The organism is Vibrio sp. 10N.286.48.B8, assembly GCF_003050085.1.
GTDB lineage: Bacteria > Pseudomonadota > Gammaproteobacteria > Enterobacterales > Vibrionaceae > Vibrio > Vibrio crassostreae.
This window is the reverse complement of the sequence record NZ_PIGD01000002.1, coordinates 288,358-403,700: the sequence shown is the minus strand read 5'-3', so window position 1 is coordinate 403,700 and position 115,343 is coordinate 288,358. Positions and strand designations below refer to the sequence as shown.

Genomic DNA, 115,343 nt, shown 5'->3' with positions numbered 1-115,343 from the left:
CGCATCAAACATCGTAGGTCGCCCAATGACGCTAGAGCTTCTTCTAGCAGGTTGTACAACGACAACATGTCACCGCTTCACCAAAGACCTTGAAGGCCACGTGCGTCAAGCAGACGTTGTTGTAGTTGCCGTAGGTAAACCAAACTTCATTCCAGGTGCTTGGATCAAGAAAGGCGCTGTTGTGGTCGATGTGGGTATCAACCGTTTGGAATCTGGCAAACTAGTGGGTGACGTTGAATACGACGTAGCGAAAGAAAGCGCAAGCTTCATCACGCCTGTACCGGGTGGTGTTGGTCCAATGACAGTTGCGAGCCTAATCGAGAACACCATGATCGCTTGTGAGCAATTTCACTCGAAATAATCCGCAGCGCATATAAATAAAATTAGAAAGCCGCAACGTGATGAACGCTGCGGCTTTTTTGATACTTAGACATTCGTTTTGAAACAGGGCGACTCGCTTTTGATACACTGCTATTCGCTACTTATCTGGATTCTCGACTTTTTCCGTCTGTTCAGAAGGCGGTAATAAACTAATAAGCTCACACTCCGTTGATATGAGTTTTTCCAACTCAGATCCTTGTGTAATTAAACGGAAATCACCGCCAGTAATCACCCCAAGAGGAATGGCTTTAGGGTACAGCGCGTTAAACTCGTTTAAATCAAATGCCTCGGTCAAACCTGTACTTTTAATTTGGCTACCCTGAGCCATCAACGAGTTAAGCTTGGAATAGGTAACTCCTTCCGAAAACAAGCTTCTGTTGCCATCGCGGCTCACCTGATGCCTTTCATGTTTATTCTCTGATGACTCAAGCTCAAACACCTTATTCTCACCAAACTCGTCTTGATAGTGCATGCTAACTAATGGGTTGGTTTGACGATAAGGCGAGACGATCATCGCACGCCCTATTCCATCCAATTCCAGATTATTTTCAGCGTGACTCGAAGCCGGGTTACCAAAGTAGACATTCAAGTTATCCATGCGTGCTAAGCGAATGCTTTCCCAGTTGGTATCGGCAAGCACACTATTGATGTTGTGTGTCGCCAATACTTTGGCAAACTGGCGTGAAAACTGAGTCGCACCAAAGAAGATAACGCCTTGTGCCTTCTCTTGAGTCACACCTAGCCTTCTTGCCCACCAACTCGCGGTGAGGCTTTGAATCACAACTGTACCGATGATGATCAAGAACACCATTGGTACCAGCAGGTCTGCGCCTTCTATTAATTGTTTTTCTTGAAGCTTGATTGCAAACAGAGAAGAAACCGCGGCTGCAACGATCCCGCGCGGCGCCATCCAGCTCAAAAACCATTTATCCGCAGAGGTAAGATCCGTGCCGATCCCGCTGATCCACACACTTAACGGGCGAGCCACCAGCATAACCACCGCTAATAAACCAATACCGCCCCAACCTATCGAGAGGAAGGTTCCTGAATCGAGTCTACTCGCTAACAGAATAAACAACGCTGAAATGAGTAATACGGTCAGGGTTTCTTTGAATTCGATGATGTCTTCGATATCCAAGCCTTTCACGTTGGCAAGCCAGATCCCCATGATGGTCACGGTTAATAAACCCGATTCTTCACTCAAGTCATTCGAGAAAGAGAACGCAGCGAGCATTAGCGTCAATACAGCCACATTACGTAAATAGTGCGGTACCCAATGCCCTTGCAGCATCTTGGCAATCAAATAGCCACCGATGATCCCTAAACCTAAACCAATGGCTAAGGTTAGTCCCAGAGCTGAAAGTACATGTCCTGTAGGGTCGGCCGAAGAGACGATGTATTCATAAACCAGAACAGCAAACAGAGCGCCAATGGGATCAATCACTATCCCCTCCCATCGCAAGATACTGCCTAGAGAAGATTTAGGCTGAATACTGCGAAGCATGGGTACGATCACCGTTGGGCCAGTTACCACGACTAATGCACCAAACAATGCGGCTAACGGCCAACTAAAGTCCACAAAGTAGTAAGCACCCACCACGATACAGGCCCAGGTAATCAACATACCGAAACTCACGAGGTGAGTCACCATCCGGCCATGGCCTCTGATTTCTTTAAAATTTAGGGTTAATGCCCCTTCAAACAGGATGATGGCAACCCCTAATGAAATCATAGGAAACAACACATCACCAAAAATGGCATCGGGATTTAAGATATTCAAGCCAGGACCTAACAATAGGCCGACGATAAGGAGAGGAAGAATAGCGGGAAGACGTAAACGCCAACCGAGCAGCTGACAAGCTAGAGACAAAAGTCCAATTAACGCCAAAGAAGAAGTAATCGACAAATCCATTTGTGCCCCTAAAAGGTTTGCACCACACCCTGTGGTACAAACTATTCAATGAAATAAGAAAGCCTACGTTCTTACACTATAGGCTCTCTTTTTCACGCTAACCGAATATTATTGTGATTAATCAGTCACTTTACTTTAGGGGGAGTAAAGTCATGATCAGTTAGCTATAGAGAAAGTACAACACCAGCAATCGCTGCACTCATCAAGTTAGCAAACACACCCGCACAAATTGCTTTGAAGCCATATTGTGAGATGAAAGAGCGACGCTCTGGAACTAAGCTACCCAAACCACCGATCAAAATTGCCATGGTAGAGATGTTAGCAAAGCCACATAGAGCAAAAGTTACGATCGCTTGAGAGTGCTCACTCAGTGCCTCTTTAGCATCCATTAGTTGGATGAAAGCCACGAACTCGTTCACGACAATCTTGTTACCGATCAATGAACCTGCAACCACAGCCTCAGACCACGGTACACCGATTAGCCATGCAACGGGTGCAAACACATAACCTAGGATAAGTTCGAAGCTTAGGTTTACGCCAAACCAGCCACCAACAATACCTAGCAAGCCATTCAGCATTGCAATCACACTGATAAAGGCAAGAAGTGTTGCACCCACTGCAACGGCAATACGAAGTCCAGACATAGCCCCATCTGCCATTGCCTCAACTACGTTTGTTGCTCGTGGAATTTCTACATCAGACTCAATATTTTCTTGAGCGTCATCTGGGCTGCCAGGTACTAAGATTTTAGCCATCAGTAGACCGGCTGGTGCAGACATGAATGCCGCAGCGATCAGGAAGTTTAAGTCAACGCCAAGCGATGCATAACCCACTAACGTACCACCAGCTACAGAAGCCAAACCACACACCATCACAGCAAACAGTTGTGAATCCGTCATGTGCTTTAGGTAAGGTTTAACCACCAATGGCGCTTCAATCATGCCGACAAAGATGTTGGCAGTCGCAGACAGTGATTCTGCACGACCTGTACCCAAGAACTTCTGTAGCGCACCACCAATAAGGTTGATCACCTTTGGCATAAAGCCAATGTGGTACAAACCTGAAATCAATGCAGAGAAAAAGATAATGATGCCTAGAACGTTAATCGCGAAAACGAAACCGTTATTCGTTAGGCCACCAAATAGGAAGTTAATCCCCTCTTGACCGTAGTTGATCAAGCTAGATACCGCACCCGTGGCTGCATTCAACGCTTCTTTACCCATTGGTACATACAGAACCAACAGCGCGAATGAGATTTGTAATAAGAAAGCCAAAGAGACTGTTCTTAGTGGAATATTTTTTCTGTCCGTAGATAGTAACCAAGCGGCAACTAAAATAGTGATAATTCCAAGTAGGGAAGCCATGTGCGTCAACCTAAAAGTTGTAGATAGGAAAGGCGACGCATTCTATAGAGGAAATCGTTTGCGGCAAGCTGAGGTTGTTAACGTGATGTTGGGGTAATCAAGATTTAACTATGAGTATAATTAAGTTATTGAATTTTAATAACTAACTTTGATTAAAAAGCATACTTTTTCCATATGGAAATTATATTTATAGATTAGGAAACAGTTAGCGATGCAGTTCAACACAAGTTTTGAGGTTTTTGTCCCAATACGTCGGCGACCCTATATGATCTTTAATGAACTCAATCACCGCTGAAAGCTTCTTCGGCATGTTCTTTCTGCTTGGGTAAACAGCATAGAATGGCATCAGCTGACTGGCTCTCCACTCTGGTAATACTTGAATCAACTTGCCCGTTCTAAACTCTTCTTTGACTAAGTAGGTGGCTAAGTAAGCCACGCCCCACCCTGATACGGCTGCGTCTCGAACTGCCTCAGCCAAATCAACTGAGTAATCACCCGCGACTTTGACACTGAGGTTTTCTTGTCCGTTATCAAACGCCCACGATGTGTAATCTCGCTCTCGGCTGCGATAGATAAGGCAATTGTGGTCAATCAGATCAGAAGGCACATGTGGCGTCCCGGCCTTAATCAGGTAATCGGGCGATGCGGCCACCACAAACTGGCTGTCGGCTAATCGCTGCGCAATGTAACCTTCAGGCAAGTCTTCATTGTTGGTGATCCAGAGATCCAAACGCTCTTCAATCATATCCACCTTATAATCGAACAAGTGGACCTCGATTCTCAGCTGTGGGTAAAGCTGTCTGAGTTGGTCGATCGCGGGAATGATATGCAGCGTGCCAAATGACTGCGACAAACCGACGCGCAGTATTCCAGAGATATCATCGCGCTGGCTGTCCATATCCATCTGAGCTGATTTCACCGTGTTAAACAGCTGCTCACAGTGTTGATAGAACACGTCTCCCGCTTCGGTAAGCGTGAGGCTTCGTGTCGTCCTTTGCACCAGCTTGATTCCTATCGAGTCTTCAAGCAAAGCGACTTGCTTGCTGATATGAGACACTGAAACATTTAAGCTCTTTGCAGCACTGGTAAAGCCTTCATGCTTAATTAACGCATGGAATATCACCATCTGTGCAGCTCTATCTGTTAGCACAAGGCCACCTTCTCAAATCTCTAAAATATAAAATCAAAAAGGACTCCGAAGAGTCCTTTAGTTCGTTCTGCCTATGGTAGGCCAAATGCTATCAAAGCAAGCTATGCCAATTAATCAAACTTAATTCTGTCGGCTAGGTGGCTTACTGCCAAAGCAAAGTAGTAAGAACGATTCCACTTCATTAACACATTGTAGTTGTTATAAATGAGGTACGAACGTCCGGTTTCATCATCCGGCATGATTAACCAAGCTTTAATGTCTTCATCAAGTGTTGGCAGTGGGCGATCGTCATAACGCTTAATACCGAGTTCAGACCACTCTTTTAAGTATTTCGCTTTGTCTTCAGTTCGACCTTGTAAATCGATCGACACAGATGACGGAACATGAACCTGACGACCCCAAGTATATTTGTCATCCCATCCTGATTGGCTGAGATAATTTGCCGCTGAAGCAAATACGTCTTCTTCAGTGCCCCAAATGTCTTTCTTACCGTCGCCATTACCATCAGCCGCATATGCTAAGAATGAGCTTGGCATAAATTGAGGCTGACCCATTGCGCCCGCCCAAGAGCCTTTCATCTCTTTTGGTGCAATATGGCCTTGATCAAGAATCTTCAACGCCGCCATCGCTTCGCTGCGGAAAAACGCTTCTCTGCGTCCTTCGTAAGCCATGGTCGTTAGCGCATCGATAACACTGTAGTTACCAGTGAACTTACCAAAGTTACTCTCAACACCCCATAGCGCGACAATGAATCTTGGTTGAACACCATATTCATCACCAATACGCTTTAGCGCTGTGTAATGCTTCTTATAAAGTGATCTGGCTTGCTTCACTTTCCAATCAGGCACTGCTCGTGGAATGTATTCATCCAGAGTCAGTTTTTTCTCAGGTTGATTCTTGTCGGCTTTCACCGCTCTTGGCTTAAACGTTACACCATCAAAGGCTTCATCAATGATCGTTTCAGAGATGCCTTCTTCACGGCCTTGTTGCTTTAGTTTTTCTACATATTGTTCGAAGCTCAGTTCTTCAGCGTGTACTGAGCTAATGGTCAAGCTATTACCCAATAGTAATGCCGACACAGCCAATATGGTTTTCGAAAATTTACTCAACGATCACTCCTCCTTGAATTGAGGTGGCTATCACTCTTCGTCTTGAGATTTCTGTTGAGCTTTACGCTCTTTATGAAGTTCAAGTTCGTTAACTGGTGGTGGCGGAACTTGCAAAAAGAAACCATCGGTATTCAGTGATTCTTTCACTTTTTCGATGTTCACTTGAGCCAGTTTACGGCCATCCATTTTAATTACCATTACAAAACTAGGTTTACCAAACATTTGCATCAATGCGTCAGGAACTTGTGAAAAATCATCCTTCTTAGGGATATAAAGGTATGTTCCTTCTTTCTTTGAGCTTTTATATATAGAACACAGCATGACAAACCTTTTTAATTGATTATGGCTACAAAACTCTCACTTGCGAGATCAATAGTTTATGTTAGGGAAATATTGGGAACAAAACGTCCATTTGACAACAAGATTACTTGCTGTGCTTGGTTTGGGAATATAACATGATAAACCTAGTTTCAGGCAATGCCCTTTATTTTATTGATAAAGAAATTGTACCAATTCGCTATTGAGGTCCTGTAGTTTTTCGATGTCTAGTAACCCAGATCTAAAAGGTAGCAGCTTTACGCTATCTGTTTTGCACTTATCCGATGATCAAGTCGAAAATGCAGTCTCTTTTCTTCAAGAGAAGGTAGACCAAGCACCCACGTTTTTCGCTGCCGCGCCTGTTGTTATCAACATCAGCAAAGTCGTTGGTGATATCGATTTTGTGCAACTGAAAAATGGTATATCTCAAGCGGGCATGATCCCGGTTGGCGTGGCTGGCTGTTCTGATAAGCGTATGCAAAATCTAGCGAAAGAAGCGGGCTTTGCAGTCATGACGGCAAGTAAATCTCCATCGCAAGCACCGGCTAAGATGGCGCCGATTAAGGTGGTTCGAACCCCAATTCGTTCTGGTCAGCAGGTTTACGCGAAAGATGGCGATCTATTGATTCTCAGCCATGTGAGTGCGGGTGCAGAAGTGATTGCCGATGGCAGCATCCATATACATGGCACATTACGCGGCCGCGCGATTGCAGGTGCTAGTGGTCAAACTGAAGCAAAAATAATTTGTAATGATTTACAAGCCGAGCTGGTTTCCATTGCGGGAAATTACTGGCTCAGCGATCAAATTGAAAGCGAGTACTGGCAGAAGAAAACTATGTTCAGTATGGCAAACGATGTATTACACGTTGACGTCCTCGCAATATAAGAGAAATAAAAGGAAAACAGAATGGCACGCATTATCGTTGTAACGTCAGGTAAAGGCGGGGTAGGCAAAACGACCTCTAGTGCAGCTATTGCCTCAGGTCTGGCTTTAAAAGGGAAGAAAACCGCAGTTATCGACTTTGATATCGGTCTGCGTAACCTAGATTTAATCATGGGTTGTGAGCGTCGTGTCGTTTACGATTTCGTTAACGTTATCAATGGTGAAGCTACGCTGAACCAAGCGATGATCAAAGACAAGCGCACAGAGAACCTGTTCATTCTTCCTGCTTCTCAAACTCGTGATAAAGATGCACTAACCAAAGACGGTGTTCGTCGCGTATTTGATGAGCTAGATGAAATGGGCTTTGATTTCATCATCTGTGATTCTCCTGCGGGTATCGAACAAGGCGCTCTAATGGCGTTGTACTTTGCTGATGAAGCGATTGTAACGACTAACCCTGAAGTCTCTTCTGTACGCGACTCAGACCGTATTCTAGGTATTCTTGACTCTAAATCTCGTCGTTCAGAAGACGGCTTAGAGCCAGTGAAAACACACCTTCTACTGACTCGCTACAACCCAGCACGCGTAACTCAAGGTGAGATGCTAAGTGTTGAAGACGTTGAAGAGATCCTACACATCTCTCTACTGGGCGTGATTCCAGAGAGCCAAGCGGTACTGAATGCATCGAACAAGGGTGTTCCAGTTATCTTTGACGAAGCAACCGACGCAGGTATGGCTTACAATGATACTGTAGAGCGACTACTAGGTAGCCAAGTGGACTTCCGTTTCTTAACGGAACAGAAGAAAGGCATCTTCAAAAGACTGTTCGGGGGCTAATACGCAATGTCATTACTAGAGTTTTTCAGACCACAGAAAAAGACGACCGCAAACCTAGCCAAAGAGCGTTTGCAGATCATTGTTGCTGAGCGCCGCAGTCATGACGACCCTGCTCCATCGTACTTACCGCAACTGAAAGAAGACATCTTGAAGTGTATTGCAAAGTACGTTGAGGTAGATCCATCAATGGTTGATCTGACGTTCGAACACAAAGATGACGACATCTCAGTATTAGAGCTGAATGTTAAGCTACCAGAAGACGATAAGTGATCTTCGTTATCTTGTAAGTAGTCAGCAGATTAAATAAAAAAGAGAGCCTAGGCTCTCTTTTTTGTGTCTGCATTTTATATCTGTAACTGGCTAACTCTTAGAACAAGAACAGGTTACTTAATCGCTTTATTCAGCTTTTCGCCAACCAGATCTAAACGCCAGCCTTGCATAACATCAGGCAGTTTTTCTGGGTTACGATCGTGCTTCCACACCCAGCTTAACACTTGGTTAAGTTGCTTCTTAGATGCTAAGAATTCCGTAGCCAAACCGCTGTGCTGTGATGCTGTTTTCACTTCATCTTTCAGCACTTTGAAAAGTTGCTTGTAGCCAGGGAAGTCCATTAAACGTTCTACTGGTGCTGGGTACTCTTCTTCAGGCGTGTGTTCCGCCAACTTAACGATTGAGCTGATCTTCGCACCATGGCGGCGTACAGAGCGGTAATCAAAACCTTCTTGCTCCATGTGCTTAGGATCTTTCATCGCGAAACGAGCCACAGCCCATAGGTCTTGTTCTTTGAAGACAAAGTTCAGCGCTAAATCGCGCTTGATTGCTTCTTTTAGACGCCAAGTTGCTAAAGGTCGTAAGATCGCTAGCTGCTTAGGTTTAAGCTGCCATGCCCCTTTAATATCAAGGTAGGCAGTGTCTGGGTTTACTTTACGGATGCGCTTGGCAACTTGTAAATCAGACTCTTGCTGAGCCGCTTCCCACCAGCCAGCTTCCATCACTTTTTCTAGAAGCTTGTTGTACATTGGCATTAGGTAATGCACGTCTGCCGCTGCGTAGTCCAATTGCTTTTGAGAAAGCGGACGCGCTAGCCAGTCAGTGCGAGATTCACTCTTATCGAGATCGACACCGACAAACTCTGAAACCAGAGCAGCAAAGCCCGTTGATAAACCATGACCTAAGAAAGCTGCCATGATCTGGGTATCAACCATTGGTGTTGGTGTGCAGCCAAATGCGTTTTGGAACACTTCCAAATCTTCACCACAAGCATGCAGCACTTTCAGAACAGAGGCGTCTTTCAACAATCCAACAAATGGTGTCATTTCACCAAGAGCAATAGGGTCAATCAGTGACAGCGTTTCACCATCAAATAACTGAATCAAGCCTAATTGAGGGTAATAGGTTCTTGTACGAACAAACTCCGTATCAAGCATAACGACATCGGCTTCACGTGCTTGTTGGCAAACTCGCTCAAGGTCTTTCAATTGGGTAATGATTTGATAATCCACAAAAACTCTCACTGGTTTCTATTTGATCGCCGGATACAAAAATGCCGACATTAACTGTCGGCATTCTAACACCATTTTTCAGCGCTCGCTTAGATTAAGCGCCTCAATGGTTATGGTGCAGTACTTTCGCGTAAACGGGCTAATTATTCGCTAGCGCGTTTAGCCAATTCTGCATCGTTTTCTTCACGCAGTACGCGGCGTAAGATCTTACCTACGTTAGTCTTTGGAAGATCATCTCTGAACTCGACTAATTTAGGGATCTTGTAACCCGTTAGGTGCTCACGACAGTGCGCGATAATGTCTTCTTTAGTCAGGCTAGGATCGCGCTTAACAACGTAGATCTTAACCAGCTCACCAGACACTTCATGAGGTTGACCGATAGCTGCAACTTCTAACACTTTACCGTGCAGAGCCACTACGTCTTCAATCTCATTCGGGTAAACGTTGAATCCAGACACAAGAATCATGTCTTTCTTACGGTCTACGATGTACAACAAGCCTTCGTCATCAAACTTAACGATGTCACCTGTAGATAGCCAACCGTCTTGATCGATCACTTCTTTAGTCGCTTCAGGGCGCTGCCAGTAACCTTGCATCACTTGAGGGCCACGAACCTGCAACTCACCCACTTGGTCATTGCCTACTACTTTCCCTTCATCATCAACAATACGAACTTCTGTCGATGGTACAGGTAGGCCGATTGCACCTGTGTAGTCTTTTAGATCGTATGGGTTACCCGTTACCAGTGGTGAACACTCGGTTAACCCATAGCCTTCCAATAGGTGAACGCCTGTTGCTTTCTTCCATTGCTCAGCAACAGCGCGTTGAACCGCCATGCCGCCGCCAACAGATAAACGCATGTTACTGAAATCCAATTCATGGAAATCTTCGTTATTTACCAACGCATTGAACAGGGTATTTACGCCAGTAATCGCGGTAAACGGAACCTTTTGTAGCTCTTTAATGAAACCTGGAATATCACGAGGGTTAGTAATTAGAAGGTTACGACCACCCATCTCAACAAACAGTAAGCAGTTCACGGTCAGTGCAAATACGTGGTAAAGCGGCAGTGCTGTTACAACCAACTCGCGGCCTTCTTGCAGAACAGGACCGTAAGCCCCTTTCGCTTGAAGTACGTTCGCAATCATATTGCGGTGCGTTAGGATTGCGCCCTTAGCTACACCCGTTGTACCACCCGTGTACTGTAGGAATGCAATGTCATCACCCGCCATAAACGGCTTCACATACTGAAGACGGCGACCTTTGTGCAGTGCTTTTCTGAATGAGATAGCACCCGGCAGGTCATACTTAGGCACCATGCCTTTTACGTACTTCACTACGAAATCGACAATTGTACCTTTCGCGCGTGGCAGCATTTGCCCTAGGCTGGTGAGTACAACGTGTTTAACCGGCGTGTTATCAACCACTTTCTCTAGCGTGCTCGCAAAGTTAGATACGATAACAATCGCCTTTGCACCAGAATCGTTCAGTTGATGCTCAAGCTCACGAGGTGTGTACAGTGGGTTGACGTTCACTGCAATCATACCTGCACGCAATACACCAAATAGTGCAATTGGGTATTGCAGTAGGTTTGGCATCATTAGCGCGACGCGATCGCCCTTCTTCAGTTTCAAGTCATTCTGCAGGTAAGCGGCAAAAGCACGGCTGCGCTCTTCTAGCTTACGGAATGTCATAATCGAGCCCATGTTCTCGAATGCAGGTTGGTCTGCGTACTTCTGTACCGACTGTTCAAACATTTCTACAAGAGATGGGTACTGATCTGGATTGATCGTTTCTGGTACGTCACTTGGATAACGTGAAAGCCAAGGTTTATCCACGATGTTACTCCTCGTTTATCAGCTGACGACTGCTTCGCCGCTTTTTATCATTGCGGTATTACAGCACAGCTTTAGTGCATGAGCACTAAAAGGCTCAAACACTTGTTTAAATTTTGTTAACTACACCAAGAATTAGCTCTGAAACTAACTCTGGGCTCTCTAAATGACAATGATGTCCGCCAGGAACAGTCTCTATATGCAGAGGACTATGCACTGATTTGTAGCGATTATGCTGCAAATGTCGGAATCCACCATTCCCTAGGATTATTAATTGAGGGCATTCAATAGCCGCCATAATCGCTTCAGCGTGCGCCTGTGACATTCGATATAACGAGTCACATTTTAGATTAGGGTCGCATCGCCATTGCCAAGAGTTCTCGAACTCGACAATACCTCGCTCAACAATAGGAGCGATTAATTCAGCATTAATTTGGTTGGCGTGAGCTCTCAGCTTAATAGCATCCTCAAGGCTTGCCAGAGGACGTGAAGGCTTTCTTCGCTGTCGAAGACGACTGAGTACCCCATCCCTCAAGCGAGAGACTGTTTCGTGGGGAGCTTCAGAAAGAGGTCCGTGACCTTCAATTTGAATTAATCCTGACACCTTTTCAGGAAAGGCGGCACTATAGCAACTTGCTATCAATGCACCAAGTGAATGTCCTACCAGTACCAGTCTGTTTGGCGATAATTTAGTCACCAACTGATGCAAGTCATCAATATAATCATGAAATGGGTAATAACTTCCCGATTTATGCGACGAGAAGCCGTGTCCGAAGAGATCGATAGCAACAAGGTGAGCATTGGGCGCAAACTTAGCGACTTGCTGTATAACCTGATTAAAGCTGGACGAATTATCCAACCACCCATGAATAAAAACGACCGTCGTTGCGGTCGTTTGTGGGTTGCCTATCTGTTGTGTGGCAAGCGTCCCGCTCGCAAGGGAGTATGACTTTTCAATCATTGATTTTAAGTTGTCCCTGTCGTTAAGTGTGTCGGGGTAAGGTTCGACTATTCCACATCTTGAATCACACGCCCTGACTTAGGCATGGTTTGAAAACTGCGACAATGCAAACTGCGGCAAGAGTAATAGTTCGGCGAAAAATCGTTGATAACCACTCGCTCAGTGATCTGCCATAAACGTTGATTGTAGACATTCATGACTGGGAAGGTGTAAGGGTAATCACCAATGGTGCCATCTTCAGTGCCATTTGATGTGCCAACTAAAGTGACTAAGCGGCCTTCAGCAAAGCTCAATGGTTCAACGTAGCCATCAATGTAACCAACAAAACGTCCTTTTGGCTCGGCGTCAATATCTGGCTTACCATTGCTTGAAATAGGTAAATTAACCACTTCAACTCGAGTCTTATCTTTCAAGTTGGTTACTTTAGCAATCACGCCACCCAAGCGAACGTCACCCGCATCAAGCACTGTGTTAACCCACTCTTGGTAATCGGTGACCACTTGTTCAGAGTTTGCATTAAGTTCTTGAGGTAGCGAGGAGCACCCCATCACCATCGAAGAGAAAGCGATAAGGAAGAATAAGCGAGATTTAGAAATGAGAGAAAACATAATGCTGGTCCTTAGAACAGGATAAATAAAAGCACAAAGCTAGATGTAAATATCGACTCCAATAAGCTTCGCAAGTTCCTCTTTTTTAGCTTGATTCATCACATCCATATACTCTTCCATCGCACGTCGACCACGCCCTTCTGGAAGATCATACTGAACCTGAGCTTTGTGAATCTCAGATTCTTTGACTTGGCGAATGGAATGCGAGACAGCATTCGCGACCTTAGTTGGCTGACCAACTGAGGTTTTTGCATCGCCTTTTTTTACCTCATTCTTTTTATTGGTTCGATTGGTTTTGGATGTATTGCCTATCGAAGAAGGAGGTAAGCCGTTTATTGAAACCATGCTTAAGAAATTTTGTACCTAATTTAATGACTTTGTGTCTGGCTTTAATAGCGGCTCCGCAAAGTAAATGCAGAGCCAAAATAATATGTATTTACTCGCGGCCAGGCAGTTTTTTCCAAGTCACTTTATCACGAAGATAAACAGGCTCAGACTCTTCTGCTGCAACCGCCTTGCCTTCTGCATAAGCGAATTGAGCAAGGAAAGCCATATCTTGAGCTTCTGGGAATAGCACTTCACATGCTTTGGTGTTGATCGCTAGAGTATCCATATGTTCTGCGTACGCTTCCCAACCTGTACCGACTTTTGCCCATGTTTCAGAGTCCGCTTCAAGCTGCGCTGCCAACTCACTCGGTGGTGTAACACACTCTGCATCAACCGCAGTCCAACGACCATCTTCTTCACGGCTGTAGCGAGCCCAGTACACTTCACTCATACGCGCATCAATCGCTGTCGCAACATGAGTTTCACCAAATTTACGGTAGCTGCCTTGCGCCATCGCAGCCAGTGTAGAGACACCGATCATCGGTAAATCCGCACCAAAAGCCAAGCCTTGAGCAATACCAATACCAATACGTACACCCGTGAAACTGCCTGGACCTTGGCCAAACGCGATAGCATCAATATCGGTTAAAGCGACATTCGCTTCTTTCAGTACTTCATCAACCATAGGTAGAATTTTTTTTGTATGGTCTCGAGGAGCCTCTTCGCTACGTGCGAACACCTGGTCACCCATTACTAATGCAACTGAACAGTTTTCAGTTGCGGTATCTACTGCAAGAATTTTCGCGCTCATTTGTGTCTCAAATATCTGTTATCTAATCTAAAAATAATGGCTAAGCTCAACAATGCCAATTACTCAGCAGCGATTGAATGGTCTTTAGCTAAGAATTCTTTAATGACCCCTAAATCACGGGTACGTGGGATAGGCGGTAAACTCGCCAAAAATATGCCACCGTAATCGCGAGTCACCAATCGGTTATCGCAAATAATCAAAGCGCCATTATCGCGCTTGTCACGTATCAATCGGCCTACACCTTGTTTCAAGGTAATCACGGCGTCTGGCAACTGTACCTGTGCAAAAGGATCACCCCCTTTTAACTTACAGTCCTCGATTCGAGCCTTAAGTAAAGGGTCATCAGGGGCGGTAAAGGGCAATTTATCGATGATAACACAGCTTAATGCGTCGCCCCTAACATCTATCCCTTCCCAGAAAGCACCTGTAGCTACGAGCAATGCGTTACCTAATTCCATGAACTCGGCTAAGGTTTTTTGCTTGCTTGTCTCACCTTGTAATAGGACTGGTACAGTGAGGGTTTCTCGGAATCGCTCACCCAACTCTTTCATCATGCTGTGTGAAGTACACAAGAAAAAACAGCGGCCTTGGTTTTGCTCAATCACCGGAGTCAGCATTCGAACTAACTTATCCGCCAAACCCGGACTATTGGGTTCTGGAAGATAACGAGGCACACATAAACGTGCCTGATTCGGATAATCAAATGGACTCGGCAGTGAAAACTGAGCCGACGGCTTTAAGCCAAGTCGAGAGGTAAAGTGATCGAAATCATCTGACACCGCCAAGGTTGCTGAGGTAAATACCCAAGCGCCCGGTTTAAGTTCGATTTGCTCATGGAATTTATCCGCAACCGACAGTGGTGTGATGTGCAAAGCGAATTGCCTTGGTGTTGTGTCATACCAATAGGAGTAACCCGTAATCGACACATCGCACACACGTTCAATGCGTGACTTAATCATGTTCGCACGTTCAAAAGCGGTGTCTAACAGTTGGCTTCGACCCAATGCTAGCTTCAATACATCGACGGCCAGTTGCAACGCATCTTGTAGACGAACAAGTTCTCGTGCAATTGACTCAGACTTTAGTGCTTCACGCCAGTTACCACGAAAGCCGGTATCGCCCAACACAATGCGTAGGTCGGCAGCTGACTGAACAAGCCTGTCCCCCACCTTTTGTAACTGACGCATGTCTTTCGCTTCGGTTCGGTAGGCGATCTCGATGTCTTTAGCGAGCTCATTAATCTGTCGGCTCGACACGGACTGACCAAAGTATTGGCTGGCAATATCGGGAAGCTGATGGGCTTCATCGAAGATAAACACGTCTGCTTCTGGGATTAGCTCACCGAACCCGGTTTCTTTAATCGCTAAGTCCGCTAAGAATAGGTGATGGTTTACAACAACCACATCCGAATCCATCGCTTTTTTACGCGCCTTAAGCACAAAGCAATCGGTGTAGCTTGGGCACTCTTTACCTAAGCAGTTGTCGTTAGTGGAAGTAATCGTAGGAATGATTGGGCTGTCTTCAGCGATATCATCACAATCGCCTAAATCCCCCGTTTGAGTGGATGACGACCAACTACGAACTTTGACTAACTGAGCCAGCAGTGTTGGATCGGTATGAGCACCATGACTCTCGATCATTTGACGGCTGAGTCTGTCCAAACACAAATAGTTTGAACGCCCTTTAAGTAACGCAACCTGACCATAAAAGCCAAGCGCATCGACCATCAATGGTAAATCTCGGTGAAACAGCTGTTCTTGAAGGTTTTTAGACCCCGTACTAATGATGGTTTTCTTGCCACTAAGCAACGCTGGCACTAAGTAAGCAAAGGTCTTACCGGTACCCGTTCCCGCTTCAACAACTAATTGGCTCTGTTGCTCAATAGCTTGTGAAACCGCTTCAGCCATGTCTAGCTGAGCTTGTCGTGGCTGAAACCCGGGGATCGCTTTACCCAGAGCACCATCAGCAGAAAACGTTTTAGATATCATAGAGTACGAAGTTTAGAAAAATAGAAGACGAATTATGGCAGGTTTAGTGAGCCGGCGCGAATCAAGAATGACTTCGCACCGGAGGTGTTTGGTTTAGTTTGACGTGACTTGAGTTACCTTAAAGGTAAGAACTGAAGAAGTAAGAATTAGAGAGTCATTTTTATTTTCGACTTAGATAACGTGACAACCAAGAGGCGCCTTCAAAATGGTTATCACAAGGTTGTATGGCCTTCACTGCATCGGTTGGTGGGGTCTTACTTTCCCACATTTCATCTAGAATATTACCATCTAACTCGGTACCTCTCGCCAATGAATTCACTCGTTGGCAGTACAGTTTTTTGGCTAGTAACTCTTTATCCATAAGTATCACCTCTATTTTTGGCCAAGGCGTAAATGCCTCGGTTGAAGTTCAAATGCGTACTACGGTCAAAACTTTAAAAATGAAGCTTCTGCCTGTTTTCCTATCTAAAAACTGATATTTCCACATCAAACAATTTATCAAAGCGATAAATGAGCAGCAGAATTTGTTGAAACCAACTTGATAATAGATTAATTATAACGGTGATATTGCGGCTCAGTTCACCGTTCGACGGCCTGCATTTAATTTGAAGAATAAAAATATTTCATGGAAGTAAGATGCAAATGGAAAGAAAAACTTTACTAACACATTGTACTGATGCCCCGGGCCTCATCTCTAAGATCACCAACATTTGTTATAAGCACCAACTCAATATTATTCACAACAATGAGTTCGTAGATAACACAAGTGGCCACTTCTTTATGCGCACCGAGCTTGAAGGGTATTTCAATGACGAAACCTTGCTTGCCGATTTAGACCAGGCGCTGCCACAAAATACGAAGCGTAAACTTGTTGATTCATCTCGCAAGCGTGTTGTGATACTCGTGACCAAAGAGGCGCACTGCCTTGGCGACATTCTAATGAAGAACTTCGATGGCAGTTTAGACGTGGAAATCGCAGCAGTGGTTGGCAACTATGACATTCTACAAAGCCTAACCGAGCGTTTTGACATCCCTTACCACCATGTTTCTCACGAAGGGCTAAACCGTGAAGAGCATGAGAAGAAGATGCTAGAAGTGATTGACCAATACGAGGCTGATTACCTTGTTTTGGCTAAGTACATGCGAGTACTGACTCCGGGATTTGTTGAAAGGTACAACCACAAGATCATCAATATCCACCACAGCTTCTTGCCAGCGTTTATCGGTGCGAAGCCATACCAACAAGCGTATGAGCGTGGCGTAAAGATCATTGGTGCAACGGCACACTTCGTGACTAATGATCTCGATGAAGGACCGATCATTAAGCAAGACGTTATTCCAGTGGATCACAACTTCAGCGCGAAAGACATGGCGCAAGCGGGTCGTGACGTAGAGAAGAACGTATTGAGTAAGGCGCTAAACAAGGTGATCAATGATCACGTCTTTGTTTACGGCAACAAGACTGTGATTCTGTAAGTTGCTAATTTAAGTTCGACTTCCAGCTAGAATCCAATAAAAAACGCGCAATAGGGTTAACCCACTGCGCGTTTTTTTATATTTAATGTTCAGGGTAACTTTAAGAGATTCCCGACTACGCTCCTTCGTCGCTATCGGGAATGACGTCGTTATCTAGCTAGCAAAAACTATTGCTCGGAAACATCCACTCAAACCGAATGATTGTAAGGCTCAAGCCCAGCCCACGTCCGTCATTCCGACGAGCCTAGGCGAGTTCAGGAACCTTTTCCTAGCGACTCTCTACTCAAATTAAGCCTGTTCAGATTCAACAATACGCTTAAGTGAGTGTGGGTGCAGCTTGATGCAAATCCCTTGATGTTTAAAAGCCACTGTTGGGTTATTCAAGCGTTCCCCCTCGCCTTTCGGACTAGAGAGTTTGATCTTAATACCTTGCTCAGCCAGCGTTTCAAAGTTAGCAGCGAACTGCGGGTAAGTTTCTTTAAGATCCGCTAGATACTCATCAGCCGTTTGGGCATGAGACGGAATCACAAACTCTACATGTTCCCAATCTTGGCTTGGGTAAATCTTACCTTCTGCTGGATATGGCAACTCCAAGCATTCAATTTTCCAACCAAGGCTTTGCAATGGTTCATCGAAAGCCAACACCACAATTGGACGACCATTGATCATCGCCTCTGAAATGGTAGAGCCGTACTCAGACCATGCTTGATGAGCAGATTTGGCTAACTCAGTGTCATTGATTCGCAGCGCAATATGATCCGCTTGAGCAAAGCTTAAATCCAAACCTAATGTATTTCCTAGGTTCTCGATTTTTGCCATAAAGGTATCAAGGCGGGCGATCATTTGTTGTGGTTCTAGTTCAGCTTGCTTCAGGCTCATCATCATTGTCTGCGTTCTCCAAATAATGGCTGCATGTTATCAGTTTTGCCTTTTGCAACAAGCGTTGCTTTTACAAAAGATACTCAATAACTATGTTCTTTCCGATCCTTAAACATGCAAACGCGTCTTGGTAAAAGTCGATTGTCAAAAACCACTCAGGAAATGTTAATTTTCTATCAATTCGACCTATAAGAAACCCCACAAAATTGGTATGATTACCGCCATTTCTGTGAACTTAAACAGAGTCTGCTGCTGATTTTGGCATTAAATCGTTAACTAGAAGCATAATTAACCAGTTTAATGACCAAGAATTAACGGCCACTCTTATCATCCTTGAATTGAAGGAAACGCGTGTGAATATCCAAGCACTTATTAATGACAAAGTATCTCAGGCTCTAGAAGCCGCTGGCGCACCTGCAGGCTCTCCTGCTGCTGTTCGTCAATCTGCAAAACCACAGTTTGGTGACTACCAAGCAAACGGCGTTATGGGCGTTGCTAAACGACTAGGCACTAACCCACGAGAATTTGCTCAAAAAGTATTGGACGTTCTAAACCTAGACGGTATCGCGTCTAAAGTTGAAATCGCAGGTCCGGGTTTCCTAAACATCTTCCTAGATGAAGCTTTCCTAGCAAAACAAGCAGACGCAGCATTGGCTGACTCTCGCCTTGGTGTTGCAGTTGCTGAAACGCAAACTATTGTTGCGGATTACTCTGCACCAAACGTTGCTAAAGAAATGCACGTTGGTCACCTACGTTCAACTATCATCGGTGATGCAGTTGTTCGTACTCTAGAATTCCTAGGCCACAACGTTATCCGTGCTAACCACATCGGTGACTGGGGTACTCAATTTGGTATGCTTATCGCAAACCTTGAGCGCGTTCAGGCCGAGTCTGGCGAAGTTTCAATGGAACTTGCTGACCTTGAAGGTTTCTACCGTGAGTCTAAAAAGCTTTACGATGAAGACGAAGAGTTCGCAGTTAAAGCACGTGGCTACGTTGTGAAACTGCAAAGCGGCGACGAGTTCTGCGCAGAGATGTGGAAGAAGCTTGTTGACGTTACAATGATTCAAAACCAACGCAACTACGATCGTCTAAACGTGTCTCTAACGCGTGATGACGTAATGGGCGAAAGCATGTACAACCACATGCTACCAACTATTGTTGCTGACCTAAAAGAGCAAGGTCTTGCTAAAGAAGATGACGGCGCACAGGTTGTATTCCTAGACGAATACAAAAACAAAGATGGCGACCCAATGGGCGTTATCATTCAGAAACGTGACGGCGGCTTCCTATACACAACAACCGACATTGCTTGTGCAAAATACCGTTTTGAAGAACTAGGCGCAGACCGCGTTCTTTACTTCATCGACTCACGTCAACACCAGCACCTAATGCAAGCTTGGACTATCGTTCGCAAAGCAGGTTACATCCCAGAATCTGTTTCTCTTGAACACCACGCATTCGGCATGATGCTAGGTAAAGACGGTAAGCCATTCAAGACTCGTGCAGGCGGTACTGTTCGTCTTGCTGATCTTCTTGATGAAGCAGAAGTTCGTGCAGCACAACTGATCGAATCTAAGAACCCAGAACTAGCAGAAGACGAGAAGAAAGTGATCGCTAACACGGTTGCTATGGCAGCGGTTAAGTACGCAGACCTTTCTAAGCACCGTACTACTGACTACGTGTTCGATTGGGACAACATGCTTGCGTTCGAAGGTAACACAGCACCGTACATGCAATACGCATACACTCGTGTTGCTTCAATCTTTGCTAAAGCTGGCATTTCTATGGACTCTCTTGAAGGTGAAATTAAAATCACTGAAGAGAAAGAGAAAGCACTTATCGCGAAACTTCTACAATTCGAAGAAGCGGTACAGTCTGTTGCTCGTGAAGGTCAACCACACATCATGTGTAGCTACCTGTTCGAACTAGCGGGTCAATTCTCTAGCTTCTACGAAGCATGCCCTATCCTAGTTGCTGAAGACGAAACTGTTAAGCAGAGCCGTCTGAAGCTTGCTGCACTAACAGCGAAGACTATCAAGCAAGGTCTGTCGCTTCTAGGTATCGATACTCTAGAGCGTATGTAATTCCCTTAGAGTTACAAAGAATAAATACAAAGGTTGATGTGAGAGCATCAACCTTTTGTTTTATCTAACGTATACTGAATTCAAGAAATCGAAATGGATAATAATAATGAGCTTTGAACTTCACCCACAGTTAGCGAAAGACACCACGCTTATCGGCGAGTTTCCTCTGAGCCTAGCACTACTAAGCAAAGATAACGCAGTGCCTTGGGTTATCTTGGTACCAAAACGTGCCAACCTGAAAGAGCTGCACCACCTACCAATGAAAGAGCAACAGCAATTCTTACATGAATCTCAAGCGGTAAGCCAAGCACTAGAAGCAACGTTCCAACCGGATAAGCTCAACCTAGGCGCGCTGGGTAACATGGTGCCACAACTGCACATTCACCATATTGCGCGTTTCAAAGATGACATTGCTTGGCCTGGTCCAGTATGGGGCAACACCAAAGGTGAACAACGCAGTGAAGAAGAGCAAGCTGCTATCCTGACTCGTATTCAGAACGTTCTGTCACTAAGCTCTATCTTTAAGAAAGCTTAATTCGAGTATCTTGTTAAGCTTTAAAACCAGACCGTTTAGAAAAGACACATAACAAAAGGCCGCTTATCTAAAATAGATAAGCGGCCTTTTAATTTTCTAACATCGCCATTCTCAACGAGTGTATACAGCTCTGAACTACATCATCACATTCAGTGATAGACCATCTTGTTTACTGATGGTGTAGCGAACACGTGTTGTATGACCATGCTTGTTGGTGTCGACCAAGCGAGATACTTTCCCTTTCTTAACCCACACACTCAGCATCGCATCGACGCCATCTTCACTCATGCCAAACTTTGCAGCGAGTTCTTTACGAGCCGCAACACCTTGGCTATCAATGTATTGATGAAGTTCAGTTAAAATCATACTACTTGCACCTCTAGCGCTTTCTGCTTGCTACCGACTTTCTTGAAAACGCGGTAGGTAATTACAAAGCCACCAGCAATTGCCACCATCCACACTGCACTTGTCACCGGATGTGCAGCAAAGTTTGCTGCTTGGTAGTAGAAGGTCGCACCAAAGTAACCAAGCGCCATTGTCCAAACCGCAATAAAGCGTGCAAACATTTGACCAAATTCACGAACGTAAGCACCCATCGCTGCCACACAAGGCGTGTAAAGCAAGATAAGGATTAAGTAAGCAAATGCAGCATGACCAGAAACAAATTTGTCTTTTAGGTTACCGAAGATTGATGAGTCTACCTCTTGCTCTTCAGCAACTGCGCCTGAATCGCTTAAATCGCCAACCTCAATACCTAGCGGATCTGAGTAACTCAAGCCTGATAGGTTTTCAGGGATCGTCATTACCGCTTCTTGCAAGCTTGCTGCCAAATCGAATTCAGCTGCTTCTTCGTCTGATGGTGTTGTGTAAAGGCTATTCAACGTGCCGACTACCGCTTCTTTCGCGAAGATACCAGTGATGATACCGACTGTTGCTGGCCAGTTTTCTTCTGTGATACCAATTGGTTGGAATACAGGGGTCACTACTTGAGCTGCCTTAGAAAGTACTGAATTTTCGCTGTCTTCGTTACCAAAGCTACCGTCCATACCTAGCGAATTTAGGAAGCTAAGAATAGCCACAACCATCACGATGGTTTTACCTGCGCCCAGTACGAAACGCTTTAGCTTCTGCCAAGTTTTCAGCATTACGTTTTGCACTGTCGGCAGTTCGTAATCTGGCATTTCCATCACTAAGCTATCACTGCTACCCGGGTAGATCGTATTTTTCAGGAACAGCCCCGTAAATACAGAAGCAACGATACCCATGATGTACAGAGCGAATACTACGTTTTGGCCAGCACCAGGGAAGAATGCCGCTGCGAACAATGCGTATACCGGTAAACGAGCACCACATGACATAAACGGCGCCATTGATGCTGCCAATTTACGTTCGCGCTCTTGGTCAAGAGTACGAGTTGCCATGATTGAAGGCACGTTACAACCAAACCCTAGTACAAGTGGGACAAATGCTTTGCCCGGCAGACCAATCTTTTGCATCACTTTATCAAGTACAAACGCAGCACGCGCCATGTAACCTGAACTTTCAAGCACAGCTAAGAACAAGTAAAGCGCCGCGATAACCGGAATAAAGGTCGCAACGGTTTGAATACCGCCGCCAATACCATCAGCAAGTATAGTAACTAACCAAACAGGCAAATGACCATCCAATAAGTGGTGTCCACCATCAACTAATATTGCCCCAACACCAATATCGAAGAAGTCGATAAACGCGCTACCGATATTGATAGAGAACATGAACATTAAGTACATGATGACGAAGAAGAAAGGAATACCGACCCATTTGTTCAAAATGAATTGGTCTGCTTTCTCTGTAAAATTACGGCTTAGTTTGCCTTCGCTGCGACGAACACGTTTACAAAGGTCATGTAAGAAAGTGTACTTAGCGTCAGCAACAGCAAGGTCAATATCGAAATCGGCACCTAGACGCACATTGTCAATTTGAGTGCGAGTTTGTGGAGCCAGTCCATTCAATACCAAGTAGTCATTTTCTAAAGCACGAATCGCGAGCGCTCGGTGAGATACGTCAGCATCATCAAATTGTGACTCAACAGAAGGGATGAGAGCTTCTAACGCGACATCGTAATCAATAGAGATAGGGTCAAGACTCACACCCTGAACAAGCAGTTTATGAAGGCGTTCTTTAAAGCGAACTACTTGACCTTTGTCGTTTGCGGACAAGCTCAGAACTGGGCAACCTAGCTCTTTCTCTAGCGCTTTAAGGTTAATCACCTGACGCTCGCGCTTTAATACATCCATTTTGTTCAATACAACGATCATTGGGCGACCCAACTCACGTAGTTGTAATGTCATGTATAAGCTTCGTTCTAGACAGCTAGCATCAACAACATTGATGATCACATCTGCAGGGTGAGTCAGAACAGCGCGAGACGCGATAGATTCATCGATGCTGTTCGCGTCATTACCACTGTCTAGCGCGTAAATACCGGGTAAGTCGGTAAGCTGGAACTGATCACCTGCGTGTAAGTATAAACCCGTCTTCTTTTCTACGGTGACACCAACCCAGTTACCAACGTGCTGCTTGGCACCAGTTAGTGCATTGAACAGTGTTGTTTTTCCACTATTCGGGTTACCAACGGTAAGAACTTGATAATCCATTTAGATAACCTCGATTTGTTCTGCAATGCTTTCACGAATGGCGATCGAAACACCTCTCACTTCAACTTGAAGCGGATCCCCCATAGGTGCACGGCGGATAAGCGTCACCTCGGTTTTTGGCAACATACCCATGACCATAAGTTTTTTTCTTACGTCTGGAGTTAAACCTGTTAGTGCAACAATAGAAGCCGCCTTTCCTTGCTCTAGTTGTGAGAGTTTCATAAATACCCAATTCGTGACTGATAATGAGAAAGATTGTTATTACCGCTATGATACACATACATGTCCACAATTCCATTGTGTGAAATCAATGTTTTCGAAAATACATACTCGTAAATTTCGTTAAAAACGTTTACGTCAAAAACGTTACTTTCAACAAATAGCGAGAACTACCTCACTAGTACAAACCGCCCCCGCTAAAAACAAACTGAAAATTATCAAGCACTTAAAATAATGTCGGTTTTCTCATAGCCTTCTGTCGTTAATTTTATAAGTAAAATAAGTACCTGAACGTATAGTTATTCCATCGAAGAGAAACTCCTTCTCTTTAATTTTATTCCAGAGGTGATATGGCTTTGCTATATCACTCCGGCAGCAAGCGAAGGTGTCATTGGCACCCGTGGTATAGTCCCCCCGGCTATACCACGATATTTTTTTTCTTCTCTTTTGTTTTATCCCAACAACCTTTTTGCACTCCATATTAATCTCGTATCTCGTATCTCGTATCTCGTATCTCGTATCTCGTATCTCGTATCTCGTAGGAACATAAAAAAGCCCCAACACGAATGTCGAGGCTAAAGTATCTTTATCTATGTTCTATTATCTGCAGCTCACTACTCTTCGTTGTTTTCCGCAAATTTAGATGGTGACATACCAAAGTGGTGCTTAAACCTTTGACTGAAATAGGAAGGGTCATTGAAACCCGAATCAAAAGCGACGTCAGATATCTTTTCTCCAGCGAGTAAGCGCTCGCACGCATGCTCTAGACGTACTTCATTCAAGTGCTCTTTGAAGGTCTTGTTGTAAGCCAATTTAAAGCGCCTCTGCAAGCTTCTCTCAGACATGAACAAATACTTGGCAGCAGTTGCAGTGCTGAACTCAGCATCAGCGTAGTTTTCACTCACAAGCTGAGACACTCTGTTCTTCCACTCTTGTTCCGCTGTCAGTTTTTGCTGCTCTGGCGTTGAAGCGGTAAGTTTAATGGTTTCAATCTGTTCAATTGTGCTGGCTTCAAGATTATCGAGTACTTGATATTCAATTGGCCACGAAAGCTGAACCTTATTTTGAGATTCCGAAACAAAGGCGTTAAGCTCGCCACCGCTTTGATTCATCAATAGAGGCAGCTTTTCGATGTTAAGATCGGTCGACTTTCCGGTATTGTCACTCATACTTGATGCCAGTTTAGGGAAAGGCATCCCATGATCTCGAATGGTAACAACAAGATGCTCCTTAACCTCTTCAACCAGAACCACCATACTCTGAGACTTAAAGTTTCTCTTGATGATGCTCGCAACCAAGCTATTGAAGATAATATCGAGATTAAAATACAGCAAAGAAACATATCGTTGCTTTGTTTCGACTTTAATATCCAGTTCAATACCGGCTTTGGCTAAGTCATCTTGCCAAGCTTTGAGTACCGCCTCTAAGATTAAAATTATATCGTAACAAACTTGCCCTTCCCCTTGAGGGGTATTACTCAATTGAGCTAAGCCATTTTTCAAGGTTAGAATTGGCGACTTCCCGTGCTCGTCATTCCAATTAGGGATCATCGCAGCAATATGATTCACTTCAGAAGAGAGTTCATTGGCAGTGTGAGATACAAGCGCATTCTTAACCGATAGCTGCTTTTTAAGCTGTTGATTGGTCGTAAGTAGTATACGGCTTTGGTGTCTCAATTGATCCGTCTTCAATGCAACTTGCGCTTTTAAGTGCCTGTTGGCAAAAGTGACATAACGCGAACGCCAAAACACCAAGATAGTTACAACGCCAATCAGTAACATCAGAGAGCTTGCTGCAGCCCAATTCGTCAGATACCAAGGCTCCGCAATCGAAAAACTTTGGTTCGTTGACACAAAGCGGTAATGGGAGTCCTTAACCGGCTTCACTTCAAGTGTGTAATCTCCAGGAAGAAGATGGTCGAGCGTTAACAATCCCCCTTCAAACTCACTCCAAGGTTCATCATCGCTCAGTCGATACTCCATCGCAGGCGCGAACGTTGCTGGTAAGATGCCTAGCTTAAAACCCATCGAGGAACCATAAGGGATCTCATCCAGTTCAGCCGTTCTTCCGCCAAGAGATACCGTTTGTTGATCGACACTTATCTTACTCAATAAGGCACGGCTATGAGGTGTTGTTGATACCAGTAATTCGTTGGATAATGCGCTGACTACGCCATACTTTGAGCCGAAAACCAACCTCGAAGATTGGCTCTCTTCGCTGTAAAACAGAGCACATGCTCCCGCCGCCAATTCATTGGTGATCAAACCAAATGGTGAACCGATGTGTTTATGCAACTGTCCATCCAACCCGTAATAACTGATGCCTTTCGAAGAGCCTAACCACACACCATTATCATCGCTTATCAAGCAGTTAGGGCTAATATTATCTTCAACAAGCGTGATTTCTTGAATAATAGAGCTGTCATCAGGGATTCGATACACGCCATAACTGCTTGCAAACCACTGAGCCCCGTCCTTCGCTTTTTCAATATCGACGACTTTTCCAAAACGCTCGCTGGAACGACTAAAACTAATTCGTTTATCAATGAACGAGTAGAAGCCATGGTCAGTGCCTATATAGATACGACCGAGCAAGCCTATATTGAGATCAGTGATCTTCGCAGGCAAAAACTTGTCGACTAACCAGTCAGTGCCATAGCTCGTTAGTTTCATGGTTTCGATAGATAACGAATAAAGGTTTTGCCCAGAAGTCATCCAAAGTACGTTGTCTGCCTGAAGCGCAAAGTTTTCAACGTGTACTCCCTTAATCGGCCTTGGTAAATCAAGGGCTTCAGGTTGTAGCGTTTCCGTATTTAGACTAATGATGCCTTCTTCGGTCGCCAACCAAATTGACGAGCCAAAAATCTCAAAATCATTAACGGAATTAGAGTAAACACGAATTGGATTCTCTTCACTTTCAGAATCAACCAAGTAGAGCCCCATTGAAGACGCGACCCAAGATAACTGGTCACTGACAGGCAGTACTTTGTTGATCACCACACTACTCGAATGCATGCCCATACCAGTTAGGGGCGTTCTCGAAAAAGTTTTGCTGAACAGTGAGAAATATCGGATACCGTTGTTTGTCGCAATCCACATGCCACCAGCATGGTCATTGATCAATGAATATATTTTCTCACCCGGTAACGAGAAGTCTTGATTGGCGGCTTGTTTGAATCGAGTAATTTGTCCCGTAATAAAATTGTAGCTAATAAGGCCGTGCTCTGTACCAATCCAATACTGGTCCGAAGTTTCGGCCAACGAGAGAACATGCGACCCTTTAACGATGGTCTCTTTATCTGGGTTCGCGAGATCAACAATCACAGCACCATTTAAGGTACCAATCACTAACTCACGTCGAGCATTCGAAAAATAAACCGTCTCAATATGGCTCTTGTTTGATGCGGTGACATGGGTAAACTCTTGATTCTCTGAAAGGTAAACGCCTGAACTGGTCGCCAGTACCCACTTTGACAGCACCCACTCCGCATCGTTAATCGCAATGTCACTACTGTTATTGTATCGGTACAATTTAAGTAAAGAGTACGTGTTGAATTCTAAAGATTGAGTGTTGTAGGTATAAAAATTACTGCCGTCAGTGACCCAAATATAATCGCCTGATGCACCGATATTCGTTATTTCAGCGCCGGGACTTAGGCTAAACGCCAATTCATTGCCAATTCCTGGGCTATGTCGATACACCTCGTTGTCGAAAAATGTCCAAAACTCATCATTAAGAAACGCGACTCTTTCTGAAGAAAATTGCAGCAAGCTACCTTTGCGAGGAAATAAGGTTCGGCCATCGTAAAAAAGTATTTTTCCATGCACATCATGAACCCAAAGCCCACCTCCAGCACCTAGGTACAAGTTTTTAGCCGCAAGAAAATTCCCTTGCGCTTGAACGGGCAAAGGATAGAAAACGGAGGGTGATGTATTTACCGCTAGAACGCTAAATGAAATGCTCATAAACATGAACATTTTAAAGATAATTCGATACAACTCTTAATCCTGAACAGCAACAACGCATGAAATCTTGGGCACCACAACGTCTTATCGTTGCTGAACCAAAAACTGAGTTTTTTTGTGATTATTATTATCTTTCTATTTTAGCGGAAATTAGAAAAGGAGAAAGGAGGTTTGCTATTTGTTAGGAGGTTTTATCTTAACGGTCACGAAAATGCCGCAAAAAGCGGCATCATTCATAAATTAACGAGAGCAAAGTAGAGTAAAGAATACTCGTTATGAATTACTTCCCACTTAAGCAGCTTGTGTAGCTATCTGTAAGTTGCTGAAGAAAATCGAAATAACTTCCACTCTTCACTTCAACCGTTGAACCGATCGGATCAAGCTGGCCTTGTTTAGCGTTACTTCCACGAGTCACCGATTCGATCACAGCCGGAGTAAATTGAGGCTCTGCGAATACACATTGAACATTGTCACGCACCAAGGTTTTCTTGATAGCAATCAGGCTTTTTGCGCCCGGTTTACGCTCTGGGCTCACCGTAAAGTGGCCTAAGTTATTTAGTTCAAACTCTTGCTCAAAGTAGCCATACGCATCGTGAAATACGTAGTAACCTTTGTCTTTCACTGGCGCAAGTTGTTCATGAATAGACTGCTGCTTTTCTTTTAAAGCAATCAGGAATGAATCTAGGTTCTCTTGATACGCCATTGCGTTATCAGGGTCAGATTCAATCAACTTTGCTGAGATGTATTTTGCGGCCACTTCAACTTGATCGATACCTAACCAAAAATGCGGGTCATGGCTACCATGATTATGTCCTTCATGAGCATCGTGGTCATCGTGTCCGAACTCTCGCAAGTTAATTCCTGGAATCTCGCTGATCTTGATAACGTTTTCTTTTGAACCAATCACCTTAGTCAAAAAGGCTTCTAGGTCAGGGCCAAACCAGATAACCATATCGGCACTGTGAACTTTTTTGACATCAGATGGCTTAAGCGCATAATCGTGCGGCGAAGCATTGCTGTTCATCAACACATCCGGTTCACTAACGCCCTGCGTTAATTCCGTCACAATCATTTGAATTGGTTTAAAGCTTGTTAGAATAGTATTGGCACTTGCGACACTTGGCGCTAAAAGCAAAGTAGCAAGTATAAAAGATGAACGTGACATAATCCCTCGATAATAGAAAAGTAGCTTAGGCTTGAGGTAAATGTTACATTATAACATCAGCGAATTGCAAATGAGTTCTATTCATGGATAACTTAATCCAACTAGATTCTGTGAGCGTCGAATTTGACGGTCGAAAAGTTCTAGACAACATCTCTCTAAATTTAGAGCGCGGCAGAATCACCACCCTGATTGGGCCAAACGGTGCAGGAAAGTCGACATTAGTAAAAGTGGTACTGGGTTTACAGACCAAATTTTCAGGCACAATAACAAAAGCCAAAAAACTGAAAATTGGCTATGTACCACAAAAATTAAAGCTCAATGACTCACTACCGCTCAACGTAGAGCGTTTTCTAAAGCTCACTGGCAAGTTCAGTCAGCAAGAAATCCTTGAAGCATTGAAGCTCGTTGGTGCTGAACATCTGCAAAAGAGCAACATGCACCAGTTATCAGGCGGTGAAAACCAACGTGTGCTCATTGCTCGTTCATTACTAAGAAGACCAGACCTACTGGTTCTTGATGAACCGGCTCAAGGAGTCGACGTTCAAGGGCAAATTGACCTGTATGACTTGATTGACACCATTCGTCACCGCTTTGGTTGTGCCGTATTTATGGTTTCGCACGACCTGCATTTAGTGATGGCAAAAACAGACGATGTTATCTGTTTGCACCACCACATTTGCTGTTCAGGTGCACCTGCAGACATCAAACACCATCCTTCGTATATTGCGCTCTTTGGCACCGCGACCCAAGAGACGCTAGCGTTTTATCACCACCAACACGAACATCACCATCATGATCTTGCAGGCCAACCAGTAACGGGCGGTGCACATGAATGTTCAAACCATAAACACGGACACCACTAATGCTTGAGTTTCTTCTTCCCTCTATTTTAGCGGGTTTGGGTATTGCACTGATTGCAGGCCCACTAGGTTCATTCGTGGTTTGGCGCAAGATGGCTTACTTTGGTGACACGCTTGCTCACGCTTCTTTGATGGGATTAGCACTTGGCTTCCTGTTCAACATTAACTTGTACTTCGCGCTGCTGATCTGTTGTTTGATGCTGGCTGTGTTGCTCGTAACATTGCAAAAACAAAAACTGGTCGCGACCGATACCCTACTCGGTATTTTGGCGCACAGTGCGCTCTCTTTAGGCCTTGTAGCGGTAAGCTTCTTAGACAACGTTCGAGTTGACCTAATGAGTTACTTATTTGGCGACTTGCTTGCGGTATCGCCGACTGATTTAGTGTTTATCTATGCGGGTGCAGCCGTGATTGGATTGGTACTTGCTATCTTTTGGCGCCCACTACTATCCACAACGGTTAACGAAGACCTAGCGGCGGTTGATGGCATCAACATTGATTTAATGCGTCTGATTTTGATGTTGCTTGTTGGTATCGTGATTGCTGTCGGTATGAAGTTTGTTGGTGCGTTAATCATGACATCGCTGCTGATCATCCCTGCGGCTACAGCAAGGAAATTCGCGAATACACCCGAGCAAATGGCCTTCATCGCATCGATTATTGGCTCTATCGCAGTGTTCGGAGGACTAAGCTTGTCTTGGTTCTATGATACGCCTGCAGGCCCGTCTGTTGTTATTAGTGCTGCAGCAATGTTTATGTTATCTCAAATGATTAGAAGTCGCGCTTAAGCGTACGATTTTCGTATCTCGTAAGATTGAAAACAGACAAAAAAGGCTTGGTCAGTGACCAAGCCTTTTTAATATCGTTCAGTTAACTTCTATCTCAATCGATAAAAGCCAGCTGATTACCAACCCGTGATTTCACGTAGGCCTTTACCGATGTCAGCAAGAGACTTAACAGTCTTAACGCCTGCTGCTTCTAGTGCTGCGAATTTATCTTCAGCAGTACCTTTACCTCCAGAGATGATTGCGCCAGCGTGGCCCATACGTTTACCCGGAGGAGCAGTAACACCAGCGATGTAAGATACAACTGGCTTAGTTACGTTTGCTTTGATGAACTCAGCCGCTTCTTCTTCCGCAGTACCACCGATCTCACCAATCATTACGATTGCTTCAGTCTCTGGGTCTTCTTGGAAAAGTTTTAGGATATCAATGAAGTTTGAACCTGGGATAGGGTCACCACCGATACCAACACATGTAGACTGACCAAAGCCTTCATCTGTTGTTTGCTTAACTGCTTCGTACGTAAGAGTACCTGAACGAGATACGATACCTACTTTACCCTTCTTGTGGATGTGACCAGGCATGATACCAATCTTACACTCGTCTGGAGTGATAAGACCTGGGCAGTTAGGACCGATCATGCGAACGCCAGTTTCTTCTAGCTTCACTTTAACGTCGATCATATCTGTTGTAGGGATACCTTCAGTGATCGTTACGATCAGTTCGATACCTGCATCAATTGCTTCTAGGATTGCATCTTTACAGAAAGGAGCTGGTACATAGATAACTGTTGCTGTTGCGCCAGTTACTTCTACTGCTTCGCGTACTGTGTTGAATACTGGAAGGCCTAGGTGAGTTTGACCACCTTTACCAGGTGAAACACCACCAACCATTTGCGTGCCGTATGCGATAGCTTGGTCTGAGTGGAATGTACCTTGACCGCCAGTGAAACCCTGACAGATTACTTTAGTGTCTTTGTTAATTAATACAGACATTATTTAGCCTCCGCAGCAGCAACAACTTTCTGAGCAGCATCTGTTAGAGATTCAGCTGCAATGATATCAACATCAGAATTAGCAAGTACTTCGCGACCTAGGTCTGCGTTTGTACCTTCTAGACGAACAACTACAGGAACTGTTACGCCGACTTCTTTAACCGCACCGATAATACCTTCAGCGATCATGTCACAACGAACGATGCCACCGAAGATGTTAACTAGTACTGCTTTAACATTGTCATCAGAAAGGATGATCTTGAATGCTTCAGCTACACGCTCTTTCGTCGCGCCGCCGCCTACATCAAGGAAGTTTGCTGGCTTGCCGCCGTGTAGGTTTACGATATCCATCGTACCCATTGCAAGGCCTGCACCGTTAACCATACAGCCAACGTTGCCATCTAGTGCTACGTAGTTCAGTTCCCACTGTGCTGCGTGTGCTTCGCGCTCATCTTCTTGAGATGGATCGTGCATTTCACGAAGTTTTGGCTGACGGTACATTGCGTTTGAGTCAATGTTGATCTTGCCGTCAAGACAAAGCAGGTTGCCTTCGCCAGTAATTACAAGCGGGTTGATTTCTAGTAGAGCTAGGTCGTACTGAGAGAACATTTGGCCAAGACCCATGAAGATCTTAACGAACTGTTTGATTTGATCGCCAACTAGACCAAGTTTGAACGCAAGTTCACGGCCTTGGTAAGCTTGAGGGCCCACTAGAGGATCGATCGCTGATTGGTGAATCAACTCTGGAGTTTCTTCAGCGATTTTCTCAATGTCCACACCGCCTTCAGTTGACGCCATGAATACAATTTTGCGCGTTGCACGGTCAACAACAGCACCTAGGTAAAGCTCGTTAGCAATGTTCGATGCTTCTTCAACTAGGATCTTTGTTACAGGCTGACCATTAGCGTCTGTTTGGTACGTTACTAGGTTTTTGCCTAGCCACTTTTGTGCAAACTCTTTAACGCCTTCTTTTGTGTCATGCAGCTCTACGCCGCCCGCTTTACCGCGACCACCAGCGTGTACTTGACACTTAACGACTTTCTTGGCTGTACTGATACGACCTGCAGCTTCGAAAGCTTCTTGTGCAGTATCACATGCGAAACCTTCTGGTACAGGCAAACCGAATTCTGCAAACAGCTGTTTGGCTTGGTATTCATGCAAATTCATTTTGATATTCCGTTTATTTTCCCTTAAGGGATTATTATTTCCATAACGACACAGTTTCCTGTGTTACGTCTGTAGGGTCTTCTCAAATCAACTGCTGTCCATTTTCTAATGGCTTTACAGTTCAATTGAAGGCCAGACGTTGAGCAGCCTAGCCTTTGAAACTTTTTACGTCTAGCTAACGGGGTTAACTAGACGTTTTAGCGATACTAAACGTCTAGCAGCAGACGTGCAGGATCTTCTAGAAGCTCTTTGATGGTCACTAGGAAACCAACTGATTCACGGCCATCGATTAGACGGTGGTCGTAAGAAAGCGCTAGGTACATCATTGGTAGAATCTCTACCTTGCCATCAACAGCCATTGGACGGTCTTGGATTTTGTGCATACCCAAAATTGCCGCTTGAGGCGGGTTGATGATTGGCGTAGACATTAGAGAACCAAATACACCACCGTTTGTGATAGTGAAGTTACCGCCCATCAGCTCATCAACAGTTAGCTTGCCGTCACGGCCTTTGATTGCTAGCTCTTTGATGCCTTTTTCGATGTCAGCGAAACCTAGTGTGTCACAGTCTTTCAGTACTGGAGTTACTAGACCACGTGGCGTTGATACTGCCATGCTGATGTCGAAGTAGTTGTGGTAAACGATATCTGTACCGTCGATAGAAGCGTTCACTTCTGGGAAACGTTTTAGCGCTTCTGTTACTGCTTTCACATAGAAAGACATGAAGCCCAGACGCGTGTCGTGACGCTTCTCGAATTGGTCTTTGTACTGCTTACGAAGGTCCATGATTGGCTTCATGTTCACTTCGTTGAAAGTAGTCAGCATTGCTGTACTGTTCTTCGCTTCTAGAAGACGGTTTGCAACTGTCTTACGTAGGCGAGTCATAGGTACGCGTTTTTGGCTACGAGCTGCTGCTGGCGCTTCAACTGCTGGTGCAGATGCTGCTGCCGGAGCCGCTTTCGCTGCTGCTAGATGTGCGTCGATGTCTTCACGAGTAATACGACCACCAACACCAGTGCCTTTAACGTCAGCTGGTTGTAGGTTGTGCTCTGCAAGCAAGCGACGAACAGCTGGGCTTAGTGCGTCGTTGCTCTCTTCTGTAAGAGCCGCTTTGTGGCGCTTATCAGGAGAAGCTTCTGTATCTTCCGTTGTATCTTTCGTTGGTTCACCAGCGACAGCACCCGGCTTGATTTTAGCCAGAAGCTGTTTAGAAAGTACCGTAGCACCTTCTTCTTCGATGATAGCTTCCAGAACACCCGCTTCAGGAGCTGGTACTTCTAGAACTACTTTATCTGTTTCGATATCTACAATGACTTCATCACGTGCAACCGCTTCGCCCGGTTTTTTGTGCCAAGTAGCAACTGTTGCATCAGCCACAGATTCAGGTAAATCTGGAACCAGAATTTCAATTGTCATGTGCGTATTTTCCTTTTACTTCTAGTTCTTAAGTAGGGTCAAAGCGTCGTCAACTAACGCTTTTTGTTGTTTCAAGTGTACCGACATATAGCCAACAGCTGGTGATGCTGATGCAGGGCGACCTGCGTATTGAATATCAGCACCCACTGGGATAGCAGCTCGGAAATTATGTTGGCTACTGTACCAAGCACCTTGGTTTTGTGGCTCTTCTTGACACCAAACGTAATCGACTACATTTGTGTACTGTGCGATGGCAGCTCTCACGTCCTCGTAAGGGAACGGGTAAAGTTGCTCGATACGCACAATAGCGACATCGTCTTGCTCGTTCTTACGTCGTTGGTCAAGCAGGTCAAAGTAAACCTTACCTGAACAGAACACGACGCGTTTTACGTTCTCAGGCACCAGATCATCAATTTCTGCGATAGCTGGTTGGAACGTGCCTTCTGCCAAATCTTCAAGAGAAGAAGTACACAGAGGGTGACGAAGCAATGACTTAGGTGACATTACAATCAGTGGACGACGCATTGGTCGAACAACCTGACGGCGAATCATGTGGTAAACCTGCGCCGGTGTTGAAGGAACAACAACCTGCATGTTTTGTTCAGCACATAACTGAAGGTAACGCTCAAGACGTGCAGAAGAGTGCTCTGGGCCTTGACCTTCATAACCGTGAGGAAGCAGCATAGTTAGACCACATAAACGTGCCCACTTTTGCTCACCTGATGAAATGAATTGGTCGATAACAACTTGTGCACCGTTTGCGAAGTCACCAAATTGTGCTTCCCAAAGGGTTAGACCGCTTGGTTCTGCTGTTGCATAACCATACTCAAATGCGAGTACCGCTTCTTCAGATAACACAGAGTCAAACACTTGGAATGGCCCTTGTTTATCATGAATGTTCGCAAGAGGAACATACGTGCTTGCATCTGATTGATTGTGCAGTACTGAGTGACGGTGGAAGAACGTACCACGACCTGAATCTTGGCCAGAGATACGAATACGCTTACCGTCGTCAACAAGTGTTGCGTAAGCCAGAGTTTCAGCCATACCCCAATCGACTTGTTTCTCACCATTCACCATGGCAGTACGATCGTTGTACAGTTTATTGACTCGGCTTTGCAGCTTGTGGCTGTCTGGGTATTGGCAAAGTTTAGTACCAAGCTCTTTTAGGCGCTCGATATCAATCTTGTTATCCCATTCGATGTTCCAGTCGTGACCTAAGTAAGGAGACCAGTCTACTGAGTGAAGTGCCATAGGGCGCCACTCTTTAACCACAACTTCACCGTGATCAAGTGCATCACGATATTCGTTAACGAGTTGAGTTGCCGTATCAATACCAAACTCACCGCGCTCCATTAGCACATCAGCATAAAGCTTACGTGGTGTTGGATGCTTCTTAATTTTTTGGTACATCAAAGGCTGTGTTGCATTCGGCTCATCGGCTTCGTTGTGACCGTGGCGACGGTAACAAACCAAATCAATAACAACATCACGCTTAAACGTATTACGGTAATCCAATGCCAAACGAGCGACGAAAGCGACCGCTTCTGGGTCATCAGAGTTAACGTGGAAAATCGGAGCCTGAACCATCTTCGCGATATCAGTACAGTACATCGTAGAACGAGTATCGCGTGGGTTAGACGTTGTAAAACCAACTTGGTTATTTACAACGATACGAACCGTACCACCCACACAGAAACCACGCGCTTGAGACATGTTAAACGTCTCTTGTACTACACCCTGACCAGCGATAGCTGAGTCACCGTGGATAGTAATTGGAAGTACACGGCTACCGTCATTATCACCAAGGCGATCTTGACGCGCGCGTACTGAACCGATAACTACCGGGTTTACGATTTCTAAGTGAGATGGGTTAAATGCAAGTGCTAAGTGAACGTTGCCGCCTGGCGTTGCGAAGTCCGCAGAGAAACCTTGGTGGTATTTCACGTCACCAGTACCCCACGTGTCATCGTGCTTGCCCGCAAACTCGTCAAACAGGTCTTGTGGCTTTTTACCAAGCACGTTGACCAACATGTTTAGACGACCACGGTGAGCCATACCAACAACAACTTCGCGCATGCCTTGTCCGCCAGCATGACGAATAATTTCTTTCGTCATTGGGATAAGCGCATCACCACCTTCCAACGAGAAGCGTTTTGCGCCTGGGAATTTCGCACCAAGATAGCGCTCAAGACCTTCAGCAGCAGTTAGCTCTTCTAGGAAAGCTTGTTTTTCTTCTTTGTTGAAAGAGGGTTGACCAGATACAGACTCTAAACGTTGTTGGATCCAACGCTTTTGCTCTGTATTTGTCATGTGCATGTATTCTGCACCAATAGAGCCACAATAAGTTTGCTTTAGAGATTTGTAGAGATCTTTAAGCACCATCGTCTCTTGGCCAATGGCGTAAGAGCCGACGTTAAACGTCTCATTGAGGTCATCTTCGGTAAGAGTGTGGAAAGAAGGGTCCAGTTCATCAACTGTCGCTCTTTTCCATAAACCTAGGGGGTCTAGATTTGCTGCTTGATGCCCTCGGAATCGATAGGCATTAATAAGTTGCAGAACCTTTACTTGTTTCGCATCGACATCTGGATCACTAACTTGGACACTGTAATGCTTTGTTTCTTGAGCGAGTCGACGGAAGTATTCACGAACACGAGAGTGTGGTTGTTCCACTGTCTCTGAAGCTTGCACAGGCAGTTCTTCAAAAACACTTCTCCATTCGTCACTTACCGAATCTGGGTCACTTAGATACAGTTCATAGAGTTCTTCTACGTACGTTGCATTGGCGCCAGCCAAGTGTGAAGACTCGAGCCATGCCTTCATCACGCCGTTGTGCATATTTTCCCTTAACCAGTAGTTTTCACGTTTGCTGCGGTCTATGCCGAGCTATTAAAAGGCCGCCCCAAAACTTCTAGGGCGGCAATTTTTATATAACTTAAACCGAACGATTCACTAGCATGGTCTTGATGTGACCAATCGCTTTCGTCGGATTTAATCCCTTAGGACAAACACTTACACAATTCATGATGCCATGGCAACGAAAAACGCTAAATGCATCATCAAGATCGGACAAACGTTCGTCTGTCGCTGTATCTCGGCTATCAATTAGCCAACGGTACGCTGCAAGCAGGCCTGCTGGTCCGATGAATTTGTCAGGGTTCCACCAGAACGATGGGCATGACGTTGTACAACATGCACACATGATACATTCGTACAATCCATCTAAATGAGCACGCTCATCAGGGCTTTGTAAGTTTTCGCGAGCCGGTGGCACATTGCCATCAGACACTAAGAATGGCTTCACTTTTTCGTAGTTATCGTAGAACTGAGTCATGTCTACAATTAGGTCACGAACAACGGGTAAGCCAGGCAGTGGGCGAATCACAATCTTGTCTTGGCCAGAAAGCGCAGACAATGGCGTGATACACGCTAGGCCATTTTTACCGTTCATGTTCAAACCATCAGAGCCACATACGCCTTCACGGCATGAGCGACGGAATGAGATTGTTGGATCTTGCTCTTTCAACAGAATAAGCGCATCCAAAAGCATCATGTCTGAACCTTCATCCACTTCTAGAGTGTATTCCTTCATATAAGGCTTCTGGTCGACATCTGGATTGTAACGATATAAAGAGAAATTCAGTTTCATGGTCATATCTCCTTAGTACGTACGTGCTTTTGGTGGGAACGCTTCACGATGGATAGGTTCCATGTTTACACCACGCTTAGTCATGCTCTCTGACTCTGGGTTGTAAAGTGAGTGGCATAGCCATTGCTCATCATCACGGTCAGGGAAATCGAATCGAGCGTGTGCGCCACGGCTCTCTGTACGGAAGTTTGCAGCAACAGCCGTTGCGAATGCCGTTTCCATCAAGTTTTCAAGCTCTAGACACTCGATACGTTGAGTGTTGAACTCTGTCGACTTGTCAGATAGGTGTGCATTCTTCAGACGTTCGCGAATCGCTTTAAGCTCTTCTAGGCCTTCAGCCATTGCTTTACCTTCACGGAATACCGAGAAGTTGTTCTGCATACATTGCTGAAGATCTTTACGAATTTGCGCTGGATCTTCACCGTCTGTGCTGTTTTCCCAACGGTTGTAACGCTCTAGTGAACGTTCAATGTCAGCTTCAGTTGCAGGCTTAGCTTCGTCTTGCTTCTTCAGTGTCTCACCTAGGTGTAGACCTGTCGCACGACCAAATACCACTAAATCAAGCAGTGAGTTACCACCTAGACGGTTAGCACCGTGTACAGAAACTGATGCAATTTCACCACAAGCAAATAGGCCTTGTATTTCAACATCGCTTCCGTCTTCAGTTTGCTTAATAGCTTGACCAGAAACTTGTGTTGGAACACCACCCATCATGTAGTGACATGTTGGGATTACTGGGATTGGCTCTTTCACTGGATCAACGTGAGCAAAGGTACGAGAAAGTTCACATACACCAGGAAGACGAGATTCAAGCGTCTCTTTACCTAGGTGATCAAGTTTCAGCTTGATGTGTGGACCCCAAGGGCCATCGCAGCCGCGACCTTCACGGATTTCAACCATCATTGAACGAGCAACAACATCACGACCCGCTAAGTCTTTAGCGTTTGGTGCGTAACGTTCCATGAAACGTTCGCCGTCTTTATTGAGAAGGTAACCACCTTCACCACGACAACCTTCCGTTACCAATACACCAGCGCCAGCAATACCCGTTGGGTGGAACTGCCACATTTCGATGTCTTGCATTGGAACGCCAGCACGAATCGCCATACCAACACCGTCACCAGTGTTGATGTGTGCGTTAGTTGTCGAAGCGTAGATACGACCAGCACCACCAGTAGCAAGGATTGTTGCCTTCGCTTTGAAGTAGCAAACTTCGCCAGTTTCCATACAAAGCGCGGTTGTACCTAAGATTGCACCATCTTCGTTCTTCACAAGATCCAGTGCATACCACTCAGAGAAAACCGTCGTTTTGTGTTTAATGTTTTGTTGGTAAAGCGTATGAAGCAGTGCGTGACCAGTACGGTCGGCTGCAGCTGCGGTACGAGCCGCTTGCTCACCACCAAAGTTTTTAGATTGACCACCGAAAGGACGTTGGTAAATAGTACCGTTCTCAAAACGTGAGAAAGGTAGGCCCATTTTTTCAAGTTCGATTACCGACTCAGGACCGTTTTTACACATGTACTCGATAGCGTCTTGGTCACCGATGTAATCAGAACCTTTTACTGTGTCATACATGTGTTGTTCCCAATGGTCTTCGTGCGCGTTACCAAGAGCAACAGTGATGCCGCCTTGCGCAGAAACCGTATGAGAACGAGTAGGGAAAACTTTAGAAAGCAATGCACAAGATAGGCCTTGCTCAGAAATTTGCAGTGCGGCACGCATACCTGCACCACCAGCGCCGATAACTACGGCATCAAACTCACGAACAGGAATAGTCACTTACGCACCCCACAAAATAAACAGACCAGAGAAGAAATATCCAAGAAGAACTGCAACAACACCAACTTGAAGACCAACACGCAGTTTTGCGCATTTGATGTAGTCAGTTAGTACTTGCCATAGGCCGATCCACGCGTGAACCAAAACAGAAGTAAGCGCTAACATGGTGAAGACTTTAGTGAATGTTCCACCAAAGAATTGCGTCCAAGATGCGTAAGAGATATCACCAGAGAAAGCACAGAAGCTTACTAGGTAGATAGTGTAAAGAGTCATAATGATGGCAGTTGCACGAATCAGTAGATAATCATGAACACCATTACGACCAAAAGTAGAAACGTTGTTTACCATACTAAGATCCCCGCTAGTAGAGACAATACCGCTGTTGCTGCGAATGCAACCTTAGCGCTCTTAGCGCCAGATTCCAGCTCTTCAAAGTGACCTAGGTCCATAAGAAGGTGACGAATACCACCAGCAATGTGGTAAGCCAAAGCGGTTAAAATGCCCCACAGAATAAACTTCACGAAGAAACCATCGACAATGTCGCTAGCTTCCATAAAGCCTACTGGGGATGAGAGGGAAATGGATAGTAACCAAAGCAAAATTCCAATCGCGACAAAAGTTATCACCCCAGACACACGGTGTAGGATGGAAGCTATTGCTGTGATTGGAAAGTGGATGGTCTGTAAATCTAAATTAACAGGTCTTGTCTTTCTTTCTTTCACGGGCTTGCTCACTCAGCTCCATTGAGCATTATGGTCATTAAATAACCTTATGATATTGTTATGGACAAAATTTGATTGCTAACCTTCAAAATTTAACATTAACTTAACAAATAACTGAAGTTGAGCCTTAGATAATTGTAAAATAATTGTTAACTGCTCGATTAAGAAAGACACCTCACATTTCTTCTTAGCCTTGCATTTATAAGGTTTTAACCAAACTTTTCAGCGCCACTATACGGCTGGCAACATTCTAATACAATTGATGTAACAAATAATGCTACACAGACCAGATTTTTAACGAATTTAATGTAAAAAACACTAACAAGTGCACACAAAGCTGCAGAAAAATTGACTTTCCCACGTAAGACCAGTAAAAAAATGGCACATAAACATCCTGGACGGATTAAATAATAAACAAAGGAGATTGTTATGGCGGATAAGAAAGCTACCCTTCACATTGAAGGTCAAGCGCCAATCGAGCTGCCGATTACAGAAGGTGTACTTGGTACTCCAGTGATCGATGTTCGTACACTAGGTTCTAATGGTTTTTTCACTTTTGACCCTGGTTTTCTTGCCACTGCATCCTGTGAGTCTCAAATCACTTTTATTGACGGTGGAAAAGGTATTCTTTTACATCGTGGTTACCCAATTGACCAACTTGCCAATAACGCTGATTACTTAGAAGTATGTTACATACTTCTTTACGGTGAAGCCCCATCTCGAGCTGAGTACGAAAAGTTCAAGACTACCGTGACACGTCACACTATGGTGCATGAGCAAATTGCTAGTTTCTTCCACGGCTTCCGCCGTGACGCTCACCCTATGGCTGTAATGTGTGGTGTTGTAGGTGCTCTAGCGGCGTTCTACCACGACTCACTTGATGTAAACAACGATACACACCGTGAAATTGCGGCATACCGCCTGATTTCAAAAATGCCGACACTGGCAGCAATGTGTTACAAATATTCAATCGGTCAGCCGTTTATCTACCCACGTAACGACCTTGGCTACGCAGAAAACTTCTTACACATGATGTTTGCAAACCCATGTGAAGAGTATGAAGTGAACCCTATCGTCGCTCGTGCAATGGATAAAATCTTTACTCTACACGCTGATCACGAACAGAATGCTTCTACGTCTACAGTACGTCTTGCTGGTTCATCTGGGGCTAACCCGTTTGCATGTATCGCTGCAGGTATCGCATCACTTTGGGGCCCTGCTCACGGCGGTGCAAACGAAGCTTGTCTGCGTATGCTTGAAGAGATCGGTAGCGTAGATAACATTGAAGAATACGTTGCGAAAGCAAAAGACAAAGATGACCCATTCCGTTTGATGGGCTTCGGTCACCGTGTTTACAAGAACTACGATCCACGTGCAACAGTAATGCGCGAAGCGTGTCACGAAGTACTTAAAGAGCTAAACATCCAAGATCCACTACTAGACGTAGCAATGGAACTTGAGCGTATCGCTCTATCTGATGAGTACTTTGTTTCTAAGAAGCTATACCCGAACGTAGATTTCTATTCAGGTATCATTCTGAAAGCAATCGGCATTCCAGTGTCTATGTTCACAGTAATCTTCGCGATGTCTCGTACTATCGGTTGGATTGCACACTGGAACGAGATGCACAGCGATCCGACGAACCGTATCGGTCGCCCTCGTCAGCTATATACTGGTGAAGAACAACGTGACTTTAAAGCACTTTACGAACGTGAATAGTCGCTATAAAGCATAATGTTAAAAGGGGTTGATGTAAGAACATCAACCCCTTTTCTTTTCTACGGGATACAATCGACTCGTATCCCTCATCTCGCATCTGTTCTTAAACCGGATTATCGATATCGATAAACTCAACATCCAATCCATGCTCTTTTGCTAACCACTCGCCCAATGCTTTAACACCGTAGCGTTCTGTTGCATGGTGACCTGCGGCAAAGTAATGGATGTCTTGCTCACGAGCCGAGTAAGTTGTGCGCTCTGAAATTTCACCAGAGATAAATGCATCAATACCTTGAGAAGCCGCCAGCTCAATGTAATCTTGACCACCACCAGTACACCAACCTACCGTTTCAATCATTTTATCGGCGTTTTCAGGAGCAATATGCAGTGGTTTACGATTTAGAACATGATCAATTTTTTCTGAAAACTCAGCACCTGTCATTGGTTTTTTTAATTTACCAAACATTGCAACCGATTGTGGGTGCCCTTCCAAGCCACCTTCTACCTCAATATCAAGCAGCTCAGCGAGCTTGGCGTTGTTACCAAGTTCAGGGTGGATATCGAGAGGTAAGTGATAACCTAGAAGATTAATGTCATTCTTAATCAGAGTACGAATGCGCTTGCCCTTCATGCCACGAATCGCTTCTGACTCACCTTTCCAAAAGAAACCGTGATGAACCAACAAAGCATCGGCATTCAATTCTACCGCTTTATCAATCAGAGCTTGAGAGGCTGTTACACCAGTAACGATGCGCTTCACTTCAGATGCACCCTCGACTTGAAGACCATTCGGGCAGTAATCTTTAATCTGTTGTGGCTGCAGTTTTTCGTTAAGTAGCTTTTCTAATTGTAAGTTATTCATTTTTATTTCCAGCTTACCTTTATAATAACGTCGTTATATCAATTTACGGGTAGAATGTCGAAAGCCCCACGATGAGTTTATGAGGAAGAGATGACAGCACTGCAACGTTTTTACCAATGGGTCATCGACTCACCACCATTACTAGAAATCAAGCCACCGATTTCTGATCTCACAGCATTCTCAAACCACCAAGAGCTCGACGACGCACATACTTATGATGGTAATCCTAGATTAGGCTTTCTCTACCAACACTTATGTGAACAAGTCATCACTGCTTCGGATAATTATTCAATCAAGCACGATGAGATCCAGATTAATGTTGAGGGTAGAACACTCGGCGCAATCGACTTTATTCTCGAAAAAGCGAACGACCAAAAGTTAGAACACTGGGAAGTGGCGATTAAGTTTTATCTGCTCCACGAACAAACTTGGTTTGGCCCCAACTCTCACGATCAATTGGATAAGAAGCTCGAAAGGATGCTCAGCCACCAGCTTGGTATGTCATCTTCATCCGCTTTTATTGAGCAGTATCCAGAGATCGATGTCGACTCAAAACATCTCCTCATGCAAGGTCGTCTATACACCAACCCATTCTTAGAGCAAAACGTACCTACTGAATGTTTGGGCTACGACATTAACCCGAGCCAAGTAAACGGCTTTTGGTGCTATCAAAACCAAGCTCATCTAATCACTGAAGCGCTCTACCCTCTCACCAAAGAACAATGGGCGGCAGGGACGGATGATTTCAGCAGTAAGCCTATCACCGAGTTTGGTGATCGCTTCGTCCATGGGCAAACCAAGTCCGGGCAATTCTGGTTTGTGATGCCACAAAGTTGGCCACACGGTTAGTCGTCTAAGCTAACTCACTTACCTTTTCCCGCTTATTACACGCAACCAGCACAAATAAAAAGGGCTGATGTTTTCACATCAACCCTTCTATCTATTTAGCTTTTATATCCAGTAATCAAATTTCGATTACAGACCAGCCGCTGCAAATACTTGGTTCACAATCTCTTGAGCTTCTGCTTCGATTGCTTTCAGGTGCTCTTCACCCTTAAAGCTTTCACAGTAAATCTTGTAGATGTCTTCAGTGCCTGATGGACGAGCAGCAAACCAACCGTTCTCAGTGGTCACTTTCAGGCCACCAATCGCAGCGCCATTACCTGGAGCATGCGTTAAGCGAGCAGTAATCGCATCGCCAGCAAGTGTTTCAGCAGAAACCATCTCTGGAGATAGCTTTTTAAGCACGTCTTTTTGTGCGCCATTTGCTACCGCTTGAATACGGTTATACTTAGATTCACCGTGTTTAGCAGCAAGCTCTTCGTAGTATTCTTGTGGGTTCTTACCCGTTACCGCTGTGATCTCAGCCGCAAGTAGGCAAAGAATCAGGCCATCTTTATCTGTTGACCAAGGCGTACCGTCTTTACGTAGGAAAGAAGCACCTGCACTCTCTTCACCACCAAAACCAAACTGGCCTTTGTAAAGACCATCAACGAACCATTTGAAACCAACTGGCACTTCACAAAGTTCGCGACCTAAGTCAGCAACAACACGGTCAATCAATGCGCTTGATACTAGTGTCTTACCAACAGCAACGTCTTTACCCCAACCTTCACGGTTACGGTATAGGTAATCAATACAAACCGCTAAGAAGTGGTTTGGATTCATCAAGCCTTTAGGTGTCACGATGCCGTGGCGATCGTAATCTGGGTCGTTACCAAACGCTAGAGCGTACTCGTCTTTAAGAGCCAGTAAGCCTGCCATCGCGTATGGGGAAGAACAGTCCATACGAACCACGCCATCTTTATCTAGAGACATAAATTGGAATGAAGGGTCAACCGCTTCACTTACCAGAGTAAGATCTAGATTGTACGCTTTACCAATTTGACGCCAGTAATCAATACCGCTGCCACCCAGTGGATCAACACCAATCTTGATGTTTGCTTTCTGGATCGCTTCCATATCAACGACGTTAACCAAATCAGCGACGTATGGCGCCACTAGGTCGACTTCTTTTACTAGCTCAGACTGTTTAGCCTGTGCGATAGGCGTACGCTTAACACCTTGCATTTGCTCAGCAATGATCACGTTCGCACGGTCTTCAATCGCTTGAGTCAATTCAGCTTCAGCTGGGCCACCGTGTGTCGGGTTGTATTTAATACCGCCGTCTTGAGGTGGGTTATGTGAAGGCGTGATAACAATGCCGTCGGCTTTTTTGTCATTCACTAGGTTGTGCGTAAGAATCGCGTGCGAGATACCCGGTGTTGGAGTAAAGCCGTTGTTTTCTTGAATAATAACTTCAACACCGTTCGCTACAAGCACTTCGATAACCGTAGAGAACGCAGGCTCAGATAGAGCGTGAGTATCTTTACCTAAGAAAAGAGGGCCAGTTGTACCTTGCTCGGCACGAACTTCAGCAACCGCTTGTGCAATTGCTAGAATGTGATTTTCGTTAAATGTTGATTTGTCTGCTGTACCGCGGTGACCTGAAGTACCGAAAAGTACTTTATGATCTGGGTTCGTAGCATCCGGTTGCTGTAAGAAATAGTTAGCAACTAAAGCCGGGATATTATGAAGATCTTCCTGCTGAGCTTTCTGCCCAGCACGAGGGTGCATAGCCATTTTTCGACATCCTTATATATAAAATTTAAAAACAAAAAAACCTCATAATATCTTCTTATCCATGGATATTATGAGGTTTAAATCAGATTTCGTTAAATTGAACCTGTTACTTTTTCTATCAATTCTGCTTGGAAACTCATGCGGCTCATAAGCTGCTCAACCATCTGTCTTTTTCGGCTTGTATTGTTATTAGTAATAACCCAAAAAGGACTTTGTGGAATAGCTTTAGGCTTAGTCGTGTTGCCGTTTGCTAGCAACGTCGCTTCGTTATCTGCAAAGTAAACGCGCTTACGGCCTTTTACTTGAGTTGCTTCTGAAAAGCTTAAAGGGTCGATTTTATGCAGTGTTGATAACACAAGCATGAAACGATCAATGGCTTTCTTTAGTGATGCAAACTCATCTGATATTAGTAGTGAGCGCATTTCTTTAACGCCATCGAACTTCTCTGGAGTAAAGCCTACCTCTTTGCTAACAACGATACCTTTTGGCTCAACGATCTCTTCGATCGGAGCCATGCCTTGGCTATCAACCTGTAACAAGCGGCGCAGAATATCTGAAGCGCTTTCGCCAATACGTTCTGTCTGACCCGCAATAAAACGGTATAGGTCCTCATCAACCTCAATTGTTTTCATTCGCTTTTCACAATCTCAATGTTTAAACTCTGGGGGATTATAGCGAGATCCGCGCGGATACTCTACGTCAAACCCACCATGAATAAGATAAAAATGTCAGTACAGCTCAACTATAAAATTGAAGGTGAGGGTCACACCATTGTTTTGATCCATGGATTATTCGGTAATCTGGACAACCTTGGCTTGCTCGCTAGGGATCTAAAAGCCGATCATCAAGTGCTTAGTATCGATCTACGTAACCACGGCCAATCTTTCCATAGTGACACTCATGACTACCAAGCGATGGCGCAAGATGTCTCTCAACTGTTGAAAGATCTCGAGTTAGACGACGTCACTGTGATTGGTCACTCGATGGGTGGCAAGGTTGCCATGGCACTCACCCAACACCTAGAGCTACGTAAACTGATCGTACTGGACATGGCACCGGTCGCTTACACCCAAAGTCGCCATGATAACGTATTCGCAGGCCTTCAAGCCGTGATAGAAGAAAAACCAGAATCTCGCTCTGAAGCACTTAAAGTACTCGCAAAACATATTGAAATCGACGGGGTTCGCCAGTTCTTAACGAAATCACTATTCAAGTCAGAACAAGGCATTATGGAGTGGCGCTTTAACGTCGCGTCACTACTTGCAAACTACGCTCACATCATTGGCTGGGAACCGATCGACAAAACCTCGGTCAAAACCTTGCTAATAAAAGGTGGGGATTCTGACTACCTCACGGCTGAGCACCAAACTGCAGTTCAGCAGCAATTTTCTAACGCAAAGGCGCACGTCATTGCCAATACGGGTCATTGGCTACACGCAGAAAAGCCAGCTGAAGTACTCAGAGCAATACGAAAATTCATCGCTTAAGCGCGCTTTTTCATGCAGATAAATGAGAGCTGAGTAATCACTGCAGATTAACTTTATCTCGCAACAGTGATATAGTGCGCCCAAGCAAAATTGGTATATAAGGTTCCCATGCTTTACGACTACATGAACATCATTGAATCTGTTGGTTTAGATCTCCTGTTTGCCGCGATTTTCTTTTTAATCGGTATGGCAATTAAGGACGTTCTCAAGCAGGGAAATGTTCCTCCATTTGGTCGTCGCATCGTATGGTTAGTACTTTTCCTTGGCTGTGCGGGTTTTATCGCCAAAGGGATAATCCAACTAAGCTGGGAAGGAACTGGGATCTAACGATTCTCTTCCGAACTTTATCACACCGACAACAGACAAAATGAAAGGTAATGATTCTATGGCAAGTGTAGGTCTCTTCTTTGGTAGCGATACAGGTAACACTGAAGCTGTTGCTAAGATGATTCAAAAGCAATTGAGCAAACAGCTCGTTCACGTTCAAGACATTGCAAAAAGCAGCAAAGAAGATATCGATAACTTCGATCTACTGCTGCTTGGTATCCCTACGTGGTACTACGGCGAAGCACAATGTGATTGGGATGACTTTTTCCCAGAGCTAGAAGCTATTGATTTCTCAACTAAGCTTGTTGCTATCTTTGGTTGTGGCGACCAAGAAGATTACGCAGAATACTTCTGTGATGCTATGGGTACTATCCGTGACATCGTTGAAGCGAAAGGCGGTACTATCCTAGGTCACACATCAACTGAAGGCTACGAATTCGAAGCATCGAAAGGTTTAGTTGAAGGCGATGACAGCCAATTCGTTGGTCTATGTATCGATGAAGACCGTCAACCTGAGCTAACTGATGAGCGCGTATCTAACTGGGTTAAACAAATCCACGCAGAAATGTGCCTAGCAGAGCTAGAAGACTAATTCTCTAGTGGTTGTTAATTGTTACAATTAATAACCATTATGTAGATATGAAAAAACCTCCTTATGGGAGGTTTTTTGCTATTTAAAATCTATTAATTAGCACTCAGCTTCTAATGCTTCATCATCATCTCTAAATTGCGGCTTCTTTCTTACATAGAGGGTGCGTTGAATTTCTGAGACCACATTACCCTGCTTATCTTTCACGTGAATAATAAATTCAGGAAAACACTTTTCACCGAGCTGTGTCTGACGATAGATATCGTCAAGCTGCCCTTGGCTTATCTCAAAATCTGCATACAAGTCCGATTGCCCCGGCTTGATGAAGTTAATGCTCGCTTCTTTATCCCAAACATAATATCGCTCACCTAAAATTCCCATTAACATCAATGAGTAAACGGGATCGGTAAGAGAAAAGATACTGCCGCCATATTGAGTACGATTGGCGTTCTTATTCCACCAGCGTAGCTTAAGTACCGTCTTAACAACCCTAAAGTCAGCGCTAATGTGGGCTATTCGAATACCCGCTCCCCAAAAGGGAGGCCAAATATTAAGAGCAAATTTTACAATGTTGGGTTTATATATTTTTGCGAGTTGCTTATTCATAACAACATTCCATGTTCATATCAGAAACACCGTCACCTTGACTGGTCGTACCTCCACTATAAGTGAGATACTTCCAATTTACAAAACAGATTGTGATGTCAGTAAGTAACCCTTTGAAGTTCGTGGTTTATTGTTATGCCTGACTAAACTATAATGGTATTAATATTGAATTCTGTTAATTGCTGCAGATCATCAACAGGAAAGTATATGTCAGACAATAATCAAGCGCTAAAAGATGCAGGTCTTAAAGTGACCCTTCCACGGCTCAAAATTTTAGAAGTATTACAACAGCCAGACTGCCAACATATTAGTGCTGAAGATTTATATAAGAAGCTGATCGACCTAGGTGAAGAAATCGGTCTTGCAACCGTTTATCGAGTACTTAACCAATTCGATGACGCTGGCATTGTAACTCGTCACCACTTCGAAGGCGGCAAGTCTGTATTTGAACTTTCTACACAGCACCACCACGACCACCTTGTATGTTTAGATTGTGGCGAAGTGATCGAATTCTCTGATGACATCATCGAAGAAAGACAAAAAGAGATTGCTCAGCGTTACAACGTACAACTGACAAACCACAGTTTGTACTTGTACGGCAAAAGCATTAGCGGAGATTGCAAAGGCAATCCAGACGCGCATAAAGCGAAGAAGTAATACAGAACGCTGGCTTAGGCCGGCGTTTTTTATATAGGGCTCCATAAAGTATCCATGAAAAGAATCCCGCTAGTTAAGGCTTTTACTTTAATTGAGATGTTGGTTGTTATGGTGATTATCGCCGTACTTGCTGTTGTTGCCCTTCCCCGTTTTCTTAACATTCAAACCGATGGCCGTATCGCTCTGTTTGACGCTGCTCAATCTCAATTTCAAACTGCGATAACGTTCGCGCATAGTAAATGGCTAGTGAATGGAGGCGGTAATTCAGAAATGAACGACCTTCCAGGCTTCGGCGAGGATGCTAACGGTAACCCACAGCTAGATATCAACGATGAGGGTTACCCTTTAGGTGTTGATAAAAATTCGCCAATGGGCGCGCCCTACAATATAGGTCAAGGCCATCAAGGTTGTGTCGCTATCTGGGACGCAATTATGAACAGCGATCTTACGGTTACAACCGATCGAGACAATTTTGATGGATTCGATTTTGTATCGCGCCGCCAAAATCTAACCTTTTTAACTAAAGAGGGCGATTCTGTTACTGCTCAAGCGCTCTGCTATTACATCTTCACAGCTGAAGGTCATCATAGAAATCCAGACAGAGCTGAATACGTATTTTGGTATAACTCCCGCACTGGTGAAATCACGAACTCTCGACCAGATGATATATAACTTGAGCGAGTAGAGTAAATTAGCAACGTCCTCTCTAGGCACATATCCGCAGACACAAAAAAACCGGCTCTAAGCCGGTTTTTTATTGGGTCGTTTTTAACAAACTAAATGCTCAAGCATTAAGCTTCAGTTTTACCCCAAGTATCGCGCAGACCAACCGTGCGGTTGAAGACTAGTGCATCTGCTTTAGAGTCTTTCGAATCCACACAGAAGTAGCCTGTACGTTCAAACTGGTACGCTTGCTCTGCAACACCTTCTGCTAGGCTAGGTTCAACAAAACCATTTAGCGTAACAAGTGATTCAGGGTTTAGCGTTGCAGCGAAGTCATCAGCAGCGGCTGGGTTTGCCACTGTGAATAGACGATCGTACAAACGAATCTCAGCAGGCAGCGCTTTATCAGCAGATACCCAGTGGATAACGCCTTTCACTTTGCGGCCATCTGCAGGGTTCTTACCCAATGTTTCATTGTCGTAAGAGCAGAAGATAGTCGTAATGTTGCCTTCTGCATCTTTTTCGATACGTTCAGCTTTGATCACATAAGCGCCACGTAGACGAACTTCTTTGCCTAGAACCAAACGCTTGTACTTCTTGTTTGCTTCTTCACGGAAGTCATCACGCTCAATCCAAACTTCACGGGTAAATGGTACTTCGCGAGTTCCCATTTCTGGCTTGTTTGGATGGTTTGCAACAGTTAACGTTTCTACTGCATCTGCTTCGTAGTTTTCAATAACGATCTTAACTGGATCCAGAACGGCCATTGCACGAGGTGCATTTTCGTTCAGATCATCACGAATGCAAGACTCAAGTGAACCGAACTCAATCATGTTCTCTTGCTTTGTCACGCCAATACGCTTACAGAATTCACGAATAGAGCTTGAAGTAAAACCACGACGACGCAGGCCAGAAATAGTAGGCATACGTGGGTCATCCCAACCTTGAACTAGGTTTTCAACCACAAGTTGGTTCAGCTTACGCTTAGACATCACTGTGTATTCAAGATTCAGGCGACTAAACTCGTACTGACGAGGTTGGCAATCAATCGTGATGTTATCTAGAACCCAATCGTACAAACGACGGTTATCTTGGAATTCAAGCGTACAGATAGAGTGCGTAATACCTTCCAGCGCATCAGAGATACAGTGAGTAAAGTCGTACATTGGGTAAATGCACCACTTGTCAGCTGTTTGATGGTGGTGAGCAAAACGAACACGGTAGATAACAGGATCGCGCATAACCATGAACGAAGAGCTCATGTCGATCTTAGCACGCAAACACGCTTTACCTTCTTCAAAGCCACCGTCACGCATTTTTTCAAACAACGCTAGGTTCTCTTCAGGGCTGCGGTCACGGTATGGGCTCGCTTTACCTGGCTCTTTTAGCGTGCCACGGTACTCACGGATTTGATCAGGACTTAGCTCGTCAACATACGCTAAGCCTTTATTAATTAATTCCACAGCATAAGCGTAAAGCGTATCGAAGTAGTTTGATGAGTAACAAATATCACCAGACCATTCGAAGCCTAACCAGCTTACATCATTCTTAATTGACTCAACGTATTCAACGTCTTCTTTTTCAGGGTTTGTATCATCGAAACGAAGATTACATTGTCCCTGGTAGTCCTGAGCAATACCAAAGTTCAAGCAAATAGATTTAGCGTGACCAATGTGCAGGTAGCCATTTGGCTCCGGCGGGAAACGAGTATGCACGCTACTGTGTGTACCATCCGCTAAATCTTTATCAATAATTTGGCGAATGAAATTCGATGGACGAGCCTCAGCTTCACTCATCTATAGCACCTCTATGTATTTAGTATTGTCAGAGAAAGTTATCTTTCATCCCCAAGAAAACGGTCGCTTATAGCGCCGGTCAAAGATTGAAAGATCATTGTTGCTAATCATCCACAATTCTTTGCCTTTGCACAATAAGAACCGTCCGTTAATTGCGAATATTTCTGCTATTCGATGAAGAATAGAACGAACCGTGTTCATTAGCCTTAAACAGCAGGCACAAAAAAGCCTCCCATGTGGGAGGCTTTCAATTTGACACTTACTTAAGAGTAACTTTACGTCTTAATTAAGTACTTCCTTTACTATGGAAGTTTTACATCAGATAGGTCTTCGCCTGCACCGATAGCTTTCATTTCGCCAGCTACGATTTCAGCTAGTGGGCCTAGGATAACCTGTAGGTTATTTTCACCTAGTTTAACCACACCTTTAGCACCTAGTTTCTTAAGAACAACTTCATCAGCGACAGAGCGGTCTTTAAGAGTTAAGCGTAGACGAGTGATACAAGCGTCGATTGAAGTTAGGTTATCGTGACCACCTAGAGCTTTCAGGTATTGACGTGCAAGGTCGCCTTTTGGTGCGTCGCCAGCAGGAGCTGCAACAGCTTCGTCATCATCTTCACGACCTGGCGATTTCAAGTTGAAAGCGCGGATTGCGAAAGAGAAAGTGAAGAAGTATAGAGCACCGAAACCAAGACCGATTAGTAGTAGTACGAATGGTTTAGTTGCTAGACCCCAGTTCAATACGAAGTCGATAAGACCAGCAGAGAAACCGAAACCGTGCAGAGTACCAAACATGTTAGCAACTACTAGAGACAGACCTGTAAATACAGCGTGCATTGCGTATAGAGCAGGAGCTAGGAATACGAACATGAATTCTAGCGGCTCTGTGATACCTGTTAGGAATGAACAGAATGCAACTGAGAATAGTGCGCCACCAACTTGGCTACGTTTTTCAGCAGGAGCTGCTAGGTACATTGCAAGTGCAGCACCTGGTAGACCGAACATCATTACTGGGAAGAAACCATTCATGAATACGCCAGCGCCTTTATCGCCGCCGAAGAAACGGTGTAGGTCACCAGATTTAACAGTTTCAGTCACTTCTTTAACTACAGTAGTGATTTCTGGAGTTACAGAGTTAGCGAATGTGAATGTGTGCTCTTGGCCAACAACTAGAGTTTTAGCCAGTGCTGGGTCAACACAAAGTTGAGTGATGTTAGCGAATGCGCCTTGACCAGCAACGATGATCTCTTGACATGTACCCATACCGAACCAGAAGTATGAGTTCAATACGTGGTGTAGACCTACAGGGATAAGTGCACGGTTAAGAGTACCGTAAACGAATTGGCCGATAGCGCCAGACGTTGATACTGCGTGAGCCAGTGCGTCTAGACCAGATTGAACACCAGGCCAAACCACACCAGACACAGCACCTGCAACAAGTGCAAATAGACCGGCCATGATAGGTACTAAACGTTTACCCGCGAAGAAAGCCAGCCACTCTGGAAGGCGTGTCGCGTGGAAAGCGTTGTAAGAGTGACCTGCGATGATACCTGCGAAGATACCGCCGAAGAATGACATGTTAACGTCTGCGTTAATTGTCGTTGCTGTAGCAGTTAGTACGAAGTAAGCAACTGCACCAGCAAGACCTGCTGCGCCGTTACCGTCTTTAGAAAGACCAATCGCGATACCTAGACCAAAGAGCAATGGTAGGTTACCGAAGATAGCACCACCAGCTTGCGCCATGAATGGAATATCAAGTAGATCGCCTTGACCTAAACGTAAAAGAAGCGCCGCAATCGGAAGCGTTGCGATTGGTAGCATTAACGCCTTACCAAGCTTCTGTGCATATCCTAGAATATTCACCAGTTGTTTCCCCCTATAGGATTTTTTAGAATTCGTTTGAGAAACTTATTTTAGTCGCTCAATTTAGTCCTATTCAGTGTATTCAATTAATTTTGCTCCGCAAATTAAAACCTTACCATTTGTGATCCTAATCACCAGTTTTTACCAAATCCAGAGGTTTTTGCTAGCGAGATCATAAAACTTATTTTATCATTCAAAAAAATGAACATTTATAGATAAAATCCAAATCTAATCATTAGGTAAAAAGATGGTATCTGCGGGCTTCTATTGCCGTATGAATAATCATTAACAATGAACCTAAATGTATAATAACGATCAGTTGTTCATATATTTTTCAACCACTTAAATAGCTTCCTATATTGAAGCCGTTTGCCCATAAAAGATAAATCGTTACGTAAATGATGCTCGCAAACTAAGTCCGCATTTAGGTAACGAACGAATTTAAAAGATCTCACGAAATAAGGATTAGCTGACTATGTACGCGCTAAGTAACTGTAAAATTTACACTGGTAGTGATGTTCTGACCGATCATGCTGTTGTAATCGAAAACGAACTGATCAAAAAAGTCTGTCCTATCTCTGAATTGCCAGAGGGAATCGAGGTTCGCGACCTAGACGGAGCAAACCTAAGTCCAGGTTTCATTGACCTACAACTGAACGGTTGTGGCGGTGTAATGCTTAACGATGAGATCACTGCAGAAACCATGCAGATCATGCACAAAGCAAATCTGAAATCTGGCTGTACTAGCTTCTTACCAACGCTTATCACCTCTTCAGACGAAGATATGCGTGCCGTTATTACGGCAGCTCGTGAGTACCACAACCAGTACCAAAACCAATCTTTAGGTCTGCACCTAGAAGGTCCGTACTTGAACGTTGCGAAAAAAGGCATCCACAGCGTCGATCACATTCGTAAGTCTGACAACGAAATGATTGAGCTTATCTGTGACAACAGTGACCTTGTTGCAAAAGTTACATTAGCTCCAGAGTTAAACGACCCTGAACACATTGAACGCCTGCACAAAGCTGGCGTTGTGGTTTCTATCGGCCACACCAACGCAACTTACGCAGAAGCACGCCAAGGTTTTGAATCTGGTATCACGTTCGCTACTCACCTATTCAATGCAATGACCCCTATGGTCGGTCGTGAACCGGGCGTTGTAGGCGCGATTTACGACACACCAGAGGTTTACGCTGGCATCATTGCCGACGGTTTCCACGTTGATTACGCAAACATCAGAATTGCGCATAAAATCAAGGGAGAAAAGTTGGTATTAGTGACGGATGCCACAGCTCCTGCAGGTGCTGACATGGAATACTTTATTTTTGTCGGTAAGAAAGTATATTACCGTGATGGTAAGTGTGTTGATGAAAACGGCACACTGGGCGGCTCAGCTCTGACTATGATTGAAGCAGTTCAGAATACAGTTGAGCACGCTGGTATCGCTTTAGACGAAGCTCTTCGCATGGCTACGCTATACCCAGCTACGGCTATCGGTGTAGAAAGCAAGCTAGGTCGAATCAAAAAAGGCATGGTTGCAAACCTAGCTGTATTTGACCGAGACTTTAACGTTAAAGCGACTGTTGTTAACGGACAATACGAGCACAATTAAGTATGAATGGCGGACAAATAGGTAACGTAGACTTAGTTAAACAACTAAACAGTGCGGCGGTATACCGACTTATAGACCAACAAGGGCCTATCAGTCGTATACAAGTGGCTGATGTAAGCCAACTCGCACCGGCAAGTGTTACAAAAATTACCCGCCAACTTTTAGAGCGCGGCCTAATTAAAGAGGTTGCGCAGCAAGCGTCTACTGGCGGTAGACGCGCTATCTCCCTAACCACAGAAGTAGAACCTTTTCATTCTGTCGCTGTGCGTTTAGGTCGAGACTACATTCAAATAAGCCTTCATGACCTTGGCGGTCGTGAGTTGGCTTTCCAACAGCAAGACCTGAATTATTCAGACCAGTCAGACCTTACCCAAGGCTTGGTTAATAATTTGAAGGCTTTCATTGCTGAACACCAACCAAAGATCGATCAGCTGATTGCTATTGGTGTCACACTTCCAGGCTTGGTTAACCCAACGACTGGTGTTGTTGAGTACATGCCAAACACGGATATCGATAACCTGGCTTTAAGTGACATTATTCGCGACACATTCCATGTCGCTTGTTTTGTGGGTAACGATGTTCGCGGAATGGCGCTTGCAGAGCACTACTTCGGTGCAAGTAAAGACAGCCAAGACTCTATTTTAGTGAGTGTTCACCGTGGTACCGGCGCAGGTATTATCGTAAATGGTCAGGTTTTCTTAGGTCACAACCGCAACGTAGGTGAGATTGGCCATATCCAAATCGATCCGCTAGGCGAGCAATGCCAATGTGGTAACTTCGGTTGTCTTGAAACCGTAGCGGCAAACCCAGCAATCGTTGAACGAGTTCAAAAACTGATTAAACAAGGCTATGAGTCTTCTTTAACAGAGCTTGACCGTATTACGATTCAAGATGTGTGTGACCATGCAATCAATGGTGACGAACTGGCGAAGCAAAGCTTAGTTCGAGTAGGAAACCAGTTAGGTAAGGCTATCGCCATGACGATTAACTTATTTAACCCTCAAAAAGTTATCATTGCTGGTGATATTACCAAGGCACAAGAGATTGTTTTCCCTGCAATTAAGCGCAATGTAGAGAATCAGTCGTTAACGACTTTCCATAGCGGCTTGCCTATTGTAGCATCACAGATCGATAAACATCCTACGATGGGAGCTTTTGCCATGATTAAGCGCGCCATGCTCAACGGCGTGTTACTGCAGAAGCTTCTCGAAGACTAGAGAAAAACAATTCTGATTTTCCGCGGGCCGTGTTTGTATAAACACGGCCCGTTTTTTTAAGCTAGGGAACTACAACAACAAGTTATGGAACTTATATTAATATCCACTGCGTTTATCGCAGGATTTATTGCTTTAAAGTGTCACCTTCCCCCATTAGTTGGTTTTTTGGTTGCAGGCTTTGGGCTTTTTGCCTTTGGCTTTGAAACCAATGACACCATCATTACTTTAGCTGACCTTGGTGTTACTCTGCTTCTATTTACTATCGGCTTAAAGCTCGATATCAAAACCCTACTCTCTAAAGAGATCTGGGCTGGCGCGACAATCCACAACCTTTTGTCCACTCTGTTTTTCGCCGTCGCCCTGTTTGGCTTTAAGTTCTTAGGTATTTCATCGCTAGCTGCCATGTCGGTAGAACAGATCGTTCTGCTCGGTTTTGCTCTTTCATTCTCTAGTACCGTATTTGCGGTTAAGACTCTGCAAGAGAAAGGCGAAATGAATGCGACCTACGGAACGTTAGCGATTGGTATCTTGGTCATGCAGGATATCTTCGCCGTAGTATTCTTAACGGCTTCTACGGGCAAAATACCTGAGTGGTATGCGATTGCTCTGTTTGCCCTACCCTTATTACGCCCACTGTTCTACAAAGTGCTCGATTGGGTTGGTCACGGTGAGATGCTGGTTCTTTCCGGCATCTTCTTCGCATTAGTCGTCGGTGCTGGTTTATTCCATTTGGTTGGTGTGAAACCAGACTTGGGGGCTCTTGTTTTAGGTATGTTACTTGCTGGTCACCCAAAAGCCTCAGAATTATCAAAGTCGCTGTTTAACCTTAAAGAACTTTTCCTTGTCTGTTTCTTCTTGAACATTGGTTTGTCAGAGCAACCAACCATTCAAGGCTTTATGCTCGCAATCTTGTTCTTGCTGATGCTGCCAGTGAAAGGTGTTCTCTACTTCTTGGTACTCAACCGCTTCAAGTTCCGTGTTCGAACGTCTCTACTTGCCTCGCTATCACTGTTTAACTATAGCGAGTTTGGCCTCATCGTTGGTGGTCTCGCCTTCAAGATGGGCTGGATGTCAGGTGACATCTTGGTGGCTGTGGCAATTGCTGTTTCACTGTCGTTCTTAATCGCAGCACCTTTAAACCGAGCTGGTCACAAGCTTTATCAGCAGTCAGGTAAATGGCTAAAAGAGCATGCGTCAGAAAAGCTTCACCGACGTGATAAGCGAATTGACCCAGGTCGGGCCCAAGTGCTGATTCTTGGTATGGGACGAATTGGTACTGGTGCTTATGACGAATTACGCACTCGCTATGGCAAAGTCAGCCTAGGTGTTGAAGTTCGCGAAGAAGCCGCGCACAATCACAGAAGCCATGGCAGGAACGTGATCTCTGGTGACGCGACTGACCCGGATTTCTGGGAACGAATTCTAGATACAGCAAACGTAAAGCTAGTGATCCTGGCTATGCCTCACCACCAAGGTAATCAAACCGCTTTAGAGCAATTGAAGTCACGTAACTTTAAAGGCCAAATTGCGGCTATTGCTGAATATCCAGATCAACTCGAAACACTGAAAGAGAATGGCGTTGATGCGGCATTTAACATTTACAGCGAGGCTGGTAGTGGTTTTGCTCGCCACGTTTGCGAACAGTTAAATCCAAATATCAATAAAATCTAGTATTAGACCGTGTTCAACTAAACCTCTCAAAACTGACTATTTTTCGCACTTTTGAGAGGTTTTTGTTTAAAAAACCAACCGCAATTAAACATCACACACCAAAAGCACATAAAAATTAGATAATTTCTAACAGAACACCCTTTATATTATTTTTTTGCTCACATCCGGTTGCTTTTTTTAGCCAGAATGGCAAATTGAATGCAGTTGATTTAGAAATTATTTAAAAGGAAGTTCTATGTGTTCAGTATTTGGCATTCTCGACATTAAAAGTGATGCCGCAGCACTTCGCCCTATTGCTTTAGAAATGTCTAAGAAGCTTCGTCACCGTGGTCCGGACTGGTCTGGTATCTATGCTGGTGAAAAAGCAATCCTTGCTCATGAACGTCTTGCTATTGTTGGCTTGAACAGTGGTGCTCAACCACTATACAGCCAAGACAAAAAGCACATTCTTGCAGTGAACGGTGAAATTTATAACCACAAAGAACTTCGCGCACGCTATGAAGATAAGTACCAGTTCCAGACTGATTCTGACTGTGAAGTTATCCTAGCGCTATACCAAGAGATGGGTGCAGACCTTCTAGAAGAGCTTAACGGTATTTTCGCCTTCGTTTTATACGATGAAGAGAAAGACGAATACCTAGTGGGCCGCGACCATATTGGTATCATCCCGCTTTACCAAGGTTACGATGAGCACGGTAACTACTACGTTGCTTCAGAGATGAAAGCATTGGTTGAAGTATGTAAGACGATCAGTGAATTCCCTCCTGGTAGCTTCTACTCTTCGAAAGATGCAGAACCTCAACGCTACTACATCCGCGATTGGAACGAGTACGCTGCGGTACAAGGCAACAGCACAAGCAAAGAAGAACTGACTGAAGCACTAGAAGCAGCTGTTAAACGCCAACTAATGACTGACGTTCCTTACGGTGTACTTCTATCTGGTGGCCTTGATTCATCAATTACTTCAGCGGTCGCTAAACGCTTTGCTGCAATGCGTATCGAAGATGATGAGCAATCTGAAGCTTGGTGGCCACAACTACACTCATTCGCAGTTGGCCTTGAAGGCGCACCAGATCTTATCGCTGCTCGTGAAGTTGCGGACAAGATCGGTACTGTGCACCACGAGATGACTTACACCATTCAGGAAGGCTTAGATGCGATCCGTGATGTTATCTACCATATCGAGACTTACGATGTAACGACGATTCGTGCATCAACGCCAATGTACTTGCTTGCTCGTAAGATCAAAGCAATGGGCATCAAAATGGTATTGTCTGGTGAAGGTGCTGATGAAATCTTTGGTGGCTACCTTTACTTCCATAAAGCGCCAAACGCAAAAGAGTTCCACGAAGAAACAGTACGTAAGCTACTTGCTCTAAGCATGTTCGACTGTGCTCGCGCAAACAAATCATTGGCAGCATGGGGCGTTGAAGGTCGTGTACCATTCTTAGACAAAGAGTTTATCGATGTCGCAATGCGCCTGAACCCTGAAGACAAGATGTGTGGTAACGGTAAGATGGAGAAACACATCCTGCGTGAGTGTTTTGAAGACTACCTACCAGATTCAATCGCATGGCGTCAAAAAGAGCAGTTCTCTGATGGTGTTGGCTACGATTGGATTGATACATTGAAAGCAACGGCTGAAGCAAAAGTAACGGATCAACAAATGGAGGCTGCTAAGTTCCGTTTCCCTTACAACACGCCAACAACCAAGGAAGGTTATGCTTACCGTGAAATCTTTGAGGAGCTATTCCCTCTAGAATCAGCGGCAGAATGTGTACCAGGTGGACCTTCAGTTGCTTGTTCATCAGCAAAAGCGATTGAGTGGGATGAGTCATTCAAAAACTGTGTCGACCCATCGGGCCGTGCAGTACAAGCCGTTCACAACGATGCTTACAACGCTTAGAGCGTTTTGAACAAACCCTAAAGACTAAAAAAGGCGCATGATGCGCCTTTTTATTTTTAAGCCTATTTTTTATTGTTGCAGTTATGCGTGAGCTTGTAGTGCTTCGTTCTCAATACTGATAGGAACCACGTGGCTGATCATTTTTACCAACATAATCGATCGAGCCTCACCGTCTTTCTGATCGAAAATAGCCTCAACCCCGGCAAACTGGCCACTCTGAATCTTAACCACCTGCCCAGATTCAAACTCAACACAACAATCTTCAGTTTCGATGCTGTAGCACTTCTCAAACTCTTTGAGTTCAAAAACCAAGTCACCTTGGACCTCATGCGGTCTTGTGCCGAACTTAATAAAGTCCACCACACCGCGCGTTGAACGAACAGTCGTGAAGCTAGGACCTTGCTCATAGTCAAAGCGAACAAAGATGTAAGATGGAAACAGCGGCTCTTTGACCTGCTTTTCTTTCCCTCTCACCACCTTTTCGACTTCTATTTGAGGATAAAAGCACTCTACCCCTTGATTCTCTAAGTGCTGTTGAGCGCGTTTTTGATCACCACGCTTACAGTAGAGCAAATACCAACGTTTCATTTTACTAGCCATTTTCTATTTTTGAACATTTTACCACAAGCCTAAAACGGTTTAATCACCGTTAATAAAATGAAGACTGATAAGCAAGAAATTATGCGTAACAGACCAACTTATCAACAAAAAGTCATAGGTCCGAAAAGTGGTTAAGCATTGTACAGGGATCATTTACAGATAAAAAGGCGCATTCTTGTAAGCGTATGTATGCCAGATAAATAAAACACACCATACCCTATGAAGATCAAAATGATACAACAAGTCAATGCATTTCACTTTTATTATTCGGTAATTCTTTTAAAAAGCTCACTATGCATCCAGCCCAAAACTGGAAAATTAGTTTGCAGCACGCATTATCTGGGTAACATTGCATAGAAAACCCCTTATTTTCATGCAGTTATAAAAAATTAGTTATCGTAACCATAAAAGACGCCTATTGCAGATGGTTATTCCACTCTGTATACATAAGTGACTATAAAATCTTTTAATACCTAAAATTAGTAAAACTTATGCCAAGCACTCACAACATCTTTGGCCACCCTAGAGGCCTATTTCTACTATTTAGCACAGAGCTATGGGAACGTTTCTCCTACTATGCAATGCGTGCAATTCTTGTTTTATTCTTAACTGATACCACTCTTAATGGTGGCCTTGGTTGGTCAACAAAAGACGCTCTCGATCTCTACGGGATCTACACAGGTTTAGTCTACATCACACCATTAATTGGTGGCTGGATTGCCGATAACTACCTAGGACAACGTAAATCGATCCTAATTGGTGGTGTATTGATGGCTCTAGGCCAATTCACACTGGCTCTACCTAACGGCTTTATTGGCTTAGACCAAGTCAACGCTCTGTACCTTGGTTTAGCACTGCTTATCAGTGGTAACGGTATGTTTAAACCAAACATCTCGACCATGGTTGGCGACTTGTACCAAGAAGGTGATAACCGCCGTGATGGTGCTTTCACCATTTTCTACATGGGCATCAACTTAGGCGCACTACTTGGTGGCTTGATTTCCGGTGCAGCAGTGGATTCATTCGGTTGGAAAGCGGGCTTCTTGGCTGCTGGTATCGGTATGGTTATTAGCTTGATCATGCAAATGACGATGGCTCAATCTTGGTTAGGCAACATCGGTTCTGTACCTGCGGCTGCTCGAGCAAAAGAACTGAACAAATCGAAAGAGAAAGCGCCACTAACTAAAGAAGAATTCGACAGACTAAAAGTTATTCTGATTATGGGTCTGTTCGTGATTGTATTCTGGGCGGGCTTTGAACAAGCTGGCGGCCTAATGAACATCTACACTCAACAATATACTGACCGTATGATTGGTGGCTTTGAAGTTCCTGCTGCGTGGTTCCAATCTTTGAACCCATTCTTCATCATTACACTTGCTCCAATCATTGCTGCGTTCTGGGTGAAACTGGGTAAGCGTGAGCCAAACTCACCTGTTAAGTTTGCGATGGCGCTGTTTTTCTTAGCACTTGGCTTTGTGTGCATGATGGGTGCGGTAATGGAGCAAGGTGGTGACCTAACAGTGAAAACATCGATGTTATGGCTAGTAGGTGCCTTCTTCTTCCATACACTTGGTGAGCTTTGTTTATCGCCTATTGGCCTGTCGTTGGTCACTAAGCTAGCTCCACTTCGTTTAGCATCACTAATGATGGGTGCTTGGTTTGGCTTCAATGCGGTTGCAAACTACGTAGCAGGCCTAGTGGGTTCTCACGTTGGTGAGCTTGGCGCGATGTCTATCTTTGGTGGTATCGCGATTACAGCAACAATTAGTGGCGTATTATTGCTTCTTTGTGCTGGTAAGCTCGTATCCTGGATGCATGGTGTAGAAACCAACATGACGCTTGAAGCAGAGCCAAAAGCTGAGACAGCAGAAACGTCTGTTGCTTAATATCTAGAGCTATTTCAAGAAGAAACTTCAAGTTCAAAAAGGGCTGCTCAATGAGCAGCCCTTTTGTTATTTATGCGATAAGACGTAATCAAGGCTCAGCAGCTGTTAGCGATATAGAGCGACTAACTCTGCCATCATATCGATGTGCGAGTCTCTGTCGTTCAAACACATAATGTAGCTAAAGTCCGAACCACCAGCGTCAATGAAAGTATCTTTACACTGGTCTGAAATCTCTTCTAACGTTTCCAAACAGTCAACCGAAAATGCAGGTGCCATGATGTCGATCTTCTTGATACCTTTGCTTGGCAGTGATTCAAGTGTCTCGTCAGTGTATGGCTTCAACCACTCCTCTCGACCAAATCGCGATTGGTAGGTCATGGTGATGTCTTCTTCAGATAAACCTAGCTCAGCAGCAAGCAGCTTTGTCGTTGCTTCACAATGCTGTGGGTAGATATCGCCTTCATCAGCTAAGCGCTTCGGAATACCGTGGAACGAACAAACCAAGTGATCGGCTCTGCCATTTTGTTCCCAATGGCTACGAACGCTTTCAGCCAATGCTTTGGCATAGCTAGGGTGTGAGTAGTAGTCACGAATAAAGCGATAGCTTGGGATAACTGGCATCTGTTTAAAGGCTTTGGTTAAACCATCAGAAACTGCCGCTGTGGTTGTGCCAGAATACTGAGGATATAAAGGCAGTACGATGATGTCCTCAACGCCCTGGTCCATCAGTTGCTCAACACCAGTCTTAATGCTTGGGTTACCATAGGTCATACCCAGTGCAACCGGCATCTCTAGTTTCTTCTGGAGCTTTTCAGCTTGTCTTTGAGAATACACAAACAGTGGTGAGCCTTCATCCATCCAGACAGATTGATACAACTTGGCTACTTTGGGTGCTCGAATCGGTAAAATCACCCCGTGCAAGATTGGGCACCAAAGCCAACGGGTTAGGTTTACTACTCGCTTGTCGTGTAAGAATTCACTCAAAAATCGACGAACGCCAGCTGGGGTCGCCGAATCTGGTGTTCCTAAGTTCACCAGTAAAACGCCCTGCTTTTTATTATTTTCCATAGATACCTGAGACCAATATGTGATTTTCTGGAAAGTAATATACTAATCTGCATAAGTTTAAGATCATTGGTTCCCACTAAATGTCTGAATAATCATTCTTTAAATGGGATATCGCAACATCTACTCTCGATTGTGAGCCACCTTCATCAAAAACGGTTTCATCTTGAATGGTGTGTAATCGAATTATCTAGATTGGTATCGTACTAAAAACTGAAACAAAAAAAGCGACCCTTAAGGTCGCTTCCAATATATCAAATTCTAAAACTGGCTGTTAGCCAATTATGCTAGTGCTTTCTCAAGTTCTGCACTAACTTCAGCAACTTGCTTAGTACCGTCAAACTTAAGGTACTGAGTGTTGCCTGCTTCAGCTTCTTTACCGTAGTAAGAGATTAGCGGAGCTGTTTGATCGTGGTATACGCCTAGACGTGCACGAACGGTTTCTTCTTTGTCGTCATCACGTACAACTAGCTCTTCGCCAGTTACGTCATCTTTGCCTTCTTCTTTAGGCGGGTTGTACACAGTGTGGTATGTACGGCCTGAAGGAAGGTGAGCACGACGACCAGCCATACGCTCAACAATCACATCGTCAGCAACGTCGAATTCAACAACGTAATCAACAGCGATGCCCATTTCTTTTAGGCCATCAGCTTGTGGGATTGTGCGTGGGAAACCGTCTAGTAGGAAACCTTTCTCACAGTCATCTTGAGCGATACGCTCTTTGATAAGACCAAGGATAATTTCATCAGAAACTAGCTGACCAGCGTCGATTACTGATTTTGCTTGCTTACCAAGCTCAGTACCCGCTTTGATAGCAGCACGTAGCATGTCACCAGTTGAAATTTGAGGGATACCAAATTTGTTCATGATGAAGTTAGCTTGAGTACCTTTACCCGCGCCAGGAGCACCTAGAAGAATGATGCGCATGTTTAATCCTCTTATAAAATTATGATTTATACCGAAGCTCACTATCCCACCTTCCTCGTTCATATTTAAGATAAACAGGAAAAGTTAGGTAACAGCTGAGGTTAAGCAAAACTGTAAACAGAAGCAAAACGGTAAGTTTCGGTATAACGTTTAAAAATCATACAACTGGAAGAAATTGGTTCCTAGCTCCAGCTGATTAGGTCGAGCATTCTATCACATTAATATTCAATTTGGCTGAATTTACGACTAAAGAATGTATCGGCAACATTTGTTGTGACGATAACGGTGACGTTGACCACGTTTAATAGATTTTCAGCGACGTTCATAAAAAAAAGCCCGCATTTGCGAGCTTTTTATTACAATTTTTGGCTTAACCTAAAGTCGAAAGACTAACGCTTTGTCAGTAGCTCGTTGATTGCACCCAAGAATTGTGACGGATCTTCCATTGAGCCCTTTTCAGCCAGCATCGCTTGCCCAAGTAGCAACTCAACCCAACGACCAAACGCTTGCTCGTCTGCTTCATCGGCCATTTGTTTAACCAGAGCGTGCTCAGGGTTAATCTCGAAGATGTACTTCACTTCAGGCGCAGCTTGACCAGCAGCTTCAAGAAGCTTAGCCATTTGCGTGCCCATTTCGAAGTCGTCCGTTACTACAACCGCAGGTGTTGTTGCTAGCTTGAAGGTCGTACGAACTTCTTTAACACGACCACCTAGGTAAGATTGAGTGCGCTCTACAACAGACTTGAACTCTTCTTCAGTCTCTTTCTGCTTCTCTTTCTCTTCTTCACCTTCAAACTTGCTTAGATCTAAGCCTGCTTTTGTGATCGATTGGAATTGTTTGCCATCAAAGTCAGTTAGATAGTTCATTACGTACTCATCAATGCGATCGTACATTAGAACCACTTCAATACCTTTCGCTTTGAACTGCTCCAAGTGTGGGCTGTTCTTAGCTGCAGCGTAGCTATCCGCTGTTAGGTAGTAAATCTTATCTTGGCCTTCTTTCATGCGTTCAACGTAAGATTCAAGGCTGATGGTTTGTTCAGCAGAATCCACTTCCGTTGACGAGAAACGGAGTAGACCAGCGATCTTCTCTTTATTCGCCATGTCTTCAGCTGGGCCTTCCTTCAATACTAGGCCGAACTCTTTCCAAAACTCTAGGTACTTGTCATTGTCATTCTTTGCCATGCGCTCAAGCATAGTTAGTACACGCTTGGTACATGCGCCACGAAGAGACTGAGTTACCTTGTTGTCTTGCAGGATTTCACGAGACACGTTCAATGGCAGATCGTTTGAGTCAATCAGACCGCGAACGAAACGCATGTAAGATGGCATGAACTGCTCTGCGTCATCCATGATGAATACACGCTGCACGTAAAGTTTCAAGCCACTCTTGTGGTCACGGTTCATCATGTCCCAAGGTGCTTTCGCTGGGATGTAAAGCAAGCTTGTGTAGTCGTTCTTACCTTCAACCTTGTTGTGGCTCCACGTCAGTGGATCAGCAAAGTCGTGAGATACGTGCTTGTAGAACTCTTGATACTCTTCTTTCTCGATATCAGATTTGTTACGAGTCCAAAGCGCTTGCGCCTTGTTAATCTGTTCCCAATGCTTCTCTTCGGTGTCTTTACCTTCGTCATCTTTCACGGCTGTGAAGATAGAAACAGGGATGCCGATGTGATCAGAGTACTTACCAATCACTTCACGCAGGCGCCATTCGTTTAAGAACTCTTTACCGTCTTCACGCATATGCAGAATGATGTCAGTACCGCGAGATTCTTTAGTGATGTCTTCGATGGTGTAATCGCCTTCGCCAGCAGAGTGCCATTGAACGGCTTCATTGTTTGCTAGGCCAGCCGCACGAGTGCGAACCGTTACCGCGTCAGCAACGATGAACGCAGAATAGAAACCCACACCAAATTGACCAATCAATTGAGAGTCTTTGCTTTGGTCTTCAGACAGTTTTGAGAAAAAGTCTGCTGTACCTGATTTAGCAATCGTACCTAAATGCTCAATAACGTTGTCACGGCTCATGCCGATACCGTTATCAGAGATCGTTAAGGTATTTGCTTCAGCGTTGAATGAAAGTTTCACACCTAAATCAGCATCGCCTTGGTAAAGGTCACCATTAGATAGGGCTTGAAAACGAAGCTTGTCAGCCGCGTCAGATGCGTTAGAGATCAGCTCACGTAGAAAGATTTCTTTATTTGAATACAGTGAGTGAATCATTAGATGAAGTAGTTGTTTTACTTCAGATTGAAAGCCACGAGTCTCTTTATTTTGCGTTGCCGTTTCGCTCATTTTTACTCCAAAACATCTATACTTTATGTTGAATAACCATAGGGGGAGTAACACTTGATGCCACTCTTATGTTCATTAACATGAGGATGACAAATGTAAATTCAAGGTCAAAAATCATAAAAACACTGTTTTTTTGATCTGTTTTTATTATCCTTGAGTCTGATAAATATAAAAGAACATAAAAGAAGCCATGATTTGGTGAAGAATTAACTGAACTTCACCTGAGATTTGTCTATTTCGCACCCCAAATCATCCAAAAGTAGAAGAATTCAATGAGCAATATCGGCACAAAGTTTATTCTCGCACAGCGGTTTGTCTTCGATCCAAACAGCAACTCACTTGTTGACCAAATGAGCGACGGCGAAGTCGTACGCCTTGGCAGCAATGAAAGCCGCATTCTCCTGATGCTGTCAGAAAGACCCAACGAAGTTATCACTCGTAATGAATTACACGAGTATGTTTGGCGAGACCAAGGCTTTGAGGTTGATGACTCTAGCTTAACGCAAGCAGTATCGACACTAAGAAAGATGCTGAAAGATTCGACCAAATCTCCAGAATTCGTAAAGACCGTGCCTAAACGCGGTTATCAATTTATTGCAACCGTTGAGCGCTCTGCCCCACTTTCATCACATGATCAGCCAGTAGCTGCTGAAATTACCGAAAATGACGTAGAACCTATTTTGACGTTTGCAACGCCTGCAGCGACTGAAGAAACGATCACTGAAACAGTGGAATCAGAGCCAATTGCAAAAGTTCAAGAGACCAAGGTAGAACTAGAACCAGCAACCGCTCCTGTTACGGCTCCCGCTAAAAACACCAATAAGTGGCTAACATTTTGGTTACTGCTTGCCGCCTTCATCATGCCGATTCTCGTTTTGACATTTACCAACCCGGCAGAGTCCGAGTTCAAAACATTGGCTGAAATAGATGGCGTAAAGGTTCAATCACCGATTAACCACCCAGATCTTAGCAGTTGGCTGCCAGCGATAGAGAAGTGTGTATTACGTTACAACACGAATCACACTGGCATGCTAAAGCCGACTGAAGTGATTGCAACAGGTGGGCAAACCAATAACCTTGCCCTCAACTACATTCACCCGCAAGAATACTCAAGCGAAAATGTAACTCTAAGAATTTACGCAAACCAGTCGGATGTAAACGACATTTGTAACGGTGGTCAGTAGCATGAAATTAAAAGTATCGATTATTTTACTGGTTCTATCTGCATTTTTGAGTGGTTGGTTGTATTGGGGCAGCGATGCAAAAGTAGAGCGCTTGCTCACTCAGCATGAATGGCAATCTAAGATGGTGACGCTGATTAGCGATAACAAGCAAGCTGACTCGATCGGCCCACTTCGTAGAGTTGAACTATCATCGAATGCGAAGTACCTGCCAAATGGTACATATTTGAGAATGTCAGTGGTTAGACTTTACGGTAATCAAACTGAGCCTGCGAATGTCATCAACATCTCTGAAACGGGTCAGTGGGATATTAACGACAACTACTTACTGGTTTCGCCAACGGAGTTTAAAGATGTGACTTCGGCTCAGCGCCAAGACTTTTCAGAAGAGCAACTAGAGCTTATCACTCAAGTCATTAAGATGGACGCAGAGCAAAGCCGCCGCATAGACATTGTTAACCCGAAGGCACTGCTACTGACTAGCTTAAATCATGGTTCTACCGTATTGTTTTCGAACTAAGATCGAATAGCTATTTACTGCATAGCAATAAAAAAGGAGCATGATGCTCCTTTTTTATTACCCTTAGCATCTGTATTTTCATTGATACAGTGATATTGGTATTAAGAATTTACTCGCGTTTAAAAGGATTACCCATGAGTACAGAGTCAGATCAAACAGCTTCCCCTATCGCTAAAGCAACAATCACCATACACTATTGCCGTCAATGCAATTGGATGCTTCGTTCTAGTTGGTTATGCCAAGAGCTACTGCATACCTTCAGCGAAGAAATTGAGCAAGTGAGCTTGCACCCAGACACAGGAGGTCGGTTCGAAATCTTTTGTAATGGTATGCAGATTTGGGAAAGAAAAGCAGATGACGGCTTTCCTGAGGCGAAAGTTCTGAAGCAAAGAGTGCGAAACATCATTGCTCCAGACAGAGACCTTGGCCACGTAGACTCAAAATAAGCCCTTTCACCGCCGATCTAATGGTTTAAAGCTGGCCACTCACGAGAACATCACCTTCAAGGCTAATGACTTTGAAGGTATTGTTTTCATAGATGCCATAGCTCGCCGCGTGTCCCTCTCGTGGGAATGTCACCGAGCTAGGATTAAAGATAAAGATGTCATTTTGGTATTCGGCGACAGGAATATGGGTATGGCCGTGTGCAATAATATCGCCTGCCTTCAGCGCAGGGCGTTTATTGGTATTGTACAAATGACCATGGGTTAGGAAGATACGTTGGCCTGATTCTAATAGCACCCACGAGTAATCCATCATCATTGGAAAAGACAACAACATCTGATCCACTTCGCTATCGCAGTTACCACGAACGGCAATGATCTCTTGAGAAAACGCATTCAACTTATCTGCAACCGCCGGCGGGTTGTATCCCTCTGGAATCGGGTTTCTTGGACCATGATTCAGAATATCACCCAATAGAACCAAATATTGTGCACCAGAGGCTTGGTATAGCTCTAATACTTTTTCTGTTGCTGGCAGCGAACCGTGTAGGTCTGAAGCAAAGAATAATTTCACACGTACTTCTCCATAAAGTTTATCAGCCTATTGTACGTATCTAAATGCTACACGTCATCTCTCGCCATACCGTTGATTACGATATTATTGTAACTAACCATACCGACTATCTTGTTGTCACAAACGACTGGCGCACGACTAATACCAAAGCGTTCAAATAGGCGAGCGCAATATTTTACGTTCATCTCAGCAGACACGCTTAGCGCTGGCTTGGTCATGATCTCATAAACATTGGTTCGCTTCGGAGAACGGTTCTTAGCCAGTACTTTCTTAGCAATATCATTCATCAATACGATGCCGTATTCGTCATCTTCGTGGCGCTTATCGACAATGATGGCTTTCACTTTATGCTTCTTAGCCATCTCTATCGCTTCTAACACTGTAGTTAGCCCATCAATAATCACATAGGTGTTGGCCATTACGTCACTGACTCGAATCTTGTCATTGGTATTCATAGTTCATCCTCCACAACCTTAGTTAATGTCTCGACCTGGTGTGCTACCCCGACTGCATCTTCGACATCAATCTGCACTGCTATACCTTGTCCCGATTCTTGGTCAAACTCACCCACGTCACTAATTCTTTCGAGAATATGCCTTGCTAGATGCTCCTCGACGACAAACAGCAACACATCTTTTTGCACCTCTAACGTTAAGCCAAAGAAGGTAGTTTTTTGGTTTAAGCCCTGCCCTCTGGCATTATTAATCACGGTTGCTCCGGTTGCGCCCGCATCACGCGCGGCATCGAGCACACTGTCTGTCTTGCTCTCTTCTACAAACGCTAAGATAAGTTTAAAGCGCATCTTTGCTCTCCTTAGAGGTGTGTAAACGGTTTAACCATTGTGTTATTTGGGCATAGCTCATCACTGAAATAATCGGAAACAAGCTGGCAAAAGCGATCAATCCAAAACCATCAATGACAGGGTTTCTTCCTGGTACGGTTGAAGCAAGCCCAAGCCCGAGCGCTGTCACCAAAGGGACTGTCACCGTTGATGTGGTTACACCGCCCGAGTCATAGGCCAATGGAATAATGAGTTTTGGGGCGTAAAAGGTTTGAATGACCACGACGACATAACCAAAAATGATGTAGTAATGGATCGGGTCTCCAGCAACAATCCGATAGCTTCCAAGCGAGATACCAATAGCGACACCCAATGCCACGGCGATTCTCAGCCCATTAACACTGATACTGCCGCCCGAAACTTGATTCGCCTTAATTGCCACAGCAATCAACGAAGGCTCGGCGATTGTGGTGCTAAAACCAATACAGAATGCAAAAAGATAAACCCAATAATAGTCAAACCAAACCAACGTAAGGCCAGAGCTGACCTTAAACTCAGTCAGGAAACTTGGCTCGGTCAGTTGCATGGCCATCGTCTCTCCCAAGGGAAACAGTGCAAGTTCCAATCCCATCAAGAAAAGAGACAAACCAAGGATGACGTAAAAGAAACCAATCAGCACCTTAGCTAAATTGTTCACGGGCTTACGTAATACCGCCAACTGAAAACCAAAGATGATCACCGCAATCGGAATTACATCCACCACGGTACCTAAAAAGGTGTCGACAAATTGCTGCACACTGATCATGTCACCACCATCCCATAAACCATGACAAACATCATCGGCAACAACGAAGCAAATGCAATCAATCCAAAGCCATCAATCATAGGATTTCGTCCTTTAATCGCCGAGGCTAACCCCACTCCTAATGCCGTCACTAACGGAACGGTGATCGTCGATGTTGTCACTCCACCAGAGTCATACGCAATCCCAATAATGTTTTCCGGAGCAAATGCAGTAAGCACCACAACTCCAATATAGCCACCGATGATCATGTACTGAATTGGCCAACCTTTTAAGATTCGCAGCACCCCAAGTAAAATAGCGATACCGACAGACAATGCTACGGTGAAACGCAGACCATCTGCATATTCTTCCATTTCATCTAACGTATTAGGGATGACGCCTCCCTCGGCGGCCACTTCCGCGGCTTCGGCCGCCACTGCGGTTAACGCAGGTTCGGCAATGGTGGTACCAAAACCTAAACAGAAAGCGAAGGTTAATAGCCAGAACACACTGCCCTTTCGCGCAAAAGCTTGAGCCATCGATTCGCCAATCGGGAACAACCCCATTTCAAGGCCAAAGATAAAGAAAGTCAGACCAAACACCACCAGCACTAAGCCAGTTAGAATTGATAACAGATGAGGAAGTGGCTCTTGCAAGACAGCAAGCTGGAAAAAAGCGATCACCGCCACGATCGGCAATAGATCTCTCAGGCTACCTAACATGGCTCGAAACAAAGCAAGCACCGCCGTCATCGCAATTCCTTGTCGCTGATTATGAGTTACTAATAATCATGGCAAATCCTTATCATTCCTTATGTGATAAATATTACGCAGTTGGTAACATATCCGAGTAAAACCCATAAATGTGATAGCGGTATACTTCCTAGCCAAATGAATTTTATTTCACTCATTCTTAAATTTAAAAGGCGTAATTTGGGGATCACACTATTGAAACCAACTGATCGTTATAGTGATTTTTTCGTATTGGTTGGCGATTAAAAACAAGCCGTGTCTATAATTATGTTTAATAGGGAGATTGGTATGAAGATATTGTTAACGGGTGGTACTGGATTTATTGGCTCTGAATTGGTCAAGAGTTGGAACACTGACGACGTAACATTGCTGACGCGGAGTCCTGAAAATGCGAAACAAAACCTAAATCACCTCAACCAGAATAATCTTCATTACATTCAATCCATTGATGAGCTCAGTGATCTCAATGATTTTGACGTTGTAGTCAACCTCGCAGGTGAACCGATTGCAGATAAGCGTTGGAGTACAGAGCAAAAAGAGAGGATCTGTAATAGTCGCTGGCACATCACTGAAAAGTTGGTCGAATTAATTCAGGCCAGCAGCAACCCACCTGAGGTTTTCATTAGTGGTTCCGCCGTAGGTTATTATGGCGATCAACAACAACACCCATTTGATGAATCATTACAAGTGGAGGATGAGAGCTTCCCTCATAAAGTTTGTGCTCACTGGGAAGAGATAGCTAAGCGAGCCCAATCAGATAGCACGCGAGTGATACTACTCAGAACGGGGATTGTATTGGGAGAAAATGGCGGTGCACTCAAGAAGATGCTTATGCCGTACAAGCTCGGAGTAGGCGGCCCATTAGGCTCTGGGGAACAATACATGCCTTGGATTCACATGCTTGATATGGTGAGAGCCATCAACCACTTATTGTCGATTCCTCACGCTCAAGGGGAGTTTAATATGTGTGCTCCGCACCCTGTCACCAATAAACTGTTCAGCAGCACACTAGCCAAGCAACTACGCCGACCGCATTTCTTGTTCACTCCGAAATGGGCTATGTCGCTTCTGATGGGAGAATCATCTTGTTTGCTATTTGACAGCATTCGATCCAAACCGAAGAAGCTCACTGAAACGGGATTCAACTTTAGTTACTCTAGGATCGAACCTGCATTAAAAAACTTGTTACAACATCAAGACTAATTCTTTACCCTAGAGCGATAGAGACTCTAATAAAGGATTAAGTGTGAACAAGTCGATTCTTATTACCGGTTGCTCAACAGGTATTGGCTATACATGTGCCCATGCACTTCAAAAGCGCGGCTTTCATGTCATTGCATCTTGTCGTGACCCACAAGATGTTCAACGCCTTCAAGATGAAGGTCTCACCTGCATCCAACTCGATCTTTCCAACCAAGAAAGTATTGAAAATGGTGCCAAGCTTGCGATTGAACTCGCACCTGACGGGTTGTATGGATTATTCAACAACGGTGCTTACGGCCAAGCAGGGGCGCTAGAAGACTTACCGACTCAAGGCCTCAGAGAGCAATTCGAAACCAACTTCTTCGGCTGGCACCATCTTGTTTGTCAGATCCTTCCGCATATGCGTGAACGTGGCGAAGGCCGAATCGTACAAAACAGTTCAGTGTTAGGCTTCGCCGCTATGAAATATCGCGGCGCCTACAACGCTTCAAAGTTCGCTATTGAAGGTTGGACTGATACTCTACGTTTAGAACTACATGGCAGCGGTATACACATTTCATTACTTCAGCCCGGCCCTATCGAAACCCAGTTTAGAGCCAACGCCCTGAAAGCGTTCAATAAATGGATCAACATTTCTGGCAGTGTCCACCAAGAAGCTTACCAACAGCAAAAAGACCGACTTGAAAAAGAGTCGTCGAACAACGCTTTTGTCCTGCCTGCTGCAAGCTGCATTGAACCCGTTTTTCATGCGCTGACTGCCGATAAACCTAAGTTAAGGTACCGAGTTACGACACCAACCAAGGTATTCGCTGTGTTAAAAAGACTCCTACCAAGCCGCTTGCTAGACCCTATTTTAAGAAAAGCAGCATAAATGAGTAACTTTGAATGCACAGTCGCAAACTTTAATGTAACGATGTAATTTATTCGTAACAATAAGATGTCATGATTTAGGCTATCTCATCAATTATTCCCAATTGATGAAGCTACTTCTGGATATTTCATGACTTTAAACCGCCTTAATTGGGTAGGTGTGAGTTTGGCTATTACGTTGTTTATTCTGTTTTGAATATCTTAAGTAATACCTCACTGGCCACCTCAATGAGAACGCTGTGTCTTCCGTGTTGAGATAACAACTCTATCAACATCGAAGCATGGCGTTTTTCTATTTTTGGCGCTTTTTATCTGAGATAACTGAGTTAGATCTTGAAGTTACCGACTTCTCACCCCATATTTGCAACGTATCCACAAAACAAACCTCAAGGAACGTAAATGCAATCTCCGCATATTGTTGAACTTAATGAGCAGAACTTTCGTCAAGTATTAGAAGGTTCGATGCAGACCCCTGTACTCATCCATTTTTGGGCACCAATGAGCCAAGAGAGCGCCCAAGTCATTCCTGAACTCCAAACATTAACTCAGCAATACAACGGTGCTTTTACTTTGGCCCTACTGAATTGCGAGCAAGAACAAGCGATTGCTAGCCAGTTTGGTGTTCAAGCACTGCCTACGATTGCACTGTTTGTTAACGGTCAACCTGTCGATGGACTGGGTGGTCCTCAAAGCTTAGACGCGATTGTAGAGATGCTAAGCAAACACCTTCCTAGTCAAGATGAACTCGCGCTGCGCCAAGCTCTTGAGTTAATGCAAGCAGGCGATCACACTCAAGCTCTAGCGGCAATGCAGCAACTTCCTTCTGAGCTTACAAGCAAAGGTGAAGTAAGACTGGCGATAGCAGAGTGTTTGTTAGAAACACAACAGTTTGACCTTGCTGAAACTCAGCTAGCAACCATCCCTCTTGAGTACCAAGATAATTACTACAAAGGCTTAGTTGCGAAGCTTGAACTTCATAAACAGGCAGCAGACAGCCCTGAGATTCAAGCCCTAGAATCCGCTCTTCAGCAAAACCCAAGCGATGCTAAAACGGCCTCTGAATTAGCACTGCGATACCACCAAGTGAACCGTAGCGAAGAAGCAATGGATCTACTGTGGTCTTTCCTAGCAAAAGATCTTAATACTCTCGATGGTGACATGAAGAAAGAATTCATGGATATCTTGAGTGCGCTTGGACAAGGTAACGCGGTTGCGAGTAAATACCGTCGACAGTTGTACTCTCTGCTTTACTAGTCAGGTTCTGTAACAGCTGAGTCGTAAGTTAACTATCAAATCTAAATTCAAGCAAATCCACCTATTAGATTTTCGAATGTAAAACATCACAATGGGCCATAAAATCAATGTTTTATGGCCCATTTCTCATTTATAAATTTGCCCCACCTTTAAATATGCGCCAGTATGAGTAATAAACATTCAAAAACTTAAACTTGCAAAGGACTTTGTATGCCTATTGATACCTTGATTACTATTGGCGTCTTTACTGCCGTCGCACTGTTATTTATTTTCGCCGGCGTAAAAACCGTTCCACAAGGCAACAACTGGACCGTTGAACGCTTCGGACGATACACACATACTCTCAAACCGGGTCTTAACTTAATCATTCCATTTATTGATAAAGTTGGACAGCGCATCAGTATGATGGAGCGTGTACTCGACATCCCAGCACAAGAAGTCATCTCTAAAGACAACGCGAACGTCGTTATTGATGCGGTGTGTTTTGTTCAGGTTATCGACGCCCCTAAAGCAGCTTATGAAGTAAATGACCTTGAGCACGCGATCCGTAACTTAACCCTCACCAATATCCGTACTGTACTTGGCTCGATGGAGCTGGATGAAATGCTCAGCCAGCGTGACATGATCAATACCAAATTGCTTAACATCGTCGATGAAGCAACTAATCCTTGGGGCGTAAAAGTTACGCGTATTGAGATTAAAGACGTACAACCGCCAGCCGATCTTACCGCTGCAATGAATGCTCAGATGAAGGCAGAACGAAACAAACGTGCTGATATCTTAGAAGCAGAAGGCGTAAGACAAGCAGAGATCCTAAAAGCAGAAGGTCACAAGCAGTCAGAAATCCTGAAAGCGGAAGGTGAAAAACAAGCTGCAATACTTCAAGCCGAAGCTCGTGAACGTGCTGCAGAAGCAGAAGCGAAAGCGACAGAAATGGTATCGACGGCGATTGCTCAAGGCGACATGCAAGCTGTAAATTACTTTATTGCACAAGGCTACACCGACGCACTGAAATCAATTGGCCAAGCAGAAAACGGCAAGATCATCATGCTACCGCTTGAAGCAACAGGCCTAATGGGTTCTGTGGCTGGTATTGCAGAGATGTTTGCACATAAGAATGACAAAGGTAGTAAGGACTAACTTATGGTCGAATTACTAGAACAAGTAAACCACTGGCACTGGCTGGCATTTGGTCTAGCACTGCTTGCACTTGAACTGGTTGGAACCGCTGGTTACTTTTTATGGATAGGCATATCTGCCATGTTGGTCGGTGCACTTTTGGGTGCTCTACCAATTGGTTGGCAGATGCAATGGCTGTCCTTTGCAAGCTTCTCACTTATCACGACTTGGTTGTGGTGGAGAAGACAACTCTCGAATGACAAGCAATCAGATGCAGAACGAGAGTTAAACCAAAGAGAGAAGCAACTGGTAGGTCAAATAGCTCGAATCGATACTGACATTCAAAAAGGCAAGTGTCGTATCCGTTTAGGTGACACTACATGGTCAGCGGTTACTGCCCACGACTTAGAAGCAGGCACAGAGGTGATCGTCACTGCTGTAGATGGCATAGTATTAACGATTACTCCAACTAAAGAGTAGTTGAAGCATTCCTTATTAAAGCCATAAGTAACCTACTTATGGCTTTTTCTCTACAAGTGAGTCAATGATCGGGCAATGGCTATTTGAGTCACCGGGGCATTGTTCAACCCACTCTTTTAATGTCTTCTGAATTACCAATAGATCTTCTATTTTTCTGTTCACTTCGTTTAGTTTGCTTTGCGCTTTTGCTTTAACGTCGGCACTTTCTCGACAAGGATTGTCAGCTAATTCAACAAGCGCACGGCACTCATCAAGCGAAAAACCAGCGCTTCTTGCTTTAGCAACTATCCCAAGCTCTTTAATCTGCTTCTTATCATAACTTCTATAACCATTTTCCGAGCGGAAAGGCGCAGTGATAACCCCTTTGTCTTCGTAAAGACGAATAGATTTCGTTGATAAGTTAGTAAGTTTAGCCGCTTCACTTATGTTCATGATATTACTCTAATAACCAGTTACACTTTATGCATTTATGGACCTTTAATGCCTTTGAGGCAAGAAGAAATAATACACCGTTCCTCCGTCCATGCATAACAAATATAATTTAAGAAAATAAAGTCTGCCATTTATAAGCGTTTTATTTTCAATAAAGGAAATACCTTCTATTTATTGACACTTCCAGACACCACGAATCAATAAGTTACTGATTGGTATATTGAAATTAACTTTTGTTATTTTTCATTAAAAATTTTTATACAACTTTGATCTTTCATTATCTATATACATACTTGAGTATTAAGCATGACGTTTAAATGCGATTTATTTTATTTTTTGGTAAGTATGAAGGATGGAAAATATGAAACTTTTAACTTTAGCACTAACTTCAGTGTTTATTTTTTCAGCTCCCGTCTCTATTGCGCAAAACAACGCAGGAAAAGTATTTGGTGCAGGTGTTCAGTGCACATTCAGTGACGGAGCGATAAAGCAACTGCCCCGTGAACTGTGTAAAGCATATGGTGGTACACATCAATAATTATAATGGGTAGGTTTAAGTTAATCGTTTCTAAGCCTACCTAAACTTATAGAAATCAGCACCAATAAATGCGTCCCAGCCTCTTTGCCACTCTGCTTTGATCATCACCTCCTGAGGCATATCGGCACATTGATCTGTGTACCTTATTCCTGTGATGCCTTTTTCAAATGCTTTGTATGGATCACAGAACTCTAATTTTCCTTTTTCATAACCGGCAAGATAAGCAGGCTCATCAAACTCCACCTTTTCTTTAATATCAGCCAATGAATCATTATCGATCACGTAGCCACGGGATCCAAAACGCTCCCCCTGACCATACCAAAACTCAGACGCTGTTTTCGGTGAAGAAGTACATGCTGCCAAACTAAAAGCAATTAATGTTACGGGAATAATACGTTTCATAAATATCTCCTAAAAAGAAAAAAAGCTGGGCAAATGCCCAGCTTTTCTATTTCTTATCTAACTTACTTAACTCCGAAAGGAATCGTTAGTGCTAGTTTGAAATCAGTCTCATCTTGGAAGGCGTTAGAGTAACCAGTCCAGTTTGGCGCATCTGAATCATTAAAGAAGTTAGTGTAGTAGAAGCTGATATTAGCATCTTTCAGTGCACCAGCTTGAATCGCGTAATTTGCGAAGAAGCTGTATGCATATTCTACTAGCTCATCGTAACCGTCTGCTTTCGCACCCGCACCGTAAGCACCACTTACACCAGCGCTGAAGCCTGTACCACCAACATCAGAGAAATCACGAGTTGAAGATAAGAAGAAAGCATATTCGCCATCATGGTTAAAGTCAGAACGGTTGTTCCACCAAATATCGTAAGCACCGTTCGAACCGCCGTACTGCTCGGTTAGACGGTAAGACATATTACCTACGTTACCACGTGTATCTTCAGAATCTGCAGATGTATATGTCGCTTCAGCACGGAAGCTGTATTGACCAAAAGATTTAGCCGTCAATAAAGCCGCTTGGAAAGCCGTGCTATCAAATTGGTTGTCGTCATCTACTACGTATAGTTGTGGTGACCAGAATAGACCGCCATCAGTTGTGCCTTTAACTTTAGCATGGAAATTTTTACGGTCACCATCAGTCAAACCACCGTAACCAACATCAAGGCCAATGCCATTGCTTAGAGTATAACGAGCACCTACCGAGTATACATCGCCAACATCTTTACCTGGGCTACCCCAGAAAGAGCCATCACGGAATTCGTAAGTTTCTTTAAACCAAGGAGCTTTATACTGGTCTGCATAAACGAAACCAACAGAAAGGTCACCAAAGTTACCGCCGATCTCACCACCACGGTACGTACCAGGAGCAAATGACCAGTTAACACCTAAAGAACTAGGTACAGACGGTTGGAAGTAACCAAGTTGTGCATTGATATTCTCACCAAACTTGAACTTCAATGCTGCTTTTGCGAAAGAAACACCATTGTCTGTTTGATAAGAATCACAACCTGTACTTGCACCGTATGCAGAATCACAGTCAAAGAAGTTCATCTCGTGCTCAAATGAACCGCCAGTTTCTTCACCAGCCCACATATCAAATGTGCTGTATACCACTGCGTCAAAACCAACAACATCCGCGACATAACCTGAATGGAAACCTAGGTTAGCAAAGATAGACCCGTGATCTAAGTTTGTTGTCTTAGCAGTATCGTTACCATTTGCGTCTACATTACCACGGTCACGAGCACGCATGAAAAAGTTTAGGTTACCGCTAATAGTAGACTCAGAGAAGAACTCAGACGCCTGGCTTGCATATTCAGGACCAATTGGATCATTAGCCATAGCTGGAGCAGCAGAAAGTGCACCTACCATTGCTGCTGTAATCGCAGATACTTTAAAAAATTTGTTTTCCATGGAATAAAACTCCTAAAAATGGATATAGCTGTTTGAATATTCCCCACCTAAAGTTGGCCGCCGTAGAGAGAAATACCTTTTCTTGTTTGAGAACCCTAAACTCTGAATTCTCTATTTCCTTTCTGGTTATACACATCGTGTGCATCCATGGCATTAAGACTAACTTCGCCCTCAAAAAGATCAATGAGAACTTAATTTTCATCTAAAAAAATATGAGTTGGTGCAAATTTAGTAGGTACTTAGTGATCCAGATCGATAAATTGTAAAGCTCACAACCAAAAACAATAAAAATAATAAGTATCAATAGCTTAAACAGAGCGCGCTCTTATAAACATAGAAGTGACTCGCATTTTTGATACAACTACAATGGTATTTCATTAATGTTGAGCAGCGTCACTGTCCTGATTTTAGAGTTCGTATAGGAACAAAATTCTCAACAATTAAAAAGCCCTCATTTTTATATCAGAAACAAAAAAGGCACTCCCTTGAAAGGAGTGCCTTTGAGCTTTTTTTATCTGTATTTACTTACGAAATAAGGGCTATTAGATCTTCTTCTGTTCTTATTTCGATACCTAAATCTTGTGCTTTAGTTAATTTAGAACCCGCAGCTTCACCGGCAAACAAGATGTCCGTTTTCTTCGATACGCTACCCGTCACTTTCGCACCTAATGCTTGTAACGCAGCTTTAGCTTCACTTCGACCTAATTGCGACAATGAGCCTGTTAACACAACGACTTTACCTTCTAATGGTAGCTCTTGGTCATCGGCAGCTTCTTCGATGATTGGCCAATTCACACCTAGCTCTATCAGCTGCTCGACGACCGCTCTGTTTTTCTCTTGTGAGAAGAAGCTGGTGATATGGCTAGCAACGATGTCACCAATATCTGACACTTCAACTAATTGTTCATGAGTAGCTGCTTGAACCAGTTCCAGCGTCTTAAAGTGTTGCGCTAAGTTCATCGCTGTCGCCTCACCGACTTCACGAATACCGAGTGAATAGAGGAAACGCGCTAACGTCGTGTCTTTAGCTTTATTCAACGCACTCACGACGTTCTGTGCCGATTTAGGCCCCATTCGGTCAAGAACAGTAATCACGCCAGCACTTAGCTTAAATAAATCAGCAGGTGTTTCGACCATTTCACGGTCCACAAGCTGCTCAATAACTTTCACGCCCAGTCCATCAACGTCTAGCGCCTTTCTAGAAACAAAGTGTTTAAGTGCTTCTTTACGCTGCGCCTGACAGACTAAACCGCCAGTACAACGCGCTACAGCTTCACCTTCTACACGCTCAACCGCAGAACTACATACTGGGCAAGCATCAGGGAAAACAATGTCTCTAGCCGTTTCAGGGCGACGATCTAGTACAACAGCCACTATTTGCGGAATAACGTCACCTGCACGGCGAATAATAACGCTGTCGCCTACCTTCACGCCTAAACGCGCAATCTCATCGGCATTGTGTAAAGTGGCATTGCTGACTGTCACGCCGCCAACGAAGATAGGTTCCAGTTTAGCAACCGGCGTAATAGCGCCAGTACGGCCCACCTGAAACTCAACATCGTTAAGCCGAGTGATCTCTTCTTGCGCTGGGAATTTGTAAGCAATCGCCCAACGAGGAGCCCTAGCAACAAAGCCAAGTACTTCTTGAGCCGCGATATCATCGACTTTGATCACCACGCCATCGATCTCATAAGCCAGAGCATCACGACGAGTCATAATATCTTGGTAATAGGCTTTCACGTCTTCAAGAGAGGTCAGTTGCTTAGTCTCAGGGCACATAGGTAAGCCCCAGCCTTTAAGCTGTAAGAAGCGTTGGTAGTGACTATTTGATAGCTCAGCGCCTTGAACAACACCGACACTGTATGCGTAGAAAGCTAACGGACGTTTCGCTGTAATACGAGAATCAAGCTGACGTAGGCTACCTGCGGCGGCATTACGTGGGTTAACAAAGACTTTCTCGCCTTTCTTCAAAGCCATCTCATTCAACTTATCGAAGCCGGCTTTTGGCATAAACACTTCGCCACGAACTTCAATACGCTCTGGCCAGCCTTCACCTTGCAACTTAAGTGGAATTGAGCTGATGGTACGTACGTTTTCCGTGATGTTTTCACCCGTTGCGCCATCACCACGAGTCGCCGCTTGAACTAATGTCCCGTTCACGTAAAGCAAGCTCACAGCGAGGCCATCGAGTTTAGGCTCGCAACAGAAAGTTTTAAGGTTCGCGGTTGGTGCTCTATCGGACATACGCTTATTGAACGCATCCAAGTCTTCGTCAGAGAATGCATTGTCTAGAGAAAGCATTGGGATTTCGTGAGTCACTTGCGTGAAGCCATCTAAAGGCTGACCGCCAACACGTTGGCTTGGTGAATCCACCGTAACAAGCTCTGGATTCTCTTCTTCGATCTTTAGCAATTGCTGCATTAATCGATCGTACTCGACATCAGGGATCTCAGGGCTATCTTCTACGTAATAACGAACGGCGTGATAATGCAGAGTTTCTCTTAACTGCTCTAAGGTAACTTGAATCGATTCTTTCATATCATTCTCTGTCGTGATTGAAATATCAAAAAGGGCTCCCTTAGGAGCCCTTTTCTATAAATATAGATTATTTACAAGGCTAAACAATACGGCTAGGCGTTCGATGCCGTCATAAAGTCTCTGATTTGCTTGCGGTAATCAGATAAACGGTTTGGTGTCATTAAGTTACGTGACTCATCCAATACGTTTCCGCCCATATCATCAGCAATTTTCTGCGCCGCACTCAACATTACATTGAAGTTTTGATCAGCCTGACCGTAACAAGGCAACGTCATAAAGAACGAAATACCTTTAGTCGTGAAGTCAGCAGGGTCGTCATGTTCTAGAGTACCTGGCTGCATCATGTTCGCTACGCTGAAAATAACTTTTGGTTCGTCACTCGCTTGTGCAAAGCAGTGGTAGATAGACATCTCACCATAAGTTAGACCGTTGTTTTCCATGCTGCGGAACAGCTCAGTACCCACGAATGGGATCTCTCCAGCACAGTGAACATTAAGAACGATAACTTCTAAACCAAGTTCTTCATCTGACTTCGCTTCTTCAACAGGCGCACTTTGCGGAGTAACAACTTCTTTCGCAACAACAGGCTCACCAGGGGTGAACGTTTCGTTTGGAACAAGTGGCTCATCAACCGTCTCAGAAGTTTCTTCAAACGAACCGTACTGCTCTTTAAAGCCTGCATGGTTTTCTTTTTGTTCGTCGGTCAACTCAAAGCTTGGAACTTCAGGCTCAATAACCTTCTCCTCCTTAAGCTCTTCCGGTTCACTTTCAACCTTGATTGGGTCTTCAACGCTGAAAGAAGGAAGATCATTCAATTCGATGTCGTCTTCGTGAATTTCTTTCACTTGTGGCGCTGTAAGCGGATCTGAATCGATTAGAGGATCAGTCGCAGATGGCGAAACAGCAAAATCCGGTTCTTTGCGTTCTTTTCGGATTATCTCAAAATCATCTTCTGGGGCGAATGAACGATTTGGGATAGTTTCTGCTTCATCTAAGCTATCGTTATCAAGCTTACCAAGCGGCTTATCTCCAAACTTTGCTTTCCCTTCTTTTTTACTCGTCCATAGACCATGGAACAATAATGCGGCGATAGCTAATGCGCCAACAATAATGAGTACAAATCGCAATTCCTGCATTTTTCGCTCTCAGCTTTCTTAGTCAACTAGCGATAAACACGCTGTCACTAAGTTGGGTTAATTTGGCTAATCTCACTACTCTATCAAAAGTAGCTACTGTTTTAGAACAACTTAATACAATTAGTTCCTTACATGGTGTGATTTTCACCACGCTTTTTTTCTTAATTTTGGTCGAGTACACTAGACATGTTTGCTATTTAATCAAATTCACATGTGACCTAATTTAAATATGACTATTGAATCTATTCCCCGCTCCGGCTTTGGCTATTTTATTTTCGGAATAAAAATCGCTTTGTCACCGAGCATTCGTAAGTTTGTACTCATGCCACTTATCGCGAACGTGTTACTCGTTGGTGGTGCCTTGTTTTATATCTTCTCCAACCTAAACACTTGGATTGAAGGTTGGATTGGTGCGTTACCAAGCTTCTTATCGTGGTTGTCATACATTTTATGGCCATTACTAGTGTTAACCATCTTGGCCACGTTCTCGTATTTCTTTAGTACGCTCGCTAACTTCATTGCCGCACCGTTCAACGGCTTGCTCGCGGAAAAAGTTGAAGAGTTGCTGAGCGGTAAAAAAGTGAATGACGATGGTTTACTTGATGTTCTCAAAGATACCCCACGTATATTAGCGAGAGAATGGCGCAAGCTTGTCTACGTTCTGCCAAAAGCGATCGGTTTATTCCTACTTTTGTTAATTCCAGCACTAGGGCAAACCGTTGCACCGTTTTTATGGTTCATCTTCACAGCATGGATGTTAGCGATTCAATACGCTGACTACCCGTTCGATAATCATAAAATCAAGTTCGATGACATGAGAAACAATTTGAAACAAAAACAAGGTAAGAGCTACAGCTTCGGTGCGCTTGTTTCTGTTTTCACGACCATTCCAATTTTAAACCTGATTGTAATGCCCGTTGCCGTTTGTGGCGCAACAGCAATGTGGGTTGCTGAGTTTAAAGACCAAGCCCTACGCTCACGTCTATAGTTCTCGTCTTTAACCCTGCCTATACTTCCTAGTTTCGCCTATCTTTTTGAAGTTCTGATTTCAATAAAGATAGGCGTCAATTCTGCTACATATCTATATGATATAACTTTTTAATCCTTTTACCTTTTTTTCAACTTGTTTAATCTAAATTCAAGCTGAACAAACATCGAAAGACACTAGACGGTAAAGTGATTGATATACTACGTTTAGTTCTGTCATTAAATGAAGGAATATCGCATGAGCAAGATCTACGAAGACAACACCCTAACGATTGGTAACACACCTCTAGTCCGCCTTAACAAAGTAAGCAAAGGTAACGTCCTAGCTAAGATCGAAGCTCGTAACCCAAGCTTCAGTGTTAAGTGTCGTATCGGTTCAAACATGATCTGGGAAGCAGAAAAAGCAGGTACTCTGAAGCCAGGTATTGAGCTTGTTGAGCCGACTAGTGGTAACACTGGTGTTGCTCTTGCCTTCGTAGCCGCGGCGCGCGGTTACAAGCTAACGCTAACTATGCCTGAGTCAATGAGCCTAGAACGTCGTAAGTTGCTTAAAGCGCTTGGCGCAAACCTAGTGCTGACTGAAGCACCAAAAGGCATGAACGGCGCGATTGCTAAAGCAGAAGAGATTGTTGCTTCAGATCCAAGTAAATACCTACTACTACAACAATTCAACAACCCAGCAAACCCACAGATTCACGAGCAGACGACTGGCCCTGAAATTTGGGAAGCAACAGACGGCGAAATCGACGTGTTTGTAGCGGGTGTTGGTACGGGTGGTACTATCACTGGTACAAGTCGTTACATTAAAGGTGAAAAAGGCAAAGCGATTACTTCAGTAGCAGTTGAACCAGCCGAGTCTCCAGTCATTGCACAAGCGCTTGCAGGCGAAGAAATCAAGCCAGCTCCACACAAAATTCAAGGTATCGGTGCAGGTTTCATCCCTGGAAACCTAGATTTAGAGATTATTGACCGTGTTGAATCGGTAACTTCTGAAGAAGCGATTGAGATGGCTCAACGCCTAATGAAAGAAGAAGGTATTCTTGCAGGTATCTCATCTGGCGCGGCAGTTGTAGCTGCGAACAGAATCGCAGAACTACCTGAATTTGCAGGAAAAACTATCGTTACCGTACTACCAAGCTCTGGTGAGCGTTACCTAAGTACAGCCCTATTTGCTGGCATCTTTACGGAAAAAGAGAACCAACAATAATATGTGGTCAAATCAATTTTTCGTCCAAAAAAGCCCCGTTTAGGGGCTTTTTTGTTGATCCCTGCCCCACCTTTGGTAATATCGGGTCTGTTTTATTTTTCGCTTCAAAATAAAAGAAGCAATAAACAAATTCTGAAAGTCATGAGTACTCAACAAAAGACGACCATGGCTGGATAAAAATTTATAACCAGTCTAAGTTCTAACACGAACATGGCGTACTAGCCTCTAGCGCATTTGGGCTAAAGCAGTTAAGCTAATCTGGTTACAAACTTACAAAAAATAAATTAATTGGGGTATATAAAATGTACGAGAAGCAAGTAGAAATCACAGCAGAAAACGGTCTTCACACTCGTCCAGCTGCACAGTTCGTTAAAGAAGCAAAATCTTTCGACGCTGACATCACAGTGACTTCTAACGGCAAAAGCGCTAGCGCGAAAAGCCTGTTCAAACTACAAACTTTAGGCCTAGTAAAAGGTACTAACGTTACTATTTCAGCTGAAGGTCCTCAAGCTCAGCAAGCAGTTGACCACCTAGTTGCTCTTATGGATCAACTACACTAATACGGTCTCCTTCTTTCAAAGCCATTTTGCATAGCAAAGTGGCTTTGTTCGAAATAGATAGGAATAAGCGCGACATTAGTCGACGACTTAAAGTCACACACTCTCCCGTTTACAGTTGAACAACTAAGGTAAGGCTATGATTTCAGGCATCCTAGCATCTCCTGGTATTGCTTTCGGTAAAGCACTACTACTTCAAGAAGATGAAATTGTCCTAAACACTCAATCTATCTCTGACGACCAAGTTGAAGCAGAAGTACAGCGTTTCTTTGACGCTCGTAACAAATCTTCTCAGCAACTTGAAGTTGTTAAGCAAAAAGCACTTGAAACTTTTGGCGAAGAAAAAGAAGCAATCTTTGAAGGCCACATCATGCTGCTTGAAGATGAAGAGCTAGAAGAAGAGATTTTAGCACTCATCAAGAAAGACAAAATGCATGCAGACAACGCGATCCACACTGTGATCGAAGAGCAAGCTGTTGCACTAGAGTCTCTTGATGATGAGTACCTAAAAGAACGTGCAACTGATATCCGTGATATCGGTACTCGTTTCGTTAAAAATGCTCTAGGCATCAACATTGTATCTCTAGCAGACATCAATGAAGAAGTTATCCTAGTAGCTTACGACCTAACGCCATCTGAAACTGCACAAATCAACCTAGACTACGTTCTTGGTTTCGCTTGTGACATCGGCGGTCGTACATCTCATACTTCAATCATGGCACGTTCTCTTGAGCTTCCAGCTATCGTTGGTACTAACGATATCACTAAGCAAGTTAAGAACGGCGACATGCTTGTGCTAGACGCGATGAACAACAAGATCATCATCAACCCTTCTGAAGCTGAATTAGCGGAAGCTAAGAAAATCAAAGCAGATTTCGAAGCAGAAGCGGCTGAACTAGCAAAACTAAAAGATTTGCATGCTGAAACTCTAGACGGTCACCGTGTAGAAGTTTGTGGCAACATCGGTACAGTAAAAGACTGTGACGGTATCCTGCGTAACGGCGGTGAAGGCGTTGGTCTGTACCGTACTGAATTCCTATTTATGGACCGTGACGCGCTTCCTACTGAAGAAGAGCAATACGTTGCTTACAAAGAAGTAGCTGAAGCAATGGAAGGCGAGTCAGTGATTATCCGTACTATGGATATCGGTGGCGACAAAGACCTACCATACATGGACCTTCCACAAGAGATGAACCCTTTCCTAGGCTGGCGTGCAGTACGTATCAGCTTGGATCGTCGTGAAATCCTACGTGACCAACTACGTGGCATCCTACGCGCATCTGCACACGGTAAACTACGTATCATGTTCCCAATGATCATTTCTGTTGAAGAGATCCGTGAACTGAAAAAAGCAATCGAAGAGTACAAAGTTGAACTTCGCGCTGAAAGCCTAGCTTTCGATGAAGAAATCGAAATCGGCGTAATGGTTGAGACTCCAGCTGCTGCTGCAATCGCACACCACCTAGCGAAAGAAGTATCTTTCTTCTCTATCGGTACTAACGACCTAACGCAATACACTCTTGCGGTAGACCGTGGTAACGAAATGATTTCTCACCTATACAACCCACTATCTCCTGCTGTTCTTACAGTAATCAAGCAAGTGATCGACGCATCACACGCTGAAGGTAAGTGGACTGGTATGTGTGGTGAACTTGCTGGTGATGAGCGTGCAACGCTACTTCTTCTTGGTATGGGTCTAGATGAGTTCTCTATGAGCGGTATCTCTATCCCTAAAGTTAAGAAGGTAATTCGTAACTCTAACTTCGCTGAAGTTAAAGCTATGGCTGACGAAGCACTATCTCTACCTACAGCTGCAGAAATTGAAGCTTGCGTAGAAAAATTCATCGCTGAGAAAACTCAGTAATCGCCAAATGCTTAATAAAGTTAGACGGCTAAAAATAGTCGTCTAATTTGTTAGATTGGTATAGTATATTCTACAGAATAAAACTAAACGTTAGGAGCATGACACAATGGGTCTGTTTGACAAACTGAAAAAGCTTGTATCTGATGACAGCGCTGATGCTGGTGCAATCGAAATCATCGCACCTCTTTCTGGTGAAATCGTAAACATCGAAGATGTGCCAGATGTAGTTTTCGCTGAAAAAATCGTTGGTGACGGCATCGCGATCAAACCAGCTGGCGACAAAATGGTAGCTCCAGTTAACGGTACTATCGGTAAGATCTTCGAAACTAACCACGCATTCTCTATCGAGTCTGACGACGGTGTTGAGCTTTTCGTTCACTTCGGTATCGATACTGTTGAACTTAAAGGCGAAGGCTTCACTCGTGTAGCTGAAGAAGGTCAATCTGTTAAAGCTGGTGACACTATCATCACTTTCGACCTAGCGCTTCTAGAAGAGAAAGCGAAATCTACGCTTACTCCAGTTGTTATCTCTAACATGGACGAAATCAAGGAGCTGAACAAGCTTTCTGGTTCTGTAACTGTTGGCGAAACTCCAGTTCTTAAAGTAACGAAGTAATCTCGATTACTTATCTGCTTTAATGAAAACGCTACCTAAGGGTGGCGTTTTTTGTGCCTGCTGTTTTTTTCAATACCTCAGATAGCAATACTGACTATCACACCAAAACTCTTCTCCAAGCTCCCTCAAAGAATCACAACCACACTGACCGTTTGCGCCCTACTATCCAACTAGGTTTTGACTAAACGTTATTAAGCGCTATTCAATGCATTTCGCCTATACATCAAATTACACTTGTGATGTGTAACAAACAGCAGATCTCTGATATCTCGTTCTACTCGATTCTGAGATGACGACTAAAGACTTCGATTCAGGCAGCAAGCAATAGAAGATCAATCCCACCCTGTAGTCGTCCCCCCCCTACAGTGAGGAACGAACGTAATCGGGAATCTCGCTTTCTGCCTTTACCACTGTCCTAAATTCTCCACTTTGCCAAATTTCAGGCAATAAAAAACCCAGCCGAAGCTGGGTCTGTTTAGCGCTCATCTCTCACCACGAGCTAATTTGTGGAAGCCTAACGTTGACACTTTTGGTCAACGTGGCTTTTTAATCGATTAACCTAGTAGGCTAAGTGCCGAGTTCGGTGCTTGCTTCGCTTGAGCAAGAATCGAGCTTGAAGCTTGAGAAAGGATCTGAGACTTAGTCATCTGAGTCGTTTCTTTCGCGAAGTCGGTATCTTTAATACGGCTCTTAGATGCGTTAACGTTCTCGTTAATGTTATCTAAGTTGCTGATAGCGTGGTCGAAACGGTTTTGGAAAGCACCTAGCTCAGCACGGTGGCTGTCTACGTACTTAAGTGCCGCATCGATAACCGCTACAGACTCTTGTGCGCCGCCAACAGACGTTACGTCGATAGTATCAACCGTTACGTCTTTGCCAGGTTGCATGCCTAGTTCGCCAGCAAGGCTACCAGAGAATGCCACTTCGCCTTCAACTTTGTTGTTACCAGTAAACATTTGTAGCTTACCATCTTCAGTTACAGACGCTTTCACAGAGTCTTGTTGACCGTTGATGTACGTTGCTAGCTCTTCGATGTCGTCACCCGCTTTTGCGCTGATGTCGATTTCTTGGGCTTGACCGAAGTTGTCAGTGAAAGACAATTTTAGGTCGTTAGAACCTGCTTGAACGTTCCAATCTTTGTCTTTCGCGTTCTCAGTTTGGTAGCTCTTACCACCCATCTGAGCATTATCAGAGCGCATGTCTTTCAGTTGAAGCATTACCGCTTCACCGTTATCCGCGCCGATTTGGAATGATTTAGTACCGTGAGTACCGTTAAGCAGCTTGTTACCACCAAAAGACGTCGTTTCCGCGATACGGTTTAGCTCGTCGTTCAGTGCTGTTACTTCTTCTTGAATCGCTACACGCTCAGATTTTGAGTTTGAGCCGTTTGAAGATTGCAGAGACAAATCACGCATACGTTGCAGGATGTTCGTTGTCTCGTTCATTGCACCTTCAGCAGTTTGTGCAATCGAGATACCGTCGTTCGCGTTACGTACAGCAACATCAAGGCCACGGCTCTGAACGTTCAAACGGTTCGAGATTTGTAGGCCCGCAGCGTCATCTTTTGCGCTGTTGATTTTAGAACCTGAAGCTAGACGCTCCATTGATGTTTGTTGTGCGCTGTTTGCGTTGTTTAGGTAACGTTGCGCTGTCATCGCTGATACGTTTGTATTTACATTCACTGCCATGGTGACTTCTCCAATTGATTTTCCGGTATAGCGGTTTCCGACGTCTCGGAAAACCAAGTAGTTATCTCTAAGTTACTTTTAATAACGGCGTGATTGGCGAAACCTTTAGGAAAAAAACAACAAAATTAAAGAAATAGCGATAAAGGAGAAGAAAGCGTGACTGGCAGTAAAATTATCAAAAAAAGATGAGAAAAACACTAAAGTTGCCGAGAAGTCGGTCGAGTGACAATTTGTATTTTAATTAACCAAACGGACTGATTAAGCCGAAACACATTTATAATATTTTAGGCAATTTATTAACCCAATAAGGTTAAGGCAAGGTTCGGCGCCTGCTTTGCTTGGGCCAATATTGTGGTGCTCACCTGCTGCAAAATTTGTTGCTTAAGCATTTGAGTGGTTTCCTTGGCGTAATCAGTATCTTTAATTCTACTATTTGATGTCGCCAAGTTCTCATGAACATTTTCGAGATTATTAATCGCATGATCAAAGCGGTTTTGCATTGCGCCTAATTCAGAACGATGACTATCCACGTACTTCATCGCTGTATCCAAAATAGAGACAGCACGCTGCGCACCACCCACATCGGTCACGTTGATGTCGTCGACAGATTCGTAATAACCCGCCGACATCGAAAGTTCACTGGCTAACGAACCTGAGAAAGAGATCGTGCCGGCCGTATCTTCGCCAGACATGTAGATCTGAAGTTGCCCTTCGTCATTGACGGAAGCCGATACCAGATCTGTTTGACCATTGATGTAAGTCGCCAGCTCTTCAATGTCATCGCCCGCTTTAGCATTAATGGCGATCTCTTGAGGCTGACCAAAACGGTCGGTAAAAGACATCGTCATATCATTCTGGTTGGATTTTACTTCCCACGAGTCACTTGCCATGCCACTGGCAACATAACTAAAGCCCCCCATGTTGATGTCATCGGTGCGCATGCTTTTCAGGCCGATTTGCACCGCTTCACCAGAACTACCACCGATCTGAAATGACGAGCTACCAAAACTACCGTTAAGGAGCTTTTTTCCACCAAATGAGGTGGTTTCTGCAATTCGATTCAACTCGTCATTTAAGGCGGTCACTTCTTCTTGAATGGCGATTCGTTCTGATGAACTATTCGAGCCGTTACTCGCTTGTAGGGACAAGTCACGCATGCGTTGCATGATATTGGTGGTTTCATTCATCGCACCTTCTGCAGTTTGCATAATGGAGATGCCGTCATTCGCATTGCGAACAGCGACATCAATACCGCTCATCTGCGCTTCAAGTCGATTCGAGATTTGCAGGCCTGCAGCGTCGTCTTTAGCGCTGTTAATACGACTCCCTGAAGCCAAGCGCTCCAAAGATTGGTTCAGCATGTTGTTGGCATTAGAGAGGTTTCTCTGAGCCACCAGCGCTGAGACATTTGTATTAACAGTTATAGCCATAGACCTTCACTTACAAAAAGATGAATAAAACTCACGATTGCTCTTATATCGACCAATTCATATAAAGCTTTAATAAAAAAGGAGCCCTGAGGCTCCTTTTGTTCATTCTTTTTGAGACGGCTTACTTAATCGTTAATGCACTCAACATCTCAGTTGAAGGAGCAAAGTAGTAAGCGCCAGTAACGGCTTTAGTAAAGCGAAGCAGTTGGTCTGTTTTGCCATCGGTTACGCCGTACATGCTCTCTAACATCGTATCAAAGTTATGACGAACGTTACAGTAAGCAATGAACAGTAAACCGTGATCGCCCGTTGCTGTGCCGTAGGGCAGGCTGTGACGAACGATTTTAAGACCCTTGCCTTCTTCTTTAATATCCACACGGCCAACGTGAGACGCTGCTGGAACATCATCTAACTCGATAGAGTCTGGTTTAGTACGGCCAACCACTTTCTCTTGTGCCGATACGTTTAATCGGTTCCAAGCAGGTAGGTTATGCACAAAACGTTGCACCATCACGTAGCTACCACCCGCGAATTCACCTTCAGGCACAATCGCCACTTCAGCGCGCTGTGCGTCTTTCGGGTTTTCAGTGCCATCAACGAAATCAGTCATGTCACGTGAGTCGAGGAAGCGGTAACCGTAAGTTTCATCCACTACTTCAACGTCTGCCGCTACTTCAGATAGCAATTTACGTAGGATGAAGAAGTGCAGATCATGTCGGTTTGAATGACAGTGAATCAAAACATCAGACAGTGTGCTCGGTGCTGTCACATCACCTTCGCCAAGCGCAGGGAAATCAATTAGATCAGAGGGAGCAGCTTGCTCGAACTTATCCCAAAAAGCTTTTGAGAACGCAACCGACGCCGTTAGGTTCGCATCAGGTTGAGTTTGGTTTAGCTCTTCGATTAGAGTCGGAAGCTTTTGAATTTCTGCTAGTACATTAGCAGTATTAGCGTTCACTTTAAGTTGAACGTAAAGAGCGAAAGGCCCAGCTTCAGGCAAAATAGCACTTTGAACGTTAGGCTGCTCATTTGAAACATTAAGCATAGATTATTCCTTCCAGTTTTAGCTTCTAAGTATAATTGTGAATGGGACAAATGTTTTGATGAGAATCAGTCTTCGTGCTCAACCACTTTAAAGCAATCCCTTGCAGCATGGCTATTGGTTAGGTAAAGCGCCAACCACAGCAGCAACAATAGGGTGATGCCATTTGACCAACGGAACCATCCGTTATCCAAATAGATTAAATAAATCGTATGGGAGCTCTGTGCCAAGATAGCCATCATGGTCACCCCGCGCCCCCACGACACCACTTTATTAAGGCGTTTTCTATCTGGCGCTCTGAGTCCAAACAACCACATCAGTAATAAGCTAGGGATACTCAATGCAATCCCAACATAAAACATCTGATGATCTGGGTAGACTATCTCGAGGATATCCGTTCCCGATTCTCGGCTTGCGCCTGCAACAATGAAAACGACCAAGGCTTTAGCAAGAAACAACCAACCTAACCAGAGCAAGATCGGGGCTTTCAAAAAGCCGTGCTTGTCGTATTGTTCTATGGAGTACCGCACAAATCTCACTTTCACTTATTTTCAAACCAACACTTTAACGCAAATCATTCATACTTAACTAGCTTTGCGTTATCTTAGTAGCCAATCCGTTTTAATTATCGAACTCAGTATGAAAAAGAAAACTAATACGCCGTCTGTTGAATCTCAACAAGAAGCACTGAAGATAGCCAAAGCGACTCAAAAACCTGCTCAGACCAAAGAACAAACTAAATTGATTGCTCAGGGGATTGAGAAAGGCATTGCGCTCTATAAGAAACAGCAAAAAGAGCGCAGTCGCCAAGCTGATAAAGCAAAGAAACGTGTACAGAAAGAGAAGCAGACTCAACAAGCTAACCAAAACCAAGAAGACACGATCGAAACAAGTGTTGAAACACCATCAAACCACGCCAATATACTGCCGTGGTTATTACTGATTGCAAGCTGGGTAGGCTTCGCGATTTATTTGATGCAATAGCAGGGTAAACGTATGAAAAAGGAATTAGTCGCTTTGGCTATGAGTGGCATGTTACTCGGGTGTACCACACCCACATCAACGCCTCATAGTAAAGCGGACAAGGTACAAATGGATTACCACGGCCTGATTAACACCGAGCAGTGTGAGTATAAAGGGGAAGTTACTGGCAGCGAAGGTCACTGGTACAGCTACTTGTTCTTTCCCAATGACACCCTGATTCAAGGTGCGATTAATGAGCTTAAGTCGAATGCCATTGAGCTAGGCGCAGATACCGTCATCTTTACCTTACCTCAAGATTTTGCGACTTCGGTTACCATGCTTGGCACCGCCTACCTGTGCGAGTAAGCAAATAAATCGGCATATCGGTATGCTTCGATTTTATGACACCCAAAAGAAAGCCAGCTTTCGCTGGCTTATGCACTAAATCCAAGGCTTGTTGCTATATCGCCTTTACGTTCTAGAACCCACTGACTGTCAAATGGTCCCCAGTCGGATAACTGGTAATAACCATCATTATGACGTCGCCCATCTTGAACAAACATAAGTTCGATACCGATCCCCGGTAACGCCTTGAGTACATCTTGAATAGTACGACGAGGCCAACCCGTTTTTTCGATGAGTTTAGGCACATTTGGCCTATCAAGGCTTTCGACTAACAATGCTAAATATAGCCGCCTTGCAAAAACAGGACTCAACTCCATTGACACCTCCTATATATGTGCAACTCAATTATTTCTTTTTTCGCTGACAACATGTTGAGGCTGATCAATAACTCTCCAATAGTGACATTTTCTTACTGTTTTTTTTCGCTCAATGAAATATTCCTCACTCTATTTTGTCTGAATTGCTGCTTCCTGATAGGATTCAACTCATAACAATGAAATAAAATCACCCAAAGGAAGAATAATGACTATCACTATGTTTGGTATCCCAAATTGCGACACCATCAAAAAAGCAAAGAAATGGCTCGAAGCTGAAGGTATCGAGTTCGAATTTCACGATTATCGCAAACAAGGCATCACTGAAGAGCTAGTAACAAACTTTTGCTCAGAGCTTGGCTGGGAGCTTGTACTAAACAAACGTGGCACGACTTATCGCCAACTTTCTCAAGAGCAAAAAGACACGTTAACGGAGCAAACTGCAATCACTCTGCTTGTTGAACAACCAGCAATGATTAAGCGTCCTGTCTTGAAAGTCGATGGCAAGCTTCATATTGGCTTCAAAGCTGACCAATACGCTGCTATTTTTGCGTAATCAGCAATTTTCGTAATAAGCAAATTAGAACAGATAACAAGACGTTGAACTTCCCCTGTTCAACGCCTGAAATTAATGACTAGACGTTTTATTTAAACAAGGAATTCAAGGATGACAGATAGCCCAACTTTGGCTCTGGCAAAAGACCTCATTAGCCGTCAATCGGTAACCCCTGAAGATGCAGGCTGCCAAGAGCTGATGATTAATCGCTTAAAAGCGCTCGGTTTTGAAATCGAAGTAATGGTATTTGAAGATACGACGAACTTTTGGGCTCGTCGTGGTACTGAAGCGCCTCTGTTTGCCTTTGCTGGCCACACTGATGTTGTTCCTGCTGGCCCGATTGAGCAGTGGAACACTAAGCCATTCGAACCGACTATCGTAGATGGTTTCCTACACGGCCGCGGCGCAGCGGACATGAAAGGCTCTCTGGCTTCAATGATTGTTGCTGTTGAGCAGTTCATCGCTCAGCATCCAGACCACACAGGTTCAATCGGTTTCCTTATCACATCGGATGAAGAAGGCCCATTCATCAACGGTACGGTACGTGTTGTCGAAACGCTGATGGCTCGTGGTGAGAACATCGACATGTGTATTGTTGGTGAACCATCAAGCACTGAGTTCGTAGGTGATGTTGTGAAGAACGGCCGTCGTGGCTCTATCACAGGCGATCTAACGATTAAAGGTACACAAGGTCATGTTGCCTACCCTCACCTAGCGAACAACCCAGTACACAGCTCTCTGCTTGCTATCAACGAGTTGGCAACAACTGAGTGGGACAAGGGTAATGATTACTTCCCACCAACAAGCTTCCAGATTCCAAATGTAAGTGCAGGTACTGGCGCGTCAAACGTGATCCCTGGTGAGTTTAATGTTCAGTTTAACCTGCGTTTTAGTACCGAGTTAAGCAACGACATCATCGTTGAGCGAATCACAACAACACTCGATAAGTATGATTTCGAATACGATCTTAAGTGGACATTCAATGGCGACCCGTTCCTAACGGACGCAGGTTCACTGCTTGATGCTATTGTTGATGCAGTAGGTCACGTGAATGATGTTAAACCAGCACTACTAACGACTGGCGGTACGTCTGATGGCCGCTTCATTGCGCGCATGGGCGGACAAGTCGTTGAACTAGGCCCTGTGAACGCGACGATTCACAAAGTTAACGAATGCGTGAAAGTGGCTGATTTAGAAAAGCTAACTGACATGTACGAAAGAACATTAGTGAACCTGTTCGCTAAATAGTCTTTCATCAGCGATTCATAGCATCTAATTATTGAGAGACTCGTTATGACACCAGAGCAGCTTACCGGACAATCAGATTCTCATCTAGAACCTAGCCTGATCGGTACCAAGACCTTCTTGGTTCACAGTGAGGTTAAGAATGACCTAAACAATTTGATTGAAGCTGCTCAACTCGCTGGTTTTAAAATGGAGATTGCCAGTGGCTTTCGCGACTATGAAAGACAATCTTTGATTTGGAACCGTAAGTTTTCTGGCGAAGCTCTGATATTAGATTCAGAGAGCCAACCACTTGATGCTTCAACACTGACTGAACATCAAAAGTTGTCGGCTATCTTGAGATGGTCTGCGCTTCCCGGTGCGAGTCGTCACCATTGGGGTTGTGACTTCGATGTCTTTGCTCGTAACCTCTTACCTGAAAGCACACAGCTGCAATTAGAACCATGGGAATACCTTACCGGCCACCAGCAAGCGTTTTACCAATGGCTATCGGTTCATGCTGAACAATTTGGGTTCTTCTTCCCTTACAGTCAAGACCTGGGTGGTGTGGCGATAGAACCTTGGCATATTAGCCATCGTAACGTTTCGGAGTCGTGTTTATCACAGTTATCTCCCACTTTACTTGGCAAGCAACTCCAATCTAAGCCAATATTAGGGTATGAGATTATTATGGAGCAGCTAGACGAGATCTACGCACGCTTCGTAGCGAATATCAGTCATTAGGAGCGCTTATGTTGGAGTGGCTTACAAACCCTTGGGTTATCATCATCATCGTGGTTAGCGTCGTGGTGGGTAACATCGCAGCTCTTAAACAGACTGCCAATATGGATCTGACAGGTCGTGGTAAAACAGAGCGAGATTTAGATAAACTCAATCGCTTGGATAAGCAGAATCAAGAGAAAGCTGAAAAAGAAGAATCCAAAGACAACAAAGACGCATAGCTTTTTACTTTGGGTATCCACTTGATTAACTAATAGTCTGATAACAACGAACAAAAAAAAAGAGGACACAATGTGTCCTCTTTTTTATTGGCTTTAGCTAATCACAGAGCTGATTGAAACCAGCTCTGTGATTGCTTAAGTGCTACTACTCAGCTTTCGCTTCTTTGTCATCTTTGGTCTGGTCAGCAATATGCGCTAGTACCGGAACCATTGACTTAAGCAGCTCTTCCTCTACTGGCTTACCTGATGCATCCGTTACGTTAATCGACGTACGGTTACCAAGGTCACCAAATAGGAAGTTGTAAGTACCTGGCGCTAAATCGATAGGCTGTAGGCCAATTTCTTCCCAGAACTCATCATCTGGCGCGGCGTACTTAGCTTTCACTGTACCTTGAGACTGGTTGCGCTCTTCAAGCTCAAAGCCCATAGCAGGCAACAAGTTTGGCAGACGCTGCCAGAATACATTGTATGGTGTACGAGCAATAATCACAGGGAAACCACTTCGGTCAGCACCCATTGAGATCGGAATACGCTTCACCAACTCTTGTGCTTTCAAAGCTGCTTCAGCACGAAGGTTTTCATCGTACTTAGCCATCACTAAGTTAGTTAAGAACGCGTTGTAACGCTCTTTATTGGTTGCCGTTACTGGCTTCTCTTCAGTACCTTCACGCCAATCAATAAGGTTAATCTTAAAGCCATGACGGTTGTTCGCTTGGAAACGAGAGATAGAGTAGCGGCTGCCAAGCTCTACGTCTTCATCTTCAGAAACCCAAGTTACCCAATCAGTCTCAATCTCATTCTCGGATTGCTCACGAATACCAATACCACGTTGAGCTAGCATATCTACTGCTGTTTGCCACACTCTGTCTGCCTCTTCAGCACGAAGAAGCCATAGTGTCACTTCACCATTTTGACGCTCAGCGCGAGCACCCGGGATCAATTCAAGAACCTGTTGCGGTGGGCGAATATCAACTTCACGACCTGTACCACCACTGAACTCACCGCTTGGGATGTCAAAATTTGGGTAGAACTGAGGCTGAGCATCTTCAGGCAACTGCCATTGTGAAAACTCAGGTGTTTCTAAGTATTCGAAATCATCTTTGGCTTGGCGACGTTGAGTCGGGCTGCCAGAACATGCTGTAAGAACGAAAACAGCCAGTGACCCAATCACTAGCTGGTGAGAATACTTCATTTATACTCCTAAATGCCGAAAGTTCGCTTCGGCATCACTTCATACGTTTTAGTAAATGCACGCTTCAGTCATTGCTTGAGCAACAACAGGTTGAGCTGGTTCTGACAGTTCAGTCAGCGGTAGACGTAAGCCACCTTCAGCGATCAGACCCATTTTATGAACCGCCCATTTTACGGGAATAGGGTTAGATTCAACGAACAAATTCTTATGTAGAGGCATCAAACGCTCATTGATCGCTTCTGCTTCTTCAAACTTACCTTCTTTTGCTAGCTTGAACATGGTTGCCATATCAGCGGCTGCAACATTATTCGTTACAGAGATCACGCCATCGCCACCACGCTTAACAAATTCTAGACCTGTTAAGTCATCACCACTTAGTAAGATAAAGTCTTCGCCACAAAGTTCACGGTGAATTGCAATTCTGTCGAGATCACCCGTCGCATCTTTAAGTGCAACGATGTTTTCGATCTCAGCAAGGCGAGCAACCGTTTCTGGCAACAAGTCTACAGCAGTACGACCAGGAACATTGTATAGGATTTGTGGAACGTCACTGACTTCAGCAATCGCTTTGTAGTGTTGGTACAAACCCTCTTGAGTCGGTTTGTTGTAGTAAGGCGTTACGCTCAGACAGCCTGCAATACCAGAACCATTCAACAAACGGCTGAATAGAACAGATTCGTGAGTTGCATTTGCACCTGTACCAGCGATAACGGGAATACGACCATCAGCAAATTCAACGATCTTGTTGACGACTTTGACATGCTCTTCAATTGTGAGTGTTGAAGACTCACCTGTTGTGCCAACCGCAACCAGACCATCACTACCTGCAGCAACATGGTGATCAACCAACTTTTTAAGGCTGTCGAAATCCACTTCGCCATCTGCGTTAAATGGCGTAACTAGCGCAACGATACTTCCTGAAAACATGTCTATCTCCCTTAATTTATTCTTTTTGCATGTTACTGTAAGCCAATCAATAAACACAAGACATTAAAGTGGCTTACCGGCAACATCTGCATTAAATATTGTCGTATGTTTGAGGTAAAACGACTTCTAACAGCGTTCTACCTAGAATTTGGGTAACCTGCGCTCAATCTAGCGGATAGCACCTAACTGGATGTCAGTAACAAGTAAGCTGTGCTCTCATCACTCTATCTCGTTTTTTAACGCACCTGACATTCTTATCATTGGTTACATGTTAGAAGCAAGGTGGCTCATAAAAAGCCCCTTACGCACGCTTATTCCACAAGCTAACTGTGCTAACATGCATGAATCAATGGAATATAAAGAGACGTGATTTTATGACTCAACATCTAGTAATCACAGCTGTGGGCACAGATCGCCCAGGTGTATGCAACCAAGTGGTTCATTTAGTCACCCAATCAGGCTGTAACATTATTGATAGCCGTATCGCTCTATTTGGCGAAGAATTTACGCTTATCATGCTGCTGTCTGGAAAGGCAAACAACATCACCCGCGTTGAAACCACCCTGCCCTTGCTTGGACAAGAGCACGACTTGATTACGATTATGAAGCGAACCTCAACTCATGATGTTATTGAGAACTCTTACACAGTAGAGGTGTTCGTTGAGTCAGACGATAAAATCGGCCTTACCGAGCAGTTTACCCAGTTCTTCGCAGACCGAAACATCGGCCTCGATTCGTTAAGCGCCCGAACCATCAATAAATCTAAAGTTCAGCTCGACAACGACCAATTCCATATCTCTATTACCGCTTCTGTGCAATCAGAATGTAATTTGATGCAGCTACAAGAAGAATTTGACGCGCTGTGTCAGAGCCTATCCGTACAAGGCTCGCTCAACTTTATCAAAAACAGTTTTTAAAAAGGAAATATCATGAATACGCTAACGGCTGGTGTTCCAGCACCTGCTTTTTCTCTTCCTGATCAAGATGGCAATATCGTATCTCTTGGTGACTTCAAAGGTAAAAAAGTCCTTTTCTATTTTTACCCAAAAGCAATGACTCCAGGTTGTATTGTGCAAGCGGAAGGCCTGCGTGATATCAAAGCACAACTTGATGACCTAAATGTGGTTGTTCTAGGTGTGAGTGTTGATCCAGTAAAACGCTTACCGAACTTCGTCGAAAAGAAATCTCTAAACTTCACACTGCTATCCGATGAAGACCACAGCGTTGCTGAACAGTTTGGCGTTTGGGGAGAGAAGAAATTCATGGGCAAAGTGTACGATGGCCTGCACCGCATTAGCTTCCTAATTGACGAAGAAGGTCAGATTGAACACGTCTTCAATAAATTCAAGACAAAAACTCACCACGAAGTGGTTCTAGAGTACTTCAACCAATAAGCTTAATGCCTATTGAGGTGAGCTAGACTCACTACCAACTAAGACAAATTAAAAAGGCGACTATCATCGATAGTCGCCTTTTTTGTCACTTATTTCGTTACTGATGGTGTACAGGGTCATCATCTAGCGCATGGCTCGGTAAGGCATTCCAAACCGCTTTAACTAGCGTTGCTAGCGGGATAGCAAAGAACACACCCCAGAATCCCCACAATCCACCAAACACTAACACGGCAACAATAATTGCGACTGGGTGCAGGTTTACCGCTTCAGAGAAAAGAACCGGAACCAGTACGTTACCATCTAACGCTTGGATAATACCGTAAGCGAGAAGCAGCCAATAAAACTGAGGCTCTAATCCCCACTGGAACAGACCAACAATCGCCACAGGAACGGTCACAGCTGCCGCACCGATATAAGGAATCAGTACCGAGAAGCCAACCGCTACAGCCAATAATACTGAATAACGAAGATCCAGAATTGCGAAGGTTACGTAACTCACGCCGCCTACGATTAGAATTTCTAACACTTTACCGCGGATGTAGTTAGAGATTTGCTGGTTCATCTCTTCCCATACTTTAGTCGCTAAACGACGATTTCGAGGAAGTACACCGCTGGCCATTCTGATCATTTCTTCTTTGTCTTTTAACAAGAAGAAGATAAGCAATGGTACGAGAATCAAGTAAACCGCCAAGGTCGCTAAACTCACAAGAGAAGCAAGTGAGCCTTTGACAACACTTTCACCAAAACCTAACGCTTTGTTCTTGGCATTAGACATAATGGACTCAACGATCTGCAAGTTGGCAAGTTCAGGGTAGCGTTCAGGAATAGTCGCGATGAAGTTTTGTAAGCTGCCATACATACTTGGGATATCATTGATTAGGTTACCCACTTGTTCCCAAATGGTTGGTACCAAGCCAAAGATCGCAAGTAGCATCACGCTAAAGAACATCATGATAACCAGCATCACCGAAGGGGTTCTTGGAACACCGAGTCTTTGAAGTTGGGTAACAGGCCACTCAAGCAAGTAAGCCAACACAATGGCCACTAATAATGGCGCAATGAGGTGACCAAAGAAGTATATGGTAATAAAGCCGAATAGAATGATGGCAACCAAACTGACAGCATGGGGATCAGAGAAACGTCGTTTATACCAACGATTGACCATTTCAAGCATCTGACTGCAATTCCTTTTTAGTGACGAGGAGATGATAGTAATTAGAGCAAACCTCAGTGATGACGTCATAGGCTTGCTTAGACAAAAAAGTAACAATATCTTTCATCGAGCTGTTATCAGAGACATAAATTGACAATGATTGCCCGACTTCTAACTTTACACTGTGGCGCTTGGCTAATAATAGTGCCATTGGACAGCGCTCTTGGCGTAAATCTAGAATATTAGGTGTCATTCTTGAGCTCGATGCTTATTATAAGGGTCGTATTGTAATCTGTTTTTGAAAACGCGCCATCATTCATTCATCTTCCTTCATGATAGCGCACGCACTTGGCAAAGGTTAAATCAGATAAAGAACCAATTTGCATTGCACTTGTCTTACTGTCAGAAGAAACGGAGTATTACTGACTAATATGTTTAAACGCGCTCGCTCAATTGCTTGCTTATGCATCGCAGCTACATTAAGCACCCCAACGTTGGCGAATACCAATAGTTTGGAGCTACCCGATATCGGTACCGCTGCTGGCGGCACACTCTCTATCGACCAAGAGCTTATCTATGGTGATGCCTACATGCGTATCATCAGAAGCAGCCAGCCTATCGTAAACGACCCAGTTTTAAACTTATATATTGATACGCTTGGTCATCGTCTGGTCGCTAACGCAAATGATGTAAAGACGCCTTTCCAGTTCTTTATGATCCGTGACCGCAACATCAACGCCTTTGCTTTCTTTGGTGGCTATGTTGCTTTGCATTCAGGTCTATTCCTGCATGCACAATCTGAAAGTGAATTGGCTTCAGTATTAGCGCACGAAATCGCGCACGTTACCCAACGTCACTTAGCACGTAGCATGGAAGATCAAGCTCGCCGTTCTCCAGCAACCATTGCTGCACTTGCGGCTTCTGTATTACTGGCAATTGCAGCGCCTGAAGCGGGCATTGCAGCCCTAACGGCAACGACAGCGGGTAATATGCAAAGCCAGATCAACTACACACGTAGTAATGAAAAAGAAGCTGACCGCTTTGGTATCAACACGCTTGCGAAAGCTGGCTTTGATGTGAATGCAATGCCACGCTTCTTTGGCCGCTTAGCCGATGAATACCGCTATGCTAGCACACCACCTCCAATGCTACTGACTCACCCATTACCAGAAGACCGAATTACAGATTCACGTGCTCGTGCTCGTAGTTACCCGCCACTGAAACTGGCTCCGTCTTTGGACTACCATCTTGCAAGAGCCCGCATTGTTGCGCGCTATGCTGGCATTAATAACGATGCTGCTCTTGATTGGTTTGAGCGTCAGCTGAAGAAAGCCCCTAAAGCCTTGGTTCCATCGTTAGAGTATGGGCAAGCGCTGGTTTACCTAGATTCTAAAAAATTAGACAAAGCAGAGCCAATTCTGAACAAACTGATTAACAGCGACCCGACCAACCTGTTTTATCTAGATGCTATTTCCGATCTGCACATCGAGAAGAAACAGCCTGAGATTGCGATTAAAGAACTTAAGTCGGCACTGGTTCGTCAGCCAAACAACCCAGTTCTGACCATCAACTACGCCAATGCACTAATTGAAAATGAAAATCTACAAGAAGCAGTTCGCGTATTGCAGCGTTACACGCACGATAACCCGAATGACACCAATGGCTGGCACCTACTTTCAAAAGTAAATACGAGCCTTGGTAATAGCGACGAAGAACTGGCTGCTCGTGCAGAAATTTTGGCACTACAAGCCAACTGGAACAAAGCGATTCAGTACTACACGCAGGCGAGCCAAATCGCAGAACTAGGCAGCCTAAAACAAGCACGCTACGACGCTCGAATTGATCAACTAATGATTCAACGAGAGCGCTTCTTGTCGCTACAATAATATATTTACTGGTAACCGCTCGTTGCAAGAATAAAAAGAAAGCTCAACGTTACACAAAAAAGAAGTCGCCTCTGGTGGCTTCAGCTAAACAATTAAATCAAAAATAATAATGAGGAAGAACCATGTCTGTCGTGATTTATCATAATCCACGTTGCTCAAAGAGCCGTCAAACTCTCGAATTGCTTGAAACAAACGGTGTACAACCTGAAGTTATCAAGTACCTAGACACGCCTTTAACTGTCGAGCAGCTAAAAGTGCTTTTCACTCAACTGGGTTTTGACAATGTTCGCGACATGATGCGTACCAAAGAAGCGGACTACAAAGAAGCAAACTTGGATGATGCATCAGTAACTGATGAAGATCTTTTCTCAGCAATGGCAACAAATCCAAAACTGTTCGAGCGCCCTGTGGTTGTTGCGAACAACAAAGCAAAGATTGGTCGTCCACCAGAGCAAGTATTAGAGATTCTGTAATCCGATATGAGCATTAACATTCTTGTTCTTTATTATAGTCGCCACGGCAACACACAAGCTTTAGCAAGACAGATTGCACGAGGGGTGGAGTCCATCCCTGAGTGTGAAGCTATGCTGAGAACAGTGAACGACGTGTATACCGTAGAAGAGCAGCCTGATTCGCGTCATCAACCAACCGACCCTATTGCAACATTACAAGAGTTACGCTCTTGTGATGGTTTAGCGCTAGGCAGTCCGGTTTGGTTTGGTAACATGGCCGGGCCGATGAAGCACTTTTGGGATAGCACGACGTCACTGTGGATCAATGGCGATCTCATCGATAAGCCAGCTTGTGTATTCACTTCTTCTTCATCACTGCATGGTGGTCAAGAGACGACACAACAAAGCATGATGTTGCCCCTGCTGCATCATGGCATGTTAGTCGTGGGCATCCCCTACTCAGAACCTGCGCTGCACACCACTCAAACCGGTGGTACGCCTTATGGTGCAAGCAGCACAGGCGAAAGTGCTTCATTAAGCAAAGAAGAAATTGAGTTGGCGCAGAACCTAGGTAAACGCCTCGCGCGCATTGCTATGAATCAGAAAGGAATCTCTCAATGATGTACATGTCAGAGAAGGCGATGTCTCCTAAGACTAAGCTATTCCGCTATCTCGCATTAGCAGGCAACCTATTGCTGTTAGGTTGGGTTGTGGCTTGGCAGATGACGCTTTCGCCGCATCCTCATCTCAGTAATGTAACACTGGCAATTGCTTGGGCAATACCGCTGTTACTGCCATTACCAGGCATTTTAGCCGGTAAGCCTTATACGCACGCTTGGGCGAATTTCGTCCTGATGCTCTATTTCCTACACGCATTAACTATTTTGTATGTAGATGATGGTGAACGCTTGTTAGCGGCTGTAGAACTGCTTCTGACGACTCTTGGTTTCGCGGGCAATATCTTATTTACTCGCTTTAGGGCTAAAGAGTTAGGCATCAAGTTGAAGCGCCTTTCGGAAGTAGAAAAGAAAGAAAAAGCGAAATTCGAGCAATAATATTGATACGTTGCTCTTGAACACTGACACTAGATAAACAAAAAGCCCTGCAGGATTGCTCTTGCAGGGCTTTTTAATGTTTCATTTTAATCAGTCATGTCAGCAGACAATTATGAGCGAACCCACTCGTAGATCAAGCTTGGCTTAGCATGTACAGGCGCAGTATCAGCTGTGTTAGATTCCTCTAGCGTTGCGTCAGGCGTGTTCGTTAGCTCAGTATCCTCAGATACCTCGTTGCCATTAATCACTTGTACGCCTGAGTCAGTTTCGTCACCAACGACTTCAGCAGCGTCTGTTGAATCATCGCCTACAGACATGGTGTTGTCTTGAGTTTCAAATTCAGGGCTCACTTCAGGCTCAATGTAAGATTCTTCAACCTTCGCAACTTGGCGAATACTTGCAACTTCTTGCTCAAACTCTTGTTGAGTCGACAATAAGTGAATTCGGAAAGTTACTTCGTTGTTCTGAATCTTCAGAATATCTAGGCTTGCCACCGAGTTGAGACGCTTAAGTGCGTTTTCCAACTGAAAGAAGTCTTGAGCATTATTCAGGCTAATAAACTGCGTTAAAATCGATTCTGATGACTCACTCGCTACCGTCACAGCACTTTTTCCTGCGTAGTAGTTACTGATTTGGTCGACTAACTTCTTAGAAGTCGTGGCACTGTTACCTGATAAAGAACCACTTACAGGCGATGTTGGTGCGCTCGTCAATTGACTTGGCTTTTGATCGTATAGAGTCCAACGTAGACCTGAAGATTGAGCCTTGATCACCAATACAGCATCAACAGGGTAACGCTGACTCGCTTTACTGATTGACGTAACAAAGCTGCCCCACAAATCAGAAGTTGCAATACCCGTAATATCGTCAAAGTCACCCACAGGCAGCGTTAGAGGCAAACCGCGCTCTTTTGCGTTTGCTTGCAAGCCCGCTGCTAACTGCGAGTTAGAGTGTTCCCAGACGATATTCTTGTCGTAGTTGTCCTCTTCTACCAGCCAAACAAGGATGTTTGAACGCGTGTCAGGCCAGTACGGTAACTGTGCTTGAGTCAATAGCGAACGGATTTGAGCACCGTTAAAACGCATACGCAATGTTGATTGGTCATTGCTTTCACCAAAACTCATTTGAGACATGTACTGCGAACTCTTGCGCATCGCCTTTTGAATCGTCTCATTCGAAGCGACATCAGTTTGGCCGGTCGCACGTATCAATACCTGCTCCATACCTGTATTTCTTGCCACTTGTTCTGGCTGTTTGTCTTCAGCGTTAATCGCAACTTCAGCACTAAAAATATCTACTTGAGTTAAGGCATAACTCGGAGAGGCTAATAGTCCCATCAACAACAATGCTATGTAGCGCATACTGATCCTAATATTCAAATCTTGTGCCTAGATGATAAGCAACTATGGATTGAGGGGCAAGGTCGATAGCGCCCACTGTGTTTAATAACCACAAAATATCACCTGGCCATGATAAATCGCTCACTTATAAACTGAATTTCTAGGGCTTAGATGGATATAAAACATCACTAAGATAAATAAATTTGATCTATTTGGTGTGGCAATCGATTGCTAAGTGATAGAATCCCGCGAATTTTATTTTTCGCTTTTCATATAACGACCATTTTTAAGGACATAACATGAAAAATGCTCTGCAAGGTGCGCAAATGCTGTTTGTAGCATTTGGTGCGCTTGTACTCGTGCCGCTACTAACAGGACTTGACCCCAACGTTGCACTCTTTGGCGCAGGTATTGGTACCCTTTTATTCCAACTTATTACACGCCGTTCAGTGCCAATCTTCTTAGCATCTTCTTTTGCATTCATCGCGCCTATCATGTTTGGTATTCAAACTTGGGGGGTAGGTGCAACCATGGGCGGCCTAATGGCGGCAGGTGTTGTGTATGTACTAATGGGCGCGTTAATTAAAGTTCGTGGCGTTGGCTTTATCCATAAACTGCTTCCACCGGTCGTTGTTGGCCCAGTGATCATGGTTATCGGTTTAGGTCTTGCACCTGTTGCAGTTAACATGGCTCTAGGTAAAACAGGTGATGGCGCGGTTCAACTTGTTGATGCAGACGCTGCACTGTGGATCTCTTCGATTTCACTGTTAGTGACGATTGTCATCAGTGTGTTCTCAAAAGGCTTCCTTAAGCTGCTGCCAATCTTCGGTGGTATTGTTGCGGGTTACATCACTAGCTTGGTATACGGTGCGGTAGACTTCACACCAGTAGCGCAAGCGTCTTGGTTAGCACTACCAAACTTCACAGCGCCAGAGTTCAACATCAACGCTATCTTCTTTATGGTGTTTGTCGCGATTGCACCTGCTGTTGAGCACGTAGGCGACATGCTTGCTATTTCTAATGTAACAGGCAAAGACTACCTTAAGAAACCAGGTTTACACCGCACTATTACTGGCGACGGCGTGGCAACCATTGCCGCTTCAATGCTGGGCGCGCCACCAAACACTACGTACAGTGAAGTAACAGGTGCAGTAATGCTGACCAAAGCATTCAACCCAGTGATCATGACTTGGGCTGCTGTAACAGCTATCGTTCTTGCATTGGTCGGTAAGCTAGGTGCACTACTTCAAACGATTCCGGTTCCTGTAATGGGCGGCATCATGATTCTACTGTTTGGCTCTATCGCAACCGTAGGTTTGAATACTCTAATTCAAAACAAAGTTGACCTACACAAATCACGCAACCTTGTGATTGTCGGCATTACTTTAGTCTTTGGTATTGGCGGCATGGCCTTTGGTATCGGTGATTTCAGCCTACAGGGCGTAAGCTTGTGCGGTATCGTGGCGATTCTACTTAACCTAGTGCTTCCAGAAGAGCTAGGTGACAACACTGTGGTAGACAAAGCTCAAATCGATTAATGAATCAGTAAGGCTAGATTCAAAAGAATCACAAACCAACAAGATCAAAAAAGGGAGAGCGTCGAATGCTCTCCCTTTTTATTAATACGGCTAAATTCAGCGAGTTAAGAAACGGTTTAGAGTCACTTAAGCTGAAACCGAATTACTTAGTACCGAAGATCTTATCACCAGCATCGCCAAGACCAGGAACAATGTAACCCTTGTCGTTTAGCTTCTCATCGATTGCGGCCGTGTAAAGCTCAACATCTGGGTGCGCTTTTTCTAGAGCAGCGATACCTTCAGGAGCAGCAACAAGCACAAGAATCTTAAAGTGCTTACAACCTTTCTCTTTCATTAGGTCGATAGTCGCGATCATAGAACCACCAGTCGCAAGCATTGGGTCTACCACTAGAGCAATACGCTCGTCGATGTTAGATGCAAGCTTGTTGAAGTATGGTACTGGCTCAAGTGTTTCTTCGTCACGGTAAATACCAACAACGCTGATACGTGCACTTGGGATGTGCTCAAGAACGCCGTCCATCATGCCTAGACCAGCACGTAGGATTGGCACTACCGTTACTTTTTTACCTTTAATTTGGTCAACTTCTACTGGACCGTTCCAACCGTTAATCGTCACACGCTCAGTTTCAAAGTCTGATGTCGCTTCGTATGTTAGAAGGCTACCCACTTCTGTCGCTAGCTCACGAAAACGCTTAGTGCTAATCTCACCTTCACGCATCAGGCCAATTTTATGTTTTACTAGCGGGTGTTTCACTTCAACAACTTTCATTTCCAACTCCGGCAATATTTAAACAAACCTGTAGATTATACACGAACTCTAAGGTTATTTCAGAATCTTTATTCTAATAAAAAAAACCGCGCAAACGTTTGCTCTTGGTAATCAAGCCCTGTTAGAATAGCGCCGTTTTCACATCCAACTTAAGTTCGAGGACTATCCCGTGAGTGGTAATACTTCTTCTCTAAGCTACAAAGACGCTGGTGTTGATATCGACGCAGGTAATGCACTAGTAGACCGTATTAAAGGTGCTGTTAAACGCACTCGTCGCCCTGAAGTAATGGGCGGTATTGGTGGCTTTGGCGCCCTATGTGAACTTCCAACGAAATACAAAGAGCCGGTACTTGTTTCAGGTACTGATGGTGTTGGTACTAAACTTCGCCTTGCTTTGGATCTGAAAAAACACGACACCATTGGTATCGACCTAGTGGCAATGTGTGTGAACGACCTAATCGTTCAAGGTGGTGAGCCGCTATTCTTCCTAGACTACTACGCAACAGGTAAGCTAGATGTAGATACAGCAGCAGACGTTGTTTCTGGTATCGCTGAAGGTTGTGTTCAAGCTGGTTGTGCACTAATCGGTGGTGAAACGGCTGAAATGCCAGGCATGTACGAAGGCGACGACTACGACGTAGCTGGTTTCTGTGTTGGTGTTGTAGAAAAAGCTGACATCATTGACGGCACTAAAGTAGCAGCAGGCGACGCACTTATCGCTGTTGGTTCAAGTGGTCCACACTCAAACGGTTACTCTTTAATTCGTAAAGTTCTAGAAGTTTCTGGTGCTGATAAGAGTGAAGAACTAGAAGGTCGCACTATCGGTGAGCACCTACTAGAACCTACTAAGATTTACATCAAATCGGCACTTAAGATGATTGCTGAGCATGACATTCATGCTATCTCGCACATCACAGGTGGTGGTTTCTGGGAAAATATCCCACGCGTACTTCCTGAAGGCACTAAAGCAGTCATTGATGGCAAGAGCTGGGAATGGCCTGCTATCTTCAACTGGCTACAAGAGAAAGGTAACGTGGAGACATTTGAAATGTACCGCACTTTCAACTGTGGTGTTGGCCTAGTTGTTGCTCTACCTAAAGATCAAGCAGACGCTGCTGTTGAACTACTGAAAGCTGAAGGCGAAAACGCTTGGGTTATCGGTGAGATCGCAAACGCTGAAGCTGGCGAAGAGCAAGTTGAAATCAAATAAGTGATATACGTTCACTTACTTAGTTAATCAATGAGGACCTAATGGTCCTCATTTTGCTATTTGGCCCGCAGAAAACCTTAATTTATGTAGGTACATTGTAAACCGTCCCGTTAATCAATCGTATGACCCACTCTATGAAAAATAATCACTCAAATAAAACCAGTCACTCTAAGAAAAACATCGTTGTGTTAGTTTCAGGAAGCGGAAGTAACTTACAGGCAATTTTAGATGCCTGTGATAGCAATATGATTGATGCTTCAGTTAAGGCTGTCTTCTCAAACAAAGCAGAGGCTTTTGGATTAGAGCGAGCGAAAACCGCAGGTGTTGACGCACATTCAGTGAATCCAAAAGACTTTGGTTCACGTGAAGAGTTTGACCATGAATTGATGATTCAGATCGATGCCTACCAACCAGATTTAATCGTACTCGCTGGCTACATGCGAATCCTGAGTTCAGAGTTTGTTCGTCACTATGCAGGGAAAATGGTCAACATCCACCCTTCCCTGTTACCTAAGTACCCAGGCCTACACACCCACCAGCGCGCTATTGATGCGCAAGACAAAGAACACGGTACTAGCGTCCACTTTGTTACCGAAGAACTTGATGGTGGCCCTGTGATCTTACAGGCTAAGGTTCCTGTATTTGAAGATGATGATGCTGACATGCTGGCAAGCCGAGTGCTTACTCAAGAACACTGCATTTACCCTATGGTCTGCAAATGGTTCTCGGAAGATCGTTTATCAATGCTAAATGGGCAAGCGGTCTTAGACGGTAAAGTATTAGGCAAGCACGGTTACGCAGAAGAGTAATTCGTTAAAACTAAACCAAATAAAAACAAAAAGGCCGCTTACTGATTCAATAGTACAGTAAGCGGCCTTTCTTTTATGCGTTTCAAAATAAAACTATTCGGATTACTTAACTCAATGGCTCAGTCGGTGCTTGGCTTACCACCTTCTTCGGCGCATAAGCGACATCTTCCAATGCTTGATGGTTGTTCCCAATCAGCTCACCAAAATGAAACAGTGCGTATTCGCCCGGCTTCATTCTAAACCACTCTTCATTGTCAGTTAGAGGCTGAGTCGCCACTACCGTAACCACATCATTAGGCGTGGTCTCTTCTTGAAAGTTAATCTCAACATCTTCATCAATCAGACTCGCATTACCAAAAGGCGCGCGTCTGGTTATCCAGTACAAGTGATTCGTACAATAGGTCATCACATACTCACCATCACTGAGTAGCATGTTAAAGACACCTTTCTCGCGTAGCTTGTCACAACACTCAGCCACGAAACGAAACATACCTTCCATGTCTTGAGGCGGTTCAGGAAAACGCTCTTCAAGTTGTTTCAGTAGCCAACAAAAAGAGAGTTCACTGTCCGTTTCACCGACAGGTCTGAAACGACCACTCACCAGATCATCATAATCTGACAATTGACCATTGTGAGCAAAGGTCCAGTATCGCCCCCACAGCTCTCGGGTAAAAGGATGTGTATTTTCTAGATTGACGCCACCACGATTGGCTTGACGGATATGACTGACAACAGCTTGGCTTTTAATTGGGTAGTTTTGAACCAAGTCAGCGATCTTAGATTCACAGCTCGGATTCGGATCTTTAAAGGTGCGAAAACCCTTACCCTCATAAAAGGTAATACCCCAGCCATCACGATGCGGGCCGGTGTTACCTCCACGCTGCATAAGACCAGTAAAGCTAAAACAAATATCAGTTGGCACATTCGCGCTCATACCGAGCAATTCACACATGGTTTAATCTACTCCCTATTAAAACCAATGGAGCCAGAAATCTGGGCTCCAGATGTCTGTAAAATTATTCTTCCATCTCTTTTTCGACAAGCTGAATCACAATATGAATGATCTTAATGTGAATCTCTTGGATACGGTCTGCGTAACCAAAATGTGGCACTCGGATTTCGATATCAGCGCAACCCGCCATTTTACCGCCATCTTTACCCGTCAATGCAATCGTCTTCATGCCTTTAGCTTGAGCAGCTTCAATCGCTTTCAAAATGTTGGCAGAGTTACCTGAAGTCGACAGACCGAACAACACATCACCTTTACGACCTACCGCTTCTACATAACGAGAAAATACGTGGTCGTAGCCAAAATCATTACTCACGCAAGACAGGTGGCTTGGGTCTGAAATCGCAATGCCAGCGTAACCTGGGCGGTTTTCACGGTATCGGCCAGTAAGCTCTTCTGCGAAGTGCATTGCATCACAGTGTGAACCACCGTTACCACAAGAAAGCACTTTGCCCTCTTGCTTGAATGAGTCAGCAATCAGTTTTGCCGCCGCTTCAATTTGAGCGATGTTATGGTCATCACTCAGGAACTTATTCAGAACGTCAGCAGCTTCGTTCAATTCACTTTTGATTAGGTCATGGTACATAAGGCTTATCTCTTATATTTTTTTACGCAACTTAAAGTACGTGAAATGAGAGCTGAGGGTTTTCCCCTCTTTTACCTGAGTTTACCCACAAACATGAAATAGTGTCGACACTTAAGCCCAAAGATTGCCACCTTAATTAGAGTCTCGCTGCCGATCCGTCCAAATATTCGCCACCAACCTCTCACAATTAGAACTTTAACTCTATTGAGATCACTTTTTATTCACTTTGGAGTTTTACAAATATTTAATATTTTGTTTACACTTGACTGGTTAGACCTCTTACCTAAAACTTAATAACAATAAGTGATCTCTGAAAAGGAAATCGATCATGAACATATTGCTCTCCCTACTCGGCATGACAGCCATCTTAGGCGTCTGTCTTTACCATAGAGTTAGTCTGGTACGTGCATTAGTTGTATTAACTGGCGCAATGGTAGCATTAACACTGTTCGGCGGCGTGGCAGTCACTGGTTGGCTTTGTTACTTGTTAGCCGTTGCGATCTTTGCTGTGCCAGCCATTCGTCAAACTCTCATCAGCCAAAAAGCGCTTTCTGTATTTAAGAAAGTACTACCGGCAATGTCTCAAACAGAAAAAGAAGCACTGGAAGCCGGCACCGTTTGGTGGGAAGCAGAGTTGTTCAAAGGCAAGCCTGAATGGAAAAAGCTACAAAACATCGCTGATCCAAAACTGTCTGGCGCAGAACAAGCGTTCCTAGACGGCCCGGTAAACACGGTGTGTGAAATGGTCAATGATTACCAAGTCACCCATGAGCTTGCAGATTTGCCACCAGAAGTATGGCAATACCTGAAAGACCATAAATTCTTCGCCATGATCATCAAGAAAAAATACGGCGGTTTAGAATTCTCGGCTTACGCTCAGTCTTTGGTTCTTCAGAAGCTAACCGGCGTTTCTAGCGTATTGTCATCAACGGTTGGCGTACCTAACTCATTAGGCCCTGGTGAGTTATTACAACACTACGGTACAGAAGAACAAAGAAATCATTACCTGCCGCGCCTAGCGGAAGGTAAAGAGATCCCTTGTTTTGCCCTGACGAGCCCAGAAGCTGGCTCTGATGCAGGTTCAATCCCAGATTACGGTGTGGTATGTAAAGGCGAATGGCAAGGTGAAGAAGTATTGGGCATGCGCCTAACTTGGAACAAGCGTTACATCACCCTAGCACCTGTCGCGACGGTATTAGGCTTGGCCTTTAAACTGCGTGACCCTGATGGTCTGCTTGGTGACCAAAAAGATCTAGGCATCACTTGTGCGCTTATCCCAACGGATTTAAAAGGCGTAGAAATTGGCAATCGCCACTTCCCGCTGAATGTGCCGTTCCAGAACGGTCCGACGCAAGGCGACGATATCTTTGTGCCTATCGACTTCATCATTGGTGGCCAGAAAATGGCAGGTCAAGGCTGGCGTATGCTGGTTGAGTGTCTGTCGGTTGGTCGTGGTATCACACTGCCTTCAAACTCAACGGGTGGTATTAAGTCTGCTGCATTAGCAACGGGCGCTTATGCTCGTATTCGTCGTCAATTCAAACAACCGATTGGCCGCATGGAAGGGGTTGAAGAGCCACTTGCACGCCTAGCGGGTAACGCTTATGTGATGGATGCGGCAAGTAATCTAACCGTTGCAGGTATCGATCTTGGCGAAAAACCTTCGGTTATCTCAGCAATCGTTAAGTACCACTGTACACACCGTGGTCAGCGCAGCATCATCGATGCTATGGATATTGTTGGCGGTAAAGGTATTTGCTTAGGTCCATCGAACTTCCTAGCTCGTGGCTACCAAGGTTCGCCTATCGCGATTACGGTTGAAGGCGCAAACATCCTGACTCGTTCAATGATCATCTATGGTCAAGGTGCGATTCGCTGTCACCCTTACGTACTTAACGAAATGGAAGCGGCTTATTCTGAAAGCAGTGATGCTCTAGATAAGTTTGATTCGGCGTTAGCAGGACACGTTAGCTTTACTATGAGTAACCTAGTCCGCAGCTTGTGGTTTGGTTTAACCGATGGCCGTGGTTCAGATGCGCCAACACCTTCAAATAAAACCGATAAACAGACACAACGTTACTACCAACAGCTAAACCGCTACAGTGCAAACCTAGCGCTACTGTCTGATATCTCAATGGCAGTTCTAGGTGGCTCACTGAAGCGTAGAGAACGTTTATCAGCAAGATTGGGGGACATCCTGAGTCAACTTTACCTCGGCTCAGCAACGCTGAAACGCTTTGAAAGCGAAGGCAGCCACGCTGAAGATCTACCGTTAGTACATTGGGGTATGCAAGATAGCTTACGCCAAACTGAAGTGGCGATTGATGAGTTCTTAGCGAACTTCCCTAACCCTGTGATTGGTCGTCTGCTTCGTGTTGTGCTAATGCCATTTGGCCGTATCCGTCGTGCACCAAACGACAAGCTGGATAGCAAAGTCGCGCACATTCTACAAACACCAAGTGAAACACGCTCTCGTATCGGTCGTGGCCAATACCTAGAAGCAACGGAATACAACCCAGTAGGTAAGATTGAAAAAGCGCTAGAAGTGATTCTTCAAGCTGAACCTCTGTTCGATAAGGTTTGTAAAGAAACACATCAAAAACGTGCTTTCTTACGACTCGACCTTGTCGCTCAGTTGGGACTTGAAAAAGGTATCTTAACGCAAGACGAAGCAAATCTTCTGATTAGCGCTGAGGAACACAGACTGTACACGATTAACGTTGATGACTTCTCACCAGAGGAGCTTGCAGCAAAGTCTCAGTACCCAGACCAATCGATTGATAACGTCGCTTAAGGTCAAAAATAGAAACAAAAACGGGACTCCTATGAGTCCCGTTTTTTTGTTCATGACATCGTTGTCAAAAATTCTAATGCTTTATCTCTGGCGGCTTATTCTCTCCAGACAACCTAATCATCTAAGCGAGTTACTTAGGCGCTTTAAGCTGCATCTCAGGTAACGCTTTTTTCTTCGCCTTGACCTTACGAACCACAAACCAAATCAATAAGCCCAATAGAATAGCGACCACATTACCCACCGCAATAATGATCATACTG

At 44.4% G+C, this 115,343-nt stretch carries 113 protein-coding genes (2 of these 113 only partly in view); 51 read left to right on the top strand and 62 right to left on the bottom strand.

What is annotated here, in order from left to right; all coding sequences use genetic code 11:
- Window positions 1–361, top strand: the 3' portion of a protein-coding gene (folD, locus tag CWO08_RS04410) for a bifunctional methylenetetrahydrofolate dehydrogenase/methenyltetrahydrofolate cyclohydrolase FolD (RefSeq protein WP_017629535.1). 497 nt of this gene lie to the left of the window's left edge; the window shows 361 of its 858 coding nt (coding positions 498–858); its start codon lies beyond the left edge, outside the window; it ends in the stop codon at window positions 359–361.
- Window positions 362–478: 117 nt separating this feature from the next.
- Here folD and CWO08_RS04405 read toward each other — a convergent pair whose 3' ends face one another.
- The 5 genes from CWO08_RS04405 to CWO08_RS04385 form a co-directional block, all read right to left on the bottom strand.
- A complete protein-coding gene (locus CWO08_RS04405; RefSeq protein WP_108019970.1) occupies window positions 479–2,293 on the bottom strand; it encodes a sodium:proton antiporter in 1,815 nt (604 codons plus the stop codon).
- 164 nt (window positions 2,294–2,457) lie between these two features.
- Complete coding sequence (locus CWO08_RS04400; RefSeq protein WP_019826134.1) at window positions 2,458–3,657, bottom strand: NupC/NupG family nucleoside CNT transporter; 1,200 nt, start codon at window positions 3,655–3,657, stop codon at window positions 2,458–2,460.
- A 205-nt stretch (window positions 3,658–3,862) separates the two neighbouring features.
- Window positions 3,863–4,783 carry a LysR family transcriptional regulator gene (locus CWO08_RS04395; RefSeq protein ID WP_080967320.1) on the bottom strand — a complete coding sequence of 307 codons (921 nt, stop codon included), beginning with the start codon at window positions 4,781–4,783 and terminating at the stop codon, window positions 3,863–3,865.
- Window positions 4,784–4,917: 134 nt separating this feature from the next.
- The gene (locus tag CWO08_RS04390; protein ID WP_102433616.1) at window positions 4,918–5,916 is read right to left on the bottom strand and encodes a lytic transglycosylase domain-containing protein; all 999 of its coding nucleotides are present in this window, start codon (window positions 5,914–5,916) and stop codon (window positions 4,918–4,920) included.
- 30 nt (window positions 5,917–5,946) lie between these two features.
- Window positions 5,947–6,237 carry a YcgL domain-containing protein gene (locus CWO08_RS04385; protein WP_017062372.1) on the bottom strand — a complete coding sequence of 97 codons (291 nt, stop codon included), beginning with the start codon at window positions 6,235–6,237 and terminating at the stop codon, window positions 5,947–5,949.
- Window positions 6,238–6,457: 220 nt separating this feature from the next.
- Between CWO08_RS04385 and minC the strand changes: the two genes are divergently transcribed.
- Genes minC through minE form a run of 3 tightly spaced genes read left to right on the top strand, consistent with a single transcriptional unit; the run spans window position 6,458 to window position 8,224 of the window.
- Window positions 6,458–7,120 carry a septum site-determining protein MinC gene (gene minC, locus CWO08_RS04380; protein WP_108019969.1) on the top strand — a complete coding sequence of 221 codons (663 nt, stop codon included), beginning with the start codon at window positions 6,458–6,460 and terminating at the stop codon, window positions 7,118–7,120.
- Window positions 7,121–7,141: 21 nt separating this feature from the next.
- Entirely contained in the window at window positions 7,142–7,954 is an 813-nt protein-coding gene (gene minD / locus CWO08_RS04375) for a septum site-determining protein MinD (protein ID WP_009848498.1), read from the top strand.
- Window positions 7,955–7,960: 6 nt separating this feature from the next.
- Complete coding sequence (gene minE / locus CWO08_RS04370; protein WP_004737949.1) at window positions 7,961–8,224, top strand: cell division topological specificity factor MinE; 264 nt, start codon at window positions 7,961–7,963, stop codon at window positions 8,222–8,224.
- Between the two features lie 113 nt (window positions 8,225–8,337).
- On the opposite strand, the gene rnd is transcribed toward minE, so the two are convergent.
- The 8 genes from rnd to CWO08_RS04330 form a co-directional block, all read right to left on the bottom strand.
- Window positions 8,338–9,456: a ribonuclease D gene (rnd, locus tag CWO08_RS04365; RefSeq protein WP_102433594.1), complete on the bottom strand. Its 1,119-nt coding sequence runs from the start codon at window positions 9,454–9,456 to the stop codon at window positions 8,338–8,340.
- Window positions 9,457–9,599: 143 nt separating this feature from the next.
- The gene (gene fadD, locus CWO08_RS04360) at window positions 9,600–11,294 is read right to left on the bottom strand and encodes a long-chain-fatty-acid--CoA ligase FadD (RefSeq protein ID WP_048660836.1); all 1,695 of its coding nucleotides are present in this window, start codon (window positions 11,292–11,294) and stop codon (window positions 9,600–9,602) included.
- Window positions 11,295–11,400: 106 nt separating this feature from the next.
- A complete protein-coding gene (locus CWO08_RS04355) occupies window positions 11,401–12,252 on the bottom strand; it encodes an alpha/beta fold hydrolase (protein WP_048664622.1) in 852 nt (283 codons plus the stop codon).
- 47 nt (window positions 12,253–12,299) lie between these two features.
- Complete coding sequence (locus CWO08_RS04350; RefSeq protein ID WP_108019968.1) at window positions 12,300–12,860, bottom strand: Slp family lipoprotein; 561 nt, start codon at window positions 12,858–12,860, stop codon at window positions 12,300–12,302.
- Between the two features lie 39 nt (window positions 12,861–12,899).
- Window positions 12,900–13,205 (bottom strand): hypothetical protein, encoded by a 306-nt coding sequence (locus CWO08_RS04345; RefSeq protein ID WP_017074520.1) that lies wholly within the window; start codon window positions 13,203–13,205, stop codon window positions 12,900–12,902.
- Window positions 13,206–13,296: 91 nt separating this feature from the next.
- Window positions 13,297–13,998 carry a tRNA (adenosine(37)-N6)-threonylcarbamoyltransferase complex dimerization subunit type 1 TsaB gene (tsaB, locus tag CWO08_RS04340; protein ID WP_048664625.1) on the bottom strand — a complete coding sequence of 234 codons (702 nt, stop codon included), beginning with the start codon at window positions 13,996–13,998 and terminating at the stop codon, window positions 13,297–13,299.
- Between the two features lie 59 nt (window positions 13,999–14,057).
- Window positions 14,058–15,986 carry an ATP-dependent DNA helicase gene (locus CWO08_RS04335; RefSeq protein ID WP_048660840.1) on the bottom strand — a complete coding sequence of 643 codons (1,929 nt, stop codon included), beginning with the start codon at window positions 15,984–15,986 and terminating at the stop codon, window positions 14,058–14,060.
- 160 nt (window positions 15,987–16,146) lie between these two features.
- A complete protein-coding gene (locus CWO08_RS04330) occupies window positions 16,147–16,347 on the bottom strand; it encodes a hypothetical protein (RefSeq protein WP_102480712.1) in 201 nt (66 codons plus the stop codon).
- A 281-nt stretch (window positions 16,348–16,628) separates the two neighbouring features.
- On the opposite strand from CWO08_RS04330, the gene purU reads away from it, so the two are divergent.
- Window positions 16,629–17,462 carry a formyltetrahydrofolate deformylase gene (gene purU / locus CWO08_RS04325; protein ID WP_048660881.1) on the top strand — a complete coding sequence of 278 codons (834 nt, stop codon included), beginning with the start codon at window positions 16,629–16,631 and terminating at the stop codon, window positions 17,460–17,462.
- Window positions 17,463–17,750: 288 nt separating this feature from the next.
- Here purU and CWO08_RS04320 read toward each other — a convergent pair whose 3' ends face one another.
- The gene (locus CWO08_RS04320) at window positions 17,751–18,347 is read right to left on the bottom strand and encodes a VOC family protein (RefSeq protein ID WP_019826161.1); all 597 of its coding nucleotides are present in this window, start codon (window positions 18,345–18,347) and stop codon (window positions 17,751–17,753) included.
- Window positions 18,348–18,694: 347 nt separating this feature from the next.
- Here CWO08_RS04320 and argS point away from each other — a divergent pair, with 347 nt between their 5' ends.
- Window positions 18,695–20,428 (top strand): arginine--tRNA ligase, encoded by a 1,734-nt coding sequence (gene argS, locus CWO08_RS04315; RefSeq protein ID WP_048660842.1) that lies wholly within the window; start codon window positions 18,695–18,697, stop codon window positions 20,426–20,428.
- Between the two features lie 106 nt (window positions 20,429–20,534).
- The gene (locus tag CWO08_RS04310; RefSeq protein WP_048664634.1) at window positions 20,535–20,963 is read left to right on the top strand and encodes an HIT domain-containing protein; all 429 of its coding nucleotides are present in this window, start codon (window positions 20,535–20,537) and stop codon (window positions 20,961–20,963) included.
- A gap of 135 nt (window positions 20,964–21,098) precedes the next feature.
- Here the strand turns inward: CWO08_RS04310 and CWO08_RS04305 are convergent, their stop codons facing one another.
- The 5 genes from CWO08_RS04305 to znuA form a co-directional block, all read right to left on the bottom strand.
- Window positions 21,099–21,329, bottom strand: coding sequence for a FeoC-like transcriptional regulator (locus CWO08_RS04305; RefSeq protein WP_048660845.1), 231 nt, complete (start codon window positions 21,327–21,329; stop codon window positions 21,099–21,101).
- Window positions 21,326–23,599, bottom strand: coding sequence for a Fe(2+) transporter permease subunit FeoB (gene feoB / locus CWO08_RS04300; protein ID WP_108019967.1), 2,274 nt, complete (start codon window positions 23,597–23,599; stop codon window positions 21,326–21,328). The genes CWO08_RS04305 and feoB overlap by 4 nt, the downstream gene beginning before the upstream one ends.
- Window positions 23,600–23,821 carry a FeoA family protein gene (locus CWO08_RS04295; RefSeq protein WP_004734203.1) on the bottom strand — a complete coding sequence of 74 codons (222 nt, stop codon included), beginning with the start codon at window positions 23,819–23,821 and terminating at the stop codon, window positions 23,600–23,602.
- Between the two features lie 611 nt (window positions 23,822–24,432).
- On the bottom strand, window positions 24,433–27,816 hold the full coding sequence (locus tag CWO08_RS04285; RefSeq protein WP_057622315.1) for a helix-turn-helix domain-containing protein: 3,384 nt from the start codon (window positions 27,814–27,816) through the stop codon (window positions 24,433–24,435).
- A gap of 247 nt (window positions 27,817–28,063) precedes the next feature.
- A complete protein-coding gene (gene znuA, locus CWO08_RS04280) occupies window positions 28,064–28,948 on the bottom strand; it encodes a zinc ABC transporter substrate-binding protein ZnuA (RefSeq protein WP_102433588.1) in 885 nt (294 codons plus the stop codon).
- An 83-nt stretch (window positions 28,949–29,031) separates the two neighbouring features.
- Here znuA and znuC point away from each other — a divergent pair, with 83 nt between their 5' ends.
- The gene (znuC, locus tag CWO08_RS04275; protein ID WP_048617861.1) at window positions 29,032–29,811 is read left to right on the top strand and encodes a zinc ABC transporter ATP-binding protein ZnuC; all 780 of its coding nucleotides are present in this window, start codon (window positions 29,032–29,034) and stop codon (window positions 29,809–29,811) included.
- The gene (gene znuB, locus CWO08_RS04270) at window positions 29,811–30,596 is read left to right on the top strand and encodes a zinc ABC transporter permease subunit ZnuB (protein WP_048660851.1); all 786 of its coding nucleotides are present in this window, start codon (window positions 29,811–29,813) and stop codon (window positions 30,594–30,596) included. The genes znuC and znuB overlap by 1 nt, the downstream gene beginning before the upstream one ends.
- 116 nt (window positions 30,597–30,712) lie before the next feature.
- Here znuB and sucD read toward each other — a convergent pair whose 3' ends face one another.
- The 8 genes from sucD to sdhC form a co-directional block, all read right to left on the bottom strand.
- Window positions 30,713–31,585 (bottom strand): succinate--CoA ligase subunit alpha, encoded by an 873-nt coding sequence (gene sucD, locus CWO08_RS04265; protein WP_004734209.1) that lies wholly within the window; start codon window positions 31,583–31,585, stop codon window positions 30,713–30,715.
- Window positions 31,585–32,751: an ADP-forming succinate--CoA ligase subunit beta gene (gene sucC / locus CWO08_RS04260; protein ID WP_010436793.1), complete on the bottom strand. Its 1,167-nt coding sequence runs from the start codon at window positions 32,749–32,751 to the stop codon at window positions 31,585–31,587. Before sucC ends, sucD begins: the two co-directional genes overlap by 1 nt.
- Window positions 32,752–32,957: 206 nt before the next feature.
- A complete protein-coding gene (gene odhB, locus CWO08_RS04255; protein ID WP_009847318.1) occupies window positions 32,958–34,166 on the bottom strand; it encodes a 2-oxoglutarate dehydrogenase complex dihydrolipoyllysine-residue succinyltransferase in 1,209 nt (402 codons plus the stop codon).
- Window positions 34,167–34,187: 21 nt separating this feature from the next.
- The gene (gene sucA, locus CWO08_RS04250; RefSeq protein WP_102433587.1) at window positions 34,188–37,004 is read right to left on the bottom strand and encodes a 2-oxoglutarate dehydrogenase E1 component; all 2,817 of its coding nucleotides are present in this window, start codon (window positions 37,002–37,004) and stop codon (window positions 34,188–34,190) included.
- A 97-nt stretch (window positions 37,005–37,101) separates the two neighbouring features.
- Window positions 37,102–37,815: a succinate dehydrogenase iron-sulfur subunit gene (locus CWO08_RS04245; RefSeq protein ID WP_010436773.1), complete on the bottom strand. Its 714-nt coding sequence runs from the start codon at window positions 37,813–37,815 to the stop codon at window positions 37,102–37,104.
- Window positions 37,816–37,827: 12 nt separating this feature from the next.
- Complete coding sequence (gene sdhA / locus CWO08_RS04240) at window positions 37,828–39,594, bottom strand: succinate dehydrogenase flavoprotein subunit (RefSeq protein ID WP_048606450.1); 1,767 nt, start codon at window positions 39,592–39,594, stop codon at window positions 37,828–37,830.
- Window positions 39,595–39,942 (bottom strand): succinate dehydrogenase, hydrophobic membrane anchor protein, encoded by a 348-nt coding sequence (gene sdhD / locus CWO08_RS04235; RefSeq protein ID WP_010436768.1) that lies wholly within the window; start codon window positions 39,940–39,942, stop codon window positions 39,595–39,597. It abuts the gene before it with no gap.
- Entirely contained in the window at window positions 39,936–40,328 is a 393-nt protein-coding gene (gene sdhC / locus CWO08_RS04230) for a succinate dehydrogenase cytochrome b556 subunit (protein ID WP_019820486.1), read from the bottom strand. Before sdhC ends, sdhD begins: the two co-directional genes overlap by 7 nt.
- 417 nt (window positions 40,329–40,745) lie before the next feature.
- Between sdhC and CWO08_RS04225 the strand changes: the two genes are divergently transcribed.
- Entirely contained in the window at window positions 40,746–42,035 is a 1,290-nt protein-coding gene (locus CWO08_RS04225; protein ID WP_019820487.1) for a citrate synthase, read from the top strand.
- A gap of 103 nt (window positions 42,036–42,138) precedes the next feature.
- Here the strand turns inward: CWO08_RS04225 and CWO08_RS04220 are convergent, their stop codons facing one another.
- The gene (locus CWO08_RS04220; protein WP_019820488.1) at window positions 42,139–42,897 is read right to left on the bottom strand and encodes a Nif3-like dinuclear metal center hexameric protein; all 759 of its coding nucleotides are present in this window, start codon (window positions 42,895–42,897) and stop codon (window positions 42,139–42,141) included.
- Window positions 42,898–42,987: 90 nt separating this feature from the next.
- Here CWO08_RS04220 and CWO08_RS04215 point away from each other — a divergent pair, with 90 nt between their 5' ends.
- Window positions 42,988–43,746 (top strand): DUF1853 family protein, encoded by a 759-nt coding sequence (locus CWO08_RS04215; protein WP_102433586.1) that lies wholly within the window; start codon window positions 42,988–42,990, stop codon window positions 43,744–43,746.
- 126 nt (window positions 43,747–43,872) lie between these two features.
- Here CWO08_RS04215 and pgm read toward each other — a convergent pair whose 3' ends face one another.
- Window positions 43,873–45,519 carry a phosphoglucomutase (alpha-D-glucose-1,6-bisphosphate-dependent) gene (gene pgm, locus CWO08_RS04210; RefSeq protein ID WP_102478246.1) on the bottom strand — a complete coding sequence of 549 codons (1,647 nt, stop codon included), beginning with the start codon at window positions 45,517–45,519 and terminating at the stop codon, window positions 43,873–43,875.
- A 92-nt stretch (window positions 45,520–45,611) separates the two neighbouring features.
- On the bottom strand, window positions 45,612–46,151 hold the full coding sequence (seqA, locus tag CWO08_RS04205; RefSeq protein WP_019820493.1) for a replication initiation negative regulator SeqA: 540 nt from the start codon (window positions 46,149–46,151) through the stop codon (window positions 45,612–45,614).
- A 93-nt stretch (window positions 46,152–46,244) separates the two neighbouring features.
- Between seqA and CWO08_RS04200 the strand changes: the two genes are divergently transcribed.
- The 3 genes from CWO08_RS04200 (at window position 46,245) to fldA (ending at window position 47,925) form a co-directional block, all read left to right on the top strand.
- The gene (locus CWO08_RS04200) at window positions 46,245–47,006 is read left to right on the top strand and encodes an alpha/beta fold hydrolase (RefSeq protein WP_048660854.1); all 762 of its coding nucleotides are present in this window, start codon (window positions 46,245–46,247) and stop codon (window positions 47,004–47,006) included.
- 108 nt (window positions 47,007–47,114) lie between these two features.
- Window positions 47,115–47,333 carry a DUF2788 domain-containing protein gene (locus tag CWO08_RS04195; RefSeq protein WP_004737900.1) on the top strand — a complete coding sequence of 73 codons (219 nt, stop codon included), beginning with the start codon at window positions 47,115–47,117 and terminating at the stop codon, window positions 47,331–47,333.
- A 58-nt stretch (window positions 47,334–47,391) separates the two neighbouring features.
- Window positions 47,392–47,925 carry a flavodoxin FldA gene (gene fldA / locus CWO08_RS04190; protein WP_102478245.1) on the top strand — a complete coding sequence of 178 codons (534 nt, stop codon included), beginning with the start codon at window positions 47,392–47,394 and terminating at the stop codon, window positions 47,923–47,925.
- A 96-nt stretch (window positions 47,926–48,021) separates the two neighbouring features.
- Here fldA and CWO08_RS04185 read toward each other — a convergent pair whose 3' ends face one another.
- Complete coding sequence (locus CWO08_RS04185; protein ID WP_019820496.1) at window positions 48,022–48,528, bottom strand: DUF4442 domain-containing protein; 507 nt, start codon at window positions 48,526–48,528, stop codon at window positions 48,022–48,024.
- 207 nt (window positions 48,529–48,735) lie between these two features.
- On the opposite strand from CWO08_RS04185, the gene fcrX reads away from it, so the two are divergent.
- Both fcrX and CWO08_RS04175 read left to right on the top strand, forming a co-directional pair.
- Window positions 48,736–49,185 (top strand): ferric iron uptake transcriptional regulator FcrX, encoded by a 450-nt coding sequence (gene fcrX, locus CWO08_RS04180; RefSeq protein WP_048606469.1) that lies wholly within the window; start codon window positions 48,736–48,738, stop codon window positions 49,183–49,185.
- A 54-nt stretch (window positions 49,186–49,239) separates the two neighbouring features.
- On the top strand, window positions 49,240–49,857 hold the full coding sequence (locus CWO08_RS04175) for a Tfp pilus assembly protein FimT/FimU (protein WP_108019966.1): 618 nt from the start codon (window positions 49,240–49,242) through the stop codon (window positions 49,855–49,857).
- A 119-nt stretch (window positions 49,858–49,976) separates the two neighbouring features.
- On the opposite strand, the gene glnS is transcribed toward CWO08_RS04175, so the two are convergent.
- Window positions 49,977–51,644, bottom strand: coding sequence for a glutamine--tRNA ligase (gene glnS, locus CWO08_RS04170; protein ID WP_102478244.1), 1,668 nt, complete (start codon window positions 51,642–51,644; stop codon window positions 49,977–49,979).
- A 302-nt stretch (window positions 51,645–51,946) separates the two neighbouring features.
- Entirely contained in the window at window positions 51,947–53,506 is a 1,560-nt protein-coding gene (gene nagE / locus CWO08_RS04165) for an N-acetylglucosamine-specific PTS transporter subunit IIBC (RefSeq protein WP_048612171.1), read from the bottom strand.
- 475 nt (window positions 53,507–53,981) lie between these two features.
- Between nagE and nagA the strand changes: the two genes are divergently transcribed.
- The 4 genes from nagA (at window position 53,982) to asnB (ending at window position 59,912) form a co-directional block, all read left to right on the top strand.
- Window positions 53,982–55,118, top strand: a complete 1,137-nt coding sequence (gene nagA, locus CWO08_RS04160; protein WP_019820501.1) for an N-acetylglucosamine-6-phosphate deacetylase — start codon at window positions 53,982–53,984, stop codon at window positions 55,116–55,118.
- Window positions 55,119–55,120: 2 nt separating this feature from the next.
- Window positions 55,121–56,335: an ROK family protein gene (locus CWO08_RS04155; protein WP_017629614.1), complete on the top strand. Its 1,215-nt coding sequence runs from the start codon at window positions 55,121–55,123 to the stop codon at window positions 56,333–56,335.
- Between the two features lie 84 nt (window positions 56,336–56,419).
- Entirely contained in the window at window positions 56,420–58,006 is a 1,587-nt protein-coding gene (locus tag CWO08_RS04150; protein ID WP_065675885.1) for a cation:proton antiporter family protein, read from the top strand.
- 235 nt (window positions 58,007–58,241) lie between these two features.
- Entirely contained in the window at window positions 58,242–59,912 is a 1,671-nt protein-coding gene (asnB, locus tag CWO08_RS04145) for an asparagine synthase B (RefSeq protein ID WP_017062196.1), read from the top strand.
- Window positions 59,913–59,993: 81 nt separating this feature from the next.
- On the opposite strand, the gene rfaH is transcribed toward asnB, so the two are convergent.
- Window positions 59,994–60,500 carry a transcription/translation regulatory transformer protein RfaH gene (gene rfaH / locus CWO08_RS04140; RefSeq protein WP_102479170.1) on the bottom strand — a complete coding sequence of 169 codons (507 nt, stop codon included), beginning with the start codon at window positions 60,498–60,500 and terminating at the stop codon, window positions 59,994–59,996.
- 503 nt (window positions 60,501–61,003) lie between these two features.
- On the opposite strand from rfaH, the gene CWO08_RS04135 reads away from it, so the two are divergent.
- Window positions 61,004–62,398 carry a peptide MFS transporter gene (locus CWO08_RS04135; protein ID WP_017629610.1) on the top strand — a complete coding sequence of 465 codons (1,395 nt, stop codon included), beginning with the start codon at window positions 61,004–61,006 and terminating at the stop codon, window positions 62,396–62,398.
- A 105-nt stretch (window positions 62,399–62,503) separates the two neighbouring features.
- On the opposite strand, the gene hemH is transcribed toward CWO08_RS04135, so the two are convergent.
- From hemH to htpG, 3 genes are all read right to left on the bottom strand, one after another.
- Complete coding sequence (hemH, locus tag CWO08_RS04130) at window positions 62,504–63,466, bottom strand: ferrochelatase (RefSeq protein ID WP_102479478.1); 963 nt, start codon at window positions 63,464–63,466, stop codon at window positions 62,504–62,506.
- 279 nt (window positions 63,467–63,745) lie between these two features.
- Complete coding sequence (gene adk, locus CWO08_RS04125) at window positions 63,746–64,390, bottom strand: adenylate kinase (protein ID WP_048660860.1); 645 nt, start codon at window positions 64,388–64,390, stop codon at window positions 63,746–63,748.
- Window positions 64,391–64,779: 389 nt separating this feature from the next.
- On the bottom strand, window positions 64,780–66,684 hold the full coding sequence (gene htpG / locus CWO08_RS04120) for a molecular chaperone HtpG (protein WP_108019965.1): 1,905 nt from the start codon (window positions 66,682–66,684) through the stop codon (window positions 64,780–64,782).
- A gap of 272 nt (window positions 66,685–66,956) precedes the next feature.
- Here htpG and CWO08_RS04115 point away from each other — a divergent pair, with 272 nt between their 5' ends.
- The 3 genes from CWO08_RS04115 to CWO08_RS04105 all read left to right on the top strand — a co-directional run bounded on the left by CWO08_RS04115 (window position 66,957) and on the right by CWO08_RS04105 (window position 68,831).
- The gene (locus CWO08_RS04115; protein WP_108019964.1) at window positions 66,957–67,868 is read left to right on the top strand and encodes a transcriptional regulator; all 912 of its coding nucleotides are present in this window, start codon (window positions 66,957–66,959) and stop codon (window positions 67,866–67,868) included.
- A gap of 1 nt (window position 67,869) precedes the next feature.
- Window positions 67,870–68,385 (top strand): regulatory protein ToxS, encoded by a 516-nt coding sequence (locus tag CWO08_RS04110; protein ID WP_017066005.1) that lies wholly within the window; start codon window positions 67,870–67,872, stop codon window positions 68,383–68,385.
- Window positions 68,386–68,552: 167 nt separating this feature from the next.
- On the top strand, window positions 68,553–68,831 hold the full coding sequence (locus tag CWO08_RS04105; RefSeq protein WP_108019982.1) for a SelT/SelW/SelH family protein: 279 nt from the start codon (window positions 68,553–68,555) through the stop codon (window positions 68,829–68,831).
- Between the two features lie 25 nt (window positions 68,832–68,856).
- Here the strand turns inward: CWO08_RS04105 and yfcE are convergent, their stop codons facing one another.
- From yfcE to CWO08_RS04080, 5 genes are read right to left on the bottom strand one after another with little or no spacing between them, the layout of a single operon-like run.
- Window positions 68,857–69,402: a phosphodiesterase gene (gene yfcE, locus CWO08_RS04100; protein WP_108019963.1), complete on the bottom strand. Its 546-nt coding sequence runs from the start codon at window positions 69,400–69,402 to the stop codon at window positions 68,857–68,859.
- A gap of 47 nt (window positions 69,403–69,449) precedes the next feature.
- Window positions 69,450–69,857: a CBS domain-containing protein gene (locus tag CWO08_RS04095; RefSeq protein ID WP_048660865.1), complete on the bottom strand. Its 408-nt coding sequence runs from the start codon at window positions 69,855–69,857 to the stop codon at window positions 69,450–69,452.
- A complete protein-coding gene (locus tag CWO08_RS04090) occupies window positions 69,854–70,204 on the bottom strand; it encodes a P-II family nitrogen regulator (protein WP_048660866.1) in 351 nt (116 codons plus the stop codon). Before CWO08_RS04090 ends, CWO08_RS04095 begins: the two co-directional genes overlap by 4 nt.
- A complete protein-coding gene (locus CWO08_RS04085) occupies window positions 70,194–70,988 on the bottom strand; it encodes a DUF1538 domain-containing protein (RefSeq protein ID WP_102479480.1) in 795 nt (264 codons plus the stop codon). Before CWO08_RS04085 ends, CWO08_RS04090 begins: the two co-directional genes overlap by 11 nt.
- Window positions 70,985–71,719: a DUF1538 domain-containing protein gene (locus tag CWO08_RS04080; RefSeq protein WP_048660868.1), complete on the bottom strand. Its 735-nt coding sequence runs from the start codon at window positions 71,717–71,719 to the stop codon at window positions 70,985–70,987. Before CWO08_RS04080 ends, CWO08_RS04085 begins: the two co-directional genes overlap by 4 nt.
- A 288-nt stretch (window positions 71,720–72,007) precedes the next feature.
- On the opposite strand from CWO08_RS04080, the gene CWO08_RS04075 reads away from it, so the two are divergent.
- The 5 genes from CWO08_RS04075 to CWO08_RS04055 all read left to right on the top strand — a co-directional run bounded on the left by CWO08_RS04075 (window position 72,008) and on the right by CWO08_RS04055 (window position 76,645).
- Entirely contained in the window at window positions 72,008–72,922 is a 915-nt protein-coding gene (locus tag CWO08_RS04075; RefSeq protein ID WP_102479481.1) for a TIGR01777 family oxidoreductase, read from the top strand.
- Between the two features lie 43 nt (window positions 72,923–72,965).
- The gene (locus tag CWO08_RS04070; RefSeq protein ID WP_048664658.1) at window positions 72,966–73,793 is read left to right on the top strand and encodes an SDR family oxidoreductase; all 828 of its coding nucleotides are present in this window, start codon (window positions 72,966–72,968) and stop codon (window positions 73,791–73,793) included.
- A 398-nt stretch (window positions 73,794–74,191) separates the two neighbouring features.
- The gene (locus tag CWO08_RS04065; RefSeq protein WP_108019962.1) at window positions 74,192–75,046 is read left to right on the top strand and encodes a co-chaperone YbbN; all 855 of its coding nucleotides are present in this window, start codon (window positions 74,192–74,194) and stop codon (window positions 75,044–75,046) included.
- 210 nt (window positions 75,047–75,256) lie between these two features.
- A complete protein-coding gene (locus CWO08_RS04060) occupies window positions 75,257–76,186 on the top strand; it encodes an SPFH domain-containing protein (protein WP_017063395.1) in 930 nt (309 codons plus the stop codon).
- Between the two features lie 3 nt (window positions 76,187–76,189).
- Entirely contained in the window at window positions 76,190–76,645 is a 456-nt protein-coding gene (locus CWO08_RS04055) for an NfeD family protein (protein ID WP_108019961.1), read from the top strand.
- Between the two features lie 36 nt (window positions 76,646–76,681).
- Here the strand turns inward: CWO08_RS04055 and cueR are convergent, their stop codons facing one another.
- Window positions 76,682–77,077, bottom strand: a complete 396-nt coding sequence (gene cueR, locus CWO08_RS04050) for a Cu(I)-responsive transcriptional regulator (RefSeq protein ID WP_102432769.1) — start codon at window positions 77,075–77,077, stop codon at window positions 76,682–76,684.
- A gap of 361 nt (window positions 77,078–77,438) precedes the next feature.
- Between cueR and CWO08_RS23920 the strand changes: the two genes are divergently transcribed.
- Complete coding sequence (locus CWO08_RS23920) at window positions 77,439–77,615, top strand: hypothetical protein (protein ID WP_181360031.1); 177 nt, start codon at window positions 77,439–77,441, stop codon at window positions 77,613–77,615.
- A 36-nt stretch (window positions 77,616–77,651) separates the two neighbouring features.
- Here CWO08_RS23920 and CWO08_RS04045 read toward each other — a convergent pair whose 3' ends face one another.
- From CWO08_RS04045 to zipA, 5 genes are all read right to left on the bottom strand, one after another.
- Entirely contained in the window at window positions 77,652–78,017 is a 366-nt protein-coding gene (locus CWO08_RS04045) for a DUF2799 domain-containing protein (RefSeq protein ID WP_108019960.1), read from the bottom strand.
- Window positions 78,018–78,079: 62 nt separating this feature from the next.
- Window positions 78,080–79,480, bottom strand: a complete 1,401-nt coding sequence (locus CWO08_RS04040) for a multidrug transporter (RefSeq protein WP_108019959.1) — start codon at window positions 79,478–79,480, stop codon at window positions 78,080–78,082.
- Complete coding sequence (locus CWO08_RS24160) at window positions 79,461–79,616, bottom strand: DNA ligase (protein ID WP_102432766.1); 156 nt, start codon at window positions 79,614–79,616, stop codon at window positions 79,461–79,463. The genes CWO08_RS04040 and CWO08_RS24160 overlap by 20 nt, the downstream gene beginning before the upstream one ends.
- 389 nt (window positions 79,617–80,005) lie before the next feature.
- Window positions 80,006–82,018, bottom strand: coding sequence for an NAD-dependent DNA ligase LigA (gene ligA / locus CWO08_RS04030; protein WP_108019958.1), 2,013 nt, complete (start codon window positions 82,016–82,018; stop codon window positions 80,006–80,008).
- A gap of 92 nt (window positions 82,019–82,110) precedes the next feature.
- Window positions 82,111–83,154, bottom strand: a complete 1,044-nt coding sequence (zipA, locus tag CWO08_RS04025) for a cell division protein ZipA (RefSeq protein WP_108019957.1) — start codon at window positions 83,152–83,154, stop codon at window positions 82,111–82,113.
- Window positions 83,155–83,383: 229 nt separating this feature from the next.
- Here zipA and cysZ point away from each other — a divergent pair, with 229 nt between their 5' ends.
- From cysZ to crr, 5 genes are all read left to right on the top strand, one after another.
- A complete protein-coding gene (gene cysZ / locus CWO08_RS04020) occupies window positions 83,384–84,142 on the top strand; it encodes a sulfate transporter CysZ (protein WP_108019956.1) in 759 nt (252 codons plus the stop codon).
- A 237-nt stretch (window positions 84,143–84,379) separates the two neighbouring features.
- Complete coding sequence (cysK, locus tag CWO08_RS04015) at window positions 84,380–85,348, top strand: cysteine synthase A (RefSeq protein WP_060982183.1); 969 nt, start codon at window positions 84,380–84,382, stop codon at window positions 85,346–85,348.
- A 302-nt stretch (window positions 85,349–85,650) separates the two neighbouring features.
- The gene (locus tag CWO08_RS04010; RefSeq protein WP_004734263.1) at window positions 85,651–85,908 is read left to right on the top strand and encodes an HPr family phosphocarrier protein; all 258 of its coding nucleotides are present in this window, start codon (window positions 85,651–85,653) and stop codon (window positions 85,906–85,908) included.
- A 136-nt stretch (window positions 85,909–86,044) separates the two neighbouring features.
- Window positions 86,045–87,769, top strand: a complete 1,725-nt coding sequence (gene ptsI, locus CWO08_RS04005) for a phosphoenolpyruvate-protein phosphotransferase PtsI (RefSeq protein WP_108019955.1) — start codon at window positions 86,045–86,047, stop codon at window positions 87,767–87,769.
- Window positions 87,770–87,875: 106 nt separating this feature from the next.
- Window positions 87,876–88,385, top strand: coding sequence for a PTS glucose transporter subunit IIA (crr, locus tag CWO08_RS04000; RefSeq protein WP_004737851.1), 510 nt, complete (start codon window positions 87,876–87,878; stop codon window positions 88,383–88,385).
- Window positions 88,386–88,939: 554 nt separating this feature from the next.
- Here the strand turns inward: crr and CWO08_RS03995 are convergent.
- The 4 genes from CWO08_RS03995 to CWO08_RS03980 all read right to left on the bottom strand — a co-directional run bounded on the left by CWO08_RS03995 (window position 88,940) and on the right by CWO08_RS03980 (window position 93,075).
- Entirely contained in the window at window positions 88,940–90,073 is a 1,134-nt protein-coding gene (locus CWO08_RS03995) for a flagellin (protein WP_048659821.1), read from the bottom strand.
- A 296-nt stretch (window positions 90,074–90,369) separates the two neighbouring features.
- Entirely contained in the window at window positions 90,370–91,503 is a 1,134-nt protein-coding gene (locus CWO08_RS03990) for a flagellin (protein ID WP_102432030.1), read from the bottom strand.
- 121 nt (window positions 91,504–91,624) lie between these two features.
- Window positions 91,625–92,548 carry a Dyp-type peroxidase gene (locus tag CWO08_RS03985; RefSeq protein ID WP_108019954.1) on the bottom strand — a complete coding sequence of 308 codons (924 nt, stop codon included), beginning with the start codon at window positions 92,546–92,548 and terminating at the stop codon, window positions 91,625–91,627.
- Window positions 92,549–92,613: 65 nt separating this feature from the next.
- Window positions 92,614–93,075: a DUF2919 domain-containing protein gene (locus CWO08_RS03980; protein WP_048661250.1), complete on the bottom strand. Its 462-nt coding sequence runs from the start codon at window positions 93,073–93,075 to the stop codon at window positions 92,614–92,616.
- A gap of 109 nt (window positions 93,076–93,184) precedes the next feature.
- Between CWO08_RS03980 and CWO08_RS03975 the strand changes: the two genes are divergently transcribed.
- Together CWO08_RS03975 and CWO08_RS03970 are read left to right on the top strand one after the other, a co-directional pair.
- Window positions 93,185–93,529: a DUF2956 domain-containing protein gene (locus CWO08_RS03975; protein WP_102432032.1), complete on the top strand. Its 345-nt coding sequence runs from the start codon at window positions 93,185–93,187 to the stop codon at window positions 93,527–93,529.
- A 12-nt stretch (window positions 93,530–93,541) separates the two neighbouring features.
- The gene (locus tag CWO08_RS03970; RefSeq protein WP_108019952.1) at window positions 93,542–93,874 is read left to right on the top strand and encodes a DUF4156 domain-containing protein; all 333 of its coding nucleotides are present in this window, start codon (window positions 93,542–93,544) and stop codon (window positions 93,872–93,874) included.
- Window positions 93,875–93,942: 68 nt separating this feature from the next.
- Here the strand turns inward: CWO08_RS03970 and CWO08_RS03965 are convergent, their stop codons facing one another.
- Complete coding sequence (locus CWO08_RS03965) at window positions 93,943–94,230, bottom strand: helix-turn-helix domain-containing protein (protein ID WP_004741665.1); 288 nt, start codon at window positions 94,228–94,230, stop codon at window positions 93,943–93,945.
- Between the two features lie 205 nt (window positions 94,231–94,435).
- Between CWO08_RS03965 and CWO08_RS03960 the strand changes: the two genes are divergently transcribed.
- The 4 genes from CWO08_RS03960 to CWO08_RS03945 all read left to right on the top strand — a co-directional run bounded on the left by CWO08_RS03960 (window position 94,436) and on the right by CWO08_RS03945 (window position 96,969).
- Entirely contained in the window at window positions 94,436–94,783 is a 348-nt protein-coding gene (locus tag CWO08_RS03960; protein WP_108019950.1) for an ArsC family reductase, read from the top strand.
- A 111-nt stretch (window positions 94,784–94,894) separates the two neighbouring features.
- Window positions 94,895–96,031 carry a succinyl-diaminopimelate desuccinylase gene (gene dapE, locus CWO08_RS03955; protein ID WP_108019948.1) on the top strand — a complete coding sequence of 379 codons (1,137 nt, stop codon included), beginning with the start codon at window positions 94,895–94,897 and terminating at the stop codon, window positions 96,029–96,031.
- Window positions 96,032–96,076: 45 nt separating this feature from the next.
- A complete protein-coding gene (locus CWO08_RS03950) occupies window positions 96,077–96,751 on the top strand; it encodes a M15 family metallopeptidase (RefSeq protein WP_048661246.1) in 675 nt (224 codons plus the stop codon).
- An 8-nt stretch (window positions 96,752–96,759) separates the two neighbouring features.
- Window positions 96,760–96,969 carry a DUF2897 family protein gene (locus tag CWO08_RS03945; RefSeq protein WP_102432036.1) on the top strand — a complete coding sequence of 70 codons (210 nt, stop codon included), beginning with the start codon at window positions 96,760–96,762 and terminating at the stop codon, window positions 96,967–96,969.
- Between the two features lie 145 nt (window positions 96,970–97,114).
- Here the strand turns inward: CWO08_RS03945 and bamC are convergent, their stop codons facing one another.
- The gene (bamC, locus tag CWO08_RS03940; RefSeq protein ID WP_102432037.1) at window positions 97,115–98,161 is read right to left on the bottom strand and encodes an outer membrane protein assembly factor BamC; all 1,047 of its coding nucleotides are present in this window, start codon (window positions 98,159–98,161) and stop codon (window positions 97,115–97,117) included.
- 48 nt (window positions 98,162–98,209) lie between these two features.
- Window positions 98,210–99,088, bottom strand: coding sequence for a 4-hydroxy-tetrahydrodipicolinate synthase (gene dapA / locus CWO08_RS03935; RefSeq protein ID WP_017632493.1), 879 nt, complete (start codon window positions 99,086–99,088; stop codon window positions 98,210–98,212).
- A 374-nt stretch (window positions 99,089–99,462) separates the two neighbouring features.
- Here dapA and CWO08_RS03930 point away from each other — a divergent pair, with 374 nt between their 5' ends.
- Together CWO08_RS03930 and bcp are read left to right on the top strand one after the other, a co-directional pair.
- Entirely contained in the window at window positions 99,463–100,005 is a 543-nt protein-coding gene (locus tag CWO08_RS03930) for a glycine cleavage system protein R (RefSeq protein ID WP_017079431.1), read from the top strand.
- 12 nt (window positions 100,006–100,017) lie between these two features.
- A complete protein-coding gene (gene bcp / locus CWO08_RS03925; protein WP_108019946.1) occupies window positions 100,018–100,482 on the top strand; it encodes a thioredoxin-dependent thiol peroxidase in 465 nt (154 codons plus the stop codon).
- Window positions 100,483–100,579: 97 nt separating this feature from the next.
- On the opposite strand, the gene CWO08_RS03920 is transcribed toward bcp, so the two are convergent.
- Window positions 100,580–101,656, bottom strand: a complete 1,077-nt coding sequence (locus tag CWO08_RS03920; RefSeq protein ID WP_108019944.1) for an AI-2E family transporter — start codon at window positions 101,654–101,656, stop codon at window positions 100,580–100,582.
- Window positions 101,649–101,888 (bottom strand): sulfurtransferase TusA family protein, encoded by a 240-nt coding sequence (locus tag CWO08_RS03915; protein WP_004734311.1) that lies wholly within the window; start codon window positions 101,886–101,888, stop codon window positions 101,649–101,651. Before CWO08_RS03915 ends, CWO08_RS03920 begins: the two co-directional genes overlap by 8 nt.
- Before the next feature lie 178 nt (window positions 101,889–102,066).
- On the opposite strand from CWO08_RS03915, the gene CWO08_RS03910 reads away from it, so the two are divergent.
- The 4 genes from CWO08_RS03910 to CWO08_RS03895 all read left to right on the top strand — a co-directional run bounded on the left by CWO08_RS03910 (window position 102,067) and on the right by CWO08_RS03895 (window position 105,028).
- The gene (locus tag CWO08_RS03910) at window positions 102,067–103,521 is read left to right on the top strand and encodes a M48 family metallopeptidase (protein ID WP_057622310.1); all 1,455 of its coding nucleotides are present in this window, start codon (window positions 102,067–102,069) and stop codon (window positions 103,519–103,521) included.
- A gap of 122 nt (window positions 103,522–103,643) precedes the next feature.
- Window positions 103,644–103,994 (top strand): arsenate reductase (glutaredoxin), encoded by a 351-nt coding sequence (arsC, locus tag CWO08_RS03905; RefSeq protein ID WP_102479007.1) that lies wholly within the window; start codon window positions 103,644–103,646, stop codon window positions 103,992–103,994.
- Between the two features lie 6 nt (window positions 103,995–104,000).
- Complete coding sequence (gene wrbA / locus CWO08_RS03900) at window positions 104,001–104,594, top strand: NAD(P)H:quinone oxidoreductase (RefSeq protein WP_048661240.1); 594 nt, start codon at window positions 104,001–104,003, stop codon at window positions 104,592–104,594.
- Window positions 104,591–105,028 (top strand): DUF2069 domain-containing protein, encoded by a 438-nt coding sequence (locus tag CWO08_RS03895; RefSeq protein WP_048661239.1) that lies wholly within the window; start codon window positions 104,591–104,593, stop codon window positions 105,026–105,028. Before wrbA ends, CWO08_RS03895 begins: the two co-directional genes overlap by 4 nt.
- 110 nt (window positions 105,029–105,138) lie before the next feature.
- Here the strand turns inward: CWO08_RS03895 and CWO08_RS03890 are convergent, their stop codons facing one another.
- Window positions 105,139–106,389 carry a DUF2066 domain-containing protein gene (locus tag CWO08_RS03890; protein WP_108019942.1) on the bottom strand — a complete coding sequence of 417 codons (1,251 nt, stop codon included), beginning with the start codon at window positions 106,387–106,389 and terminating at the stop codon, window positions 105,139–105,141.
- Window positions 106,390–106,667: 278 nt separating this feature from the next.
- Here CWO08_RS03890 and CWO08_RS03885 point away from each other — a divergent pair, with 278 nt between their 5' ends.
- The gene (locus tag CWO08_RS03885) at window positions 106,668–107,906 is read left to right on the top strand and encodes a uracil-xanthine permease family protein (RefSeq protein WP_048661237.1); all 1,239 of its coding nucleotides are present in this window, start codon (window positions 106,668–106,670) and stop codon (window positions 107,904–107,906) included.
- Between the two features lie 142 nt (window positions 107,907–108,048).
- Here CWO08_RS03885 and upp read toward each other — a convergent pair whose 3' ends face one another.
- Window positions 108,049–108,675, bottom strand: coding sequence for a uracil phosphoribosyltransferase (upp, locus tag CWO08_RS03880; RefSeq protein ID WP_017060716.1), 627 nt, complete (start codon window positions 108,673–108,675; stop codon window positions 108,049–108,051).
- Between the two features lie 169 nt (window positions 108,676–108,844).
- Here upp and purM point away from each other — a divergent pair, with 169 nt between their 5' ends.
- Window positions 108,845–109,885 carry a phosphoribosylformylglycinamidine cyclo-ligase gene (purM, locus tag CWO08_RS03875; protein ID WP_008222945.1) on the top strand — a complete coding sequence of 347 codons (1,041 nt, stop codon included), beginning with the start codon at window positions 108,845–108,847 and terminating at the stop codon, window positions 109,883–109,885.
- A gap of 134 nt (window positions 109,886–110,019) precedes the next feature.
- Window positions 110,020–110,694 (top strand): phosphoribosylglycinamide formyltransferase, encoded by a 675-nt coding sequence (gene purN, locus CWO08_RS03870; protein ID WP_108019940.1) that lies wholly within the window; start codon window positions 110,020–110,022, stop codon window positions 110,692–110,694.
- A gap of 106 nt (window positions 110,695–110,800) precedes the next feature.
- Here purN and CWO08_RS03865 read toward each other — a convergent pair whose 3' ends face one another.
- Both CWO08_RS03865 and lpcA read right to left on the bottom strand, forming a co-directional pair.
- Window positions 110,801–111,646: a class II glutamine amidotransferase gene (locus CWO08_RS03865; RefSeq protein WP_048664598.1), complete on the bottom strand. Its 846-nt coding sequence runs from the start codon at window positions 111,644–111,646 to the stop codon at window positions 110,801–110,803.
- Window positions 111,647–111,710: 64 nt separating this feature from the next.
- A complete protein-coding gene (gene lpcA, locus CWO08_RS03860) occupies window positions 111,711–112,289 on the bottom strand; it encodes a D-sedoheptulose 7-phosphate isomerase (RefSeq protein ID WP_048664596.1) in 579 nt (192 codons plus the stop codon).
- Between the two features lie 328 nt (window positions 112,290–112,617).
- On the opposite strand from lpcA, the gene fadE reads away from it, so the two are divergent.
- Window positions 112,618–115,083: an acyl-CoA dehydrogenase FadE gene (gene fadE / locus CWO08_RS03850; protein ID WP_102432043.1), complete on the top strand. Its 2,466-nt coding sequence runs from the start codon at window positions 112,618–112,620 to the stop codon at window positions 115,081–115,083.
- 130 nt (window positions 115,084–115,213) lie between these two features.
- On the opposite strand, the gene CWO08_RS03845 is transcribed toward fadE, so the two are convergent.
- Window positions 115,214–115,343, bottom strand: the 3' portion of a protein-coding gene (locus tag CWO08_RS03845) for a TIGR03503 family protein (protein ID WP_102432044.1). Its footprint extends 1,118 nt past the window's final position; the window shows 130 of its 1,248 coding nt (coding positions 1,119–1,248); its start codon lies off the right edge, out of view — the gene reads right to left on this strand; it ends in the stop codon at window positions 115,214–115,216.

Excerpts from the sequence above, each read along its gene's own strand:
- CWO08_RS03950 (WP_048661246.1), top strand. The coding sequence starts at position 96,077 with ATGACACCAGAGCAGCTTACCGGACAATCAGATTCTCATCTAGAACCT.
- sdhD (WP_010436768.1), bottom strand. The coding sequence starts at position 39,942 with ATGGTAAACAACGTTTCTACTTTTGGTCGTAATGGTGTTCATGATTAT.
- minC (WP_108019969.1), top strand. The coding sequence starts at position 6,458 with ATGTCTAGTAACCCAGATCTAAAAGGTAGCAGCTTTACGCTATCTGTT.
- pgm (WP_102478246.1), bottom strand. The coding sequence starts at position 45,519 with ATGGCTATGCACCCTCGTGCTGGGCAGAAAGCTCAGCAGGAAGATCTT.
- CWO08_RS03920 (WP_108019944.1), bottom strand. The coding sequence starts at position 101,656 with ATGCTTGAAATGGTCAATCGTTGGTATAAACGACGTTTCTCTGATCCC.
- CWO08_RS04330 (WP_102480712.1), bottom strand. The coding sequence starts at position 16,347 with ATGGATAAAGAGTTACTAGCCAAAAAACTGTACTGCCAACGAGTGAAT.
- CWO08_RS04310 (WP_048664634.1), top strand. The coding sequence starts at position 20,535 with ATGAGCTTTGAACTTCACCCACAGTTAGCGAAAGACACCACGCTTATC.
- CWO08_RS04055 (WP_108019961.1), top strand. The coding sequence starts at position 76,190 with ATGGTCGAATTACTAGAACAAGTAAACCACTGGCACTGGCTGGCATTT.
- fadE (WP_102432043.1), top strand. The coding sequence starts at position 112,618 with ATGAACATATTGCTCTCCCTACTCGGCATGACAGCCATCTTAGGCGTC.
- sucA (WP_102433587.1), bottom strand. The coding sequence starts at position 37,004 with ATGCACAACGGCGTGATGAAGGCATGGCTCGAGTCTTCACACTTGGCT.
- CWO08_RS04345 (WP_017074520.1), bottom strand. The coding sequence starts at position 13,205 with ATGGTTTCAATAAACGGCTTACCTCCTTCTTCGATAGGCAATACATCC.
- ptsI (WP_108019955.1), top strand. The coding sequence starts at position 86,045 with ATGATTTCAGGCATCCTAGCATCTCCTGGTATTGCTTTCGGTAAAGCA.
- CWO08_RS04010 (WP_004734263.1), top strand. The coding sequence starts at position 85,651 with ATGTACGAGAAGCAAGTAGAAATCACAGCAGAAAACGGTCTTCACACT.
- CWO08_RS04080 (WP_048660868.1), bottom strand. The coding sequence starts at position 71,719 with ATGACGGCGGTGCTTGCTTTGTTTCGAGCCATGTTAGGTAGCCTGAGA.
- ligA (WP_108019958.1), bottom strand. The coding sequence starts at position 82,018 with ATGAAAGAATCGATTCAAGTTACCTTAGAGCAGTTAAGAGAAACTCTG.
- CWO08_RS04045 (WP_108019960.1), bottom strand. The coding sequence starts at position 78,017 with ATGAAACGTATTATTCCCGTAACATTAATTGCTTTTAGTTTGGCAGCA.
- CWO08_RS04215 (WP_102433586.1), top strand. The coding sequence starts at position 42,988 with ATGACAGCACTGCAACGTTTTTACCAATGGGTCATCGACTCACCACCA.
- asnB (WP_017062196.1), top strand. The coding sequence starts at position 58,242 with ATGTGTTCAGTATTTGGCATTCTCGACATTAAAAGTGATGCCGCAGCA.
- fldA (WP_102478245.1), top strand. The coding sequence starts at position 47,392 with ATGGCAAGTGTAGGTCTCTTCTTTGGTAGCGATACAGGTAACACTGAA.
- bamC (WP_102432037.1), bottom strand. The coding sequence starts at position 98,161 with ATGAAGTATTCTCACCAGCTAGTGATTGGGTCACTGGCTGTTTTCGTT.
- CWO08_RS03895 (WP_048661239.1), top strand. The coding sequence starts at position 104,591 with ATGATGTACATGTCAGAGAAGGCGATGTCTCCTAAGACTAAGCTATTC.
- bcp (WP_108019946.1), top strand. The coding sequence starts at position 100,018 with ATGAATACGCTAACGGCTGGTGTTCCAGCACCTGCTTTTTCTCTTCCT.
- minE (WP_004737949.1), top strand. The coding sequence starts at position 7,961 with ATGTCATTACTAGAGTTTTTCAGACCACAGAAAAAGACGACCGCAAAC.
- crr (WP_004737851.1), top strand. The coding sequence starts at position 87,876 with ATGGGTCTGTTTGACAAACTGAAAAAGCTTGTATCTGATGACAGCGCT.
- CWO08_RS04060 (WP_017063395.1), top strand. The coding sequence starts at position 75,257 with ATGCCTATTGATACCTTGATTACTATTGGCGTCTTTACTGCCGTCGCA.
- cueR (WP_102432769.1), bottom strand. The coding sequence starts at position 77,077 with ATGAACATAAGTGAAGCGGCTAAACTTACTAACTTATCAACGAAATCT.
- CWO08_RS04400 (WP_019826134.1), bottom strand. The coding sequence starts at position 3,657 with ATGGCTTCCCTACTTGGAATTATCACTATTTTAGTTGCCGCTTGGTTA.
- CWO08_RS04155 (WP_017629614.1), top strand. The coding sequence starts at position 55,121 with ATGAATGGCGGACAAATAGGTAACGTAGACTTAGTTAAACAACTAAAC.
- CWO08_RS03960 (WP_108019950.1), top strand. The coding sequence starts at position 94,436 with ATGACTATCACTATGTTTGGTATCCCAAATTGCGACACCATCAAAAAA.
- CWO08_RS03985 (WP_108019954.1), bottom strand. The coding sequence starts at position 92,548 with ATGCTTAATGTTTCAAATGAGCAGCCTAACGTTCAAAGTGCTATTTTG.
- CWO08_RS04185 (WP_019820496.1), bottom strand. The coding sequence starts at position 48,528 with ATGAATAAGCAACTCGCAAAAATATATAAACCCAACATTGTAAAATTT.
- CWO08_RS03930 (WP_017079431.1), top strand. The coding sequence starts at position 99,463 with ATGACTCAACATCTAGTAATCACAGCTGTGGGCACAGATCGCCCAGGT.
- CWO08_RS03885 (WP_048661237.1), top strand. The coding sequence starts at position 106,668 with ATGAAAAATGCTCTGCAAGGTGCGCAAATGCTGTTTGTAGCATTTGGT.
- CWO08_RS23920 (WP_181360031.1), top strand. The coding sequence starts at position 77,439 with ATGAAACTTTTAACTTTAGCACTAACTTCAGTGTTTATTTTTTCAGCT.
- CWO08_RS03910 (WP_057622310.1), top strand. The coding sequence starts at position 102,067 with ATGTTTAAACGCGCTCGCTCAATTGCTTGCTTATGCATCGCAGCTACA.
- minD (WP_009848498.1), top strand. The coding sequence starts at position 7,142 with ATGGCACGCATTATCGTTGTAACGTCAGGTAAAGGCGGGGTAGGCAAA.
- htpG (WP_108019965.1), bottom strand. The coding sequence starts at position 66,684 with ATGAGCGAAACGGCAACGCAAAATAAAGAGACTCGTGGCTTTCAATCT.
- tsaB (WP_048664625.1), bottom strand. The coding sequence starts at position 13,998 with ATGAGCGCGAAAATTCTTGCAGTAGATACCGCAACTGAAAACTGTTCA.
- CWO08_RS24160 (WP_102432766.1), bottom strand. The coding sequence starts at position 79,616 with ATGTGTATAACCAGAAAGGAAATAGAGAATTCAGAGTTTAGGGTTCTC.
- znuA (WP_102433588.1), bottom strand. The coding sequence starts at position 28,948 with ATGTCACGTTCATCTTTTATACTTGCTACTTTGCTTTTAGCGCCAAGT.
- fcrX (WP_048606469.1), top strand. The coding sequence starts at position 48,736 with ATGTCAGACAATAATCAAGCGCTAAAAGATGCAGGTCTTAAAGTGACC.
- znuC (WP_048617861.1), top strand. The coding sequence starts at position 29,032 with ATGGATAACTTAATCCAACTAGATTCTGTGAGCGTCGAATTTGACGGT.
- arsC (WP_102479007.1), top strand. The coding sequence starts at position 103,644 with ATGTCTGTCGTGATTTATCATAATCCACGTTGCTCAAAGAGCCGTCAA.
- cysZ (WP_108019956.1), top strand. The coding sequence starts at position 83,384 with ATGACTATTGAATCTATTCCCCGCTCCGGCTTTGGCTATTTTATTTTC.
- CWO08_RS04335 (WP_048660840.1), bottom strand. The coding sequence starts at position 15,986 with ATGATATCTAAAACGTTTTCTGCTGATGGTGCTCTGGGTAAAGCGATC.
- seqA (WP_019820493.1), bottom strand. The coding sequence starts at position 46,151 with ATGAAAACAATTGAGGTTGATGAGGACCTATACCGTTTTATTGCGGGT.
- CWO08_RS04115 (WP_108019964.1), top strand. The coding sequence starts at position 66,957 with ATGAGCAATATCGGCACAAAGTTTATTCTCGCACAGCGGTTTGTCTTC.
- wrbA (WP_048661240.1), top strand. The coding sequence starts at position 104,001 with ATGAGCATTAACATTCTTGTTCTTTATTATAGTCGCCACGGCAACACA.
- CWO08_RS04150 (WP_065675885.1), top strand. The coding sequence starts at position 56,420 with ATGGAACTTATATTAATATCCACTGCGTTTATCGCAGGATTTATTGCT.
- sucD (WP_004734209.1), bottom strand. The coding sequence starts at position 31,585 with ATGTCTGTATTAATTAACAAAGACACTAAAGTAATCTGTCAGGGTTTC.
- CWO08_RS04090 (WP_048660866.1), bottom strand. The coding sequence starts at position 70,204 with ATGCGCTTTAAACTTATCTTAGCGTTTGTAGAAGAGAGCAAGACAGAC.
- dapE (WP_108019948.1), top strand. The coding sequence starts at position 94,895 with ATGACAGATAGCCCAACTTTGGCTCTGGCAAAAGACCTCATTAGCCGT.
- CWO08_RS04200 (WP_048660854.1), top strand. The coding sequence starts at position 46,245 with ATGTCAGTACAGCTCAACTATAAAATTGAAGGTGAGGGTCACACCATT.
- CWO08_RS03970 (WP_108019952.1), top strand. The coding sequence starts at position 93,542 with ATGAAAAAGGAATTAGTCGCTTTGGCTATGAGTGGCATGTTACTCGGG.
- purN (WP_108019940.1), top strand. The coding sequence starts at position 110,020 with ATGAAAAATAATCACTCAAATAAAACCAGTCACTCTAAGAAAAACATC.
- CWO08_RS04085 (WP_102479480.1), bottom strand. The coding sequence starts at position 70,988 with ATGATCAGTGTGCAGCAATTTGTCGACACCTTTTTAGGTACCGTGGTG.
- CWO08_RS03865 (WP_048664598.1), bottom strand. The coding sequence starts at position 111,646 with ATGTGTGAATTGCTCGGTATGAGCGCGAATGTGCCAACTGATATTTGT.
- nagA (WP_019820501.1), top strand. The coding sequence starts at position 53,982 with ATGTACGCGCTAAGTAACTGTAAAATTTACACTGGTAGTGATGTTCTG.
- CWO08_RS04075 (WP_102479481.1), top strand. The coding sequence starts at position 72,008 with ATGAAGATATTGTTAACGGGTGGTACTGGATTTATTGGCTCTGAATTG.
- CWO08_RS04320 (WP_019826161.1), bottom strand. The coding sequence starts at position 18,347 with ATGATGATGAGCCTGAAGCAAGCTGAACTAGAACCACAACAAATGATC.
- CWO08_RS04175 (WP_108019966.1), top strand. The coding sequence starts at position 49,240 with ATGAAAAGAATCCCGCTAGTTAAGGCTTTTACTTTAATTGAGATGTTG.
- CWO08_RS03975 (WP_102432032.1), top strand. The coding sequence starts at position 93,185 with ATGAAAAAGAAAACTAATACGCCGTCTGTTGAATCTCAACAAGAAGCA.
- CWO08_RS03915 (WP_004734311.1), bottom strand. The coding sequence starts at position 101,888 with ATGACACCTAATATTCTAGATTTACGCCAAGAGCGCTGTCCAATGGCA.
- CWO08_RS03945 (WP_102432036.1), top strand. The coding sequence starts at position 96,760 with ATGTTGGAGTGGCTTACAAACCCTTGGGTTATCATCATCATCGTGGTT.
- CWO08_RS03995 (WP_048659821.1), bottom strand. The coding sequence starts at position 90,073 with ATGGCAGTGAATGTAAATACAAACGTATCAGCGATGACAGCGCAACGT.
- adk (WP_048660860.1), bottom strand. The coding sequence starts at position 64,390 with ATGCGCATCATTCTTCTAGGTGCTCCTGGCGCGGGTAAAGGTACTCAA.
- CWO08_RS03990 (WP_102432030.1), bottom strand. The coding sequence starts at position 91,503 with ATGGCTATAACTGTTAATACAAATGTCTCAGCGCTGGTGGCTCAGAGA.
- dapA (WP_017632493.1), bottom strand. The coding sequence starts at position 99,088 with ATGTTTTCAGGAAGTATCGTTGCGCTAGTTACGCCATTTAACGCAGAT.
- CWO08_RS04225 (WP_019820487.1), top strand. The coding sequence starts at position 40,746 with ATGGCGGATAAGAAAGCTACCCTTCACATTGAAGGTCAAGCGCCAATC.
- CWO08_RS04245 (WP_010436773.1), bottom strand. The coding sequence starts at position 37,815 with ATGAAACTGAATTTCTCTTTATATCGTTACAATCCAGATGTCGACCAG.
- hemH (WP_102479478.1), bottom strand. The coding sequence starts at position 63,466 with ATGGAAAATAATAAAAAGCAGGGCGTTTTACTGGTGAACTTAGGAACA.
- CWO08_RS03890 (WP_108019942.1), bottom strand. The coding sequence starts at position 106,389 with ATGCGCTACATAGCATTGTTGTTGATGGGACTATTAGCCTCTCCGAGT.
- upp (WP_017060716.1), bottom strand. The coding sequence starts at position 108,675 with ATGAAAGTTGTTGAAGTGAAACACCCGCTAGTAAAACATAAAATTGGC.
- feoB (WP_108019967.1), bottom strand. The coding sequence starts at position 23,599 with ATGGATTATCAAGTTCTTACCGTTGGTAACCCGAATAGTGGAAAAACA.
- CWO08_RS04110 (WP_017066005.1), top strand. The coding sequence starts at position 67,870 with ATGAAATTAAAAGTATCGATTATTTTACTGGTTCTATCTGCATTTTTG.
- CWO08_RS03965 (WP_004741665.1), bottom strand. The coding sequence starts at position 94,230 with ATGGAGTTGAGTCCTGTTTTTGCAAGGCGGCTATATTTAGCATTGTTA.
- rfaH (WP_102479170.1), bottom strand. The coding sequence starts at position 60,500 with ATGAAACGTTGGTATTTGCTCTACTGTAAGCGTGGTGATCAAAAACGC.
- purU (WP_048660881.1), top strand. The coding sequence starts at position 16,629 with ATGGAAAGAAAAACTTTACTAACACATTGTACTGATGCCCCGGGCCTC.
- CWO08_RS04135 (WP_017629610.1), top strand. The coding sequence starts at position 61,004 with ATGCCAAGCACTCACAACATCTTTGGCCACCCTAGAGGCCTATTTCTA.
- znuB (WP_048660851.1), top strand. The coding sequence starts at position 29,811 with ATGCTTGAGTTTCTTCTTCCCTCTATTTTAGCGGGTTTGGGTATTGCA.
- lpcA (WP_048664596.1), bottom strand. The coding sequence starts at position 112,289 with ATGTACCATGACCTAATCAAAAGTGAATTGAACGAAGCTGCTGACGTT.
- CWO08_RS04305 (WP_048660845.1), bottom strand. The coding sequence starts at position 21,329 with ATGATTTTAACTGAACTTCATCAATACATTGATAGCCAAGGTGTTGCG.
- CWO08_RS04385 (WP_017062372.1), bottom strand. The coding sequence starts at position 6,237 with ATGCTGTGTTCTATATATAAAAGCTCAAAGAAAGAAGGAACATACCTT.
- CWO08_RS04065 (WP_108019962.1), top strand. The coding sequence starts at position 74,192 with ATGCAATCTCCGCATATTGTTGAACTTAATGAGCAGAACTTTCGTCAA.
- CWO08_RS04295 (WP_004734203.1), bottom strand. The coding sequence starts at position 23,821 with ATGAAACTCTCACAACTAGAGCAAGGAAAGGCGGCTTCTATTGTTGCA.
- CWO08_RS04355 (WP_048664622.1), bottom strand. The coding sequence starts at position 12,252 with ATGATTGAAAAGTCATACTCCCTTGCGAGCGGGACGCTTGCCACACAA.
- odhB (WP_009847318.1), bottom strand. The coding sequence starts at position 34,166 with ATGACAATTGAAATTCTGGTTCCAGATTTACCTGAATCTGTGGCTGAT.
- sucC (WP_010436793.1), bottom strand. The coding sequence starts at position 32,751 with ATGAATTTGCATGAATACCAAGCCAAACAGCTGTTTGCAGAATTCGGT.
- cysK (WP_060982183.1), top strand. The coding sequence starts at position 84,380 with ATGAGCAAGATCTACGAAGACAACACCCTAACGATTGGTAACACACCT.
- CWO08_RS04040 (WP_108019959.1), bottom strand. The coding sequence starts at position 79,480 with ATGGAAAACAAATTTTTTAAAGTATCTGCGATTACAGCAGCAATGGTA.
- CWO08_RS04395 (WP_080967320.1), bottom strand. The coding sequence starts at position 4,783 with ATGGTGATATTCCATGCGTTAATTAAGCATGAAGGCTTTACCAGTGCT.
- CWO08_RS04220 (WP_019820488.1), bottom strand. The coding sequence starts at position 42,897 with ATGAATAACTTACAATTAGAAAAGCTACTTAACGAAAAACTGCAGCCA.
- glnS (WP_102478244.1), bottom strand. The coding sequence starts at position 51,644 with ATGAGTGAAGCTGAGGCTCGTCCATCGAATTTCATTCGCCAAATTATT.
- zipA (WP_108019957.1), bottom strand. The coding sequence starts at position 83,154 with ATGCAGGAATTGCGATTTGTACTCATTATTGTTGGCGCATTAGCTATC.
- CWO08_RS04350 (WP_108019968.1), bottom strand. The coding sequence starts at position 12,860 with ATGTTTTCTCTCATTTCTAAATCTCGCTTATTCTTCCTTATCGCTTTC.
- CWO08_RS04405 (WP_108019970.1), bottom strand. The coding sequence starts at position 2,293 with ATGGATTTGTCGATTACTTCTTCTTTGGCGTTAATTGGACTTTTGTCT.
- CWO08_RS04195 (WP_004737900.1), top strand. The coding sequence starts at position 47,115 with ATGCTTTACGACTACATGAACATCATTGAATCTGTTGGTTTAGATCTC.
- CWO08_RS04095 (WP_048660865.1), bottom strand. The coding sequence starts at position 69,857 with ATGAATACCAATGACAAGATTCGAGTCAGTGACGTAATGGCCAACACC.